Raw genomic sequence first — 111,275 nt, 5'->3', positions numbered from 1 at the left:
GGCGACGGCACGGCCTGGGTGATCGGTGGCGGCGGTTCCATCTACCGGTGGAACGGCAGCGCCTGGGTTCAGATCGACGGCGAGGCGTCGCAGATCACTGTCGACCCCTCGGGTCTGCCCTGGGTCATCGGCAACGGCGGCTCCATCTACCGCCGGACATGCTGACTCGTCCAGGTGCGGGAATTCCCACCTGAACGCCACGCGAAGACGGGGCCGGAAACAGCGCGTTGCGCTGCTCTTCCGGCCCCTTGGCGTGCCTTCTGTTTCGCGCACACCCTCGACACCTGGCTCGCCGGGATGGTCACCTGGTCTCGCCGTGGGCCGCCGTGGTGCTCATCCATTACTGGTACGTCGCGCGTCAGGGCGACACGCCATCGACCTTCGCGGAGACGGTCAGGGGAGGGTGGGGATCCTCGGCGCGCTGTCGGTCCAGCCGACCTGGAGGTACAGCACCTTCTCGACCTTGCCGGGGACGTCGGGGGCGGCGCGCGAGGTGCTCAGCACGAGCGAGCTGCCCGGGTCGATGATCACGGTCTCGGTGACTCCGCGCAGGACCCGCACGTGCAGCCCGACGCCCTTGCGTCCGCGCTCGTCGGTGACCTCGCCGAGGGCGGTGACCCCGGGCATGGCGGCGAGCATCCGGTAGGCGGCGGCGCGCACCTTCGGGGACGCGGGGACGAAGCTGAGCAGGTCGGTCGCGCAGTTCTTCACGACCTCGTCCGCGGTCCGGCCCGCGGTGCGGTGGTCGCGCGGGATCGCCCGCCGCAGCGCGCTCCTCAGCTCGCCGGGGTCGGCGGGCAGGGCCTGGACCTGCTTGAACGTCAGGTCGCTGTCGCAGACCAGAAAGGTCTTGGTCTTGGTGTCCTTGTCGAGGACGGGGGAGATGGGGTTGGGGTCGGGCGAGCCGTCGCGACGGAAGGCGGGCGCGTCCTTGGCGGACATGGGGACGGCGCCCAGCCCCCGGTATCCGGTCCAGGACCGGCCGTCCGGGCGGCTCCACTGTCCGATCAACTGCTGCCCGAGCGTCCAGTACTTTCCGCGCTCGTTGTAGAAGGCCCTCGACTGCACCTCCAGGACGTGCCAGTACCGGCCGGTGGCCGGTGCCGCCTCGGCGTGCTCGGCGGCGGCGAGCAGTACGGTCTTCGCCGACATCGGCCGGGCGGCGGGCCCGCGGCCGGGGTCGGGCGCGCGCGGGCCCGTCCCGGACGACAGGACGACCACCCCTGTGACGGCGGCGGCGGTGGCGGTCAGGCCGAGGCCGCTCCACAGGGCGGGACGGCGCCAGGCGCGCCGCGTCGGCCGCTCGGGCTCGCGCATCCCGTCGAGGAGGCGGTGACGGACGGCGGCCTCGCCCTCCGGCGTGGGCGGCTCGTCCAGCATCGTGGCGATCATTTGCAGCTCGTCCATGGTCACGGTCCTTCCGTGTCGGCGGGCAGTGCGGCGCGCAGCTTCCGGCGCGCCCGGTTCAGGCGGGACCCGACGGTGCCGTAGGGGATGCCGAGGACGTCGGCGATCTCCTCGTGGGTGAACTGGGCGAGGGCCTTGAGCAGCACGACGTCGCGGTCCTCGCGGGACAGCGCGGCGAGCGCGCGGGCCAGGGACGGCTGGAGCCGTTCGGCCGACACCGAGGCCGCGACCCGGTCGTCGTGGCCGCCGGGATGGCGGTCCGCGCCGACCTGCGCGAGCGCCTGGTAGCGGCGGGTCTCGGTGCGGCGGTGCTGGGCGATGAGGTTGGTCGCGATGCCGAACAGCCAGGGCCGGACCGACCCGCGGGACGGATCGAAGGCGGCGCGGCGGCGGAACGCGGCGAGGAAGGTCTCGGCCACGACGTCGTCGGCCGTCTGCGGGCCGAGGCGTCCGGCGACGTAGCGGTGGACGTCGGCGTAGTGCCGGTCGTAGACGGTGGTGAAGCGGTCGCTGTCGTGGACGGACGCGGCGAGCAGATCCGCGTCCGTCGGGGCCGTGTCGGGTGGGGCGGTCACGCTACCGCCCTTTCGGTGGGGTCCGTCATGCGCACCTCCGGGAGGATGGTCGTCACCTCTACTCCGCTCGCCCCCCGGATCGCTTTCACGCCGAAGGGCAGCCCACGGCTGTATTGGAGCGCGCTTTACTCCGGTGTGGTCACGTCGTCCAGCCACAGGCGGCGGCTGAAGCCGCCGCGTTCGGCGCGCTTCCGGTGCGCCGCCTCCCGCACCTGCTCATCGGAGAAGCCGTGCGCTTCGGCGAGGGCCGCCAGCACCTCGTGGATGTCGGCCAGTTCCCCCAGCCGCTCGTCGGGCGCCGCATCCCGCAGCTCCTCGGTCTCCTCGGCGAGCTTGGCCATCAGCGCGCCGACCAGCTCCGCCTCGGCGAGGACGCGGACCTTCGCCGTTCGGCCCCCGGCCTCGATGATCTCCGGGATCCGGTCACGGACGAGCTTGCCGTAGACGATCGTTCGCCGCTGGCTCAAAGTGTCACCCTCCTGCCCGATACTGCTGGCGTGGACCGCCCGGCACGCCACCCTCCGACGGGCCTACCGGAGCGCGACAGAACTACTCCCGACCGTATGGAATCCGCCCGTAGGAGTCCGCAACCCATCCTGAGCCCACCGCCCCGGACACGGTCGGCCCTCGGCTCCACGAGCGTGAGCGTTGCGACCGCATGCCGAAATCCGCCTATCTCCGCCTGGTGTCATTTTCACGCGTCGATACTTCGCGATAAAGGCGGCGTGCGCATAAGGAAACCGGTCCCGCAACCGCGGGGCGGTTGCGGGACCGGAGAACGGGCCGGTATTCGACCTAGCGGATCAAACCTGCTTCACGACCGGCTTTGCCTTGCTGCCAGCGGTTTGGAACTTGAGCTGGGTCTTGTTGCTCACCACCGACTTGTCGGCTGAGCCGCCGCCTTTGACGATCACGCTGACGCTGACCGCCGTGCCCTTCGGCGGTGCCACCGTGAACGTCTTGGTCTGGCCCTTGCCGACGTTGTCGGCGCACCGGGCCTCCAGAATGTCGCCGACGCAGATCGCGGCGGTGTAGTTGCCCTTCTGCGTGACCTTGACGGTGACCTTGGCGGGGGCGGCGGCGTCGGCCGCGGAGGCCATGCCGAGTCCGATGGCCGCGGCGGCGCCGACGAGGGCGGCGCAGGTGGTGATTCGGCGGGCCGGGGAACTGCTTGCGGACATTACCTCTCCTCGATTCCTGATAAGGCCGAAGATCGCGGTCTCCGTGCGACCTCCGTGGGCCCTGGAGTACGAGGACCCGATCAAACTGGTTCAGCTTTATCGACCAATTTTTTTGATCGGTGATGCCGGTCGGTCGGCGGTAGGGAATTGTCCCGTTCCCAGCTGCGGCTGCGGTTTGCTCGCGTTTCGTCTGGTGCCGTGAATCGGGACGGGGCGGAAGATCAGACGGGGATGCTCAGGAGGTCTCTGGCGCCGTCGGCTCGGACGACGAAGCGTGCGATGTCGCCGAGCGGGATCGCCGTCCCGCCGTGCACCTGGAGGTGGTCGGGCGAGCCGATCGCGCCGTATCCCGTCGCCGGGACGACCCAGCCGGTCACCTCGCGCTCCTCGCCCTCGGTGGAGACGGCGATCAGGCGGCAGGTGCGCGGACCCGTGAGGTTGCCCAGGTCGAGGGCCACATGCGTGCCCCACCCCTTCTCCTGCATCGCCACGACGGCCGCCAGGCCGGACTTCGCGTCGTCGGCCGACCGGATCTCGCCCCAGCCCCGCAGGTCGGCGGGGACCGACCCGTGGCGCTGGGTCGTCCCGACGGCGACCCCGCCCGCGAAGAGGAGCACAGCGGCGGCGGCGAGCAGGAGGCGGGTGCGCCGGGCGCCACGTCCGAGCCCGCGTCGCTGCCGTCCGGGGTCGGTCGGGGCGTCGTCCCGCACGGGTCCGAGCCCGGTCAGCAGGTCGCCCGCGCCGCGGAGGCCGGGGAGTTCGGCGGCGCACCGCTCGCAGGCGGCGAGGTGGCCCTCGAAGGTCTTCGCGTCGGCGGGGGACAGCAGCCCCAGCGCGTAAGCCCCGACGTCGCTGTGCTCGACCCCGGCCGTCACGCCGTCACCCCTCTCTCCTCAAGGGCGACCCGCAGCGCTCGAAGCGCGAAGTAGACGCGTGACTTGACCGTTTCGACGGGGATCCCGAGCACCTCGGCCGCCTCGTCCACGGTGCGGCCGCTGAGCACCGTCTCGTTCAGGATCTCGCGGTGAGCGGCCGACAGCGCTCGGACGGATTCCACCACCAGGACGGTGCTCACGACAGTCTCCCACCCGCCGAGCGCGCCGCTCTGCGGCGTGAACCGCCCCTGACGATACGACGCGCAAGGATGATCCGCCAGGTTTTCGCGGGTTTGCGCGTCGTACCGGATCACCCCGGAGCGGTCGTCACGCTTCCTGTTTGACGAGCTTGCCGTCGGCGCCGACGACGAACCATTCGTCGTCCACGCCCTGGCCGCCGAGGTCGCCCGGCTTTTCGTCGCCCGCGTAGTAGTAGAGCGGCCAATCCCCATAGGTGGCCTGAAAGGTGCCCGCTGACCGCTGGGAATTCTTCAGCAGCGACTTGTCGATCCCCTGACCGGGCGAGACCTTCGTTTTGCTCGCGAGCGCGGGCCACGTGGCGATGCATTCGTCCTCGCAGACGCTGGTCCCGGCCCTGTCCTTGGTGAAGGCGTACAGGGCCCGTCCGTAGCGGTCGGTGATGATCGGCCCGAGTTCGGACCGGCTGACCTTGACGGCGACGTCCTCGCTCTTTTCCGCGTGACCCTTGTCGGACCCGCCGCAACCGGCGAGTCCGACGATCGCGACCGCACCGAGCAGAACAAAACGTGCGCGCATGAGAATGCTCCCTTTGGGTGGGCTGGAATGGATTGCACGTACCGCCCCGCTACACGTTGAGCGGACCGGGGCGGGTTCAATCCAATTCCTCTTTCTTCGGTTGAACCCGGCTTCAAGATCTCGTCGTACACCGGGGCACCTCAGACGCACGTTCACTCACTCCGAAGGAACCACCAATGCGCAAGAGCCTCATCTCATTGCCGATCACGGCGGTCTCGCTGGCGCTGCTGGGGACGGTCCCCGCGCACGCGGACGGTCACCCGACGCCCGGCTCCACCGCCGTCCAGGACGAGGGCCACGGGGCCGGTCACGGCGCGGCCCCGGGAGCCTCGGCGCGGCCCGCGCCGACCCAGAGCGGGCAGCGGCCGCAGGACGGGCGGAGTCCCGCGGTGAACAAGGCGCGCAACAAGCCGGTGTTCCTGGTGGCGAGGCTTTCCGGGGCCAACGAGGTCCCGGCCTCGGCGGGCGACGCGGACGGAAGCGGCACCGCCCTGCTCCGCGTCCAGGGCGACCGGGTGACCTTCGCCCTGGACTGGGCCGGGATCACCGCCCCGACACTCGGGCACATCCACCGGGGCCCGGCCGGTGTCAACGGCGACGTCGCGGTGCCGCTGTTCACCAGCGCGATGCCGGCGACGGTGACCTCGGCGGCGGGCGCCGTCACCGTCGCGGATCCCACGATCGCGGACGGCCTGCGCGCGCATCCGGGCAACTGGTACGTGAACCTGCACACCAAGGAGAACCCGAAGGGCGCCGTCCGCGCGCAGCTCGCGCCGCTCGGCGCCAGGCGCGACGTCCTGCGGCTGCTCAAGACCGGCGGTCGGCGCGCCTTCATGTCCGGTGACCAGGAGGTGCCGGTGAAGGGCGGCCCCGCGGTCGGCGACCCGGACGGCCGGGCGATCGCCTTCGTCCGCCCGGCGGGAACCGGCTCGCTCCGGTTCTCCATGGCCTGGATCGGCGTCGTCCCGAGCCTCGCCCACCTCCACCGCGGCGGGTTCGGAACCAACGGCCCGGTCGCCGCCGACCTGGTCACCACCGCCGTGCCCGGCACGATCTTCGCGGTGGCGGGCACCGCCACCGGGGTCGAGCCGAGCGTCGTCCAGGGCGTCCGCGCCAACCCGCGCAACTGGTACGCCAACATCCACAGCACCGAGTTCCCGGGCGGCGCCGTCCGCGGCCAGCTCAACGGCTGACCCGCTGCCGGACGGGGCCGGGGCGCGGAGGAGGACTCCCCGCCCCGGCCTTCTCCCGTGCCCGGCGGCGGTCACGTTCGCGCGGCCGCCGCCGGGCCTCTGGCTACTCAGGCGGCTCGTCCCATCGTCGGGGGAGCGGGAAGAGAAAAGCTCGGCACGGTGTGGTCACCGTGCCGAGCGCTCTGCCGGACGTGGGGTCAGACCGGAATGGTGAGCAGCGTTCCGCCCCCCTCGATCTTCACCTCGAAGCGGTCGAGGTCCTCGCGCTGGATCGCGGTGCCGCCGTGGGTGATCAGCGGCGCGGGCGAGCCGGGCACGCCGTAGCCCTTCGCGGGGACCCGCCAACCGGTGACGACCGTCCGCCGACCGGTGCGGGACACCGCCTCCAGCCGGCATTCGAGCGGCCCGCGGACGCCCTTCAACTCCAGCCCGACGTGCGTGCCCCAGGTCTTGGCCTCCAGCCCCACCAGGCCGCTCGCGCCCGTCCTGGCGTCGGAGCCGGAGTGGCGCTCGCCGGAGACGACCAGCGCCTGGGCCGGGCTGTGCGCGTGCCCGCCCTCCGCGGGACCGTCGTCGCCGATCCCGGCGCCCACGCTGACGCCGGTGGCGATCAGCGCGGCGGCCGCCGCGGCGCCGATCACGTATGTCCCGCGCCGGTGGCGGCGCTCGGCGCGCCGCCGTCGGCGCCCGAGATCGATCGGCCCGTCCGCGGGCCGCTCCGGGGCGGTCCCGGCCCCACCGCCGTCGGCGTCCAGGTCGTGGACGGCTTCGGTGAACTCGTCGAGGCCGGAGAACAACCCGGCCATGCCGCTCAATTCTCGGAGTTCGGCCGCGCATGAGGCACACTGTTCGAGATGCGCCTCGAACGCGCGACGGTCGTCCTCTTCGAGAAGGCCCAAGGCGTAGGCGCCGACATCGGTGTGCTCGACCTGCGAGGTCATGCCGTCACCCCCCTTTCTTCCAAAGCGACGCGCAGCGCGCGCAGCGCGTAGTAAACGCGGGACTTGACCGTCCCCACCGGAATGCCGAGCACTTCCGCGGCCTGGTTGACGGAACGGTCGCGCAGCACGGTCTCGGTCAGCACATCTCGATGAGGGGCCGAAAGCGCGTTCAGCGCCTCCGCCACGACCACCTTGTGCAAAAGACTTTCCATCTCGTCCGCGATGGGCAGGTGCGCGAGGGCCTTGTCACCGACCTCGGGCGGCCGAAGGTCCCGGGAGCGCCGATTGTCGATCACGATACGCCGAGCGACCGTGGCCAGCCAGGGCATCAGGGAGCCGGCCGAGGGGTCGAGCCGGTCCGCGCTCTTCCACGCCCTGATGAAGGTCTCCTGGACGACGTCTTCAGCCCATTGCCGGTCGCCCGCGGTGAGCCGCACGACGAAGGACGTCAGCGGCCGGTGGTACTCGCGGTACAACTCCGCGGCGATCTGTTCGTCATCGCTGTCGGGTGAGGGCCGGGGGAAGCGGACGACGTTCCGAAACCCGCCGGTGGTTCCTGATGAAGCCATGGCCAAGCGTCTCCGGGTCTGAGGGGTAGGCCCTAGAGGAACGGGCGATCAGCAGGACGTACGAGTCGGGCCGCACATCTGGTTCAACGGATTTGAGACTTTCTTAAGGTTCCCTTCGGAGTCCAGCGCCCCCACCAAAGCACCAAACCCACCCTGACCTGCGCATTACCCAGGAACCTCGACCGTCCGCCCACCTTAAACGCAATTATGGGCAACAGAAACCAAAACCCGAATCGAACATTATGTGCGCCCACAACCCGCCGAACCCCAGCCCCATCGAGGACCCGGTCGCCGTCCCGCCGCTCGATATCGACATAACTTGAAGCTAAATCCGCCTTAATCGCGAACATGGCGCGCTGGCGCGACCTTAGCTTCGGCGTCATGAAACGTCCTCGCATCCAGTATGTCGCCGCCGGCCTGATCAGTGTGCTCGGCCTCGGCGTCACCGCGTTCATCGCCAATGGGAAGATTCCCACGGCACCCGGCTCGTCTCAGGTCCAGGCCGACCGCGTCGCGAACACCGAACCGAAATTCGCCCCGTACGTCGACGGCAGCCTCTTCCCGCCGTTCGACCTGGTGGACACCGCGAAGAAGACCGGCGTCAAGGCGTTCACGCTCGCGTTCGTCACCGCCGGCGGCGGATGCACGCCGAAGTGGGGCGGGGTCACCGACCTAAACGCGAACCCGGTCGCGAACCAGGCGAACGCGCTGCGCGCCGCGGGCGGCGACATCCGCATCTCGTTCGGCGGCGCGTCCGGCAGCGAACTCGGGCTCGCCTGCACGAGCGCGGACGCGCTCGCCGCCGCCTACGACAAGGTCGTCACCGCGTTCGACCTCAAGCGGGCGGACTTCGACATCGAGGGCGCCGCGCTCCCGGACACCGCCGCCAACACGCGGCGGGCGCAGGCCATCGCCGCGCTGCAGAAGCGGCACCCAGACCTCAGGGTCTCGTTCACGCTGCCGGTCCTGCCGACCGGACTCACGCAGGCCGGCGTGGACCTGGTCGCGAACGCCAAGGCCCAGGGAGTGGCGATCGACGCGGTCAACATCATGGCGATGGACTACGGGCCGCCGTCCTCGGCGATGGGCGACCTCGCCGTGCAGGCCGCGACGTCCACCGAGGCGCAGCTCCGCGGGGTGCTCGGCGTGCGGTCCGCGTGGAGCCGGCTCGCCGTCACGCCGATGATCGGCGTGAACGACGTCGTCACCGAGACCTTCACGCTGGCCGACGCCGCGCGGGTCGCCGCGTTCGCGTCCGCGAAGGGCCTCGCGTGGACGGCCATGTGGTCGGCGAACCGCGACAAGCCGTGCCCGGGCGGCGCGAAGCCGCAGGCCGACGCCACGTGCAGCAGCGTCGACCAGCAGCCGTTCGCCTACAGCAAGGCGTTCGTCGGCTAGGCAGTGCTCAGGAGGTCGCGATCGACCGCGCCTTGGCGTAACGCGTTCAGCGAGATCTGAGGCGGGGGTGTCACCGGAGCCGGGCGGCCGCCCGCGAGTGGGGGGAGACGGCGGCCGCCCGGGGTCCCGGAGATCAGCCGTTGAGCAGTTTCAGCATCTGCCTGATCTCACCGGTCGTGCTCAGCACGACCTGTTTCGCGTAGGCCTTGGTCGCGGGATCGGCCCCCTCCTTGATTTCCCTTTGTGACATCTCCACCGCGCCATGCTGGTGGCCGATGAACAGATTCAGGAACACGGTCTCGAAACTGGCCTTGTCAGCCTGTTCCAAAGCCTTGATCTCCTTGGCGCCGGTGGCCGGTCCGGCGCCGTGAGAGGCGTGCTCGGGCGTGTGCCCACCGAGCGTGGTCGGCTTCGACCACGCGGTGAGCCGGGACGTGATCTGCCGCAGCTCGCCCGTCTCGTCGCGCCGGGCGGCGGCGGCCAGGCTCCTGATCTCCTTGCGCCGGGAGCGTTCGGCGGCGGGGCGGAGCAGTTCCAGCGCCTGCCGGTGATGCTCGACCATCATCTGCAGGTACACGACGTCATCGGCGTTGTACCGGGCCGCCGGGCTCTTGTCCGGCGCGGGGTCCGCCGGTCCGCTCGCCTTCGGACCCGTGCCGCACCCCGTGAGCAGGGCGGACGCGAGGAGCGTCCCGGCGATCAGGTGTCGACGGCGGGTTCCGGCGAGGGGGCGGTCCGGGACGGATGCGGTGGGTCGGTCACTGCGGTCCGCGGGGGCGCCCGTCATGCCGCTTTCGCGGGCGCCCCGCGCGCGGCGCCGCCGACGTTCAGGTCGATGCAGCTGTAGAACGCGTTCGGCGTGTCGCCGATGTTCCACACCGCGAGGACGGTCCGGCGTCCCGGGAACCTGCTCAGGTCGACCTTGTGCGTCACGACCGCCGCGGGCTGCCTGTTGCCGTCGTCGATGACGGCGACGCGGGTGCCGCCGACGAAGTACTCCCACGTCGTGGTCCGGTGGCGGGCCGTGAGGACCCACGTGAACGTCGCCGTGGTGCCGACGTTCTTGGCCGACCACCCGCGGCTCTCGTCGGCGAGCACGGAGAACCGGCCGACTCCGCCGTCGCAGCGGCGCAGTCCCTTCCGTCCTTCCACGCTCTGGGGCTCGAACCGGATGGCGCCGCAGTCGGCGACCGCGCCCGCGGCGCACAGCGCCTGGCGGCTCGGCGGCGAGGAGACGTAGCCGTGCGCCGAGGCGGGCCCGGCGACGACGATCGTCGAGGCCGCGGCCGTGAGCGCGGCGAGCGGGTACGCGATGATCCTTCGCATGAATGCCTTCCCTTTCTCCGTCCGGCCGAGGGGATTTCCGGCGGCCGGTCGACAGACAGTACGAAAACCATCCATAAGGGAGGGTTAGCCCGAATGGAAAGCACTCTTAAGGGCCATCCTGTATCGGTTGGGACCAATATTGTTGATCTTGCAGGCAGTGTTCGGGGCCGAAAGGCGAAGGGATGGTAAGCCCGCACTCGACGACCCCAGGTCGCCATTCGCGGAGGCATCGCCCTCAAGCCCTGAGAAGCTCCTTGAGAGGCCGAAGGCGTGGAGAATTCCAGAGCACGGACAACCGCACCGAGATATGGGCCTCGGGTGAGCGCTCCGCCGGATCCGCGGCACGCCGGAGAAAGGTCGTGATCGCGGCGACGGCGAACCCGGCCGCGAGGATGAGGAGCAGCCCGGAGAGCGGGCGGTCCGGCCAGTCCCCGCCGTAGAGCACCGAGGCGACGATGATCAGGTAGGAGCCGGCGGTGACCGTGCACGCCGACTGGCAGGTCACCAGCCGGCAGCGCTGCAGCGCGATCGTCAGATGGACCGCGCCCACCCCCGCCGCCAGCAGGATCAGATAGAGGTAGGGCTCGGCCAGGACGGACGTCCACCCGCCCTCCGCGCCGCTCACGACGACCAGCCCCTTGACGGCCACGCCGCACGCCCCGAGGATCAGCCCGGCGCCGAGTCCGTAGGCCGTGCCGGGCTGCTGCCTGGCGTGCCGCCCCATCGCCCTGCGCTCGCCCAGCACGCACACGACCACCGGGATCACCAGCGCGGGGATCACCAGGCTGAGCAGCAGCGCCCGCGACGGCACCCGGTCGACGGGCATCTCGGCGCCGGGCAGCATCGACGGGATGCCGACCAGCACGGCCGCCGCCGCGAACAGGACGGCGCCCAGCCGCTCACGCCCGCTCGGCCGCTCGCCGAGCAGCACCGCGGACAGCCCGAGGAGCGCCGCGAGCGTCGTGCTGAAGATCCCCAGCACCTCCGCCAGCGGCAGCAGCCAGAAGGCGAGGGCCTGCAGCTCCAGCCCGATCAGGAACGTGCCGAGCCCGACGACCCACGGACGGCTCCTGACCAGCCGCGGCACCGCGTCCGCGACGCGGTCCCCGCGCAGCGGCGCCGTCACCGCCGCCGTGACCGTGAAGCCCACGACGCCGAGGTGGCAGGCGACGCCGGCCAGGAAAGCGATCATCACACCGGCCAAGGGGCCCCCTCAGGTCGGGACGTAGTCGAAGGCGTAGCCGAACGCGCGCGGCCCCGCCAGGGCCAGGCCCGCCTCGGTGCGCCATTTCGGGAGGCAGGGGAGCGTCAACACCCGGACCCACGATCCGCGGCACAGGTCCTCGGCGTTCACGACCTCTCCCGAGTCGAATTCCAGGACGCCGATCAGGTCGGGCACGCAGGCCAGGATCTCCGCGTCCTCCAAAGCGACCAGGTATTCGCTCTGCATCTCCAAGCGCAGCGTCCGTCCCGGCATGTCGGAATGTTCGAGCACCGCCGTCGCCATGACGCCCGTCGAACTGTTGAGGGCCATGCGCCGGACGTCGATGACGTTCCCGCGAAAGAGTTCGCGCGCGCCGCACCGGGCGGCCAGTCCTGGATGGTCGTCGTCGAGGCACAGCCGTCCCGCCTCCAGTGCTCGGCTTACCGTTCCCGGCTCCAATGCCGGGCTCAGGACGGCCACCGTGTGCGGGCGCATCGCGACGGCGGCCCAGCCTCCCAGCGCGGGCACGATCGATCGGACCGCCTTCTCGATGCCGACTGGACCGAGGCCATTGATGATCAGTTCTCCGCCGGTGGTGTCGGCCAAGGCCAGGGGGGTGATCGGCAGCCCGGCGAGACCGCAGCCGGTCTGCTCCAGGCTTGGAAAGGCCCGGCCCGTCGAGTCGGCGTCGACGAGCGGCAGACCCAGCTGGGACGCGGCGAGAACCGACATCAGCAGCGGACTGCCCGCGGCCGCCACGCTCACCACGGCGTCCACGCGGACGTCCATGTGCCCGGCGAGGATCCGCGCCGCCCGGAGCAGTTCGTTTCCCGCCATCGGCCGTTCTTCGGAGATCGTGCCGGAACCGATGTCGCCGATCAGGACGGCATGGCAGCCGCGATCCAGCTCGTCCAGATCGACCACGGTGACTGGACCGTTCCCAGCAAGGACATGGCGCAGGATCGCCGCCATCGTCCGCACGCGCCCGCCGCCGCCCGCGCCGTAAAGGCCCGCTCCGGCGCGCAACGGGTCGACGTCGTCGGCCTCTAACAGCCACATCCGGTGCCTCCGTCCAGGTCGCCGACAGCCCTGACGCGGACCCGGACGGCATTGCCCGGCAGACCGGCGATCGGGAACTCCTCGACCTCCACCACGCGTACCGTGCCGGGGTCGGCCCCGGCGGCGACGGTCCGATCGATCGCCTCCTGCGAGGCGGCGCTCCGCACCGCTTCGCGGTCGCCCGGTTCGACCGCGAAGACCCTGTCGACCTCGCCTCCGACGTGCGCGATCGCCGCGCCGACGGCGCCCGCCACCGCGAAGTGCTCGGGCCGGTGCACCCGCGCGGCGACGCCCAGCCGGTCGCCGATCAGCGGGCTGCCGCCGCCGACCAGCACCACGGGGTCGGGCGCTGACCTGGTCCGTATTCGATCGATGACGGAGTCGAGGTCCTCCATGGTCCGGACGTCCGGCACGCGGAGATCGGTGCGGACGCCCGCGACGACCGCCCCGCCGCCCGCCTCCCTCGGGACGCCCCGATGCAGCGTCCCCACCGCCGTCGTGGTCCCGCCTGCATCGACGACGGTGCAGGTGTCCAGCCCGGACAGGCAGGCCGCCCCGTTCAAGGAGTTCGCCGCCCTCGGATAGAGGGCCGCCGCCGGGTAGGAGCGGGCGGAGTCGACGTCCATCACCGTGCCGTCGTTCCGGCTGAGATAAAGCGCGGCGTCCAGCCCGTTCTGCCGCAGCGCGGTCGACAGATCCAGGCAGAAACGCTCGGCGATGTCCCGCAGGCAGGCGTTGACGACGGTGGCGTTCTCCCGCTCCAGCAGCCCCGTCCGCCCGATCTCGTGGGAGAGGCTGACGTGCAGGCCCTCCATCTCGGACGTCAGGATGTCGGCGGCGAGCACCTCGAACTCGGCATGGCCCGGGGAGAAGACCGAGGAGATCGCGACCGACCGGATCCGCTTGGCCGCCAGGTCGGCGGCCACCCGCCGCAGCTCGTCCGGGTCGGGGACGGAGATCACCCGGCCGTCGAACTCGTGCCCGCCACGGCACAGGTAGGAGTGTCCGCCGATGGCCCGGACGAGCCGCCCCGGCCACCCGATCAGCGGTGGCGCCGCGGCCGTCGCCGGCAGGCAGAGCCGGATCACCGCCGTTCGAGCGAGCCGCCGCGCCTCCGCCAAGGCAAGGGAGAAACAGGGTGTCGCGACCGCCACGCCGGCGACGGCGCCCGGGTCGAAGGAGGGACGGCGGCGCAGTTCGCCTATCGCCGCCGCGATGCCGGACGTCACGTCCGGAGTCGTGGTGGTCTTGACCGCCTCGACCACGGTGGCCCCTGATATCAGCACCGCGTCGGTATTGGTCATTCCCACATCGATCCCGATACGCATCGCCCGTCGAGCCCCGTCTTCGTCCTGCCCGGGCAAAACTAAACGAAGGGACGGGCGTCGAGCGATGGGCATGGTGCACAGTGGATTCACGCGCGGTGGGCGATCTGCACGGGGCGGCTCAGATCGCTGTGGCGGCCACGCCATCGCCGTCCCGTTTCATGCTGCTCAGGCGGTAGGTGCGGCAGGCGAGCTGGAGCACGAGCCGGTCGTCCGGATCGGACAGGTCGAGGCCCAGCAGCCGCTCCGCGCGGGTGATCCGGTCGGACACCGTGTTGCGGTGCACGCCGAGCTCCCCGGCCGTGGTGGACGTCGACGACTCGTGCTCCAGGTACGACTCGACCGTGCTGAGCAGCGACTCCCCGCCGGTGCCGCGCAACGTGTCCAGCAGGCCGCGAGCGTAGGTCTGGAACGACTCCGAGGTGTACCAGTCGGCCAGCAGCCGCTGCACGCCGAGCTCGTCGATGTGCGCGACCTCGCGACGGCCGGCGCACGCCCCCGCGGACGCGAGCAGGCTCGCCTGGTGCGCTTCGTGCAGGGAGAGCGCGATCCCCTCGGCCCCCGGGTGCGGACGTCCCACCCCCGCTATGAGCGGCAGATCGAGCCCGGCCAGCGCGTCCTTCAGCCGCGTCACGAGGGGGGCGGCGCCGGACGGCTCGCCCGCGTCGGTGAGCCAGAGCGCCCACCCGGCAGAACGTTCCACCAGCGGTCCGCGCAACCCGGCCTCCGCCAGGACGCCCTGCAGGAACCCCGTGTACCGGGCCAGCGGGAAGCCGCCCGGTTCGGTGACGCGGACGTAGACGCCGGTGTGCCAGCCGTCCAGCCGCCAGCCCGCCCGCAGCACCCGCTCGGCGAGGCGGCGGTCGATCACGCCGGGCCGCTCCATCAGCGCGGACAGCAGCCGGGTGCGCTCCCGCGCGTCGCGCTCCCCTTCGAGCCGCACCGCCGCGACCCACGCCGAGAGCGCCCACGAGGCGAGCAGCGCCGCGTCCCGCGCGGACCCGGCCCGCGACCTCGGCCCGGGCGGCAGCCGCACCGCCAGCCACAGCTCCGGGCCGGCGCCGTTCTCCCGCGAGACGGCCGTGACCATCAACTCCTCCCCGTCCGCGCCCGGCAGCCGGACGACTCCCGACCCGCGCGACCGCGGCTCGGCCAGCAGCTCGGGCGGCGGCAGCGGGCCCTGGCTGGCGAGCACCGTCCCGCCCGCGCCGAGCAGCGCCACCGGCGCGGACAGCAGGTCGGCGAGCGCGGCGACGATGTGCTGTGGCACGACCGGCCCCTGCCCGAGCCTCCTGAACAGCCGCATCAGCACGTCGGCGTGATGCAGCTCCGGCGCCCGGACCACGCGGTCGAGCTGCAGCGCCAGGTGCAGCGGGTCGGCGACCGCGCTGACGATGAGCGGGGTGCCAAGCTTGTCGGCGAGCCGCGCGGTCGAGGCGACGACCCACGCCGAGTCCGGCACGAGGAACGCGGCCGCGCCGCCCGCCCGCGCGGCCCGCAGCAGCACGTCCACGATGTTGCCCTGCACGGCGGCGGGCGCGGCGATCACGAAGGCGCCGGGGCCGACCGACGCCGCCGCCGCGAGGGAGGAGATCGCCGTGACCGAGGCGACCTCCCGGTCGAGCCCGGTGTGGCCGCCGACGACCCGCGCCGCCGACAGCTCCTCGACGCCGCACAGGGCGCGAACGCTCGTCCCGGTCATGTCCGGTCCCCTCCCGCCGGGCCGCCGGTGCCACCGGGCCGGGGCGCGGACGCCGGCAGCGCCAGCAGCGCCTCGACGACCGCGCGGTACCGCGCGTAGCCGTCGTCCAGCTCGGCGGACGCCGCGGCGTCCACCTCGTGCCGCCGGGCGACCCGCACCGCCCGGCGCACCCCGTCGTAGATGTCGGCGTACACCCCGCAACCGACCCCCGCCAGCACGGCGGCGCCGCGTGCGCCCGCCTCCGCGGCGTCGGTGACCTCGACGGCGACGCCCAGCGTGTCGGCCAGCAGCCCGCTCCACAGCTCGCTGCGGGCGCCGCCGCCGCACAGCCGCGCGGGTCCGCGGACGTCCAGCCGCTCCCGGAGCGCATCGACGTGGAACCGGTGGTTGAACGCGACGCCTTCGATGACGGCGCGCATCACGTCGTCCCGGTCATGCCATCCGCGCAGGCCGGCGAGGGCCGCGCCGAGCGTGTCCGAATGCGGTGATCCGTACAGGAAGGGCAGGTAGACGGGCGGGTCGCCGTGTCCGGGACGGCCGCGCTCCGCGCCCGCGAGGGCGGACGCGTAGTCGGGGGCGCCGTCCGGCCGCCACGGACCGAACCGGCGCACCGCCCACTCCAGGTTCGTCGCGCCCGACGGCGAGGTCGACATGTGCAGCCACTGCTTCGGACGGACGAACGACCGCGCCTGCCACCGCGGATCCGCGCACGGTGCGTCGGTGACGACCTGGTTGATGCTGAACGTGCCGAGCACCAGGCTCAGCGAGCCGGGCGCGACGGCCCCGACGCCGATGGCGGCGGCGTCCACGTCGTGCGCGCCGGTCACCACCGGGGTTCCGGGGGGCAGCCCCGTGGCCTCGGCGGCGTCGTCGGTCACCGTGCCGGCCGGTGCGGCGCCGTCCAGGATCGGCGGCAGCCGGTCGGACAGCGCCGCGAGCCCGAAGAGCTCCAACGCCTGCACGCTCCACTCCTGCGTGTGGACGTCGGTGAAGGACGCGCTCGCCTCGCTGGGGTCGGTCGCGACGGCGCCCGTGAGCCGCAACCGCACCCAGTCCTTGCAGAACAGCGTCCACCTCGTCCGGGCGAAGGACTCCGGCTCGTGGTCGCGGAGCCAGGCCAGCACCGCCGCCGGGGACGCCGCGAACGGCACCTGCCCGGTGACCGCGAGCGCCCGCGCCGCGCGCTCCGGACACCGCGCCGATTCCGCGTACCGGTACGCCCTGGAGTCCGTGGCGAGGATCGCGCGGCGCACCGGGCGCAGCGCCTCGTCGACGAGGTACGCGCCGTCGTTGTGGCCGCAGACGCCCACCGCCGCGACCCGGGCCGGGTCCAGCCGCGCCCGGCCGAGGCAGGTGCGGACGGCCTGGACGCACTCCCGCCACAGCGCGTCCATGTCACGCTCCTGCCAGCGCGGGCGCGGCGACTCGACGCGCGTCGGCACCTCGGCCGCGGCCAGTTCGCGCCCGCCCGGGTCGAAGAGGACCGCCTTGGTGATCGTCTGCCCGGCGTCGATCCCCAGCAGTACGGGCTCGGCGTTCACGCTCTCACTCCCTGATCGTTCACGCGTGTCCAAGGTCCGTCGCGTTCACCGCGCCGGGGGCCTTTCCGGTCTCGACGAAGGCGGCGACGACGTCGGCGACGAGGCCGGCCGAGGTGGCGTTGGTGTCCTCGGTGTCGCCGCCGAAGTGGGTGGTGATGGTGACGTTGTCGAGGTCCCGCCAGCGGCTGGCGTCCGCCAGCGGCTCCTCGTCGAAGACGTCGAGTCCGGCGCCGGCGATCCGCCCGGCGGCTAGAGCGGCGTACAGCGCGTCGTAGTCGACCAGGCGGCTGCGCGCGACGTTGATGAAGTACGCGGACGGCTTCATCAGCGCGAAATGCTTCGCGCCGATGAAGCGGTCGGTCTCCGGCGTGTGCCTCGCCAGGACGACGACGAAATCGCCTTCGGCGAACACCTGGTCCAGGGACTCCGCGTGCTGCGCTTCATACGCGTCGAGGTCGGCGGAGTCAGCGTAGGGATCGAACACCAGGGGCTTGCATTCGAAGCCGCGCAGCCGGTGGGCGAGCGTCCGCCCGACGTGTCCGAACCCGACCATGCCGATCGTCCGACGGGCGATCTCGATGCGGGCGCCGGGGAAGTCCTTGCGCCATCCGCCGGACTTCACGCTCGCGTCGGCCCGCGCGACGTTGCGCGCCTCGGCGATCATCAGCCCGATGGCCAGTTCGGCGACCGCGCCCGCGTTGCGTCCCTGGACGGGCACGACCGCGACGCCCTTCTCCGTGGCGGCGGTCACGTCGACGTTCTCCAGCCCGGCCCGCGCGACGGCGACGAGTCGCAGCGCCGGGGCCATGTTCAGGAGCGTCCGGCCGATGGGGGCGAAGTGCAGGCAGACGACCTCGGCGTCGCGCACGGCGTCCAGCACCTCGGCCGGCGGCGGGACGGCGTTGGCGCCCTGGACCTCCATGACCTGCTGGAGCATGTGCTGTTCGGCCTTCTCCGCCTGCCAGTCCACACTCCGCACGGTGATGTCGCCGGGGGCGCGCTCGGCGAGGGCGTCGACGTACGACGCGGCCGGGATGAAGCGATCTCCGATGACGAGAACGGATGTCATCGTGGCTGCCTTCCTGTCGGCTGTACCTGGATCCTGCGTCCCGCGCCCCGCCGGAAGGCGGCCCTCATTTGACGGCCCCCAGCGTCAGGCCGCGGACGAGTTTGTCCTGCGCCATCCAGCCCGCGATCAGCACCGGCAGCGACACCAGGGTCGCCGCCGCGCAGAGCCGGGCGAGGAACAGGCCCTCGCTGGTGACGAAGCCGACGAGGAACACCGGTGCCGTCCCGGCGCGGGTGGCGGTCAGGTTCACGGCGAACAGGAATTCGTTCCACGCGAAGATGAAGCAGATCAGTGCGGTCGCCGCGATCCCCGGCATGATCACCGGGCCGATGACCCGGACCAGGACGGTCGGCAGCCGCGCCCCGTCCACCTGCGCGGCCTCCAGGATCTCCCGCGGCACCTCCTGCAGGAACGAGCGCAGCATCCACACCGTCAGCGGGAGGTTCATCGCCGTGTAGAGGACGACCAGCGTCCACACGTTGTCGAGCATGCCGAGGTGCTTGACGACCAGGTAGACCGGCAGCAGCGCCGCGATCGACGGCAGCATCTTGGTCGACAGGAAGAAGAACAGCACGTCCCGCCATCGCGGCACCGGCCGGATCGCCAGCGCGTACGCGGCGGGCAGCGCCAGCGCGACGGCCGCCGCGGTCGACAGGACGCCCGCCGTCGCCGAGTTGATCAGGTACGGGGCGATGCCGCGGTCGAGGACGAGGGAGTACTGGTCGAGGGTCGGCGCGGCCAGCAGCGTCGGCGGATCGGTCGCCGCGTCGGACTCGGTGCGCAGCGACATGAGCGCCATCCACAGCACGGGGAAGAAGAAGAAAACGGCGGCGAGCCAGGCCAGGAGCGTCCACACGGTGCCGCGCCGGTTTCGGGTCGTCATCGGGTCGCCTCCCGGAACAGGGACGAGACGGCGCGCAGCGCGAACGTGGCGACGACGATGGTGCCCGCCACGACGACCACCCCGGCGGCGGCCGCCTCGCCGTACTCGTACTTGCGGAAAGTGGTCAGGTAGATCTCGTACGGGAGATTGGTGGTGGCCGTCCCCGGACCGCCCTGCGTGATGGTGAACACCGCGTCGAAGGTCTGGACGAGGTAGATCGAGCCGAGCAGCATCCCCAGTTCGATGTAGCGGCGCAGGTGCGGCAGTGTGATCAGGCGGAAGATCTGCGCCTGGTTCGCGCCGTCCACCCGCGCGGCCTCGATCACCTCGGGCGGACGGCTCTGCAGCCCGGCCAGGATGATCAGCATCATGAACGGCGTCCACTGCCACACCAGCGACGCCGTCACCGAGGCCATCGGATAGTCGGTCACCCAGTCGATCCGCGTGGGTGGCGCGCCGTCGCCGAACAGCTGCCGCACGGCGTTGACGGTCCCGTTGAACAGGCCGTACGTCGGGTTGTAGATGACGTGCTTCCACAGCAGCGCGGACGCCATCGGCATCACCAGGAACGGGGCGATCAGCAGCGTCCGCGCCACCCCGCGTCCGCGGAACCTCCGGTCGAGCAGCAGCGCCAGAGCGGTGCCGAGCACCATCGACACCACCACGACGCTCGCGGTGAGGACGACGGTGTTGACCACGGCCGCGCGCAGCCGTTCATCGGTGAACACCGTCGAGTAGTTGTCGAGCCCGGTGAAATGCCGGTCGCCCGGACGCAGGATGTTCCAGCTGAAGGTCGAGACCACCAGCGTCACGAGGAACGGCAGTTGGGTGACGGCGACGGTGAACAGCAGCGCCGGCATCAGCGGGAACCGGCGCGACCAGCGGTCGGGACGCTTCGGCGTCGGCGGCGGCTTCTGGACGACGGGTTTCTTCGCGGGGGATGGAGTGGTGATCGTCATGGTGGTGTCTCCCGTGGGGGTCGGGGGCGCCGTGACGGCCGCGCCGGGGCCTCGGCGGTGCTCGCCGGGCCGCTCAGCGGTACTTGGCCGCGACCTGGTCGGCGAGCTTCTGCCCGGCGGAGAGGGCCTGGTCCACCGACGTCCGCCCGGCGATCGCGGCGGACACCGACTGCGACACCTTCGTCCCGAGGTCGGCGAACTCGGGGATGCCGACGAACTGGATGCCGACGGTCGGCCGCGGCTGCACCCCCGGGTTCACCGGGTCGGCCTGGACGATCGAGCTGAGCGTCACCTTGTAGAAGGACTTCGCAGCCCGCTGGTACTCGGGGATCTCGTAGGTCGACTCGCGCTTGCCGTCCGGCAGCCGCGACCAGCCGAGCTCCGCGCCGACGAGCCTCTCGTACTCCTTGCCGGACGCCCAGCTCATGAACTTCCAGGACTCGTCCGCCTTCTTCGTGGTCTTGGGCATCGCCCACGCCCACGTCCACAGCCAGCCCGAGGACTTCGTCCGCTCCACCGGCGCGTAGGCGTAGCCGACCTTGCCGGCGACCTTGCTGGTCTTGGCGTCTTCCAGGGACGCCGCCGCGGACGTGGCGTCGTACCACATGGCCGCCTTGCCCTGCCCGAAGGTGTTCAGGCACTCGGTGAACCCGGCCTGCGCCGCGCCGGGCTCGCCGTGTCGGCGGACCAGGTCGACGTAGAAGCCGACGGCCTTGGCGAAGTCCGGCGCGTTCACCTGGGCGCGCCAGTCCTTGGTGAACCAGGTGCCGCCGAAGGTGTTGACGACCGTCGTCAGCGGGGCGAACAGCTCGCCCCATCCCGGCAGCCCGCGCAGGCAGATCCCGGCGGTGCCCGTCGACTTGTCGTCCAGCTTGGCGGCGAAGCCCGCCACCTGCTGCCAGGTGGGGTGCTCGGGCATCGTGAGACCGGCCTTGGCGAAGAGGTCCTTGCGGTACATCAGGAACGACGACTCGCCGTAGAACGGGACGCCGTACATCTTCCCGTCGGCGCCCGACACCGACTCGACCATCGGCTTCAGCAGGTCGGCCTGGTCGAAGGCGGCGTCCTTGCCCGCGTAGCCGGACGTCTCGTGCAGCCAGCCGTTCTTCGCCCAGATCGGGACCTCGTAGGCGCCGACCGTGACGACGTCGTACTGGCCCGCGCCGGTCGCCACGTCCTGGGTCACCTTGTCGCGGAGCTCGTTCTCCGGCAGGACCGTGAAGTTGACCTTGATCCCGGTCTGCTTCGTGAAGTTGCCGGCGGTCAGCTTCTGCACGTCCGCCATCTGCGGGTTGCCCACCATCAGCACGTTGATCGACTTTCCGCCGGACGACCCCGCCGCGCCGCCCGCTCCGGCGCACGCGCTCGCCGTCGCGACCAGCGCCACGGCGACCGCCGCGATGTTCCATCGGGAGAGACTCTGTGACCTCACGATGACCTCCTGGTCTTTTCGGCCGCCGTCCCGGCGGCCGCGTGGTCGATCGAATTCCCCGAGTCCGATGCCGCCCCCGCTCCGGTGGCCCGGCGGACGGCGACGTCCGCCGGTGAGAGGAGCAGGTCGGGCAGTTCCGCGGTGCCGTGCACGAGGCACGCGCTGGTCCCGAGCGCGACGGCGGCGGCGAGCCGCCCCTCCGGACCGGCTCCGCCTTCGGAGGCCGCGGCCAGGTAGCCGGCGAGCAGGGTGTCTCCCGCGCCGGTGGTGTTGACGGGTCCGATCGGCGGGGGCGTCGCCCACAGGCAGGCGTCCCCGTCGACCAGCACGGCGCCTTCGGCGCCGATGGAGGCCAGCACGATCGTCCCGCCGCTCGCCACGTCGCGCGCGGCGGACACGACGGCGCCGACCGTCCCCAGGTCCCGGCCGGTGAGCTCGGCGAGCTCCTCCCGGTTGGGTTTGACGAGGTCGGCGCCGGCGGACAGGGCCGCGGGCAGCGCCGGGCCCGAGGTGTCCACGGCGGCCCGCGCGCCGGCCGCGTGGGCCGCCTCGACGAGCCGGGCGACGAGGTCCGGGTCGGTGTCCGGAGGGAGCGAGCCGCAGACCGCGACCCAGGAGGTGGCGCCGCTGCGGGCGGCGTCCCCGGTCCGGCGGACGAGGGCCCGCTGCTCCGCCGCCGTGAGCGGCGCGCCCGGCGCGTTGATCTTCGTGGTGCGGCCGCCCGGCTCGATCACGGTGATGTTCACCCGCGCCGCCCCGGTCACGCCGACGACCCGGTGGCACAGCCCGGCCGAGTCGAGGTGGGCGGCGAGGTCGCGGCCCTCGCTGCCGCCCACCGGGACGACCGCCATCGTCGGGACGCCGAGCGCGGCGAGCACCCGCGAGACGTTGACGCCCTTGCCGCTGGCCTCGACCGTCACGAACCCGGCGCGGTGGAGCGTGCCAGGGCGGAGCTCGTCGATGCGGTACGTCCGGTCGAGGCTCGGATTGGGGGTGACGGTGACGATCATGTGCCCTCGCGAGGTCCGGTGGGGACGGGCGTCTGAGTTGCTAGTCGTTGGTTATAGTTGTGTTTGCTTGGGACGTCAATAGTCCGGCTTGTACTTGTTTGGGCAGGTCAACGGCTGATCTTGGAACGGGCGGGTTCGTCCCGGACGCCATCCCGTACGCTCGGAGGGCGTGGAATGCTTGGACGTCCGGCGGATCCGGGCGTCCGGTCGGCGGCCCTGACCCGGGCCCGGGACGAACGGAGCGGCGATGAGCGGGGCGAACGACGCGACGCCATCGCGGCGCCGCGCCGATCAGGGGCTCTACGCGTCCCAGCGCCAGCAGGTCCTGTTGCGGACGGTGCGCGGCACCGGCAGGGTCGACGCGGCCGCCGCGGCCGAGGAGCTCAACGTCTCCACGGAGACCATTCGCAAGGACCTCATCGGGCTCGAACGCCTGGGTCTGCTGCGCCGGGTCCACGGCGGCGCCGTCGCGGTCGACGAGTTGTCCTTCGAACCGTCGGTCAGCGCCCGGACCGAGTTCATGGACGAGAAACGCCGCATCGCGCGTGCCGCGCTCGACGAACTGCCCCAAGAGGGGACGCTGTTCTTCGACAACGGGTCGACGACGTCGCGCCTTGCCGAGGTCTTCCCGTCCGATCGCGAACTGACGGTCTTCACCAATTCGCTGCCGATCGCGCTGATGTTGGTGAACCGGCCGCGGCTGACCGTTCACACGCTGGGCGGACGCGTCCGCGGCCGCACGCTCGCCGAAGTGGACAACTGGGCCGTGCGCGCCCTTTCCGAACTGCGCGTCGACGTCGCCTTCCTCGGCACGAACGGGCTGTCGGTCGAGCGTGGCCTCACCACTCCGGACGGGGCGGAGGCGGCCGTCAAACGCATGATGTACGGCGCGGCGCGGCGGCGGATCCTGCTCGCCGACCACAGCAAGGTCGGCCATGTCAGCATGCTGAAGTACGCCGACCTGTCCGACGTCGATCTGCTCATCACCGACGACGGGGTGGACGACCGCGAGCTGAAGAAGCTCAGGGCCGCCGGCCTCGCCGTGCGTTGCGTCTGAGCGCATTCCGCTAGGCGCTTCGCACAACTCGGTTCCGCCGACCGGGCATGGTGCCCGGTCACCGGCTGCGAACCGCGCATTCTCGGCGGGCGCGGCGCGGTCCAACTCAGCAGTGTGTCGAGAACCCCATGCTGAGCTGTGCAAAGTGCAAGTGGCCGCTTGTAGACCCGGAACTTATCGTCGGGCCATCCGCTCACGAACAACTTGTTCCCAACTCCGTTTAGAGAGCAACCGGGGTAATGGAGCTCGATGAGGAATCTCAATCACATTGGACGTCCCACCATTGCGCGGACCTATGACTACCTGCTGGGCGGCAAGGACAACTTCGCCTGCGATCGCGATCTGGCCTCCCAACTGCTGGAGGTCGCCCCGCACATACCGGACGTGCTGCGGGCGGCCCGGAGATACCGGCAGCAGGTCGTCCGTTACCTGGCTGCCGAATGCGGGATCAGGCAGTTTCTCGACTTCGGCATCGGAATACCGATGCTCAATGGGAACGTCCACCAGATCGCGCAGCGGATCAATCCGGGGGCGCGGGTCGTCTATGTCGACAACGACCCGGTCGCATTGGCGCACGGGCGGGCCCTGCTGGCTCAGAAACCGGGAACCGCGGTCGTCGAGGGGGACCTGCGGAAACCTCGGCAACTGCTGGACCATCCGGCCGTCGGCGACATGATCGACTTCTCCCGGCCGGTCGCGGTGATCATGCATTCGGTGCTGGAGTTCATCGCCGCCGAGCACGATCCGCACGACATCGTCGCGGAGATCCGCCGCGCGATCAGGCCCGGCAGCTACCTCACCATCTCCCATCTGGTGTCGCATCCGCAGACGAGGGAGAGCGCGAACCTTTGTCGTCTTGAAACGGCCGAACCTATGACCGTCCGCTCATTGAAGGAAATCGCCGGGTTTTTAAGCGGCCTCAACCTGGTACCGCCCGGACTCGCACCGGTCACGCGATTCAGCAGACCGTCGAGGCCGTCCGAAGACGTGTGGCTGTACGGCGCCTTGGCCACGAGTCCGGACAGATGACCATCCCCTCTGGAGAGCATCGATGACCAGTCACCCCGACCAACGCGGATCCGGCGTCCTGAATCGTCCAGGCCGCTCCACCTGGATCGGCCTGCTGGCCGGCGTCGTCGGCCTGGCGCTCGTGGCGGGCGTCGGCGTCGCCGTCATGAGCAAGATCAGCTCATGTTCCGGGGACGCGGCGACCCGGCTGGACGTCGCCGCCGCCCCCGCGGTCGCGTCCGCGGTCCGCGCCGCGGCCGAGCGCGTCAACGCGGCGAAACACGAGGTGGAGGGTCACTGCGTGCAGGCCGATGTCAGGGCGGTCGACCCGGCCGAGATGGCGCTGGTGCTGTCGGGCACCGGGACGTCTCCGCGCGCCGGGAAACGTCCCGACGTGTGGATCCCGGACTCCTCCCTCTGGACATCGCTGATCCAGGCGCAGCGGGGGCCGGGCTCCCGCGTCCGTCCCACCGGGACGTCCGTCGCGCGGACGCCGGTCGTCGTCGCCGCGCCCCGCCAACCCGCCGCCGCGAGCAGCCGGCGGTTCCTCCGGGCGAACCTGACCTGGATGGGCCTGCTGAAGGTGATCACCGATGGCGGCGCGGGGGGCACCGCCCGCGACCGCCCCGGCTCCGTCCGGTCCACCCGGGTGGTGATGCTCGACCCGACCCGCAGCGCGGTGGGCATGGCCGCGCTGATGATCGCCGCGCAGTCGCTGGCCCGCACACCCGACCCGCGGTCGGCTCTCGCCAACGTCATGCGGAACCTGCGGGAGAGCATCGTGCCGGACGTCGACTCGCAGTTCGCCGAGTTCGCCAAGCCGCGGCGGTCCAGGGAGGGCCGGGACGTGCTCGTCCTCGCCCCCGAGCAGGCCGTCTGGCGCTACAACCGGTCGAACTGGGTGGCTCCCGCCGTCGCGTACTACCCGGCCGAGGGCACGCCGTTCCTCGACTACCCGTTCACCGTGACCACCGACGTCCCCTCCAGCGGTCGCGCGGCGCGCGTGCTGGAGCGGGAGGTCGGCGGCGCCGCCACGCGCGACCAGTTGACCTCGATGGGGTTCCGCGGCTCGACCGGCCGGACGCCGCCGTCCTTCGGCGCCTCGACGGGCGTCAGCACGGCACGCCCCGGGGCGCTGCCGCCGCCGCGACCCGCCGAGCTGGGGCAGTTCATGCAGGTGTGGGCGCAGCTGACGCAGCGCGTGCGGATCCTCGCGATGTTCGACATCTCCGGCTCGATGGCCTGGAAGGCGCCCGGCAGCCGGCTCACCCGGCTGCAGGCGACCGTGCGGGTCGCGCAGAAGGGTCTGGTCCTGCTGCCGGACGACTCCGACGTCGGCGCCTGGGTGTTCTCCACCGACCTCGGCCGGGGCCGGGACTGGCGCGAGGTCCTGCCCGTCGCGCCGCTCGGGGAGCGGACCGGATCGTCCACGCACCGGCAACTCGCCTTTTCCACACTGGCAGGGCTGCGTGCCAAGCGAAACGGCGACACCGGGCTGTACGACTCGCTCCTGGCCGCCTACCGGATGATGAAACGCATCTACAAACCGGAACTCGTCACCTCGGTCGTGCTGTTCACGGACGGCAAGAACGAGGACGCCGACGGCATCGGCTTCAAACGGCTGCAGGCGAGACTCAAGGCCGAATACGACCCCTACCGCCCCATCCAGGTCATCATGATCGGCTTCGGCGAGGGCGTCGACACCGGCGCGGTGGCGAAGATCGCCGAACTCACCCACGGAAACGTCAATGTCGCCAAGACCGTCCAGGACATGGAGAACATCTTCTTCACCCAGATCTACCGCAGCCTGTGCGACGTCAAGTCCCAATGCTGACACGTCTTCGGTTGGAGGTCACATGCGCACGGAATTGGGCCCGCTCTACGTCGCACACGCCGACCGCCTTTACTCCTACTGCTGGTCACTCGTCGGCGAGCAGCTCGCGCCGACGGCCGTGGGGAGCACGTTCAGTGTGGCCGTCAACCAACGAATGCGCATCGACAATGTGCTGTGGCTGTACTCGCTCTCCCGCGCGGTGTGCGCCGAACTCGGGGCGTTCACGGACACCTGGCTGGGATTCGAGGACGACGATCCGCTGCTGCGCGCCGCGAGCGAACTGCACGCCCACCACCGCGAGGTGCTCCTGCTCAAGGCGGGCGAATGGCTCGACGTGCACGACATCGCCCGGCTCCTCGGACTCGCGCCCGACACGGTCGCCCACCTCGTCATCCACGCGCGGATGCTGCTGGAGCAGGCCATCCTCGACATCCTCATCCGGGACCCCGCCCAGTCGCAGTTGGACGTGATCTCTGCCTTCGAGGACAACAGGCTCCCGAACCTGCTGGCCAGGCGTGCTCCGGCACGTGCCCCCGGCTGGTTGCGCGACCAGGTCACCGCCATCTGCGAACAGGAGTCCGGCTGGACGCCGCCGCCGAACATCATCGAGCCGGCCCCCGGCGCCGTCGAACGCCCGAAGCGGGAACTGTGCGTCGGCGTCCGCGCGGGCGTCGCGGCATCGGCCGCCCTCATCGGCCTGACCGCGTTCGTGCCGGTGGCGAACAAAGGCGTCGACTCCCTGGTCCCCGCCGCCATCAAGGAGCACATCACGCCGGGCCCGGAACACGAGATGGGCGCGATGCCGAAGGCGCCGCACCGCGCCGAGAAGGACGACCCGCCGCCGCCCCGTCAGGAAAAGCCGCCCGTCCCGCCCGGCCAGTCGGACAGCCCGCCCGACCATTCCAAACCACCGCCCCGCAAGCACGGCCCGGGCCACAGGTTCAAGCCACCGGGCCATCGGGCGCCGCATATACCGCCGGTGGTCGTCCCCAAGACCCCGGCCCCGCCATCCCGCCTCCCGAAAAACCGCCTCCCTCGCCTCCCCGAAAGTCGAACTCCGAAACCTGGCCTACTCGACCCGACCATTCCATGGCGCTTTCCGAACTCACCCAACTACTTCGGAATGTACGACTACCCGTCATTGACGCGAACGACGGATACCGATGGCCTCTACGGCCAGGGCGTGAGGGGATGGTGGCCGTGAGCCTGGCTGGATTCGACTTGCGGTAGCACTACCGGACCTTCGACCAGCGTGGAAGCACGAGATGCCGGGTTGGGAGTCGCCTTCGCCCGCCCAGCCTGAACCAGACTGACGCAGCTCGACCCACCTGATCATCCACGTTCTCAGGGCCCCGGACGCGGCGGCAAGGCCGCTCGTCCGGGGCCTCATGCGGCGCGGTATCTGCTCGCCCACCACTTCGACCCGTCCCCGCCCAGCGGCCCGGTCCGCCCCGCGATCCTCAAGGCAGGGTGCTTGGGGCGTGTCGTCGGCGCCCTCCGGTCACCCAGCCTGGCAGACCGGCCGAAGGTGTCCCTGCGGCGCGATCACTCATGACATGTCGTGACCGCCCCGTCTCACTGCGGATTTCTCTAGCGTGGCGAACATTTTCCAGTAGAACGATGGTCATCGAAATTTCAAGCGGTCATTCGATTCTTGGCGATCAGATGGGGACTCGCGGCCCTGGTAGTTGAATTCGTTCAGGTAAAGAAAAGTTAAAAACCGCCGATTGACTGTTCTGGGCCCGCTAGTTACGCTCCATTCACCCCTCCGAATCACGCCCGGCCGACGGTGCCTCTGATTGAAGCCGCGTTGCCGGGCGTCCGCCTCTTCGATATCCGAAGAACGCGCTCATTCCCAGCGAAGAGGAATCCCATGCGCAAAGGCATCGCGGTTTCCGCTGCGGCAGCCGCCGCAGCCGCCCTGACCGCCGCATCGGCCGCGCCCGCGGTCGCGTCCACGCCCCTGCTCGCCCCCGGCCCCGACGGGGTCACGATCGAGATCGCCACCGTCAACGGCTCCGGTTGCCCGATCGGCACCGCCGCGGTCGCCATCTCGCCCGACAAGGAAGCCTTCACCGTCACCTACAGCGACTACATGGCCCAGGTCGGCGGTTCGTCCAAGCCCACCGACTTCCGCAAGAACTGCCAGATCGCCATGAAGGTGCACGTTCCGCAAGGCTTCACCTACGCCATCTCGCAGACCGATTACCGCGGATACGCCTACCTGGCGAAGGGCGCCAAGGGCACCCAGAAGGCCAGCTACTACTTCCAGGGCAACTCCCAGACCGGAGCGATCACGCACTCGCTGCCGAGCCCGCTGGACGACAACTGGCAGTTCACCGACAAGGTGCCGGTCGCCCAGCTCATCTGGAAGAAGTGCGGTGAGGAACGCAACTTCAACATCAACACCGAACTGCGGGTCGACAAGGGCACCTCGGACGCGTCCAAGACCAGCTTCATCGCCATGGACTCCACCGACGGCACCATCAAGACGACCTACCACTTCGCCTGGAAGAAGTGCTAGCAACCCGCGCCCCCCGCTCGCGACTCCCTCCCGGAAGGAGAACGATTAATGCGTAATGGAATGACCATTGCGGCGGCCTGCCTGTCAGGTCTGGCGCTGACCGCGGGCCTGGCCCCGTCGGCGTCCGCCGCGGCGGACCCGCCGCCCCCCGGCAAGATCACCATGAACGTCCTCACGGTGAACGGCTCCGGCTGCCGCGCCGGAACCGCCGCCGTGGCCCCGGCCAGTGACAACACCGCCTTCACCGTCACCTACAGCGACTACCTGGCCCAGGCCGGCGGGAACTCCAAGCCGACCGACATGCGCAAAAACTGCCAGCTCAGCCTGGCCGTCCACATCCCGCAGGGGTTCACCTACGCGATCGCCAGCGCGGACTACCGCGGCTACGCCAACCTGGCCAGCGGCGCCACCGGGCTGGAGCAGGCCAGCTACTACCACCAGGGCATGTCCCAGACCACGCCCATCAGCCACACCATCAAGGGCAAGTACTCCAACAACTGGCAGTTCACCGACCGCACGGACGTGGCCGCACTGGTGTGGAAGCCCTGCGGCGAGGACCGCAACTTCAACATCAACACCGAACTCCGCGTGACCGCCGGCTCCGACAAGTCCAAGACCAGCTTCATGGCCTTCGACTCCGCCGACGGCAGCGTCAAGACCGTCTACCACTTCGCCTGGAAGAAGTGCCCCGCGCACTGACCCAGGGGAAGCATCGGGCCGCGCCCCCGCAACACGCGGGGGCGCGGCTCGGCTTTTTCTCGCAGGCAAGGTCTCCCTGCGACACCACGCAACTACCCCTAAGGCTCCGGGAGCGGGCTGTTTCGGGGGCGAGCCCGCTTTGGAGATGGCGCTGTGGCAACGCCATGGGCGAAGCCTTGTTCAGCTCACGGGTCCCTGGCTGGACGTCCGCTCATGCCGAGGCGGAGCGTGGAGGCGATTTCGGGCGTGCCGATGAGTTCTGTGCGGGTCCGTGGTCGATACGGGTGGACACACCGACAGCGGTGGGCCTGTGCTGGGGACGATCCAGCGCGGGAGGAAGCACGTGGAGGCAGTGGTGAGCGTCGAGGACTCCGAGCAGGAGCACACCGTCCGGACCGGCGAGCGGGGGACGCGGGTGAGCGGTCCCCGGGTGTTGGTGGCGGGGGCGAGCATCGCGGGGCCCGCGCTGGCTCACTGGCTGCGTCGGCGGGGGGCCGAGGTGACCGTGGTGGAGCGGGCTCCCGGGCTTCGTCCCGGCGGGCAGGCGGTGGACGCGCGCGGGGTCGCCAAGGAGGTCATCGGGCGCATGGGGCTGGACGCGGCGGTGCGCGCGGCGTGCACCGACACCGCCGGCGCGCACACCGTGGACGCCGACGGGCAAGTGCTGGAGACCTTCCGTGCCGACGACCACGGCGGCGACGGGTTCATCGCGGACATCGAGATCCTGCGCGGGGACCTCGCCCGGGTCCTCTACGACGACACCCGCGACGGCGTCGAGTACGTCTTCGGCGACCGGATCGCGGAGCTCGCCCAGGACGCGGACGGGGTCGACGTGGTCTTCGCGAGCGGCGCCCGGCGTCGCTTCGACCTGGTGGTCGGGGCCGACGGGCTGCACTCGGAGCTGCGGGCGATGGTCTTCGGGCCGCATGAGCGGTTCCTGCGCCACCTCGGGCACGTGCTGGCCTTCTACAGTGTGCCGAACGAGTTCGGGCTGGACCGCTGGCTGCTTGAGCACCAGGACCAGGAGTCCGGGCGCTCCGCCCTGCTGCGGCCCATCCAGGACGCCACCCGGGCGATGGCCATGTTCTACTTCCCCGCGGGCGACTTCGACGTCGACTACCGTGACGTCGCGGCCCAGAAGGCCCTGCTGCGTGAGCGGATGGCGGGCCTGGGCTGGTTGACCCCGGACATCCTCGCGCACCTGGACGACACCCCCGACTTCTATCTCGACCAGGTCGCCCAGGTGGTGATGGACCGCTGGTCGAGTGGACGGGTGGGGCTGCTCGGGGACGCGGCGTTCAGCTCCTCGCCGATGTCCGGGCAGGGCACCGGGCTGGCCCTGGTCGGCGCCTACGTGCTGGCCGGGGAACTGGCCGCCGCCGGATGGGACCCCGCCGCCGGGTTCGCCCGCTACGAGGCGCGGATGCGCTCGTTCGTCGAGGCCAACCAGGAGATCGGCCGGTTGAACGCGCGCAGCCGCGACGTCCCCGGGCCGGACGCCGAGCCGCGCCCCGATTTCACCGGCGAATGGTTCACCGAACTGGTCGGACGCGCGATCAACGGCGTCGACCTGCCCGACTACGCGGGGGTACCGGACTCCGCGGCCCCGGCCGGATCGCCGATCACCTCGTCGGCCAGGCCGTAGGCGTCACCTAACGTGTCGAGAGACCACGCTTCGGTGGCCCTAGGAAGGCATTCGATGGGACTCATACAGCGCTTCGACCACGTCGGCATTACCGTTGCGGACCTCGACGCCGTGACGGCGTTCTTCGTCAGCCTCGGCATGGAGGCCGATCAGAAGATGGCCGTGGAAGGCGATTTCCTGGACACGGTGATCGGCATGACCGGCGCCGCCACCGAGATCGTGATGCTGCGGACACCGGGCGGCGGAACGACGTTGGAGCTTTCGAGCTTCGTCCGGCCGGACCACCTTCCGGGTTCGCCGGCCGCACCGGCCAACGAACTGGGCCTGCGCAACGTCGCGTTCGAGGTGCAGGACCTTCAGGCCGCCGTCGACCAGGCCGCAGCCGACGGCTATGGCCTGGTCGGAGGCGTCGGCGAATATGAGGGCTCGTGGCGGATGGCCTACGTCCGCGGGCCTGAAGGGATCATCGTCTCATTGGCCGAGCGCGTCCAGAAGTAGAGGAGAAAACGTGAGCACGACGGTGACCGACGAACAGATTCAGGCTCTGGCTTCGACCGCGAAACCGTACAGCCTGGCGCTCCTGCAGTGGACACCGGAGCGAACCATGAACGGCGCAGATGCCATAGAACTCGAGCATCAGCGACGCATGGTGTCGCTTCGTGCCGATGGGGTGATCGCCATTCTCTGCCCGGTCGCCTCCGACACCGTGGCCGGCGTCGCGATCATGACCGTGTCGGCCGAGGAAGCCACTGAGATCATGGCCGGAGACCCCTGCGTGCAAGCCGGAATGATGCGCTGCGACGTACATCCGTGCCACGGCTTCCCTGGAGACGCCCTCCCCATCTGAACGATCCGGCCAGGCCGAAGTGCACTTCACCAGGGCGGCTCTACCTGCATCGGCCGCTCAAGCCGCTGGTCGCATGCTGTGCCGACGTGGCGGACGACCTTCATGGCTTGTGGAGAGATACCGGGCGGACTTTGATCCGGTCGGGTGCGGTGGTCGCGACGGTGTCGGTGGACGCCGGTCGGGGCGGCGCGGCGGGGCGGGCTGCGGCGAGCCGGTGGACGCCGGAGGCCATGGCCGCGGCGCCGGCCAGCATGAGCGCCGCTCGCGGGCCGGTGATGTCGAGGTGCTCGTGGAAGGCGGTCAGGCCGATGAGCAGGGCCGTCAGCGGCTCGCTCAGCGTGATCGCGGTCAGCGGTGCGGTGAGCGAGCCGGTCAGGAAGGCGTTCTGGTTGAGCAGCAGGGCCGCGGCGGCGCAGGCGAGGTAGGCGTAGGGCGCCCAGTTCGTCACGAGCGCGACCGGGTCGTCGAAGGTCCCGGCGCCCGCCTTGAGCACGGCCGCGGTGAGCCCGAACGCGATGCCGGTCGCGGCGCCGAGCGCGGTGCCCGCGGCGGCGGGTCGGTACCGGGCCGCGGCCAGGCAGCCGGTGATCGTCAGGGCGCACGCTCCCGCGACGGCGGTCATCGTGGCCGCCGTGGGTGCGCGGTCGCCGGCGGCGGGCTCGGCGACGATCATGAAGACCGTCAGGCCGCTCGTGGCCAGCAGGGCGGCGCCGAGGGTGCGGCGGTCGGCGCGGTCGCCGCCGAGCCGGGGTTCGAGCACGACGCACAGGGCCAGCCCGATCATGAGCAGCGGTTGCACGAGGGCCAGCGGCGCGGCGCGCAGGGCCAGTGCCTGCAGGACGACGCCGAGGACGGCGGCCAGGCGCCCGCCCAGCCACAGCGGGCGGCGCACCAGGCGGGCCAGCAGGCGGGGGTCCAGCGTCCGGGACGTCCGGGACGTCCGGGCGTCGCGGCGGATCTCCCGGTGGGCCGCGTGATGCTGCAGGGCGGCGCTGAGCGCGAAGCAGCCACCGGACGCGACGGCGATCAGCGCGGCCAAGCCGGTCACGAGACCACCCTCGCGACCACCGGGCCGCACCGCCCCGTGGCTTTCCCGGCGCGCCCGGTCACGACGCCGCTTCGTGCTCGCGCCTCATCCTCCACCGTCCGTCAGTGGCACGGCCGTCCGCCCGTCGTCAGGCCGATGATAGGCGCCGTTTCCGGCCTGGCCGTCTTGCCTCCGAGCCAGGACTTCGGGCGGCCGGGTACCGCGCGCCGGCGGCGGGGGGACGGCCGCGCCGCCGCGGGTCAGCGGCGGCAGGGCCTCCACCGGCACGCTTCGGCCCGTCTCGAACGAGTGCCGGGCGGCGAGCGCGACGTGCAGGGCCGTCCGGGCGTCCTCCACGCCCGGTGAGGCCGGCGTCCCGTTGGCGATGGACGCCGCGAACGCCTCGACGGAGTCGCGGTAGGCGTCGCCGAACACGTCGAAGACCGACGCCCCGTCGCGGGTCGACGGCCGGACCAGCACCGCCCAGTCGCGTTCGCGGCCGAACTGCACCATGCCCTCGGTGCCGACGACCTCCATCGCGATGTCGTAGCCGTAGGTGGCGTAGCGGCTCCACTCGGTCAGCGCCATCGTGTCGCCGTCGAGGTGCAGGGTGGTCGAGCAGGTGTCGATGTCGCCCTTGTCGCGCAGGGCCTTGTGGACCAGCGCCGCGCCGGTCGCGGTGACGGCGCGCACCTCGCGGCCGAGCAGGAACCGGGCGGCGTCGAAGTCGTGGATCGCGCAGTTGAGGAACAGCCCGCCGTTGCGGTCCAGGCCCCAGTTCGCCGGGTTGGAGGCGTCGGGATCGCGTCCGTGCGTCTTGAACAGGACGGGTTCGCCGATGTCGCCGGAGTCGATGATCCGCTTGGCGTGCAGGTAGCGGGAGTCCCAGCGGCGCTGGAAGCCGATCTGGAACGGCACGCCCGCGTCCACGACCTCCTGGAGCACCCGGTCGGTGTCCTGGAGGGTCAGGCAGACGGGCTTCTCCACGAAGATCGCCTTGCCCGCGCGGGCGGCGGCCAGGATGTGCCCGGCGTGCGCCTGGGTGCTCGACGCGATGACGACGCCGTCGAACGGCATGGCGAGGAATCCGTCGAGGTCGGCGGTGACCGGGACGCCGTGGGCGGCGGCCGTCGCGAGCGCGGCGGGTTCGGTGTCGCAGACGGCGGCGAGTTCGGCGCCCGGGCAGGCGGCGATGTGCCGGGCGTGGACGGCGCCGAGCCTGCCGTGCCCGATCAGGCCGAGCCGCACCGGCCGGGACCCGGGCGCGGCCGGGGCGGCGCCGGGCGCGCTCATGCGGCCGCCGTGCAGGCGGCGGTGAACCGCTCGGCGACCGAGGTGATCTCGGCGTCCGAGGAGGTGATGTTGATGCCGAACCCGGCGCCGATGCCGGTGTCGACGACCCCGACGCTGATGTTGACGGCGCGGCCGAGGATGTCGTCGGTGCGCGGCAGGTCGCCGGGCTGGGCGTACCGGGCGGGCTCCGACCACCCCGGCACGGGGGTCTTGTGCTCGACGATCTGGTCCATCAGCCCGTACACGTGCCAGCCGGATCCGGCCACGGTGCGGACGCCGAGGCGCTCGGCCACCGCCTCGGCGTGCGAGCGGTCGTCGAACAGGTAGGTCAGCAGCGAGGCGCAGTCCCCGGCCGGGTCGTTGAGCACCCGGGGGCGGACGCCGGGCAGGTCGGGGATGCGCGCGCGCAGAGTCGCCTTCTTCTCCCGCAGGGTCGCGACGATCTGGTCCACCTTGCGCAGTTGGGCGAGCGCGACGGCGCCGGTCAGCTCGTTCATCTTGAAGTTGAGCCCGATCAGGCTGCGGGCGTGGCCGGCCGTCTTGCCGCCGCTCCGCAGCGGGATGTGGCCCTGGTCGTGCAGGGCGAAGACCCGCTCGTAGAGCCCCTGGTCGTCGGTGACGACGATGCCCCCGTCACCGGCCGTCATCATCTTGTACCGGTTGAACGAGAACGCGCCGAGCGCCCCGAAGGAACCGAGCGCGCGGCCCTCGTAGGAGCCGCCGCCGGCCTGGCAGACGTCCTCGATCAGGACGAGGTCGTGATCCTCGACGATCTTGCGGATCGCGCGCATGTCGCACGCGTTGCCCAGCATGTGCACGACGAGCACGGCCCGGGTGCGCGGGGTGATCTTGCGGCGCAGGTCCTCGGGGTCCATCGTCAGCGACTCGTCGACCTCGACCAGGACCGGCACCGCGCGGGCGTGCACGACGGCGCCCATGGTCGCGACGTAGGTGAAGCCCGGGACCAGGACCTCGTCGCCGGGGCCGATGCCCGCGGCGAGCAGCGAGATGAGCAGGGCTCCGGTCCCGGAGCTCGTCGCCACGGCGTGCGCGACGCCGCAGTGCGCGGCGAACTCGCGTTCCAGGGTGTGGACCTTCTGGGTGAAGCCGGGGTCGTCGCCGGAACCGTACCGGGAGAGGTGCCCGCTCCTGAGGACGTCCTCGACCTCGCGTCTTTCCTCGTCGCCGAACACATAAGCCCCTGGACCTGCCATGGAGCGCCTCCGCATCCCCCAACGACGTTGATCCGCAAAAGTTTACTGATCTTTCAGTGGCGGGCGGGGTGGCGCTGGATCGCGCATGCTAGGGCGCGTGTCGCGGGCCGGGCGTAAGATCATCTCGTGACGTCCGATGACGGCGCGGGCGCGCCGGTCGGCCCGGTCCCGTCGCCGCGCTCCTGGGCGACGTGGCGGTACGCCCTGCGGCACGGGCTGATCCTCGCCGTGCTCTGGATGGTCTACACCCTCGGCAGGGCGGCCGCCGGGCGGCACATCGGCCGCGCGTTCGCCAACTCCGACGACGTCTGGCACTTCGAGCGGTGGCTGCGCATCCCGAGCGAGGCGGCGTTGCAGCGGTGGGCGCTGGGGTGGGAGCCCGGAATCCGCGCGGCGGATCTCTACTACAAGTACGTCCACCTCACCGACTTCGTGATCATCTGCGCCTGGCTGCTGCTGTGGCACCCGGAGCGCTTCGGCTGGTTCCGCCGGGTGATCGTCCTCATCACCGGCCTGGAGCTCGTCGGGCACTTCGCCTACCCGCTGGCGCCGCCGCGGATGCGCCCCGACCTCGGGATGACCGACACCGCGCAGGTCTTCGGCCACGCCGTGTACGGCGGCTCGTACGAGAACCACGGCCTGTTCAACCAGTACGCCGCCATGCCCTCGATGCACGTCGGATGGTCGTTCTTCTTCGCGATCACGGTCGTGACGATCGCGCGCGGCCGGTGGCGGTGGATCATCGTGGCGCACCCGCTGCTGATGACCTACACCGTCGTGGTGACGGGCAACCACTACTGGTTGGACGGCATCGTCGGCCTGCTCCTCCTGGCCATCGGACTGTGGCTCTTCCGCCGCGACAGCCCATGGCGTCATCGGCCCGACCGGCACGCCCCCAGTGACTCAAGTCCGAAGGCGGACGCGGAGGCGGAGCACCCCACCTCGGGTTGAGCGTCGCCCAGGGCCCGTGCGGTCGTCTGGCTGGACGATCGCGCCTGGTGGCCCGCCCGGCGGCGGAGCCGCGACAAACGGCCTGCTACAAGTGTAGTTTGAATGCGGTCCGGGACGTCGAGCATCACATACGCGGGGGGACTCTGTGAGCGCCGAAGGAAGCACCAAGGCGGTCCTCACCGCGCTGGCCGCGAACCTGGGGATCGCGGTCACCAAGTTCGTGGCGTTCGCGTTGACCGGGTCGTCGTCGATGCTGGCCGAGGCGATCCACTCGGTGGCCGACTCCAGCAACCAGGCGCTGCTGCTGATCGGCGGGAAGCGCGCCGGGCGCCGCGCGACCGAGGAGCACCCGTTCGGGTACGGGCGCGAACGCTACATCTACGCGTTCCTGGTCGCGATCGTCCTGTTCAGCCTGGGCGGGATGTTCGCGCTGTACGAGGCGTGGCACAAGATCCGCGATCCGCACTCCATCGACGAGTGGCAGTGGGTGCCGATCGCCGTGCTGCTGGTCGCGATCGCCCTGGAGGGGACCGCGCTGCGCACGGCCGTCAAGGAGTCCAACCGCAGCCGGGGACGGTCGAGTTGGGTGCAGTTCGTCCGGCGGTCCAAGTCGCCTGAGCTGCCGGTGATCCTCCTGGAGGACACCGGTGCGCTCGCCGGGCTGGTCTTCGCGCTGGCCGGGGTGAGCCTGACCCTGATCACCGGCGACGGCGTCTGGGACGGCATCGGCACCGCGGCGATCGGCGTGCTGCTCGCGGCCATCGCGATCGTGCTGGCCACCGAGGTCAAGAGCCTGCTCGTCGGCGAGTCCGCCGGGCCCGAGCAGGTGCGGCTGATTCGGGCGGCGATCACGGAGGGCCGCGACGTCCCCTCGGTGATCCACATGCGCACCATGCACGTCGGCCCGGACGAACTGCTGGTCGCCGCCAAGATCGCCGTCGATCTCCAGGACGACGCGCGCGAGGTCGCCGACGCGATCAACGACGCCGAGGCCCGCATCCGCGCGGCCCTGCCGATCGCGCGGTGGATCTACCTGGAACCGGACGTCCTGCGCACGAAGGGGTGAGGCTTCGCGCGCGCCACCGAATGCCGCACCGACCCGGGAACGCCGCCGTCACCTATTCTTCGCCCTCGAATTCCTCGCCGGAGGATTCCGCGGCGTCCTCGCGCGCGTCCTCATAGGCATCCTGATACGCGTCCTCGTATGCCTGTTCGTACGCGGCCTGCCGATAGGCGTCCTGGACGGCGTCCTCGGCCGCCTCGGCGAACACGTCACCGACCGACGGCTCCTCGTCGCTCTCGTCGTCATCGTCGAGCATCTCGTTGACGACGGCACCCGCCACGAACCCGGCCGCCACACCACCGACCGCTCCCGCGGCCACTCCACCCCAGCCCGGCCCGTGGCCGCCGGAGTGTTCACCGTGGTGACCGTATGTATCGTGCGGCGCATGGTGGGCCAAGCCGTGGCCGCCGTGATGCCCGGCGACGGCTCCCAGCCATCTCTCCAACTCGTGTTCCCACGTGGTGCGCAACGCTTCTTCATGGGAGACGTGGAAACGACCGAAGACGTCCTCTCCTTCGGAGAACATGTTTCCGCGCCGATCCGCTTCCAGGATCACGACCAGCCCGTGCGGATCGGTCACGAAGGTGAGCTCCACCTCGTTGATCTGCCCGCCGTATCGCGGCGGAGCGTAGAACTCGATCTCCTGGTAGAACGGCAGTTCCTGGTGGACGCCGGCGATATGCCCCTCCTCCACGTCCGCGCTCTTGAACCCGAACCCGAGGGCGCCGAAGGCGTCCAGGACCCGCTGCTGGGAGGGCAGCGGGACCACCGAGACAGGGTCGATATCCCCGGCATCGACCGCTCCCGCGACCTCCAGTTCCGTGCGGACGCCCATCGCCATCCCATGCAGATGCTGCCCGTACACCTCCGTGACGGGCAGCTCCCAGGGCAACGGCATCTGAAACGGGATCGCATGATGCTGACCCGCCCCCAGAAGGAACGCGCCCGTGATCGCGCCACGGTGGAATTCGCGGGTACCGCCGGCCTCCTCGTCGCCGTACTCGTCCTCAGAGCGGGTCACAAGACCGAGCACCACCTGGTGGATGTGGACCTCGTGCTCTCCGCCCGTTATCCGGACCTCCCCGGCCAGGCGGTCACCGGGCCGGACCTGTGAGGTGGCGAGCACGGTCTCCACCGAAGGGCCGCCAACGCCGAAGGTGCCGAGTAGCCGTCTGAAGCCCATGGGTCCCTCTCTTCTGATGTCATCGCCACGACCGTGCGACGGACGGGTGACGGAACGCCGCTACGACACTTGTAGCAGCTCCAGGTGAGATCTAACCAGCAGATCACTCCACGCGAAACTCTCCACCCATTCGCGGTGCGCCAGCGGCCTCAAGGCGGGGAGCGGCGCCGACGGCCGGTGAGCTGCGTGGCGGTGGAGCCCGGCGGTGCGGTGACGTAGTCGGCCTGGTCGAGCAGCGCCCGCGCGACTTCGGACATCGACACTCGAAGGAGCGGCCGAATCGCCGCCCGGGTGCCATTTAGCGCCGAAGATACAAGGCCATCAAACGGGCAGGGTCAGACACAAAACGCTGCCGGTCGGCGGGTTTCCTTATCCGCTATGCCGAGGGGGTGTCGACGTCCGGGTGGTCGACCTCGAACATCCTCGCCACCTGCAATTGGACGGCCGGAATGTCGAACAGTGCTCCGACCTGCTGCGCCTTCGTCGCGCTGTCCTTGTCGCCGCGGTCGACCAAGGCGATGACGTGCGGAAACGCGACGATCATCGTGTTGTCGCCGACCAGGTGACCGTAGTACCTGGTCGGCAGCAGGTTTTCGGAAAGCGTCCTCGCGAAGGGGAGTGCGTCGTCGTCCGGCACGTCGTACTCGACCAGTTCCACCGGGCCGTTGTTGAGCGTGAAGGGGTAGCGCCGATCCAGCGTCCCGGGAAGGGCGTCCAGAATGCCGGTGTCGGTGAGGCTCTCTACCACGATAAAGGCGCGCACAGGGTCCTCCCTTTCATCGACTGAACGACCTGGATTGGAATGTCCGGTTCCCGTCGCGGGCGGGACGGGACCCGGCCCCGGGCAGGCGCGTGAAGGAGCATCGGCGCGGCTGCCTGGCGGCGGGCCTGACCTGCGCAGGCTTGACACATACTTTTCCTACCATAATTATGGGGATATGTGCACTGACTGTTCGGCGTGTGGTGGACCACATGCGGCTGGACAGCACTCTCTGTCGCTGATCTGCCCTCTCCCCTCCTTCCCCCGAGTTCTCCTCCCGCGAGAACCCGCCGTTCCGTCCTGCCCGGACGCGGCGGCGGCCGTCTCGCTCGTTCGTGAAGGGCCACGTCAGTCATGTCGAGTTCAGTTCCGCACGCCTCCCGCGCGAAAGCCCCGCGTCGTCGGCGACCGTTGGTCGGCGCCGCCCTCGTCCTCCTGCTGGGCCTGGCCGCCGCCTGCGGCGGGTCGGCCACGGCGGGCGGCGGCTCCGGGCGCGGCACGGTGATCAAGCTGAGCGACCCGGGCAACGCCGGGGTGCTCGCCTATGCCAAGCGCGAGAAGATCTTGGAGGAGCGGCTCAAGGCCGTCGGCGCGCGGGTGGAGTGGGGCGGCTCGTACGCCTCGTTCACCGCGACGATCGACGCGGTGCGGTCCAGGTCGGTGAACGTGCTGGAGGGCGCGATCTCACCGGCCGTGGGCTACCTGGCCAACGGCCGCGACCTGCGCATCTTCGCCGCCGCCGACCGGGTGACCGACAAGGCCGCGCCGTATGAGGACGGCCTGGTCGTCAAGGCGGACAGCCCGATCCGGACGGTGCGCGACCTGGTCGGCAAGCGCGTCGCCGTCAACAGGGCCGGACGCGGCGAGTACCTGCTGCTCCTCGCGCTGAAACAGGCGGGCATCCCCGCCTCGCAGGTCCAGCGCGTCTACCTGAACCCGGCGCAGGGCGCGTCGGCGTTCGCGACCGGCAAGGTCGACGCCTGGTGGGCGATCGTCAACGCCTATCCCGAGGTCGTCGCCAAGGGCGCGCGGGTCCTGCTGCACGGCCGCGACCTGCCCGACCAGGACCTCACTATCTTCGCCGCCCGCACCGAGGTGCTCCAGCGCGGCTCGCGCGCCGTGCGGGTCTTCCTGGACGTGCTCCGCGAGCTGACCGAGCAGGAGAAGCGCGACCCGCGCAAGTTCCAGAACGTGTTCCTGGACAAGGGCCCGACCGCCCTGTCCGGCGCGCGGTTGGACGAGGCGATCGCCAAGGCCCGCTACCAGAACGTGCCGCGTCCCGTCACCGACGCCGACGGCGCGCACGTCACCGCGGTCGCCGGTCTGTTCCGGGAGCAGGGCGTGGTGCCCAACGCGATCCGGCCCGAGGACGTCCTGGTCAAGTTGGGGGCCGCTCGATGACCGCCGAGATCGCGTCCGACGCCGGGGCGGTGACGCGGCGTCCGGTGGAGGAGCCGGTCGGCGAGCTGCGCCCGCCGCCCTGGCTGGGACAGCGCCGACGGCGTCCGGCGGTCTCGCTGGCCCTGCGGCTGTCGGTGCCGCTGGCGCTGCTGGTCGCCTGGTGGTGGGGGGCGCGCAGCGGCCGCATCCCGGCGGACGTCCTGACCGGGCCGGGCGCGGTGCTGTCCGCGCTGCGGGAGCTCGCCTCCACCGGGCAACTCGCCGACTACGTGCTCGCCTCGGCGCGCCGCGCGGCCCTCGGCGTCCTGGTGGGGTGCGGGGCGGGGCTGGTGCTCGGCGCGGCCGCCGGGCTGTCGGCGCTCGGCGAGGAACTGATCGACCTGACCCTGCAGATGAAGCGGGCGGTGCCGTTCCTCGCGCTGGTGCCGCTGTTCATCTCCTGGTTCGGCGTCGGCGAGACGTTCAAGGTCGCGCTCATCGCGGTGGCCGCCTCCGCGCCCATGTACGCCTACGTCTACCTGGGGGTGCGCGGCGTCGACCGCAAGGTGGTGGAGGCCGCGCGCGGGTTCGGTCTGCGCGGCGCGCGGCTGGCGGTGTCGGTGGTGCTCCCGTCCGCGCTGCCCAGCGTGCTGATGGCGCTGCGGATCAGCCTGTCGGTGTCGCTGACCGGGCTGATCGCCGCCGAGCAGCTCGGCGCGACCGAGGGCATCGGCTACCTGGTGACGCTCGCCCAGCAGTACTACCGCAACGACTACATGGTGCTGTGCATCCTGATCTACGCGCTGCTCGGGCTGCTCATCGACCTCGCGATCAGAGGTCTGGAACGGCTCGCCACGCCGTGGCGGGGGCAGGTGACGGCCCGATGACCCGCGACGTGCGCGAGGTGGCGGTGCGGGTGCGGGGGCTGCGCAAGGCGTTCGGCGCCAAGACCGTCCTGGACGGGATCGACCTGGAGGTCAGGCGCGGCGAGTTCTTCGCGCTGCTCGGGCCGAGCGGCACCGGCAAGACGACGTTGCTGCGCCTGCTGGCCGGGCTGGAGCGGCCCGACGCGGGGACGGTGCTGACCGCGCCGCGCGTCACCACCGTCTACCAGGAGCCCCGGCTGGTGGTGGCCAGGCGCGTGCTGGCCAACGTCACGCTCGGGCTGCCGCGTTCGACGAGCGACAAGGGCCGTCGCGCGCTCGCCGAGGTCGGGTTGGGCGGACGCGAGCGCGCCTGGCCCGCCACCCTGTCGGGCGGGGAGGCGCAGCGGGTGGCGCTGGCCCGCGCGCTGGTCCGCGACCCGCAGGTGCTCCTGCTGGACGAGCCGTTCGCCGCCCTGGACGCCCTGACCCGGTTGCAGGCCCAAGATCTGGTGGCCGAGTTGTGCGCCCGGCACCGTCCCGCGGTCGTGCTCGTCACCCACGACGTGGACGAGGCGGTGCGCCTGGCCGACCGGGTCGCGGTGCTGGACGGCGGCTCCTTCGTGGTGGACCGTGCCATCGAGCTGCCCCGTCCGCGCGGCGCGTCGTCGGCCTCGTCCGACCCGGCGGCGCTGGAACACCGTCGTGAGCTGCTCGCCCGCCTGGGCGTCTCCCCGCCGTCCGACCGAGTCTCCCCGCCGTCCGACCAAGCCGCCCTGCCCTCCGACCGAGCCGACCTGCCCGCTGACCGAGGAGTGATCGCATGAGCAGCCCGCGTACCCGTGGCGTCGACAAGATCTGGTTCACCCGCTGCCCGGTTCCGACCGCCAGCGGCCTCGCCCACCGGCGCGGCGGGCTGGCCGAGGCGTTCGCGCCGTACGGGCTGGAGGTGGGCGTCCTGCAGGACGCCGAACCCGAGCTGGCCCGCCACCATTTCGACCACGACCTGCCCGGGCTGTTCCGCGAGGGCGGCAACGTCCCCGCGCTGGCCGCCCGCAGCGAGGGCGCGCCCACCAGGCTGATCGGGCTGACGTGGATCGAGGAGTGGCAGTCGGTCCTCGTCCGTCCGGGCTCGGGCATCGAGGGGCCGGGGGACCTGCGCGGCGCCCGCGTGGCGCTGCCCGGCTGGGCCCGGACCAGGGCGCAGAGCTTCCCGCGCGCGATGGCGCTGCACGGCATCAAGGGAGCGCTCACCCAGGGCGGTCTCAACCTGGACGACGTCACGTTCGTCGAGGTCGCCGCCGACCTGTCGCCGTCGGTGGGACGCGACGCGCGCGGCGGCCGCATCGCCTGGCCCGGCCTGGACGAACTCGTCCGCGGCCAGGTGGACGCCGTCTACGTCAAGGGCGCCCGCGCCGCCGAGCAGGCCGCCGAGCTGGGCCTCGTCGTCGGCGTCGACCTGGACGCCCACCCCGACCCGTCGACCCGCGTCAACAACGGCACGCCGCGGCCGATCACCGTGCACGAGCGGCTGCTGGAAGAGCGGCCCGAGCTGGTGACCGCGTTCCTCACCGCCACGCTCCGCGCGGCCGACTGGGCCGCCGCCGACCTGGACGGCGTGCGGGGGATCCTTGCCGGGGAGACCCGGTCGGGCGCGTCCGGCGTGCGCACCGCCTACCGCGACGGGTTCCACCGCACGCTGCGTCCCGACCTCTCGCCCGAGCGCCTCGACCTGCTCGTGAAGCAGAAGGACTTCCTGCTGCTGCACGGCTTCCTGGCCGCCGACGTGGACGTCGCGTCGTGGGCGGCGCCCGAGCCGCTGCGCGAGGTCACCGCGAGGACGGCGGCATGACGCCCCCCTCTCCTCCCGGGACACCGCCCAGGTTCCTGCTCACGCTGCCGACGACCGGGCCGGACGCGGCCCCGGCGCCGCTGCCGGAGTTCGTCACCGACCTCCGCCGGGGCCGGTACGGCGCCTTCGACACGATCGCCGAGGCGGGACGCGCCGCCGAGGTCACCGGGTTCGACGGCGTCGTCGCCCCCTTCGCGCCCGACGCGGAGGAATCGCTGGTGGTGGTCGCGGGCCTGCTGCGCCACAACCGCTGGATACACGGAGTCGCGGGCCTGCATCCGGGCGTCGGGACCCCGGTGTACGCGGCCAAGCTGGCGGCGTCGCTGCAGCGGTTCAGCGGGGACCGCTTCGGCTGGTGGCCGGTCGTCGACCTTCCCCCGGCGACGGCGCGGGCGCACGGCGACTTCCTGGAGGGCCCGGACCGGTACGCCCGCGCCGACGAGTTCCTCACCATCGCCAAGGGCGTGTGGGAGCACGAGGACTTCACCTACGAGGGCAGGTTCTTCCAGGTCCTTGCCGGCGGCTTCCAAGGTCCGCTGGCCGCGCGGCGCTTCCCGGCCGTCCACCTGTCCGGCGTCTCGGCCGACGCGCTGGACCTGTCCGCGAAGCACGCCGACGTCCACGTCTTCGACGTGACCGGCGACCTCGACGCGCTCATCGCCGACCTGGGCGAACGGGCCGCCGAGCGCGGCCGGACCGTCGCCTGCGGCCTGCGGCTGAGCGTGGCGGCGCGGGAGGACGAGGACGAGGCGCGCGCCGTCCGCGACGTCCCCGAGCACGCCGTCACCGGGTCGTTCGAGCAGGTCGCGGCGGAGCTGCGGGGCTATGCCGAACGGGGCGTGAGCACGTTCGTCCTGGAGCCGGCGCCGCACGTCGAGGACATCTACCGGCTGGGGGAGCGGTTGCTACCCCTCTTCGTTCGGGAGCACGCCCATGTCGATTGACATCTACTGGCGCATCGGGACGCACGGCGACCAGTCGTCGCTGCGCCGCCGCCTGGTGACCCGCGGCGACTGGTCGCCGGTCGTGCCGGGCAGCATCACCCCGGGTCTGCGCGAGGGCCGTCCGGACGGGTACAGCCACCTGGACCACATGGCCGACGTCGCGCGCTCCACCGAGCTGTCGGGATTCGTCGGCGGGCTGCTGCCCTCGTTCCCCTTCACCGACGACCCCTGGGCGGCGGCCGCGAGCCTCGCCCGCGAGACCACCACCTACCGCTTCATGATCGCCTTCCAGCCCGGCTTCCTGCATCCGGTGCAGGCGGCGCGGATGTCGGCGAGCCTGCAGCGCGCCACCGGCGGACGCGTCGTCTACAACATCATCTCCGGCGGCGGCGGCCCCGCCCAGCTGTGGTGGGGCGACAAGGTCGGCCACGACGACCGGTACGCCCGGACCTCGGAGTTCCTCGACGTCCTCAAGGCCGTGTGGTCCGGCGGCCCCGTCACCCACGAGGGCCGCTTCTACCGGGTCGAGGGCGCGGGGCTGCCCGAGCGCCTCGCCGGGCAGCCCTTCCCCGAGATCTACTTCTCCGGCTCGTCCAAGGCCGCGATCGAGGCCGCCGGGCGGCACGCCGACTACTACCTGTCGTGGCTGGAGCCGTTCCCCGCGCTGGCCGCCAAGTTCGACCAGGTCCGCGAGCACAGCGCCGCCATCGGCCGGTCGCCCAGGTTCGCCGTGCGCATCGACGTGCTGGCCCGCGAGACCGAGGACGAGGCGTGGGCGGAGATCCGCCGCGGCTGGCGGCACGTCGACCCGGAGCGGCTGCGCGGCCCCGAGTCCACCGGCGACTCGGTCGGCTGGCTGCGCAGCTCGCGGTTCGTCGACTGGCCGGTGCGCGCGCCCCGCGAGCTGGAGGCGAGCCCCAACGTGTGGGGCGGCTTCCACCTGCTGCGCGGCGGTCCCGCGTTCGGGCTGGTCGGCAGCTACTCGCAGGTCGCCGCCCGGCTCGACGAGCTGATCGCGCTCGGCGTGGACGCGTTCATCCTCGCCGGGGTGCCGCATCTGGAGGAGGCGCGCCGCGTCGGCGAGAACGTCCTGCCGTTGCTGCGCGGCCGCTGGCCGGACACGGCGCCCGACACGTCCGTCCCCACCCTCGAACCGAAAGGATCGACTCGATGACCCGCGTCGGCTTCTTCCCGCACAACAACTCGCTCTGGGTGCTGCGTCACCGGGGCATCCTGGAGCGCTCGCTACCGGACGTGGAGTGGGTGGACCTGCGGTCGCTTCCCGCGGGCGACCGTCCCGCCCCCACGCAGGGCCTGCCGTCCCTGCACGGCGACCACCTGTTCGACGGCGGCTACGACTTCATCGGCACCGGCTCCACCCCGCCGGTCACCGCGCAGGCCCGCGGCCACGACATCGTCTACGTCGCGATCTCCGGTCCGCGGGTGGACAACGGGCGCCTGGTCGCCCTGCCCGGCTCCGGCATCGCCTCCCCGGCCGACCTGGCCGGCAGGCGGGTCGCCCTCGGCCACGGCTCCTGGCAGACGACGCTCCTGCTGTTCGCGCTCGACCAGGCCGGGCTGACCTGGCACGACATCGAGCCGGTCGACGCCGGGAACGAGGGCGCGCGACTGCTCCTGGACGGCAAGGTCGACGCCTGGACGGGCAGCTACCCCGCGCTCGCCGAGGTGGAGAGCGAGACGCGACCGGTGACGCTGATCGAGACCGAAGGGCTGTTCAGCCACCGCTCGCTGTGGTTCACGCGGCGCGACTTCGCCGTCCGGCACCGCGACGTCCTGGCGGCCATCGTCGGGGCGCTGCAGGAGTCGGACGCCTGGATCCGCGCGAACCCCCGGGAGGCCGCCGCGCTGTTCGCCGCCGATGACGGCGCCGACCTCGACGCGTGGGAGCACGCGCTGCGCGGCCGCCCGTTCGGGCTGCTCCCGGTCAGCGACGACTTCGTCGCCGAGCAGCAGCGGGCCGCCGACCTGCTGCACGCCAACGGCCTGCTCGACCGGAAGATCACCGTCGCCGACGCCGTCCTCCCGGACCTGGCCGACCTGGTCACCCGCGCGTAGAAGACGACCGCCAGCCCGATTCCGGAAAGCGCCGTCCGCCTCACACCGACCGCAAGAGGCGGACGGCGCTCGGCCCGCTTGGACATCCGCGAGTATTGGTCGCGTCTCATTTTCACATACTGAAATGCATTGTCGCAAAAAATTTGTGGCTCTTTCTGAAGATTGACCGTCAGTTAATCTTGAGATCTGTGATCGTTTCTGACTTGTGCGAAAAAACCTTGAATGTGGGTATTGTCTTGCTTTGCGGTCGGGTCTCATAATTGCAGAACGGTGCTCTTTGGATGAGATGCGACCCGGGAGAAGGCGGTGATGGTCGGAGGTCGGGCGGCTGCTGGGCTGGGACGGGTCGTCTTGGAAGGAGCGCCTAGCTGGCCACCGCCGCTGGACGAGGTGGGTCGGTGCGAGTACGAGGTTTGCCAATGGTCGTATCGCACGTAAGTGGCTGAGTAGCCCGTACTCATCGAATATCGGGTGCCTTGGACGGCCGGCCGTCGGTGCGGCCGGGGGAGCGACGCGTGTCATTCCGGCCAGTTTTCCGCCTGGAGAAGAGGCTCGTGATGTCTGCTGCCTGTGATGTACCGATCGCGATTATCGGTGTGGGCTGCCGGTTTCCCGGTGGAGTGGAGACGCCGGCCGGATTGTGGCGGTTGGCGGCCGATGGCCGTCAGACGGCGGGCCCGGTGCCCGCGGAGCGGTGGGACGCCGGGAAGCTGGCACTGCTACACGACCCGGAGCTGCGAGAACGGACCGCCGTGGGCTGCTTCCTCGACGGTGACGTGTGGGCGTGGGAGCCCGAAGCGCTGTCCGTGGCGCCCGCGGAGCAAGACTGGGTGGATCCGCAGGCGCGGGTGCTGATGGAGACCGCCTGGGAGGCGGTGGAGCACGCCGGGATTCCGGTGGGCGGGTTACGCGGCACCCGTACCGGGGTCTACGTCGGCACCTACGCGGTGGACAATCTCTTCCGCGAGGAACGGCCGGTGGAGGACGCGCCCAACAGCCCCTATCTCTTTGGGAACTACCATGCGGGGCCCGCGGGCCGAGTCGCGTTCTCGATGGACCTGCGCGGCCCGGTGATGGTGATCGGCACGCACTGCTCCGCCGGCATGGTGGCGGTGGACACCGCCTGCGGCGCCCTGACCCTGGATGAGTGCGATGCCGCCCTCGCGGGCGGCGTGATGCTGATGCTCGCGCCGCAGACCCACTATCTTGAGGCGCCGCTGCTGCTGTCCGGGCGCGGCGCCTGTCACGCCTTCGACGCCCGTGCCGACGGGTACGTGCGGGGCGAGGGCGCGGGGGTGCTGCTGCTCAAGCGGCTGGTGGACGCGCGGCGGGACGGGGACCGGGTGCTCGCGGTCATCCTCGGCAGCGCGGTCAACAACGACGGTCAGGCGGCCCGGCTCACCGCGCCGTCGAGCGAGATGCAGCAGGCGTTGTTCCGCGACGCCGTCGCCAGGGCGCGCGTCGACCCGGGCGACGTCGGGCTGGTCGAGGCGCACGGGCCGGGCACCATGGTCGGCGACCCGATCGAGTACGCCTCGATCAACGCCGTGTACGGCCGGGGACGGGGACGGTGCGCGCTCGGCTCGGTCAAGACCAACATCGGGCACACCGAGCCCGTGTCCGGCGTCGCCGGTGTCATCAAGGCCATCGAGTGTCTACGGCGGGGCGCCGTCCCGCCCAATCAGAACTTCGCCGAATGGAACCCCGCGATCGTCCGCGACGACCGGTCGCGGTTGTTCGTCCCGACGAGCGTGACCGCGTGGCCCGTGCCGGACGCGCCCCGGCTGGCCGCCGTGTGCTCCTACGGTGTCGCCGGCACCAACGGGCACTTGGTACTGGAGGCGACTCCCGCACGTCCGCGACGTGTAGCGGCGAAGCGGCGCACGCCGGCCGCGGGCCCCAGGCTGTTCCTCCTGTCAGGCAATTCCGCGCCGTCGCTCGCCGCTTCGGCGACCCGGCTGGCCGGCTGGACCGAGAGGGAAGGCGCCCAGGTCCCGCTCCAGGACGTGGCGCACACCCTGGCTCTGCGCCGCGGTCATGCCGATCACCGGCTGGGGATCGTCGCCCGGGACCACGCCGAACTCGGCCGCCGGTGCCGGTCGTACGCCGCGGGGGAGGGGAGCGAGGGATGGGCCGAGGGAACCCCCGTCCTGCCGCCGGATCACCGAGGGCCGGTGTTCGTGTTCACCGGACAGGGGTCGCAGTACGCCGGCATGTGCCGGGGGCTCCTCGCGCACGAGCCGGTGTTCGCCGCGGCGATCGACGAGCTCGAACCGCTGATCCGAGCCGAGTCCGGCTTCTCCCTGCGCGAACTGATCCTCGAGCCGGGCGGGCTCACCGGCGTCGACCGTATCCAACCCACCTTGTTCGGCATCCAAGTCGCGCTCGCCTCCGTGTGGCGGTCCTGGGGCCTCGAGCCCGCCGCGGTCATCGGCCAATCCCTCGGCGAGGTCGCGGCCTCGGTGGTCGCGGGCGTCCTCGCCCCCGAAGACGGGGCCAAGGTCATCTGCCGGCGGGCCGCGCTGCTCGCCCGGATCGCGCACGGCGCCATGGCCTCGGTCATGCTCGACCTCGACGCGGCCCGGGAGGCGATCGAGGCGGCGGGCGCCGACGGCGTGTCGATCGGGGTCGTCACCGCGCCCCACAGCACCGTGGTCTCCGGTGACGCCCGGCAGGTACGTGCCCTGGTCGAAGCCTGGAACGCGTCCGGTGCCGTGGCTCGGATGGTCGACGTCGACGTGGCCTCGCATTCCGCGCAGGTCGACCCGATCACCGACGAACTCCGAGGCGTCCTCAGCGATTTGGGCGCCCAGGAGCCAGGCTCCATCGTCTTCTACTCCACCGTCAGGGACGATCCCCGGGAACCCGGTCCGCTGGACGCCTCGTACTGGGTTCGCAACCAGCGCGACACGGTTCATTTCCAAAGGGCGGTCGAGGCCGCGCTCGCCGACGGCCACCGGTTGTTCATCGAGTGCACCCCCCATCCGCTCGCCACCGGTCCCGTCCAGGACACCGCACGCGCCGCGGGCCTCGATGACGTCGTGGCGGTGGGGTCCCTCCGGCGGGGCGTCGGCGACCCGGAGACGTTCCTGTATCACTTGGCCACCGCGCACGCCGCCGGGTGCGACGGGATCGACTTCGGCAGTCGCTATGGCGACGGCGACCTCGCCGAGCTGCCCGGCACGGCCTGGAACCGCACGCGCCACGGTGGCGACCATCTGCCGCATGTCCTCGTCGCGCCGCGGCTGCCCGCGGCCGGTGAACACGCTCTGCTCGGCGGCTCTGTGACCGACCCGGAGGATCCCGACCGGCATCTGTGGCAGACCCCCGTCAGTCCCCGGACGCTGCCATGGCTGGGTGACCACAGGGTGGCGGGAACCCCTGTTCTGCCCGGCACCGGCTTCGCCGAGATGCTGCTCGCGGCGGGCGCCGAGGTCTTCGGGACGCGCTCGGTCGCGCTCGGCGATCTCCGGATCGAAAGGCCGCTGGTCCTCGATCCGGAGCCCAGGGTCACGACGCTGCTGGTCCGCGCCGGGGACCACGCCCTCGGGCAAGTCCTCACCCGAGGCGAGGACGGTCGTGTCGTGCACGCACACGGCACCGTCCGGGCGCTCGATCCCGTAAACCAGGCGCCGCCTTGTTCGGGCGTCCTGCACAGCCCGGACGAGGAATGGAGCGATTCACCGCTCGCGGCCCTTCAGCAGGTCCTGCGCGGCCGCCATGACGTGTTCCACGGTCCCGCCTTCTCCGCGCTCTCCAGGATCCAGATCGGCCCCGACCATGATCGGGCCGTCGCCAGGCTCTCTCTCGCCGACGGCGCTCGGGTGTCGGCCTCCCGGTTCTTGGCACACCCGGCCCTGGTCGACGAGATGGTGCAGACCGTCGTGGCCGCCTGGCTGGACCACTGTGCCCTCAGCCCGGGGCCCGTCGTGGTCTCGGATTGCGGGGAGATCATCGTCCACGGCCCCACCGGGCGCACCAAGACCGCGCACGTCCGGCTGCACGAGGCCGACGATCTCGGCTGCCGCGCGTCCGGGGTCCTCGTGGACGGTGACGGCGCGGTTCTCGCCGAGGTCCGAGACCTGCGCCTGACCAACATCACCCCGGCCGAGGAGCGGTACACCGCACGGCTGTACCACCTCGACTGGGTTCCAGAGGAACCCGCCGGAGCGCCGGTCTCGACCGGCCAGCGATGGTTGGTCGTCCATCCGCGGGGATGCCTGTGGGCCGAGCGGCTTGCCGAACTGCTCGGAGTGCGGACCGCCGGCAGCGCCACCCTGGTCCACCCGGCCGCCCCGCTGGACTCGGCCCGGCTCCGCGCCGCCCTGGATGGCGGGTCCGCCGCGCCCACCACCCACGTCGTCATCGCCCTCGACGGCGAGGACGTCGCCCCGACCCCGCAGGCCGCCCGCTCCGCGGTGGCCCGGACGCTGGCCGTGCTCCGGGAGCTCTCGGCTCGGCGGAAGCCGCCACGGCTGTGGGTGATGTGGCGAGGCGATGATCCGCTCGCCGCCGCGGGTGTCCGCGGCCTCCTCCGGGCCGCCGCGTTCGAGCACCCCGACCTCCTGCCCAGCGCGCTGGAGGTGGCCGCCGCGACCCCGCTGGAAGCGGTTCTGCCGGACCTGCTCGGCGACCCGCCCGCGATCACCGAGATCGCCTGGCGGCACGGCGTCCGTACCGTCGCCCGCGTCAAGGCCGGCCGCGCACCGGATACCGTGACCGGCTTGCCCCATCCCGTTCGGGAAGGTGCCGCTTACGTGGTCAGCGGCGGGCTGGGCGGTCTCGGCCTCCTCGCCGTGCGCCGCCTCGCCGAACGGGGCGCCGGCCGCGTGGTCGTCTGCGGCCGCCGCGAACCAGCGGAGCCGGCGGCCGAGGAACTCGCCCGGCTGCGCGCCGCCTTCGGTACGGAACTCCCGGTCGTCACCGGTGACGTCGCCGACCCCGCGATCGTCCATCGGCTGGTGGACGTCGCGACCCGGGGCGGGCTGCCGCTGCGCGGGGTCCTCCACGCGGCGGGTGTGGTCGAGGACGCCACCCTGGTCAATCTCGACGACGAACTCCTCGGCCGGGTATGGCGCGGGAAGGCCGAGGGTGCCTGGGCCCTGCATCAGGCGACCCGCACGACAAACCTGGACTTCTTCGTCGTCTACTCGTCCATCGCTTCCCTCCTCGGATCCCCGGGGCAAGGCGCCTACGCCGCCGCCAACGCCTACCTCGACGCCCTCGTCGCGCACCGCGTCACCGAGGGGCTGCCCGCCACCGGGATCCAGTGGGGCGCCTGGGGCCAGGTCGGACGAGGGCGGCACCTCGCCCAACGAGGCTTCGTCACGATCTCCCCCGAGGACGGCGCGGACGCACTCGAACGCATCCTGAAGGAAGGGCACCACCAGATCGCCTACTCGGCCCTCGACGTGGACGCATGGACGGCGCCCTATCCGGCCACGCGCTCCTCGACCCTCCTCGCGTCCCTGTGCGGCGAAGGACCTTCCCCCGCGACAACCACATTCCCGGCGCGCCTGCGGGTGCTCGCGACGCAGGACAAGGGTGAACGCCGCCGAATCGTGGAGGGGCTCATCATCGGGGAGATCCGTGACCTTCTCGGCGGCACCGCCCGCTACGTCGGGCCCCACACCAGCATGGTCATGCTCGGCATCGACTCGCTCGGCGCGATCCAACTTCAACAACGCCTCCAGAGCGCGCTGGGGATCGACATCAAACCCGGGGTGATCTGGGTCAAACCCACCGCGGCGAGCCTCGCCGACTGGATCCTCGGGCAACTGGACTCCGGTGACGTCGACCCTCACACGACGGGGTCCTGACATGAGGTGCCACAAGCATCTACGCCTTGTCCAGAACGCGGCGGGCCTGGCCGATCGGCTCCCGCAGCGCCTGGGCGCAGCCGAGGCCCTCCAAGTCCCTGGAGCGCCGCGATGAGAACCGTCCCGGCCACGCTCCCGCGCGACCAGGCCGTCGTGCTGGGCGCGGGCATCGGCGGGCTGCTCGCCGCCGCGGCCCTGACCGGCTACTTCACCCGCATCGTCGTGGTCGAACGTGACGTCCTGCCCGACGAACCGGTGACCCGCCACGGAGTACCGCAGGCGACGCACGTCCACGCCCTGGCCGTCCGCGGCCAAGCGGCCATGGACGCCCTCCTGCCCGGCTTCACCGCCGACCTCGCCGCCCGCGGACTCCTCGTCGGCGACTTCGCCACGCAGGTCGCCATCCACAACTCCCACGGCTGGGCCAGGCGGTTCCCGTCCAACCTGCGCGCCTACGGCCTCAGCCGCGCCCACCTGGAATGGCTGCTCAGGCGGCGGGTGCTCGCCCACCCGCGCGTCGAGCTGCGGCAGCGGCGCAGCGCCCAGGGACTCCGGCTGCGCGGACGAACCGTGGAAACCGTGCTGACGAGGGAACCCGGCGGCGACACCGTGACCGAGGTGCCCGCTGACCTGGTCGTCGACGCGACCGGCAGGAGCTCGCGCATCGACCACTGGTTGCACGAGGCGGGTCTTCCCGCGCCACCCGTCACGATCGTGTCCTCCGGGCTGGGATATGCCAGCCGCCAGTACCGGTCGTCCGGTAGGGACATGGGATGGCGAGCCTGCTACGTGCAGCCCGGCGCGCCCGACCATCCGCGCGGTGCGGTCCTCATGCCCATCGAAGACGACCGGTGGCTGGTCACCCTCCTCGGCGTCGGCGAGCACCGGCCGACCCACGCCGACGATGCCTTCGTCGGCTTCGCCCAAAGCCTGCACGCGGGCGCCATCGCCGACGCCATCGCCGACGCCGAACCGCTCTCCCCGGTGACCGTCACCGCCGGCACCGACAACCGCCGCCGCCACCTGGACCGTCTCACCCGCCACCCCGGCAACCTCATCTGCCTGGGCGATTCGGCCTGCACTTTCAATCCCCTCTACGCCCAGGGCATGAGCACCGCCGCGTCAGGGGCGCTGCTCCTGGCGCGGTGCCTCGACACCGACCCGCGCCCCACCGGTTTCTCCCTCCGCTATCACCGGCTCCTCGCCCGTGCCAACCGGCCGGCCTGGCAGGTCGCGACGACAGCCGACCTGCGCTGGCGCGCCGCCGCCGGCGAGCGGCCGGGGCTCCGCCAGCGGATCCAAGGCCGCTACCTGGAGCGCGTGCTGGCCGCCGCGACCCACAGCGACACGGTCCAAGCCGCCTTTCTGGAGGTCATGCATCTCACCCGCGGGCCGGCCCGCCTTCTCACCCCGCCGGTACTGACACGGTGCGTGCTCTTCGGGGCCGACCGGCGCCGCGCAGCGTTCAGGAGCCCGCCATGACCCCCTCCAGCGGCCCGCTGCACGGAAGCATCGAGCAGCAGATCGGCAACGCCCTGGTCGTCGCCGCCTTCGCCGCCGCCACGACCGCTCTGACCATCTGGGCCATACGGGAATGGAGACGGCGCCGCAGCCCCGACCTGGGAATCTTGCTTCTGGGGGCGGTACCGTCCACGCTCAGCGACGCCCAGGCGCGCCTGCTGGCCGGCCTGCACACCGCCCCGGCCACCGACCACCCCGTGTACTACCGCGCCTTCGATGTCACGATCTCGCCCTATATGGCGACCGCGTTCCCGGTCTATATCGCCGGAGCCGGATACCTGGCCTTTCTCGCCCTCACCAACCACTGGCCACGGGCCCGGTTCTGGAAAATGGCGGCAGTGCTCTACGCGACCGAATTCGCCTTCGAACAATGCGCCATCAACCTCTTCCACCTCTACACGTATCAGGGAAACCAGCCCTACAAGATTTTCGGGCTCCCGCCCGCATGGCCTGCCGCGTTCATCATGACCGGCCTGCTCACGGGAGCACTCCAGTTCCTGCTCGGTGGTCGCCTCCACGGCCCCCGAAGGCTGCTGCTACTACCGCTGCCCGCGGGCGCCTACGCCGCCGCTTACGGCCTGGTCTGCTGGCCACTGGCCGCCGCGGTGCACTCCGCCGCTCCCGCCCTCCTGGTCGAGGGCGCCTCCACACTTAGTCTCGCGACCATGGGCGTCCTCTGCTACCTGATCACCACCTTCCTTCCTTGCTCTTCACCGACCAGGGAACTCGGCTGACTCCGGGGGCGGTAGCCGAACCCGACCAGTCGAGCCAACGGCAACCGGCCCTGTTCCTGGCTCAGTTCATCGCGCGTCCGCGGTCCGGCAAGGGACGGCCGCGGGCACGGCGGACGCCCGGCTCGACCGAAGCACCTGGTCCCGCGCCATGCACGTGACGGAGGCCCCCGGCGCGCGGTACCGCTTCACCGTCCGCAGACGGCCAGTCGGGCTATGCGGCGAACCGCCGTTCCTCATCGGCACGGTCCGGTCGCGTCGCGATTCCGGAGCGCAGCGCCTGAGCGGTCCAGCCTCCGTCCACGACGATGCCCCGCCGGTGGCGAAGGCACTGGCGCTGGACGCTACGAGGACGGCCACCGGCGCGATGTCGGCCCCGGTGCGGCCGCACGCTCCCTCGTCCCCGCGGCGGCGATCGAGGGCGTGGAAGCGGTGAGGCGCAGCTGAGGGCCTGACCAGCCGCACCATTGCCCTGCGTCGACGCGCCCAGCCAGAAGCAGGCCGACGTCGCGATGGAGCGCATGACGCAGGAACTCGACCGGCTCTCCGACCACTTACGCGCACGAGACGCGCTCGACGAGTTGATGGCCGTCGCCAGAGCGCACCGCGAGACGCTTTCGACGGCGGCGACCACCTGACGGGGCGTGGGGCTCTGCTGCTCTGAGCAGATCTGCCGCCAGCGGATCTGGCCGTGACCGGTGCGCGCCTCGACGCAGAGTTGAAGCATGAGCGAAGAGGAGAAGGTCCCGGTATTCAACGAGCGAGTGCGGCGTGAGCTTTATCAGCAACGCGTCCTGGTACTGGACGGCCCGCTCGACGACGACAACGGCACGCTTCTGGCGACGCAACTGATCACTCTGGCGAGGGAGGATTCCTCGACCGACATCGCGCTGTGGATCCATTCCCCCGGCGGGTCGGTTCCGTCGATGCTCGCCATTCGCGACGTCATGCGCCTCATCCCGTGCGACGTGTCCACGATGGTGCTGGGCATCGCCTACAGCGCCGGCCAGTTTCTGCTGTCGTCCGGAACCCGTGGAAAGCGCCGCGCCATGCCGCACGCCCGCGTCCTGATGCACCAGGGCTCCGCCGGAATCGCCGGGGCCGCCGTCGACATCGAACTGCAGGCCAACGACCTGCGCCACACTCGCGACACCGTCCTCGGGCTCATCGCCGAGGACACCGGACAACCCGTCGAGCGCGTCTTCGAGGACTCCCTGCACGACCGCTGGTACACGGCGCAGGAAGCTCTCGAATACGGCTTCATCGACGCGATCGTCGGCGCCTTCGACGAGGTCGTGCCGACCAGTCATCGCACCATCGGACTCGGAGTCCCTTCCGAAGGAGCCGCCCGATGAGCTCTTACACGATTCCGAACGTCATCGCGCAGCACCCTCGCGGTGAACGGATAATGGACGTCTATTCGCACCTTCTGACGGAGCGGATCATCTATCTCGGCACCGCCATCGACGCGGGAGTCGCGAACGCTCTCGTCGCGCAGTTGCTGTACCTGGAGGCCGACAGCCCCGACCGCGACATCCAGTTGTACATCAACTGCGAAGGCGGCGACCCGAGCGCGATGCTGGCCGTTTATGACACGTTGCGCTATATCCGCCCGCAGGTCGCGACGACCTGCGTGGGACAGGCGGTCGCCGTCGGCGCCGTGCTCCTCGCCGCGGGCGCTCCCGGCAAGCGTGCCGCGCTGCCGCACACCCGCGTCGTCCTGCACCAACCGGTCGGGCAGAGTCGCGGCGCGATCCCCGACCTCATCCTTCAGGCGGACGAGGTCGTCCGCGTGCGCGCGGACATCGAGCACATCCTTTCCCGGCACACCGGGCAGGACACCGCGACGCTGCGCGCCGACACGGACCGCGATCGCGTGTTCACCGCGAAGACGGCCCTGGACTACGGCCTCATCGACCAGGTGATCGAGGAAAAGCAGCCCTTGCCCGCGTAGAACCCGCTCTATGCGGCCAGAGCGTAGGCGGCCCGGCAGGTCGCGCCCATCGGAGCGGTTCCGGTCGGCGCGGCCAGCAGGGTCGTCGCGACCGCGAGCGCCAGGTCGGCGAGCGTCGTCTCCAGGGCGCCCGCGACCGCGGCGATCATCTCGCTCGACGGCTCCTTGACGCCGCGCTCCATCTCGGAGAGGTACTGCGGCGACACCCCGGCGCGGCGGGCGGTCTCGACCAGCGTCTCGCCGCGGTCGAGGCGCCGACGCCGCAGGCACTGGCCGAGCGCGTCGCGCCACAAAGGCTCCGCCTCCCGGCGCGCGGCGGCCCGCTCGTGCGGCTTCTCGTCGGTCGGCATGGGCGGTCGAACGGTCTCGGCCATGCGCACATCGTAAGTCGGCACCGCCATCAGGTCCTATGCATTCCGCCGACCGCAGAACGCCGACCCAGGCCCGAACGCCCACACCGCTACCGCTGCCCCGCCCCGCACCCGACGGCCCCCGGTCCGCTGGGACAGCGTATTCGGCCTCGGCGTCCTCACTGCGACCTGCTCGCCAGATTCGGCCTCCCACCCGCCTGGGAACCGCCTCAAACCAGATGACCTGCACCATGAGACCCCTTTAGTGAATTCTTCGAGAGCGAGGCGAGCGCGACCATGCCGGTGACGATGACGTCGCAGGTTTCGGCGTGGACGTCCTGCCAGGCGAACCGGCCCGACGGGGGCTCGGGGTCGGTGAGGGGTGGGACGACAAGTCGTTCGACGCCCTGCTGGTCCCCGGCTTCCTCCCGCAGCAGGGCTAGATGCTCCAGCGATCTGGTGTCTCCGGCGTCGGTGGCCGCGGCGCGCTGGTGGTGGTCGGGCTTTGGGACGTGGGTCTTCGGCGCGGCCGGTGCTGCTGGTCGAGCCGTTCCCTGGGCGCCCGTTGCGGGGACGGAACTTGCAGGGTCGCGCGCAGGCAGGGTTCAGGGCCGGTACATCCACGTCACACAGGTGATGTGAGACACGCTGGTCTGGGAGTTGACGGAGCGGTGGGAAGCGTTCCTGGATGCTCGCCTCGCCGCGATCGTCGTGGCCGGGCTGGATGAGGCTCTTCGGGGCCGTCGGCGAGCAAAGGGAAAGGGACGATCCGGAGATCGTCCCTCAGGGGAGGGCTCTGCCCTCCGTGCCGCGCCCTGAACAGGGGGCTGGCCTTGGGGTGAGTGAGGGGACTTGAACCCCCGACATCTTGGACCACAACCAAGTGCTCTGCCAGCTGAGCTACACCCACCGTGGCCGGGAACGTGCCCGGCTCCCAGTAGTGTAGCGGTTCTCGCGGGGTGGGTCAGCCCGCGGCCACGCGGGCGGCGACGGCGCGGGCCGTCTCGGAGTCGGGGCCGGGCTGCGGGACGAAGACCGCCGCGCGGTAGTAGCGCAGTTCCTGGATGCTCTCGGTGATGTCGGCGAGGGCGCGGTGGCCGCCCTTCTTCTCCGGGCTGGCGAAGTAGACGCGCGGGTACCAGCGGCGGGCGAGCTCCTTGATGGACGAGACGTCCACCATGCGGTAGTGGAGGTGGGCGTCGAGGGCCGGCATGTCGCGGGCGAGGAACGAGCGGTCGGTGGCGATGGAGTTGCCGCAGAGCGGGGCCTTGTTCGGTTCCTTGACGTGGCTCTTGACGTACTTGAGGACGATGTCCTCCGCCTCGGCGAGGGTGACGCCGGACGGGAGGGCCTCCAGCAGGCCGGACACGGTGTGCATGTCGCGGACGACCTGCTTCATCTGGGTGAGCGACTCGGGCGGGGGTTTGATCACGACGTCCACGCCGCGGTCGAGGATGTTCAGCTCGCTGTCGGTGACCAGTGCGGCTATCTCGATCAGCGCGTCGTTCCGCAGGTCGAGGCCCGTCATCTCGCAATCCACCCACACAAGCCGCTCGTTCATGGATTCACCCTACGACCATGAGCGACTGCACGGGGCATTGAGTTGGAACGAATTAGGAGGTCACGCGCCGCGCGATGTGGGCGGGGACGGGGATTCCCTCACGCAGCGCGGGGTCGGGATCGGGAGAACCGAACGTCTGGTAGACGGGGACGACGCCGGCCCAGACGTCCAGGGCGTAGTCCTCGTCGTCGTCGCTGGGGCCGCCCTCGCGGACCTTGGCGGACGCCTCGTCCAGGGAAAGGGCCAGGACGGAGACGGCGGCCATTTCCTTGCGGGTGGGCTTGCGGGCCACGTCCCATTGGCCCGGGGTCAGGTTCTCGGTGACGACGCGTAGTCCGGTGAGTTTCTCGTCGGGATCGGTGACGAGGCGGGGCGTCCCGTAGATGACGGCGCTGCGGTAATTGAGGGAGTGGTGGAACAGGGACCGGGCGATGACGAGCCCGTCCAGGTGGGTGACCGTCACGCAGACCTCCTGGGACGGCCCGGCCCGGAGGCTGCTCGCGCCCGTGGAGCCGTGGACGTAGAGGGTGTCGCCGAGGCGGCCGTAGGCGGTGGGGATGACGCGCGGGGAGCCGTCCACGACGAGGCCGAGGTGGCAGATCATGCCGTCGTCGAGGATCGCGTCGAGGACGGAGCGGTCGCCCGCGGCGCGCTCGGGGAGCCTGCCGACGCGTGTCCGGGCGGTCGACGAGAGTGGGTTCATGGCCGTTTACGCTAGAACGCGAGTGGCCTGGTCGGTAGTGCCACTCGAAGCGTAAACCGGGAGACCACTTTGTCGATCGACCTGCCCCTCGCCGTGGACCGGGACGCGGCCGAGCCGATGAGCGCCCAGCTCGTCGGCCAGTTGCGGGCGGCCATGGGGGAGGGGCGGCTCGCGGCGGGGGAGCGGCTCCCGGCCAGCCGGGCGCTCGCGGCCCTGCTCGGCGTGAGCCGGACCGTCGTGACGGAGGCCTACGAGCAGCTCTACGCGGAGGGCTGGCTGGAGGGACGGCACGGGTCCGGGACGTACGTCACCGAGGGCGTCGCGGCCCCGCCCATGCCGAAACCGCGTCCGGTGGAGGCGGCGGCGGTGAAGCGGGCCGCCGCCCCGCACGAGATCGACCTCAGGGCGGGCCTCCCCTGGGTCGGGTCGCTGGACACGCCCGCGTGGCGGCGGGCGTGGCGGCTCGCGTCCGGGATGGCGCCGCAGCAGCGCCAGGACCCGCACGGCCTGCCCGGGCTGCGCGCCGCCCTCGCCGACTACGTCAGGCGCAGCCGCGGCGTCGCGTGCCCGGTGGACGGCCTCCTGATCACGCGCGGCGCGACGAACGGGCTCGACCTGCTCGCCGCGACCGTGCTGCGGCCGGGGGACCGGGTCGGGGTCGAGGAGCCCGGCTACCGGCGGGCCCGCGCCGTCCTCGCCGGGCGCGGCGCCGAGGTGGTGCCGTGCCCGGTCGACGAGCACGGCCTGATCGTGGACGCCCTCCCGGACGGCCTCCGGCTCGTCCACACGACGCCGTCGCACCAGTTCCCGATGGGCGGGGTGCTGCCCGTCCCGCGGCGGCAGGCGCTGCTCGCGTGGGCGCGGCGCAACGGCGCGCTCGTCGCCGAGGACGACTACGACGGCGAATTCCGCTACGACGTGGCGCCGCTGCCCGCCCTCTACGGCCTCGACCCGGACGTGGTCGTCTACCTGGGCACGACCGCGAAGATCCTCACCGCGGACATGGGGGTGGGCTGGCTCGCGGGCCGTCCCGCGCTGGTCGGGGAGATCGCGCTGCGCCGGGAGGAGCTGAACGACCGGACGGCCGTCGTCCCGCAGGACGCGCTGCGCCTGCTGCTGGAGCGCGGTGACCTGGACCGGCACGTCCGGCGGATGCGCGGCGAGTACGCGCGGCGGCGGGACGTGGTCGTCCGCGCCCTGGACGGCCTGGTCCTGCGCGGCGACACGGCGGGGATGCACCTCGTCGTGGACGTCCCGGCGCCCCTCGCCGCCGGGGTGGAGCGCGCGGCGGCGGAGCGCGGCGTCCTCGTGGAGACGCTGCGGCACCACCACGCGGGGCCGCGCGGAGCGCCCGGCCTGGTCATCGGCTACGGCGCCGCGGCGAACCGCGCGGAGCTGCGCGCGGGCTGCGAGATCGTCCGGGAGCTGGTGAGCGCCGGGCGGTGACGTCAGTTGGACATGGCCGACCGGCTGCCCACCCGGACCGGTTCGGACGGCGGGCGCGGCCGCGCCGGCTCGTTCTGCGCCGGCAGGACGGGCTCGGCCGTCCGGCCGCCCCGCGACACCCGCCGCGGCGGCCCGGCGTCGCCGAGCGGGGCGCGCGGGCGCGGGATCGGCGCGACCGGCGTGTCGGGCCCGGTGATGCGCCGGATGTCGATGCCGCCCGGGTCGGGACGCTCGGCCAGCGGCACCTGGGACGCCCCGTAGTGCCCGCCGTGCGCCCAGTCGCGGCGGCTGCGGCGCGAGTGGTAGGACTGCGGCGACGGCAGCGGCGGCCCGGCGGGCCAGCGCCGCGCGACGCCCCACGAGTCGAGCCACTGGACGATCGCGTCCAGCCCGGCGAGCAGCGCGCCGGTGAACGGCGCGCGGGACTGCCCGATCACCATGATCTGCACGCAGACGCGGCCCTCGTGGCCGATCCGGTCGCCGAGCAGCCGGGCGGCGCGGGTGACCGGCAGCAGCTGGACGATCTCACCGGTGGCCGGATGCCACACCAGGTGGGGCGGCCGGTCCTCCTTGATCAGGTCCGCGGCCACCGAACGGGCGGAGACGGTGCGCGGGTCGTGCTCGCCGGCGCACCACACGGCCCTCGGCGCCCCCCCTCGCAGAGCCCCGCCGTCCTTGCGTGCCGGCATGCGTCCGGCTCCCGGCAGCCATGCGTCTGCCACGGTGCGTCCCCCCAATCGGGTGGTCTAGCCCCCGAATGGTCTAGTCCTCGTCTCATGGCCCGGCGGGACCTGTGGTCCAACCCGCCGCCATGGGCCGGAAATGGCGGCTATCGACCTCCGCGCCGGGTAGCGACCACTCTGCTCGGGTGTCGGTGCAGATGCGTACCCCGGGTCTCCGTTGAATCCACCTTGCGTCCCCCACGTTCCCGCAGCCCCGCTGCTCGGCCGGTCGTCCGATATCGGCCACCCTAGCGTTCTCGCAGGTCAGAGGCCATCCTGAAGGTTGGGTGAAGCCCACCTGGAAGTCGGCCGGAAGTGGCCGGGAAGGCATGGGCGCGGACTGGTAGGGGGGCGGTTTCGCGCGCCGGACCGAGCCGCGTTCTAATAGGGCGTCATGACCGTTGACGCAGAGTCTCCCGGAGGGCCGCCGGCCGAGGTCCCGGGCATCGACGTGCCCCGGCTCGCCGCCTGGCTGGCCCGCGAGCTGCCCGGGTCCGGCCGCATCGGGGCGATCGACCTGATCGCCGGCGGGCGCTCCAACCTCACCTACGGGATCACCCTGGACGGCGGTCGCCGCGTCGTGCTGCGCAGGCCGCCGCTCGGGCACGTCCAGCCGACGGCCCACGACATGGGACGCGAGCACCGGGTGCTGTCCGCGCTCGGCGGCGGGACGGGCGTGCCCGTGCCGCGCACGCTCGCGTTCTGCGCCGACCCGTCCGTGCTCGGCGCGCCCTTCTACCTCATGGACCACGTCGACGGACGCGTCCTGCGCACCCGCGAGGACGCCGCCGACCTCGCCCCGGAGCAGGCGCGCGGCCTCAGCGAGGCGCTGGCCGCCGCGCTCGCCGCGATCCACACCGTCGACGTGGCCGCCGTCGGCCTGGACGACTTCGGACGCCCGGCCGGCTACATGGAACGCCAGCTCAAGCGGTGGGGCAGGCAGTGGGACGGCTCGCGGGAGGCGATCCGCGCGACCGGCGCGGTCCGCGACCTGCCCGAGTACGACCGGCTCACCGCACGGCTCGCCGAGCGGCTTCCGGCCGACGCCGCCGCGCGCGGGGAGCGGGCGCGGCTCGTCCACGGCGACTTCCGGCTCGATAACGCGCTCGCCAGACTGGAGCCGCGGCCGGAGATCGCGGCCGTGGTCGACTGGGAGATGTCGACGCTCGGGGACCCGCTGTCCGACCTCGGGCTGACGCTCGTCTACTGGGCCGAGGCGGCGGACGCCGAGGAACTGCCCGTCGGCGCGACGATCACCGCGGCGCCCGGGTTCTTCACCCGCCGCGAGTTCACCGAGCGGTACGCCGCGCTGACCGGCTTCGACCTCGCCGACCTCGACTTCTACGTGGCGTTCGCGTGCTTCAAGCTCGCCGTCATCCTGGAGGGCATCCACGCCCGCTACCTGCAGAAGGCGACGGTCGGGCAGGGCTTCGACCAGATCGGGGACGGCGTCCCGCTCCTGCTGGGACGCGCGCACCGCATCCTCGACACGCGCTCACCCTGGTAGGACGAGCCGGGACGAGCCTGGACGCCCGCGCGGGCGTCCAGGTCAGCACCAGTAGGACACCGACGCGGAGCCGCCCGGCGAGACGGTCACGCTGCCGGACTGGCGGCCGAGGCAGAGGCCGATGTCGCGCGACACCCGGACGCCGCCGGTCTGCCCCGCTTCGAGGTGGCCCGCGCCGCCCGCCGCGACGGGACCGGACGTCCCGGTCACCCGCCAGTTCACCGGGCCGCCGACGGCGGTGATGCGGATGACGCAGGAGTCCTGGCCGCTGCCCATGCTGCATCCCTGCACCGACAGGCGCCCGGCCCGCGGCGGTTCAGGACGGTCCGGAGAGGAGGGCGTCTTCGACGGCGTCTTCGACGGGGTCTTGGACGGCGACGGCGACTTCGACGGCGACTTCGACGCGGTCGGGGACGGCGACGTCGCCGACGGGTCGAGGCCGCTCGGCGACGGGTCGGGGTCGCCCGACTCGCCACCCGGGGAGCCGCTGCCGCCGGTGACCGGGCCGCCCGACGCCGCGTCCGTGCCGTCGCCGCCGCCGAGCGCGGACATCGCGCCGACGAACAGCACCACCGCGCCGACGGCCACCGCGACGGCCGCGATCAGCGGGCCGCGGCGGCGCGGCGACCGGTCGCGGGACCGGGCGGGCGACGGCTCGTAGGGGAGCGGCCAGCCGTACTCGTCGAACGGCTCCGTCCAGGCGGCGATGGCGCGGCGGTTGGCGCTGCGGTCCTCGGCGGTGGCGGCGGTGAGGACGTCCAGCCGCAGGTCGCCGGGGATCGCCGCGATCGGCAGGACCGACAGCAGCCGGTCGGTCTGCAGCGGCGGCGTCTCCCGCTCGCCGCACACCGGGCAGCTCGCGACGTGCCGGACGAGCGACGTCGCGGCCTGCGGGGACAGCGGCCACGACTCGGTCAGCGCCGAGACGCTCGGGCATTCCTTCCAGTGGTTCTGCGCGATGAGGGCGGCGTGCAGCGCGGCGCCGAGGTCCTCACGGGACTTCTCGACGAGCGCGAGCGTCTCCTCCAGCGGCATCCCGAAGATGCCGGAGAGGTCGACCTCGTCCAGCTCGTGCCGCACCGACAGGTCGATCGCCTCGCGCTGGCGGCCGTTCAGCGCGGCGAGCGCGCTGTGCGCGAGCAACCGGCGCTCCTCGCGGCGGGCGAGCTGCTCGTCGGTCAGGTCGTCGTCGGCCTCCGGCGCCTCCTGGCCGGTGTGCCGGTTCGGGCTGTCGCGGCGCCGCATGCACTCCTTGCGGGCGATCGCGTACAGCCAGCCGCGCAGCCGGTCCGGCTCGGTGAGCCGGTCGATGTGCTCGCGGGCCTGGATGACGACGTTGCGCAGCGCCCCCGCGGCCTCGACGCGGTCACGGAGCAGTCCGTGGCAGTAGTCGTAGAGGAACGGCGCGTAGGTGTCGTACACCTCGGTCAGGGCGATGACGTCCCCGGCTCGCAGCGAGTTCGCCAGCCTGAGGTCGTCTTCCTGCCCGGGCCCTGGCTCACCGGCCACGGGAATCCTCCCAGTCGAATTCGGTGTTCTTGATCGTGCCCCCGGCGAGCCCCGACGTCTGTCGGCCGACTCTGGTTGCCAGATCTTGCCACCAAGTCTCTGAGATTTCTCCCTTATGAGCGGATTTCAGTGACGGATTAGGTACGCCCCGTGGCCGTCTCGCCTAGTGGATCGCCCCTTGGACCACAAAAATGTGATCTGACCCACATTGACCTCAGCCGCCCCCGCATTCCCAGGAGACCTGCCGGCTCTCGCCGCTGGGAGAGAAGGTGACCGTCACGGACCCCGAAGGGGTGTCGCAGGACTTCAGGGTGAACGTGGCGGCGCTGCCCTGGCCTGGTGCGAGCGTGCTGCCACCGCCCCCGTTGACCGGATCCGGGGCCGACACGGACCACGTCACCGAGCCGCCGACCGCGCGTACCGGGATCGAGCAGCTGCCGTCGGCGCCGCTGATGGTGCAACCGCCGCCCATCACCCGCAAGGTCCCGGTCCTGGGCTTGGTGCGGGTGGGGGTCGGGGTGGGCGTGCGGGACGGACGGCGCGTCCGCGTCGGGGTCGGCGTGGGGGACGTCGTCGTGGGCGTCGGCGTCGCGGTCTCCGTGGGCGTCGGGGTCTGCGACGGCTCCTCGCTCTCGCTCGGCTCGGCCGAGTCCGGCGCGACCGAGGCGGGGCCGCTCGGCTTGTCCTGCGCGGCCGACCCGCCGCCGGACGGGCCCGGCATGATGAAGAACGCCCCGGCGACGATCACGACCACGGCGGCGACGGCGGCGAGCACCGGCCAGAGCGCGCGGGGCGCGCCGCGCCGGGTCCCGCCGGACGGCGGCTCCGCGTGGTCGACGGTCACGGGCCAGCCCCAGGCGTCGAACGGCTCGGCGCGGTGCGCGATCTCGGCGAGGTCGGGGGCGAGGGACGGGTCGGTCGCCGTCGCCATGACGAGCCCGCGCAGGTCGGTCGGCATCATCGCGACCGGCAGCACCTGGAGGAGCCGGGCCGCGGAGATCGTCCGGTCGCGGCGCGGGAGGCAGGTCGGGCACGTCTCGATGTGGTGGACGAGCTTGCGCACCACCGGCGGCGGCAGCGGCCCCGGACCGTCGTCGGCGAGCGCCGCGACGCTCGGGCAGTCGCGGCCGTGCCGGGCGAGGTGGGCGGCGGCGAGCGCGTCGTCGAGGCGGGCGCGCGCGGCGCCGGTCACGTCGGCGGCCTCCTGCGCGTCCAGGCCGAGGACGCCGCCGACCTCCACCGGGTCAAGGCCGTGCCGGAGGTTGAGGTCGAGCGCCTCGCGCTCGCGTCCGCGCAGCGCGGCGAGGGCGCTGTGGATGAGGCGGCGGGCCTCCTCGCGGTTCGCGACGTCGGCGTCGTTCAGGAAGACGTCCTCGACCTCGGGGGCCTCGTGCCGCTCGGCCGGCCGGGCGGGGTCGCGCAGCCGCCGCATGCACTCGTTGCGCACGAGCGCGTACAGCCAGCCGCGGAACCGGTCCGGCTCGCGGACGACGGACACGTGCGCGTACGCGGCGATGAGCGCGTCGTGCAGGGCGCCCGCCGCCTGCTCCTGGTCGCGGAGCAGCGCGTGGCAGTAGTCGTACAGGCGGGCCGCGTAGCGATCCATGACCTGGATGAGGGCGCTGGGATCGCCAGCCGCCAGCGATCGCGCGAGACGTTCGTCGTCAGCGCGGTCGAGATTGGGCCATCCGGACACAGGGTCCTCCCGCGGGCTGGGGGATACGAAAGTCCGCGTCCGCGACGCCGCGGACCGGACTGAAGATCATTTGGGGAGCGATGCGCTCTCCCTCGGGGTCCCGGCCTCCCGGCCGACGGCCCCTGAGCCGCCTCGTCAGGTGCGGCTCCGCCCCCCGTCACGGGTCGGGGAGGGAGAGCGGGTCGGAGGCCCGACGGCCCCGCTCCCCGTCGGGCCTCCACATGAATTGACGATCGAGGGGGCCGCCCGGTTGACACGGATCGCCGGAAAAAACCGGGAACTACCAGGCGCATTCGCATGATCACCGAGTGCGGAGCGGCGCGCAATTCTCACCCGGGACCCGTCCGGCCCGGCCGCGGGGACGTGACCTGCGCGACCCTGCCGAGGGTGAGGAGCGCTCACTCGATGCGCCGGGACAGCATCTTCAGGAAGATCTTCTTGATCTCGTCGGGGGTCATCGCGATCTCCACGTTCCCGTACGTGACGTTCGCGATCTGCTGGAGCTCGTTCCGGTCCACGCCCTTGCCGAACCCGATCATGTTGACCTGGATGGGCTTGTTCGGGTCCTGCATGCCCTTGAGCTGCTTCAGCGTCTCCTGCAGCGACGGGCCGCCCGGGTCGTCGTTCTTGCCGTCGGTGAGCAGCAGGATCGAGTTGCCGAACTCGGGCTTGTAGGTCCTGTTCATCGTCTTGTAGGCGGCGAGGAGCGTCCGGTAGAGGCCGGTGTCGCCGTTCGGCTTCGGCTGCATCTGGTTGAGCGCGGACAGGAACAGGCCGCGCCGCGTGGTCGAGCCGACGCGCTCGCCGAGCGGCCCGATCGGGATCGTCTCCTTGTACGGGGCGGAGCCGTTCATGTCCGTCGAGAAGAGCCACTGGCCGAGCTCGGTGTCGTTCGACATCATGCTCAGCCCGCTCTGCGACACCTGCGCGATGGCCTGGAGCCGGTTCAGGCTCGGCCCGACCTGCTCCGCCATCGAGCCGGACACGTCGATCAGCGTCAGCATGCGCAGCCCGAGCGTCAGCTTCGCCCACGCCTGCATGGTCTTCGCGACGTCCTCGGTCTGCGGCGCGGGGAGCTGGCGCGGCCGGGCCGGGCTGACGCCCGCCTTCTGGTCGAAGCCGCCGGGCGCCTTGCCGTCCGGGGTGCGGAAGCCGAGGTCCAGGACGTCGCCGCGGGTGGCCTCCGTGCTCATCGCCTTCTCCAGCAGCCGCGCGCCCTCCGCCTTGGCGTCGTCCTTGCTGGTGATGGTGAACGGGTAGTCCATCGACAGCGTGCCTTCGAGCGGGTACAGCGCGACCGCGGGCTCGCCCGGCTTCGACTGGTTGTACTGCCAGAGGGCCTGCTCGGACGACAGCGAGATCGGCTGCTTGCCCGCCCGTCCCTTGCGGAACTGCTCGAACTCGGCCGCCACCGTCGGGACGGTGCTCTCCCGCACCGTCCGCACGATGCCGGTGAAGATCGTGTCGCGGTTCGGGTCGTTCGCCAGCAGCGTGCTGGTGATCATCAGCGAGCCCATGCCCGCCGCGTTCTTCGTCGGGTCCGGCACGACGAGGCGCACCGTGCCCGCCGGGATCATCTGGTTCTTGGTGACCGCGCCGCCCGCGACGCCGCCCGCCGCCTTGAGCAGGTTGTCCCAGGACGGGGCGGCGGTGATGCCCTGCTGCTTGAGCTGCTGCGCGAGCGACTGCGGCAGCCCGACCACGATCGGGCTCGTCGCGAGGGACGTCTTCGTGGGGCTGATGCCGCCCTTGCCGATGCCGCCGCCGCTCGCCGACTGGGCGAGGGCCGTCCACAGCGACGAGTCGGGGATCCACACGTCCGGCCGCTCGTTGGCCGCGTCGGTCACCCCCTGCCCGGACAGCAGCGTCGACACCGACGCGGGCTCCGCCCGCTTCACGGTGGCCCGGACGCACTTGCCGCCGGACTTGTGCTTGGCGTCGTTGAAGCGTCCGGCCGCCTTCTCCACGACCGGCGCGATGTCCGGGGCGGCCGCGACCGTGAGGTTCATCGCGCCGTCGCCGGAGCAGCCGCCGCTCTCGGCGAACGCGTACACGCCGACGCCGAGCAGGAGCGCGAGGCCCGCGGCGCCCGCCATCGGCCCGATCAGCGCGGTCGCGCTGCGTTTGCGCTTGCGCCGCCCGTGCTCGTAGCCGCCGGACCCGCCGCCGTAGCCGCCGGACCCGCCCGAACCCCCGGAGTCGTAGCCGCCCGAGTCGTAGCCGCCCGAGTCGTAGCCGCCGGAGTCGCCGCCGCCCGTCCCGCCGCCGAAGTAGCCGGACGGGCCTCCGTCGGAGCTGCGGATCGAGTCGTACTCGCTGTACCCGGACCCGGCGAGGGGCGAGCGGGAGCTCTCCGACGGCGGGCCCGGCTCCCCGTACCCGCCTCCCGGCGCGCCGCCGTACTCACTGGGCGGGCCGTACTCGCCCGGCTGGTTGTACTCGCTCGGCCGGCCGTACGGGCCGGTGTCGGACGCGCCCGCCGCCGTTCCGTAGTCGCCCGATCCGTACACGGGCTGCTCGCCGGACTGGCGCGGCGTGAACCACTGGGGAGTCTCGCCGGACGCCCCCGGCGGCGGGCTCTGCGGGCTCGGCTGGGCCGGTGGCGGAGCCGCCTGCGGTTGCGCGGGCGGCGGCTGGAGGGGCGGCTGGTTGAGGGGGCCGCTGTCGCGGGTTCCGAACCAGTCCGAGGATCCGTCGTTGGCCGGCCCGAAGACGGGGGTGGACGGGTCGTACCCGCCGTCCCCCGTCCCCTCGGGGAAGTCATTGCGATGACGTCCGCTCATGGCCTGCCCTCGATTCACCAGAAACCCGCCGATGTTCCCCGGCACTGTAGTAGTACGAACCAGAGGTTACAAAGAACTCAAAAGTGATAATGACGCAGGTCATCAGCGCCTGTCCTGACGTTCCCGTTGCTGGTCAGAGCGGTGACGGTGCGCGAGCACGGGGGTGCGCACGGTGGCGTCCCGCGCGGAACGGTCACCGCCCGTCCGGAGGTGATCGCAACGTTCCACGTATATAAGGCGTGCGGCGGCGGACCGGTACCGTCCGTGTCCGATCACATGGGACGGGTGACGAACCGTTCGGCGGCGACCTTGGAAATTTCCTGACGTGAAATGGCCATTCTCGGCCGTGCCGCGCGTGGCCTCGGCCGTTCTGGTAATGGCGTCCCATTCCGTTCATCGGCCTTCAAGATCTGGTTCTGGAACGTGCCCGGAACGCCATTCGCGAGGACGCGGCCGCGGCGCCGGTCAGCGCGGGGCGGCCGCGTCCGCGACGGTCGGTCCACCACTGGAGACGGCCTCCGGTCGGAGGCATCGGAAGCGTCGTCCATCACATTCGACGGAATGCGCGGCCCTTTCCCGCAGATTCCGACAACGGGCGGCGGCGAAATCCGGCGGTCCGAGTCGGGGCGCCGTGCCCGGGGTTGGCAGACTTGGGGGATGGCCAGCCTGGTTCCCGTCACCGACCCCGCAGACCCGCGCCTCGCCGACTACGTGCGGCTCCGCGACGTGAACCTGCGCAAGAGCCTGGAGGCCGAGCACGGCCTGTTCGTCGCCGAGGGGGAGAAGGTCATCCGGCGCGCGATCGCGGCGGGGCATCCCGTCCGGTCGGTGCTGATGGCCCGGCGCTGGTTCGAGCCGCTCGCCGACGTCCTCGACGGCGTGGACGCCCCCGTCTACGTCGCCGACGACGCGGCCCTGGAGGCGGTCACCGGGTTCCAGGTGCACCGGGGCGCGCTCGCGTCCCTCGAACGGCTCCCGCTGCCCGGCATGGACGCCGTCGTCGCGGAGGCCCGGCGCGTCCTCGTCCTGGAGGACCTCGTCGACCACGCGAACGTCGGCTCCATCTACCGGTGCGCCGCCGCGCTCGGCGTCGACGCGATCGTCCTGTCCCCGAGGTGCGCCGACCCGCTGTACCGCCGCGCGATCAAGGTCTCCATGGGGGCGGTGTTCGCGATCCCCTACGCCCGCATGGCCAACCGGCACGACGACCTGGCCAAGCTGCGCGCCACCGGGTTCACCCTCCTCGCGCTCACCCCCGACCAGGCGGCCACGCCGCTGGACGTCGCGGCGACCGGCGGCCGCGTCGCCCTCATGCTCGGCTCGGAGGGCGACGGCCTCTCGTCCCGCTGGCTGGACGAGGCCGACCAGCGCGTCTGCATCCCGATGAGCGCGCGTGCCATGGCGAACGGCGTCGACTCGCTCAACGTCACCGCGGCGGCCGCGATCGCCTGCCACGCGCTCGTCCGCGACCTGCCGTCCTGACCCGGCTCAGCCGCCGGTCACTTGCCGAAGACGCCCTTGCGCGGACGGCGGTGCGTCCCCTTCAGGCGCTTCGGGTCCCCGGCGGGCTGCCGCCGGCGGCCGAGCCGCACCTGCGTCAGCAGCAGCGAGAACGCCACCATCAGCGCCGCGAGCCACGCGATCTGCGTGCTCGCGATCCGCTCGAACGTGAGGTCCTGCGCGACGGGCGCGTTGTTGCCCTGCAACCGGCTCTGCGGCGTCACCGCCGGGCTCGGCGCCACCGACGGGTTCTGCGGGACGGGACTCGCGATGGGCGGCAGCGCCACCTGCGGGTTCCGCGGGTCGAACGACGAGTTCGGCGCGGGCGGCAGCACCCCGCCCGTCCCCGACCCGGACCCCGTCCCACCACCGCCGGACCCGCCCGATCCGCCACCGGACCCGCCGCTCCCAGAACCGCCCCCATTGCTCGACGGCGACTTGCTGGGCTTCTTGGTCGGCTTCTTAGTGGGCTTCTTCGTCGGCTTGCCCGGCGGCGGCTTCGTCGGTGGGAGGGGAGTGAATGTGAGCTGAGGGGACTCGTTGACTCCCGCCAGGGACTTGCCCTCCGAGGCGGTCCCCGACAGGGTCACCTTGTAGATCAACGTGACCTTGGACTTCGTATCCTTGGGGACGCGGACCAACGTGGTGATTGTCTCGGGCTCGGTGCCCACGGTCCCCAGCGTGCAACTCGGGGCCTTCGGGGGCGGGGGACATGCTCCCTGGTACTCAAGCTTCGTCTTTGGCGGCATCGTCAGGTCGATCGCCGTGACCTTGACGCCCTTCATCTCACCGGCGTCGGTCTGGACGGTCGTCGTGACGGTTATCCAATCGCCCGCCTTGGCGCTCGTGGCATCCACGACGACTTTTACCTTGAGGCTGGTCGGCTGGGCGGGGAGCGGTGAGGACGAGTCTGTGGCGGTGGGCGACGTCGAGGGGGTCTCGGCGATCGCGATGGCGGACGCGCCGCCCGCGGCCAGGATGGCGGCCGTGCCGAGCCCCACAAAGATCGGTTTCACCGCTGGTCGGCAGATCACTGCCGCAGCACCTCCGTCGCGTCGCCGTTGTACGCATGCGCCGTTCTGGGTCGAGGGTTCGCCTCGGGAGCCATGCGAACACGGATCAATGGACCAAATCAACCCCGTTCAGGATTAGATCATCTCTTCCCGGACGTCTTCGACTTCTGACCTCGGTGCCCAGGATTGCCAGACTCCCAGGTCGACCCGGTCGAGCCCGAGGCCCTCGGCGACCGTCGCGCGTCCGCCCGCGAATTCGACGCGCAGCCAGGTCTCGTGCTCACCGACGATGACGAACCGCTCACCGCGCCAGCGGCACGTGGTGCGGACGTACCGCAGTTCCTCCACCTCGGACGCGGGGACGATCCGCCGGAACCGTCCGGCGCGGATCTCCTCGAACCCGTCGGTCGGGGCGGGCGCGTACAGCCTGACCTCGCCGTCCGCGCCGGGCGCCGCCTCGAAGTCGCGGCCGAGCCAGCGCGCGACGTAACCGTCCCGGATCACTCCGCGGCCTCCGTCCGTCCGTTCCACGACTGGGCGTTCGCGTCCGGGCGCAGCCAGGCGAGCCGGTCCGGGTCGTACATGGCCACGAACCGCTCGGTCCGGTCGCCCGAGAGGTAGTACATCTCCGCTCCGTAGGGGAGCCGGACGCTGTCCACCTTGTACTCGCGGATGGACCCGGCGCTGCCCGGCGCGAAACCCGTGCCGAGGAACGGCGGCCGTTCGATGACCCAGCCCGCCTCGCCCCAGGACGCCAACTCGTCCTCGTTCCGTCCGCCGAAGGGGATCCGGTAAAGGTCGGGGCAGTACGCGGGCCAGCGGATCACGTACACGCCCTCGTCGCCGGGCGAGAACGGCGTCCCCTCGTAGAGCAGCCCGAGCGCCTCGTACAGCTGGACGGGCGTCTGCAACTCGCCGACGTCGTTCGTCGAGTGGACGAACCCGCCCACCCTGTCGTAGCCCTGTTCCAGGTACCAGGCGACGTGCCCGTGCGGCACGACCTTCTGCATGACCGTCGGGGACGCGACCCGGTCGTCGAGGTCGGTCGGCTGCTGCGGCTCCGGCTGGTGTACGGGCTGACGCCCGGCCGCGAAACCCGGCTCGGGGACGAACTCGGGCTCGGGCTCGGGCCGCGTCGGAGCGGGCACCTCAGGACGCACCAAGGCGTCGGCCCGGTCAGCGACCTCCGGTCCACTTGGAACCTCGGACAGGGCCGCAACTTCCGGCTGCGCTGGAACCTCGGGAACGCTCGACACTCCGGGCCGAGTCGAAACGTCCGGCTGGGCTGATGTTTCGGCCCAGGCTGAGAGTTCCTGCTGGCTCGGGACTTCGGGGCGACTTGGGTCTTGGGGTTGAGCCGAGACGTCTGGCTGCGCCGGTGTTTCGGCCCAGGCTGAGACTTCCTGTTGACTCGGGTCCTCGAAACGGCTCGGGTCCGCGGGGTGAGCCGGGACGTCCGGCTGCGCCGGGAGGTCGGAGTGGCCGGGGGCCATCGGCTGGGGCTGTGGCTCCGGTTGGGGCTCGGGCGGGGCCGGGGGCTCGGGGCGGGACGGGACTTCTGGGTGGGGGTTGGCGAGGCCCACGCGGGCCGCCCACTCGCTGAGTTCGCGTACCTGGTCGCCGCGCAGGGACGCGCCGATGTGCGTGCCCGGGTTGAGGAGCATCGTCCATTCGTCGCGGGGCCAGCCGCTGATCAGCTCGCGGAAGTCGGCGTACACGAACCGCGACTGCGGCAGGACCTCGCGCAGCCGCACCAGCGAGGTGAAGACCTGGACCGCCGACTCGGTGCGCAGCGCCGCGTCCCAGCGGAAGTCGCGCTGGATCGGGGTGACTTCGAGGGGGGCGTCGTCCGGGATCGGCACCAGCACGTTGGCGTTGAGCAGCACCCGCAGGAACCCGTCGGAGTCGCCGCCGGACGCCGCCTCGTACAGCTCCTGGTCGATCCGGTTCCCGGGCTCGAACGCGGGCTCGGGCTCGGCGGCGGGGCGGGGCGGCCGGGCGTCGTCCGGCGCGGCGGCGGCCTCCTCGGCGTCGGGCGCCGGTCCCTCCGTGTCCCGGGGCGCGATGCGCTCGTCGTGCGGTTCGGGTGCGTTCGGCAGGGCGGACGGCTCGGGGACGTCCTCCACCGTCTCGTTCGGGTCGGCGGGGACGGCGGCGGCGTGCCGTCCCGGCCTTCGCGGCGCGGCGGGCTCGGGTGCGTCCCGCGCGGGCTCCTCGGCGGGCGCGCTCGGCACGGCCGCCTCCGGCTCGGCCGGAGCGGCGGATGCCGGAGCGGGGGACGCGGGAACGGCGGGCGCCACCGGGACCGCGGGCGCCTCCGGGGGCGGCGGCGTCGCGGCGGCCGGAGCGGCGGCCGGAGCGGCGGCGGGCGACGCGGCCGGGGTGTCCGGGCCGCGCAGCGCGCGGACCTGGTCGCCCGGCAGGCTCGCGTCGATCGGCGTCCCCGGGTTGAGGACGAGGCTCCACCCCGCCTCCGGCCACGCCGCGACGACGTCGACCAGCGTCGGCATCACGAACCGGGACGAGCCGATCGCCTCGTTCATCCACTTCAGCGAGGTGAAGATCTGGATGGACGTCCGCCCGTGCACGGACACCGGCCGCCACGGGAAGCCGGGATCGGCCGGGTCGATGCCCCACGGCGTGTCCGGGTCGGCGGGGACGAGCACCTGCGCGCCGAGCAAGATCGAGTAGAACGCGTCGGTGTCGCGGCGGCGCGCCGCGTCGAACAGGCGCTGCTCGATGTCGTTCTGCGGCTCGAAGCCCGCGGTCATGCGCTGCGCGGCGCGCTGGTCGGCCCAGGCGGCGAGGCCCGGCAACTGCTGCGCGAGGACGGTGCCGCCCGCGGGCGACCCGGAGTTGATGGCGAGCAGCCAGCCGTGGTCGGGCCAGTAGCGCAGGACGACGGTGAACGGCAGCCTGATGTACTCCGTGCCGGTCCCGGCGGCGTGGGCGGCCTCGATGAGGCGCTCGGGCGAGGTGAAGACGGGGACGACCGTCGCCCCGTCCACCTCCCGCGTCTGCCAGGGGAACCCGGGACGGCCCGGACGCAGCGCGTAGTCGGTGTCGTCCGGGATGGGCAGCAGGACATCCGTCGCGGCGAGCGTCTGCAGGAAGAGGTCGTGGTCGTTGTTGGCGGCGGCCCGGAGCAGCTCGCGCTCCACGTCGTTGGCGGGCTGGAACTCCGCCCGCGCCGCGCCGCCCTGCGCCTCGCCCGCCCGCTCGGCGACCGGCTCGGGCACCGCCTCGGCCGCCCGTTCGGCCACCCGCTCGGGCGCCTGTTCGGCTGCCCGCTCGGGAACGCGGCCCGGCTCGGGCGTGCGACCCGGCTCCGGCGCGCGGCCCGGTTCGGGGGTCGCTTCGCCGATCGGTTCGGGCGCCGTCTCGGGGGACGGTCCGGTGGCCGGTTCGCGGGGGAGTTCGCGGTGCTGCCCGCGCAGTTCCTCCCAGGGCGGGGACGCGCGGCCGACCTGCGGCGGGCGGCCGTCCCCGGCCGCGACCTGCCGGACGAACCAGGCGGGCAGCCGCGACTCGATCGGCAGCGCGGCCGTCGCGCCGCGGGCGGGCGCGTCGACGGCGAGCCACCAGCGCTCGTCCGGCCACGTCTCCGCGATGTCGCCGAACCGGACCGTCACGAAGTGCTGGTAGGACGGCCCGAGGCAGGCGCGCATCGCCGCCGCCGACGTGTAGGCGAGCACGTGGACGCGGCCGTCCTCCTCCTGGGTCGGCCAGGACGGCTGCGCCTCGCCCGCGAGCATCCCGTCCACGAGGTCGGGAGGCACGGGGACGACGAGCTCGCTGTCCGCGAGGAGGCGGAAATAGCTCTCCTGGTCCCCGGCCCGGACTGTCTCCTGGAGTCGGCGCTCCAGTTCCGACGTGGGACGCCACGCGTCGGCCACGGTCGCCACCCCCTGTTTCCTCCGTGCTCGTCCCCGCGCGTCTGCCTACGCTACATGGGCGAACAGCACCAAAGCGCACCATCACCTGACAGTGCGGGTGAGCGCGCTGGTCAGCGTCCCGTCAGCCCGGCGAGGGCGGCGAGGAGCCGATCGACGTGCTCCTCGCTCGTGCCGATGCCGAGGCTGGCGCGGACGGCGGTGTCCCGGCCCCCTGCCGAGAACCCCGCCCCGTCCCCGTCCCCGTCCAGCAGGTGCCGGACGAGGGGGTGGGCGCAGAACCTCCCGTCCCGGACGCCGACGCCGTACTCCTCGGACAGCGTAAGCGCCACGTCCGACGCGTTCCAGCCGTCCACGGTGAACGACACGATCCCGACGCGTGGCGCGCGGTCGCCCCACAGGCTCAGCTCCCGGACCGACGGCAGCGCGGCGAGCCCCGACCGGAGCCGTCCGAGCAGCGCCTCCTCGCGGGCGCGGACCGCGTCCCACGACCCGCGCAGCGTCTCGCACGCGGCGGCGAGCGCGATCGCGCCCAGCACGTTCGGGGAGCCCGCCTCGTGCCGCTGCTCGGCGGACGCGGCCCACCGGGTCGTCCGGCCGACGGACGCGCTGGCCCCGCCGCCCTTCAGGTACGGCTCGGCCGCGCGCAGCCAGTCGGCGCGCCCGGCGAGCACGCCCGTCCCGAACGGCGCGTACAGCTTGTGCCCGGAGAACGCGACGTAGTCGAGGCCGAGCGCCGTCATGTCCAGCGGCCGGTGCGGGACGAGCTGCGCCGCGTCCACCGCGATCCGCGCGCCGTTGCGGTGCGCGACCTTCGCCAGCTCCTCGACCGGCCACAGCTCGCCGGTGACGTTGGACGCGGCGGTGACGACGAGCAGCCGCGACCCGATCGGGGACTCGCGCAGCGCCCGGTCGGCGGCGGAGATCGCCTCGGCCGGGGTCGCGGGCGCGGGCAGCCGCACGGCCCGCCGCCACGGCAGCAGGGCGGCGTGGTGCTCGGTCTCGAAGACGACGACGCTCGTCCCGCGCGGGACGGCGTGCGCGAGCAGGTTCATCGCGTCCGTGGTGTTGCGCGTGAACACGACCGCCGAGCGCCGCCACGCGCCGAGGAACGACCGGACGGCGTCCCGGGCCTCCTCGTAGGCCCGCGTCGTCACCCGCGACGCGTACCCCGCGCCGCGGTGGACGCTGCTGTAGTAGGGCAGCGCGCGGGTGACGGCCTCGTGCGCCGCCTCCAGGCACGGCGCGCTCGCCGCGTAGTCGAGGTTGGCGTAGGGGACGTGCCCGCCGCCCTTCACGGGGACGGGGACGTCCGCGCCGATGATCCGGGGAACCGGGCGAACCCGGACCCCTTCGGCGCGCGTCACAGCAGGAGTGAGGGGGGAGGGGGCGAGCAGCGTGGACACACCGGAACCTTCCGGGTCAGGGACCCCGGGGAGTGGCCAGGGTCCGCGCTTGCCGGGCCGCGGAGCCGCGGCCGGCCTGGTCCTCACCCGGGGCACCCCATCGCGGACGAAGGGTTGCCGGCCAGCTAGCCGGGGCTTGGCGCTGGCACTCATGACCTGATGCGGAATTATATGCGGGTCTGGTCGGGGATCAAGGCGGCCGGACGGGGACCGAGCTGGAGGGTGCGATGCGGTACGGGGTTGTGCGGGCGCTGGCGGCGGGCGTCGCCGCGCTCGGCGCGTCCGGCCTGCTGGGCGGGTGCGGCGCGCTGGGCGGCGACTCCGGCAAGGTGTGCGACGACACCAGGCAGGCGTTCCAGCAGTACATCACGCAGGTGCGGAGCGTCCCGGCGGCGGAGCCCGGGCAGTGGCGGCAGGCGACGGAGAAGCTCGCCGGACGCCTGGACGCCCTCGCGAAGGACACCGGCGACAGCGACCTGCGCAAGGCCCTGAAGGCCGAGGCGGACCGGCTCCGCGCCGCCGCCCCGGCCGTCGGCGGCGGCGACGTCGCGCAGCTCGACACCGTGCTGAAGGAGACCCCGGCCAAGATCGGCGAAGCCTGCGACTGACCCCGGCCGGGGCCGGGGCGCGCTAGTCGTGCTGGGCGGGACGGCCGCCGCCCCCGCCGTCGCCGGGTCCGTCGGTGGGCCCGCCGCCTCCGCCGTCGTCACCGCCGCCCCCGCCGGGCGGGGTGGGCAGCAGCGTCGGCAGGTCGGTCGGCGGGGTCGGGAGGTCGGGGCCCTCCGTCCCGGTGGAGGGCGGCGGCTCCTCCGGTCCGGTCGAGGGCGGCGTGTCCGTCCCGCCGGGGCCGGTCGAGTCGGGCGGGGTGCTCCACCCGCCGCCGGGCCGCATCGACGGCGACCCGAACGACTCGGGGTCGTAGCCCTTGATGTTGACCGCCTCGCTCATGTACGACCGCCAGATCTGCGCGGGGAGCTGCCCGCCGTACGCGCCGAAGCCGGGGATCTGGAGCGGCTTGCCGTCGCTGCGGAACATCGCCACCGACGTCGCCATCTGCGGGATGAAGCCGTTGAACCAGATCGCGCGGCCCTGGTCGGTCGTGCCGGTCTTGCCCGCGACGTCGCGGCCGTCGGGGAGCTGCGCGCCCGTCCCGGTGCCGCCCCGGACGACCTGCTGCATCGCGTACGTCGCGTCCCGCGCGTTCTGCTCGCTGAGGGCCCGCTTGCCCTTCTCGCTGAACGTGCGCTTGTGGCCGTCGTCGTCGGTGACGGACTTCACCACGAACGGCGTCCGGTGCACGCCCTCGGCGGCGAACGTCGCGTAGACCCCCGCCTGCTGGACGGGGTGCAGCGACACGACGCCCAGCGGGAACGTCGCGGCGGACCGCTGCGCCGCGTTCATCTGCGCCGCCGGGATGCCCATCTTCTCCGCCATCTCGGCGATCTTGTCGTTGCCGATGTCGCGGCCGAGGTTCACGTAGGCGGTGTTGACGGAGTGCTGGGTCGCGGTGACGAGGTTGATCGTCCCGAAGTTCTCGCCGCTGTCGTTCTCGATGCGCGTGCCGTTGAAGTACTGCGGCGAACTGCCGTCGTAGGACGTGCTGAGGGACTTGCCGTCTTCCAGGGCGGCGGCCAGCGCGATCGGCTTGAACCCCGACCCGGCCTGCGCCCAGTCGCCGAAGGCGCTGCTGAGCGCCTCGTCCAGGTAGCCGCGGCCGCCGTAGAACGCGAGGACCTGCCCGGTGGCCGGGTCGACCGACACCGCGCCCGTCCGGATCTTCTGGCTCATCCCGCTCGGCGCGTTCTGCGTCACGGCCTGTTTCAGCGCGTCCATCAGCCGCCGGTCGAACGTCGTGGTGATCTTCAGGCCGCTGCGGTTGATCTCGTCCTCGCTGTAGCCGCGCCGCTCGACCAGCTCCTTCTTGGCCACGTTGACCATGTAGCCCTTCTGGCCCTTGAGGACGTCGGTCAGCCGCTCCTTGCGCGGCGTGGGGAACGCCAGCGTGGCGGACTGGGCGGAGCTCAGCGCGCCGTCCCTGACCATGTTGCCGAGGACGGAGTGCCAGCGCTGCTCGGCGTACCCGCGCCGCGCTCCGGTCGGGTCGGCGAAGTTGCTCGGCTGCTGGATCGCGGCGGCGAGGTAGGCGCCCTCGGCCGGGGTCAGCTCGGAGACGTCCTTGCCGTAGTACGCCTTGGCCGCGGCCTGCACCCCGTAGGCGTCGCGGCCGAAGTAGATGGTGTTCAGGTACTGCTCGAGGATCCAGTCCTTGGACTTCTCGCGGCCGACCTTCAGGGAGACCATGATCTCCTTGAGCTTGCGGGTGACCGACCGCTCCTTGCCGATGCCGCCGTAGTAGTTGCGGACCATCTGCTGCGTGATCGTCGACCCGCCCTGGAGCTGCGAGCCCGTCACGGTCGACCAGAGCGCCCGCGAGGTGCCGGAGACCGACACGCCCGGGTCGTCGTAGAAGCTGCGGTTCTCCGCCGCGATCACCGCGTCGCGGGTGCTCTTCGGGATCTGGTCGAGCTTGACCGACTCGCGGTTGACGCCGGTCTTCGCGATCTGCGTCTTGCCGTCGGAGTAGTAGAACGTCGGGCCCTGCGCGACCGCCTGCTCCTGCGGCGACGGGACGGGCGTGAGCAGGTACGCGATCGCGAACGCGCCGACGACGAAGGCGATGAGGCCGAGCAGGGTGAACAGCGTCCGGCGCAGGAAGCGGGCCTTGCGGCTGCGCGGCTTGCGGGGCCCGCGCGGCCCCTTCCCGGCGGGGCCGCCGGGGCCGCCTCGTCCGCCGCCCGGGCCGTGCCCGGGCGGCTCTCCTCGGCTGGACGCGGCGGAAGACATGGCTCTGGTATCTCCGTTCGGGGACGTCTCGACACTCCCGGGGGCGCCGCCGCCGGACGCCGCGCCCACCTGCGGGCCGTCCTGGACGGCGATATCGGCGTCCGCACCGGCGTCCGCATCTGGGGTCGCGTCGGGGTCCGCGTCGGCGTCCGCATCGGTGCGGGCGGAATCGCCGCCGTCCGGACCGGACGCGTCCTCCGCGGGGCTCTTGTCGCCGTTCTGAGATATGTCGGACCGGTCCGGGAATTCCGGGTCTGTGGCGGTTTCTTCGGTGCCGGCGGTCAGCGTGGCCGCCGCGCCGCCGTCCCGTCCGACCTGCGGCGCGGCCCCGGCGCCCGGCCGGCCGGTTTCGCCGGGAGCGGTGTGCTCCGTGCCCTCCGCACCCTTTTCTCCGTTGCTCACAAGCCCCCCGTGATTAATGCGTGACCGACGATACCTGAGGGGATCAGTGGGATGAGCCGCCCATGAACACTCCCATGGCCTCCCATTAGGAGGACGGGCCATGCGCCGTCCCGGTTGTCGTGACGGACGTCGCACCGCCGGATCCCCCGGGAACGCCGAACGGCGGGGACCCGCCGGGTCCCCGCCGTTCGCGTCGCCGTGCCGCCGTGCGGCGGCCTTCCGTCACCGCCCGGCCGGACGGCTCACTTCTTGAGCTTGGCGAGAATGTCCACCACGAAGACGAGGGTGTCCGTGCCCTTGATCGCGGGCGGGCTGCCCTTCTTGCCGTAGCCGTCCGCGGGCGGGACGACGAGCAGCACCCGGCTGCCGATCTTCGCGCCGGTCAGCCCCTTGTCGAAGCCGGGGATGGTGCCCCCGGTGCCGATCGGGAACTTGGCGGGGGAGCCGTTGGCCTTGAAGCTGGAGTCGAACTCCTTGCCGGTGTTCCAGATGGTGCCCTGGTAGTTGACGATCGCCTCGTCGCCCTTGGCGAGCGCGGGGCCCGTCCCCTCGACGAGGGTCTTGATCTGGAGCTTGTCCGGGGCCTTCTTGTCGGGGATCGTCACCTTCGGGGCCTTGCCCGCGCCCTTGTCCTCGACCTTCGGCAGGCTCTTGTCGTCGAGCGGCTTCGCCGTCCCCTGCGGCCCGGGGTTCTTGTGGACGACCGCCTGGACGTCCACCACGAACACCACCCAGTCGCTCTTGCTCAGCCCGAGCTGCGCGCCCTGCTCGCCGAAGCCCTGCGACGGCGGGATCTGCAGCACCACCCGGCTGCCGGACTTCTGGCCGATCATCCCCTGGTCGAAGCCCTTGATGCCGCTCTTGCCGACGGTGAGCGGCTGCGTCCCCTCGCCCTGCGCCTCCTGCTTGTAGGACGACCCGAGCTGCTTGCTCTTGCTCTTCTTGGAGCTGTCGTCCTCGTCCTTGTCCTTGGACCACTGGTAGAAGACGTACTTGACGTAGAGCGTGTCGCCGTCCGCGATGGGGGTGCCGTCGCCCGCGATGGGCGTGGTGACCTTGCGACCGCCCTCGGGAGACAGGTCGGTCGGGATCTTGACCTTCGGCTCGGCCGCGAACTTCCCGGTCACCTCGATCTTGGGGCCGGGGCGGTTGACCCACCACACGACCACACCGGCGATCGCCACCGCGACGGCGACCAGCCCGGCGATCACGGCGATCCGCCGCTTGCGGGCCTGCTTGGCGGTGAGCCCCGACGGACGGTTCAGCCCGCTGCCGCGCCCGGCGCTGATGCCGTGCGGCGTGAACTGCGGGCTGCGGATGCTCTTGGCGTTCGGTATCGCCGACTTCGCCTTGATCGCCGGCTTGCCCCCGGGCTTGTCATCCTCGGACATGGTTCCTCACTCGCTCCGGGTTCGACGACATCAGGAAAGTGCCACCCTGCCAGGGCCGGTCTAAGCCCAGCGTGAAATCCGCGCAAAGGAGGCCGACCCGCAATCTACCGGCACGCGGAGCCGACACGATACCGCTGTCGGCGCCCTCTCTCACGCCCGCGCGCCCGCGCGGGGTGGCAGGCTGGGATAATGCGCCTCGCGACGTGGAACGTCAATTCGGTGAAAGCCAGGCTGCCGCGGCTGCTCGGCTGGCTGGAGGAGACCCGTCCGGACGTCGTCTGCCTCCAGGAGACCAAATGCCGGGCCGACATGTTCCCGGCCGCCGAGGTGGGGGAACTCGGGTACGAGACGGCGGCGCACGGCGACGGCCGGTGGAACGGCGTGGCCGTCCTGTCCAGGGTCGGCGTCGCGGACGTGACGCGGGGCCTCCCCGGTGAGCCGGTGTACCAGGGCGCCGCCGAGGACGATCCGCAGACGAGGCTGACCGAACCCGTCCTGACCAGGCCGGAGGCCCGCGCGATCGGCGCGACCTGCGGCGGCGTGCGGGTCTGGTCGCTCTACGCGCCGAACGGCCGGACCCCCGACTCCGCGCATTACCTTTACAAGCTGGAATGGTTCGCCGCGCTACGCGAAGCGCTCGCCGCCGAACTCTCCGAAGGGGCGCCGCTCGTCGCCTGCGGCGATTACAACGTGGCCCCCACGGACGAGGACGTATGGGATCCGGCCGTATTCACCGGCTCCACCCACGTCACACCGGCCGAACGCCGCGCACTCGCCGAACTTCGCGCCCTCGGCCTCCACGACGTGATCCCCACACCAATGAAGGGCCCCCGCCCATATACGTATTGGGATTATCGCGCTGGAATGTTCCACAAGGACATGGGGATGCGCATCGATCTCTTCTATGCGAACGACGCGGTGGTCCGGCGGGTTCGGTCCGCCTATGTCGATCGGGAGGCCCGCAAGGGGAAGGGGCCGTCCGACCACGCGCCGGTCGTCGTCGACCTGGACACCGACCCGGGCTAGGCGCGGCGGGCGAGGAGGCGGCGTTTGCCGGTGGCGTCGTCGTCGGCCTCGTCGAGGACGGTGAAGCCGTCCGGGAGCAGGGACGCGGGCTCGCCCGGCGCCAGGCACCAGTCGGCGGGCAGGGACGGGCGGGCGCGCCGGGCGGCCGCGGTGAACGCCTCCCAGGCGAGCGCGCCGCCGGGCGCGACGGCCCCGGCCGCGCGGGCGAAGACGGCGCGGTCCCAGAAGCCGGTGCACAGGACGAGCGCGTAGCCCTCGGGACGCGGCCGCCAGGCGCCCAGGTCGTCCTGGACGAGCGTGATCAGCGAATCGAGGCCGCGGCGCCGCGCCTCCGCCCGGAGCCGCTCCAGGGCGACCTCGGAGATGTCCACGGCGGTGACGCGCCGCCCGCGCGCGGCGGCGTACACGGCGCTGCCGGACGGCCCGGACGCGATGTCGAGCACCTCGCCGTCCGGCAGCGCCAGGGCGAGCGCCCGCTCCGCCAGCGGATGCGGCGGCGACATCGCGGGCGCGTCACCGTACTTGGCGTTCCAGCGGAGCCTGTCCGGGTGCCCGGCCTGGCCGCCGCTGGAACCGTCGCTCTCCGAAAAGTCGTCGGGTCGGTCGTCCATGGGGGCGACTCTACGTGGGCGGCTACCTGCGCTCCGCGATGAGCAGCATGAACATCGCGGTGGGGAAGCCCTTGCGCCACCACGGATCGTCGCGCATCATCCCTTCGGAGGGGTGCGGCTCGCGGAGGTCGGCGATGACGAATCCGGTGTCTCGGAGCGTTCCAGCGTAGAACTCCAGCGGCCGGAGCCACGACGTGACCTCGGCCGGCGACTCCAGGCCGTCCACCAGGAACCGCTGGTCGATCCCGCGCGACGAGAAGTACTGCGCCGCGGGGACGCTCTGCGCCGACCCCCGCTCGGAGTGCTCGACGTAGAAGCACGGGTGCAGGGTCAAGAGGACGAGCCGCCCGCCGCTCTTCAGGACCCGGCCGATCTCGCGCAGCGCGTCCGTCGGGTCCGGCAGGTGGCTGAACAGGTGGTTGCAGACGACCAGGTCGAACGTCCCGTCCGCGAAGGGCAGGTCGTCGACGGTGGCGTGGGCGAACCGCGCCTTGCCCTCCGGCGAGGGATGGGCGGACGCCGCGTCGATCAGGCTCTGGCAGGCGTCGACGCCGTCGACGTCCGCGCCGAGCCCGGTCAGCGTCCGGGAGAGGTACCCCTCGCCGCAGCCCGCGTCGAGGACGCGCAGGCCCTCGCACGGCCCGATGGCGTCGAGCACGGCGGCGTCGGTCAGCTCGGTCCGGTACCGGTCGCGGCGCTCCCTGATGACCTTGACCCAGTAGTCCGCGTTGGCCTCCCATCTCTCCTGCGTCTGAATCGCGATGGCCTGCGCCGTGTCCTCCACCGGCTCCCCATTCCCCACGCGCCGGTTCAGGCGATGCCCTTGAGCCGCCGAACCAGCGTGTTGCACGTCTGTCTCGTTCGTTTGTCCTTGCAATCGGCCCCGCGCAGTTCCAGTGCCTGGATCAGCTCGGCCAGCTTGCCGCCGAAGGCGGGGTCGCGTTTCATCGCGAGCGGTATGTACGTCGACACCAGGTAGTAGAGGTAGGCGTCGTTGTAGGCCACGATCTCGCGCAGTATCTCGACGGCGGTGTTGCGCAGCGACAGGGAGCTCGGGAGTGTGAAGTCGCTGCTGACGCGGCCGTCTTTGCTGTAGGTCGGGAAGGCCCATTCCTCGACGGCCGCGTACAGCGGCGTCGTGTCCAGCTCCCGGCGGTACTTCTCGGCCAGCTCGAAGTCGTTCGAGCTGATCAGCTGTCCCATCACGACGCCGCGCATGGTGAAGGCGTTGCCGCGCCCGGCGCCGTCCAGGCCGAGGTCGGCGTCCAGCGTGCCGGTCACCTTGCTGACCTGGTGCGTGATGACGTTGAGCGCCAGGATGGAATGGAGCGAGTACGCCTTGCGGGTGAGCCGCGGCGCCAGGTCGATGGACGAGTCGTGAAGGGCCTGCGGGTCGCGCAGGATTCCGCGGCCGGGCTCGGCGGAGTAGAGCGTCTCCAGCGCGCGGTCCTGCTCGCTGCCCCAGAACCGGGCGATGAAGGAGGACGTCTTCTGCGTCGCCTGCCCGCGGACGATGTGCAGCGCCGCCTCAAGCGCGTTCAGCATGAGCTGCTGCGGAACGGGCGAGTTCTGCAGGGCGTTCAGGTCGACCGAAAGCCCTTCCCGCCGCAGGTCGCCGATGAGTTCGTCGCGCCTTTTCCGGATGGAGTGCGAGACCGAATACTCGGCGATTCCCGGGATGGACGACATGAGGCTCTGCAGTGATCGTCCGCTGACCCGGTCCAACCATTCGACGTTGTCCCACAAGCGGAAGACGGTGCTCTCGTCCAGGCCGGAGAAGGCCGCCACGTCGGACATGTTGAGACCCATGTCCCTGGTGATTTCGGAGAGAGACTTCGGCTCGCCGTCGGCGGTCATCGCTCGCCCTAGATGTGGCAGTTGTCGACCCTTCGATCGTAGCGAAGGGCCGGGCGCCACGGGCACGCGGCGGACGGATCTTTCCGTCCCGTCATCGATCAGCGTGAGCATGAGGGGGTCACCCGGGGAGTCGGACGGGCGGACGAGGGGGCGAGAGGGCGGCCCGGCGGGGTCGCGTGCGGCGGCGTGGTCCAGGAAGCCCCTGTTCGCCTGGACGATCCGCCCCGCGGTCGGGCGCCATCTCACATGGACACTCGCCGTCGCCGGCCGTCCCCGGACGCCAGGTTTCCGAGGACGTGCCGGACGGGGAGTGTCCTCCGCTCCGGCGGCGACCGGCGCGCGATGCCGTCCGCGGGCGCGCGTCCCCTGGACAGGGGGCGTCCGCCCGGGGCGGTCCCGGCGCCGGTCGGGCCGTCACGGCAGCCGCCAGCCGTCCCGGACGCCCACGCCGAACCAGAACGTCGCCGTCCCGTTCCTGCCGCGATGGGTGCCGAAGTCGGTGGCGAGCGCTTTCATCAGGACGAGCCCGCGGCCGTGCACGGGCAGCGGCTCCTCCGCCCCGCGCGGCTGCCCGGGCGCGGCGCCGCCGTCCGTCACCTCGACGCGGACGTACCGGTCGATGTGCAGGACCGACAGCGTGATCGTGCCGTCCCGGCGCGGCCGCGCGTGCAGCACCGAGTTGGTCATCGACTCACTGGTCAGCAGTTCCAGGTCGCCCAGCTCGGACCGGTCGGCCCCGAAGTGCTGGCCGACGAGCTCCCGGACGTAGGAGCGGGCGAGCCGGACGGCGGCGGGCGTCGCGGCGAGGTCGATCTCGCCGATCAGCCGCCCGCACGACTTTCCGTTGTTCCAGGGCGACGGGATCCCGAGTTCCAGCGAGGGGGCGGGGGCCGGGACCAGGACGGGTGTTCCGGACCACGCGTCAGATGCGTTCATGGCGGCGTCGGCTTCACGTCTCCGTGTCGGGCTGTAAGCGAACATGTGCTCTTCGGCCAAGTCGAATTCGGACGTGGAAGGAAAACAACACACACTCTGACGCACGGCGCGCAGGGGAGTCACCGACGCTTGCGCGCATGCAAGGGCCTTACCGCATCCTGCGGACTGTCGCCGTCCGTCCAAGATCCAGCACGGTGTGTCATCGGCCGTTTACGAGGTCACCTGAGAATCCCATCATTTCGGCCCGGCGGGGCCGTTCTGGAACGTGTCAAAAGTGCGCGCGGCGGACCGGTCGGCGATTTCCATCGGCCGCCCGGCCAGAAATGCTGGAATCCGTCGTCAAGCGTCGAAAAAATAGAGGAATTACGGTTTCTCGGGCGGCTTCACGCCCCACGCGGAGATCAGCGGGGCGAGGGTCAGGTCGAGCCGCCCGGCGGCGATGGCGGCGAGGAGGCGGTCGATCTCGTCGTCGGTGGCGTGGCCGCCCGCGACGAGCTTGCCGCGGACCTGCCGGATCGTCGCCGCCTCCAGGATGCCGCACGCAGGCGACACGATGGGGGAGAACGCGTCGGCGCGGACGCCCGTCAGGCCCGCCTCGCGCAGCAGCCGGGGGAGGCGGCGCCCGTAGGAGAGGTCCGCGCCGCGCTCGGCGAGCAGCGCGCGGAAGCCGCGCCGGACGTGGTTGGCGAGCCGCTCGTCGGGGCCGTGCTCGTCCGGGCAGGCGAGCGGCTGGAGCGCGGGGTCGGCGTCCTCGACCAGCAGGACGCCGCCGGGGCGCAGGCCGTTGACCATCGTCCGCAGCGCGCGGTCGCGGTCGGCCAGGTGGACGAGGACGAGGCGCGCGTGGACGACGTCGAAGAGGCCGTCACCATGACCCGGACCGGCGGGCGGGCCGTCCCGGACGATGTCGTGCCGCGCGACCTCGAACGGCGCGTCGGCGGGCAGCCAGCTCACGTCGATGTCGGTGGCGAGCACGCGCCCCTCCGGGCCGACGCGCCGCGCCAGCCAGGCCGGGACGGTGGGCCCGCCCGCGCCGACCTCCCAGCACCGCCAGCCGGTCGTCAGGCCGATGCCGTCGAAATGACGGAACGTCCACGCGTCGAACAGTTCGGCGATGGCCTCGAACCGTTCCCCGGCCTCGATCTGGCGGTTGCTCAGCAGATAGTCCACGCCCTGATGATGCCGTGCGCTCAGGGGATCAGGGCGGGCAGGAGGGTGTCGCGGAGTTCGGCGAGGGTCGCGCTCTCGGACGTCGCGGCCTCGACCCGCCGCGCGAGCGGCCGGACGGATTCGTCGAACTCGCGCGCGCGGTCGTCGCCCGGCCAGGGGACCTCGAACCCGGCGAGGTCGGACCATTTCGCGCGCGGCATCCGGGTGCCGTCCCCGACCGCCGACGCGTGCGCCACGACCTCGTCGCTCGACAGCGCGGCGAGCAGCCAGCCGCGCCGCTCCTCGCTCTCCGGCCGGACGACGAGAATGTCGGTGGACGCGACCCCGTCCACGAACGCGAGGCCCACCTTGTGGAAATGGGGACGCAGTTTCCCGAAGAGCACGTCCCCGGCGGCGAACCGCCGTTTCCCGCTGGCGACCCCGGCGGCCGTGCCCCAGGCCGAAAGCCACATGCGGCGCCTCGGCATGTGCTCCAGCGCGATGTAGTTCTCGTCGTGGCCGATCCGCTCGGCGGGGACGCCCGACCGCACCGGGGAGCCGAGTTCGCCGATCCGGACCGAGCCGCCGGCCAGGGCGGACGCCTCCTCGAAGCGGGCGCGGACCAGGCCGTCGGCGAGGGCGGCGATCCGCTCGTTCGCGGCGATCTTGTCGTCCAGCGCGCCGAGCACGGACACCGCCGACTCCTGCTCCGCGCGCGTCAGGCGCGGGACGCCGAGCCGTTTCAGAATGCCCTGGGTGAGGAGCGGCTGGCCCGACCCGATCCGGTACCGGTTCAGGCCGAGCCTGGTGAGCAGGTAATAGACGTAGCGGGGGTGCACGCCGTCCTTCGCGGTGGCGATGAGGGCGTTGTCGGTGACCCAGCACGGCTCGCGGCTGTAATGGACGGCGCCGCAATACGACCCGACGCGCCCGACGATGGTGGAATCGGGACCGGCGTTGAACCGGTCCGATGTGCCGATGACGCCGTTCGCCCCGTAGACGCTGTATCCGGAGCCCTTCTCGGAAGGCCGCGCCTTCCCGGTGGAGAAGGCGACGAGTTCCCCCAGCGTGCCGCTATTCACTGAGGCGTCGCAGTTCGTCTCGGACGACCTGGTCGAGGCGTTCCGACTCGTCCAACTGCGCGAGGAGTTCCTTGGTGAGGCGCTCGATGCGGTCGGCGACGGGCTCGCCGTCCGCGGAATGCGGGACGGCGGCGCCGACATAGCGGCCCGGCGTGAGGACGTGGTCGTTCGCCCTGATCTCGTCCAGCCGGGCGGAATGGCAGAAGCCCGGGACGTCCGCGTGGGAGCGGTCGCGCCAGGAATGGTAGGCGTCGGCGATCCGGCCGATGTCGGCGCCGGTGAGGACGCGTTCGGTGCGGTCGACCATCGTCCCCATGGCGCGGGCGTCGACGAACAGGATTTCGTTCCGCACGCGCTTTCCCTTGTCGAAGAACCACAGGCACGCCGGGATCTGCGTGCTGCGGAAAAGCTGACCCGGCAGCGCGACCACGCACGCCACCAGGTCGGCGTCCACCATCGCCGCCCGGATCCGGCGCTCCGCCGACTGCCGGGACGACATCGACCCGTTCGCCATCACCACCCCGGCCGCGCCGTCCGGGCCGAGTTTCGCGACGATGTGCTGCATCCACGCGAAATTGGCGTTCCCGGCCGGGGGGACGCCGAAGCGCCAGCGCGGGTCGGCGGGGTCGCGATACCAGTCCGACATGTTGAACGGCGGATTGGCGAGGACGAAATCGGCGCCGAGCCCGGGATGCGCGTCGGCGTGGAAGGCGTCCGCCCGGCGGATGTCACCGGCGATCCCGTGGACGGCGAGGTTCATCCTGGCCAGCCGCCAGGTCCGCTCGTTCGCCTCCTGCCCGTGGACGGCGATGCCGTCCAGCCGTCCCCGGTGGCTCCGCACGAACTTCTCCGCCTGCACGAACATGCCGCCCGACCCGCAGCACGGGTCGTAGACGCGTCCTTTGAAGGGGCGGAGGATTTCGACGAGCAGTTTCACGACGCTCGGCGGGGTGTAGAACTCGCCGCCGCGTTTCCCCTCCGCCCGCGCGAACTTCTCCAGGAAGTACTCGTAGACCTCGCCGAGGACGTCCCGCGCCGTCCTCCCGCCGACGTCGCCGAACCGGGCCGTGCCGATCAGGGCGACAAGGTCGCCGAGCCGCCGCTGGTCGACGTCCCGGAAGATGAGCGGCAGCACGCCGTCCAGCGACGGATTGGCGCGCATCACCGCGTCCATGGCCGCGTCGACGCGCGCGCCGACCGCGTCCGGATCACCGGCCGCGACGTCCGCCCAGCGCGCGCCGTCCGGCACCCGGAAGGCCCCGGGACCCGCCGAGTCGGACACGTACTTGAGGAAGACCAGCCCGAGGACGAAGTCCTTGTACTGGGCCGCGTCCACCGATCCGCGCAGCTTCGCGGCGGCCTTCCAGAGCACCTCCGTGAGTTCCGCCGTCATGGACAGGATCATCCCAGGACGCGGCCGGACCTCAGAACACCGTGCGCCGCAGTGTCAGCCTGACCTCGCCCGTCCGCTTGTCGGTCTCCTCGGCGGCGACGGTGAAGCCGTTGGCCTCGGCGTAGGCGAGGGCGGTCAGCCGCCCGTACCTCCGCGCCACCTTCCGCAGCCATTCCGCGTCGTACTTCCGGCGGTCGTACTCGCTGATGATGGCCTCGAACGTGCCGTCCGAGGTCCGGTGGAACCCGATGTCGTTGCTCGCGCTGCCGACGTGCCGCCGCCGGATGGCGACCTCCGCCTTCTCCGGACGGACATCGCCCCGATACCCGTAAAGCGGCGTCGGCCGCGCGTGCGACTCGACCTCGGGAAAGCCCAGCTCGCGCAACACGGCGACGAGCCGGTCCTGATCGGTGATGGCGGTACGGACCTTCGTGAAATGCGACATGGGACTCCTCAGGAAAGCCGGACGACGGGCTGCTGGTCGAGGACGAGGAGGTTGCGCTGGATGTCGTAGGCGGAGACGGTCAGGCGCTTCTGCGCGTCCACCCGGAAGTCGAGCCGGAACCGGTCGACGCCCGCCTTCGCCGGGGGGTCGGCCTCCAGGAACGTCGGGCTGTCCTCGTTGAGCCACAGCCGCGACCGCTGCTGCATGCGCTGCGCGGTGACCGCGACGGTCCGCGCGCCGCCGTTCGCGTCGAACATGATCTCCAGGTCGGAGCTCGCCTCCCGGTAGCTCGCGTGGGCCAGCTCGTAGACGGCGATGCCGAGGTTGCGCTGCCCGTCCCGGATCGCCTTGATCGTGAGCATCTTCACCGGCTCCGGCGTCGGGTACTCGGTCCCCGCCCGGACGAGCGTCTCGAACTCGTAGGCGCCGGTGTCGCGGTTGACGTGCCGGATCGCGTAGTCGTGCTGGATGTGGTCGCTCAGCTCGTACCCGCCCGCGATCCCCGCCGCACCGGCGGCGACGGCCTCCAGCGGACGGTCCAGGTGCAGGGCGTCCGGCGGGAACTGGAGCGCCAGGACGTCCCGCACCGCCGGGATCAGGCTGGTGCCGCCGACGAGGAACACCTTGCCGATCTCGTCGGCCGGGAAGCCCTTCGCGGCGGCGCCGTCCAGCGTCTTGCGAAGCGCCCGGCTGACCCGGCCGAGGACGTCCTTCCGCCGGAGCAGCCCCTCGAAGTCCGCGCGCCCGACCTCCACCCGGTACGGCCCGGACTCGACGACCGCCGCGTCCGCCGCCGTCAGCGCCACCTTGGCCCGCTCCGCCGACCGCAGCAGCTCCCGGAACACCCGGTTGTACTCCTCGGTGTCGCCGAACGGGACGCCCGCCTTCTCCGCGACGTGCTCGGCGAGCATGGCGTCGATGTGGTCGCCGCCGAGGTCGAGGCCCGCCTTGGAGATCGTCCGGACGGCGGCGCCCGCCGTCGCGTTGGACGGGTCGAGCACCTTCACCACCGACGTGTCGAGCGTCCCGGCGCCGAAGTCGAACACGAGGAACACCTCGCCCGGGTTCAGCCGCGCGCTGTACCCGACGGCGGCGGCGGTCGCCTCGTCCACCACGCGGAGCCGGGCGCCGCCGCCCGCGTCCTCGCCGACCTCCCGGACGAGCCAGTCGCGGTAGGCGTCGAACGACTCGACCGGCGCGGTCGCGACGATCTCCAGGTCGCCGGAGTCGACGGCGAGGATCGCGCTCGCCATCACGTCGGACAGGAACCGGGTCGCCGCCTCCCGCGCCGTCACGGTGCGGTCGCCGCCGAGCCGCCGCGGGATGTCGACGGCCCGCCCGGTCACCGCGCTCTTCGTCGACTGGAACACGACCGCGCCCGGTCCCGCGGCGACCTCGTCGGTCACCTGCGCGCCGATCCAGCGCCGGTCGTCCGTCGCGGAGAAGGCGATCCTGGACGGCACGACCCGCTGGTCGACGCCCCGGCTCCCCTCCCGCGACAGGTCGAGCCCGGGCAGCGGGATCGGCTCGCCCCTGTCCAGGGTGTGGTCCCATCCGGCGACGACGGTGTTCGCCGTGCCGAAGTCGATCCCGATGCGGGTCGTCATGCCGTTCCTTCCTTCCGCCCGTGCTCGACAGGCTGGTACTTCACAGGCTGATGTCGTGGACGCCCGCCGCGAGCTGGACGGCGCCGCCCAGCTCCACGTCGAACCGGAAGCGGTGCTCCAGGCACGCCTGGAGCAGTTCGAGGACGGCCCGGTCCCGTCCCCGGACCGCCGGGGCCGACAGCGCCGCGCCCACCGGCCCGAGGTGGCGCGGCACCAGCTCCGCCAGCGGCCGCCGCGCGATCCGGGGCACCTCGCGGAGGCGCAGATCGTACAGGTCGACGTGGCCGTCGCCGTGCCCGGCGGCGAGGAACTCCCCGTTCGGCGACACGGTCAGGCCGGTGGGCCGCCCGCCGCCGGGGCCGTGCTGGGTGTCGAGGTGGTCGAGCGTCGTGCCGCTGAGGAAGTGCAGGTCGCCGGACCTGTCGGTGATGACGGGCTCGCCGAGGTGCGGCAGCACGCCGAGGCCCGCGCACCCCTGGATCCGCGCCTGCCGGGACGGGACGCGGTGCCCGTCCTCCACCCGCAGCAGCGTCGCCCACCCGTGCGGGTCGGCGCACACGACGGTGTAGGCGTCGATGAACTCGGCGAACCTGACGGCCCGCCCGGGATGGGCGCTGACCGCGGACTCGCCCCCCGGGTGCACCAGGTGGACCGACCGGCCGAGCAGGGCGAGCCGCCCCGAGCCGCGGTGCGCGACGACCTGCCGCGGCCACTGCCGCCGTCCGAGGCCGAACTCGGAGACGTGCCGCACCCGGACGCGGCCGTCGGGCGAGCCGAGCAGCACCTCCCCGTCGCGGGTGCCGCCCGCGAAGCCGCCGTCCGCGCCGACCAGCGCCAGCGACGTGATCGACGCGGCGCCCTCGTGCAGCGGCCGGACGTCGCCGCCGGCGCACCGCAGCACCCGGCACGCGGCCGCCTGCCCGGCCGACCGCTCCCCGGCGACCACCGCGCCGTTCCCGACGTGCAGGACGCTCCCGACCGGCGCGTCGAACCAGTCGTAGCGTTCGGTGAGCCGCGCGGTGCGCAGGTCGAACACGCCCGCGACGCGGGGCCGTCCGGCGATGGCGAGGAACGGGCCGTCCGGCGCGAACGACACGCTGTCGACGTGGTGGCGGAACCGCAGCCGCGCCCGCCGGACCGCGCGCCACGTCCCGTCGTCGGCGGGGTGGAGGCCGGCGCGGACGGCGGCGAGGTCGGTGGCGCGGAACATCTCGAACAGGCGGCGGCCGTCGTCGTCGCGCGGCGTCCAGCCGTCGAACAGGCGGAACAGGGCGGCCCCGGTGGCGATCGGCACGTCCCGGACGAGCGCCCAGAGGTCGTCCCAGGCGCGGCGCGCGGCGAGCTGCTCGGCGATGTAGCGGATCTCCTCCGCCGTCATCGTCGGGATGCGCTCCCGGCGGTCCTCGCCGACGATGACCCGGACGAGGTCGAGGTCGCCCTCGGTCAGCATGGCCTTCCGGGCTAGGGCGCGCTGGTCGTCGGACGCGGAGGTGTAGGCGAGGGACAGCAGCCCGCCGTCGGGGTCGAGCGCGCGGTGCTGCTCAGGCTGGCCGGTGAGCAGGTAGAACAGGGCGCGGCGCACCGGGGCGGCGGGGGCGAGCCGGTGCTCGACGCACAGCTCCGCCAGCTCCGGCCGGGTGAGCGCCCGCTCGCACACCTCCTCGACGAGCGGACGGACGTCCAGCTCCCGGATCCGCGCGGCGGCGATCTCCCGGACGGGATGCCCCCGCCGCTCCAGCGCGTCGAGCACCGCCGCCCGGCAGGGCGGCCGGAGCAGCACGTCCGCGTCCGGCTCCAGCGCGATCACGCTCGTCGCCGCCAGCCGCTCGTCGGCCGCCGGACGGCGCCAGCGCACCAGCGCGTCGAACACGTCGTGGGCGGGGGACGTCAGCCATTCGTCCCACAGGAGGTCGAGCGCCGGGCCGGGCGGCGGGGCGGCGTTCGCGAGCAGGACGCCGCGCAGCCGCGAGCCCGGACCGCCGCACGCGGCCCACAGGGCGGCGAGGTGCGGGCCGGTGGCGTCCCGGCACGCGTCCTCGGCGTGCCGCCGCACGTTGGGGTCCGGATCGGCGAGCAGGGTGGGCGCCCACTCGGCGTCGGACGGCGCCCATTCGCCGAGGCGGCCGACCAGGGCGAGGGTCTGCAACCGGGACGGCGCCTCCGCCGCGACGGCGCCGGTCTCCAGCACGGCGGCGCGCAGCCCGGCGTCGCGGGTCCGCGCCCAGCACAGCGCGATCGTCTCCTTCGCCCGCTCGCGGTGCCGGTGGCCGGGCGTCCGCGCGATGCGGGCTGTCTCGGCCAGCGCGCGGGCGTCCCGCGCCGCCGCAGCCGCGAGCAGCCGCCGCGCGGCGCGGGCGCCCCACGGGCCGCGCCGGGCGCTCGCCGCCGCCCAGCGCCCCACCCGGCGCTCCGCCCGCCGGTCAGCCCGTGCCTGGTCCGTCATGCCTCCCACCTCACAGGCTGATGTCGTGTTCGCCGGCCTTCAGCCGCTCGGCGGCGCCCAGCTCGACGTCGAACCGGAACCGGTGTTCCAGGCACGCCCGGAGGAGGTCGAGCGCGGCCCGCGCCGCCCCGTCGACCCCGGGCTCGGCCGCGAAGGCGTCGACGAGCGCCAGGTCGCGCGGCACCAGGTCGGCCACCGGATGCCGGATCAGCTCGGGCACCGTCTGCAGGCGCAGGTCGTACAGGTCGACGCGGCCGTCGCGGTGGCCGAGCGCGAGGAACTCGCCGTCCGGCGACAGCGTCAGGCTGGTCGGCTTCCCGGGCCGGGGCGCGGCGAGGACGCCGGCCGCGGCCAGCTCCGCGCCGCGCAGGAGGTGCAGGTCGCCTTCCCCGTCGGCGACGATCACCCGGCCGGTGCGGTCCTGGACGCCGAGGCCCGCGAAGCCGGGGACCCGCGTCCCCGCCGCCGGGACGTTCGCCGCGTCCTGGGCCGTCCCCAGGGGCGCGCGGGTGATCGTCCCGTCCTGCCGCGCGCAGACCATGGTCTCGGCGTCGAGGAACTCGGCGTGCACCAGGGACGTCCCCGGGAACAGGGTCGTGGCGCCTTCGGCCGCCGCGTCGAGGACGTGCACGGACCGTCCGAGCAGGGCGATCCGCCCGGAGTCGCGGTGGGCGGTGATCAGCCGGGGCCACTGCCGCCGGCCGAGCCCGAGCTGGGCCAGCGGCCGGACCCGCGGTTTGCCGCCGGGCGCGCCGAGCAGGAGGTCCCCGGTGCGGGTCGCCGCCGCGAAGCTCCCGTCGCGGCGGGTCAGCGCCAGCGACGTGACCGCCCCCGACGTGGTGTGCAGCTCCCGGACGCGGCCGGGCGAGCAGCGCAGCAGGCGGCACTCCGCCTGCCCGTGGTTCGGCTGCTCCCCGGCGATCAGCGTGCCGTCGCCGAGGTGCAGGACGCGCCCCACCGAGGAGTTGAACGCGTCGTACCGCGCGACCAGCTCGGCGGTGCGCAGGTCGAACACGCCCGCCGCCTTGGTCATGCCCGCGACGGCGAGGAACGGGCCGTCCGGCGCGAACGACACGTCGTTGACCCGGCCGTGGAAGAGCAGGCTCGCCTGCGGGACGGCCGTCCGCCGCAGCCCGCCGAGGCTGGCCGCGCCCGTCGCCACCTCCGCCGGGTCGGCCGCGCGCAGCAGGCCGAACAGGCGGCGCTCCTCGTCGGTGCGCGGCAGCCACCCGTCGAACAGCCGGACCAGCTCGATCGCCGCCGTGACCGGCAGGTCCTGGACGAGCGCCCACAGCGCGGGCCAGTCGCGCCGCTCGGCGAGCCGCTCGGCGAGGTAGCGCGCCTCGGCGGCGGGCATCGCGGTGACGCGGGCCCGCCGGTCGTCGCCGACGATCACCCGGACGAGGTCGAGGTCGCCCGCGGTGAGCATCGCGTCCCGGACGCGGGCGCGGTCCCCGGCGGGCGCGGCCGCGTACGCGAGGGACAGCAGGCCCGCGTCCGGGTCCAGCGCGCGGAGCTGCTCGGGCTGCCCGGTGAGCAGGTAGAACAGGGCGCGCCGCACCGGGTCGGACGGGGCCAGCCGGTGCGCGGCGCAGAACCGGGCCGCCGCGTGGTCCGCCAGCGCCCGCTCGCACAGCTGGTCGGTGAGGACCCGGTCGCGCAGCGCGTGGAACTTCGCCACGGCGATGTCGTGGAGCGGGTGGTCGTCGGCGCGGACGATCTCGTCCAGGAGCGCCGCGCGGTTCGGGGCGCGCAGCAGGACGTCGCGGTCGTTCCCCACCGCGACGACCGTCCGCGGGACCGACCGTCCGGCGGTCGCGGGCCGTCCCCAGCGCAGCAGCGCGTCCCCGGCGCCGGGGGAGGGGACGGTCAGCCACTCGTTCCAGAGGACGTTCAGCGCCGAGTCGGGCGGCGGCGTCCCGTTCCGCAGGAGGGCGTCCCGCAGCGGCATCCCGGGCTCGGTGTAGAGGCTCCACAGCGCGCGCAGCATGGGGCCGGTCGCGTTCTCGCAGGCGGCGGCCGCCGCCGCGCGGACGCCGGCGTCGGTGTCGGTGAGCAGCGCGGACGCCCACCGGACCTCGGACATGAGCCACTCGTCCAGCCGGTCGTGCAGGGCGAGGGTCAGCAGCCGCCCCGGCTGCCCCTCCGCGACGGCGCCGGTCTCCACGACGACCCGGCGCAGGGACGGGTCGCGCGTCTCGACCCACCATCCGGCGACGGTCGCGGCGGCCCGGTCGCGCAGCCGGTGGCCGGCCGTCCGCGCGATCTCGACGACGCCGGCGCGGGCCGCCGCGTCGCCGTCGCCGGCCGCGCGGAAGAGCCGCCCCTCCGCCCAGCGTCCGAGGGGCCCGCGCTTCGCGGAGCGGGCCGTCCACCGCTCCGCGCGCCGCCGTTCCGCCATCGTCGTCCCGTCCCCCTCACAGGCTGATGTCGTGTTCGCCCGCCGCGAGCGCCACGGCGTCCCCGATCTCCACGTCGAACCGGAACCGGTGCTCCAGGCAGGCGTGCAGCAGCCGGAGCAGCGCCCGCGCCGCGGCGCTCGCCGCCGGGTCGGCGAGGGCCGTCCGGGCGATGCCGAGGTGCTTCGGCACGAGGTCCACGACCGGCCGCCGGACGATCCGCGGCACCTGCCGGACGCGCAGGTCGTACAGGTCGGTGTGGCCCGCCGCGTCGCCGACCGCGAGGAAGTCGCCGCCGGGCGAGACGGTCAGGCTGGTCGGGGCCCGCCGGTGCGGCGCCCGGTGCCCGCCCGTCGGCGCGAGCGTCAGCGGGTCGAGGAAGTGCAGGTCGCCGGACTGGTCGACGAGCATCGGCTCGCCCGTCCCGGACGGCGCGACGAGCCCGCCGAGGCCCGGGATCCGGGCGCGCGGCGCAGGCCGGGGGACGCCGCCGTCCCACCGCAGCCGTGTCACGTTCCCGGACAGGTCGGCGTACACCAGCGTGTCGGCGTCGACGAACGCGGCCCGCGCGGCCGTCCTGGCCTCGTCCGGGACGACCGGGCCCCTGCTGGTCGCCGGGTCGAACACCACGAGCCGCCGGCCGACCACGGCGAGCCGCCCGGACGCGGTGTGCGCCGCCACCGACCGGGGCCACCGGCCGCGCCCCATCCCGAGCGCGCCGACCGGGCGGGCCTCCACCGCCTCCCCGCCCGGCGCGCCGAGCAGCAGTTCGCCCGAGCGCGTCCCGCCCGCGAACGCGCCGTCGCCGCTGCGCGCCGTCAGCGACGTGATGGAGCCGGGCGTCGTGTGCAGGACGCGGACGTCGCCGTCCGCGCAGCGCAGCACCCGGCATTCGCGGTCGACGCGGTTGGTGCGCTCCCCGGCGACCAGCGTGCCGCCGCCGATGTGCAGGACGCGCCCCACCGACGAGTTGAACCCGTCGTACCGTTCGACCAGCTCCGCCGTCCGCAGGTCGAACACGCCCGCGACCTTGTTCGTCCCGGCGGCGGCGAGGAACGGGCCGTCCGGCGCGAACGACACGTCGTTGACCCGCCCGTGGAAGAGGAACCTCGCTCGCAGGACGACCGGCTGCCAGTCGGGCCTGAGGTGCTCCAGCGCGGTCGCCACCGTCGCCGGGTCGGTCTCCATGTACATCTCGAAGAGGCGGCGGCCGTCGGCGTCGCGCGGCGTCCAGCCGTCGAACAGGCGGAACAGCTCCACGCCGGTCTCGACGGGGACGTCCTGGACGAGCGCCCAGAGGCCGTCCCAGTCGCGGCGCGCGGCGAGTTGCCCGGCGAGGTAGCGCACCTCCTCGGGCGGCATGTCCGGGATCCGCGCGCGCCGGTCGTCGCCGACGATGACGCGGACGAGGTCGAGGTCGCCCTCGGCGAGCATCGCGTCCCGGGCGCGGGCGCGCTGGTCGTCGGAGGCGGAGGTGTAGGCGAGGGAGAGCAGGCTCCCGTCCGGGTCGAGCGCCCGGTGCTGCTCCACCTGGCCGGTCAGCAGGAAGAACAGGGCGCGCCGCACCTGGTCCTTCGGCGCGAGCCTGTGCTTCTTGCAGAACCAGACGAGGTCGGGACGTTCCATCGCCCGCGCGCAGATCTCCTCGGTGAACTCAAGGTCCAGCAGCCGCGCGGCCTTGGCCTCGGCGATCCCGCAGAGCGGGTGGTCGCCGAGCGTCAGCGCGGTGATGAACGCCTGGCGGAACCTGGGGTCGGCCATCGGCGCGCGGAGGTCGTCCTCCAGCGCGATGACGCTCAGCGCCTCGGCGTTCCCGCCGGTCGCGGGACGTCCCCAGCGGCGCAGCGCCTCCCACAGCGACTCGGACGGCTCCCGCACCCACTCGTCCCAAAGGGCGTCCAGCGCGTGACCGGGCGGCGGTGTGCCGTTCTGCCGGAGGACGTGCCACAGCGGCGACTCCGCCGCGATGGCCCAGAGCGCCTGGAGCACGGCGCCCGACGCCTCCCGGCAGAACTCGGCCGTCCCCTCCCGGACGCCGGGGTCGGCGTCGGTGAGGAGACGCCGTGCCCAGTGGACGTCGTACGGGGTCCAGTCGGTGCCGAGGCGGCCGAGGAGCGCGAGCGTCAGCGACCGCGCCGGTTCCGCCCTGCCGACCGCCCCGGTCTCAAGGACCGCCCAGCGCATCGCGGGGTCGCGGCTCTCCGCCCACCACGCCGCGACCGCCTCCCGCGCCCGGTCGCCGCGCCGGTGCCCCGGCGTGCCCGCGACCAGGGCGACCCCGGCCCGCGCGGCCGGGTCGCCGCGCTCGGCCGCCGCGAACAGCCGCCACCAGGCCCACCGGGCCCACGGCCCCCGCCCGCCCGACGCGGCGGCCCGGGCGGCCCGGCTCACGCCAGTTCCAGCCGGACCTGGTTCTCGGCGGCCGTCGTCGCCTCGGCGAACGACGCGGACTGGGCGCGGCCGTCGCGCAGCCACGCCCGCAGGTCCTCCACGCGCTCCCGCTGCGACCTGCTCAGCGGGACGAGCCGCCCGATCGCCGCCGCGATGTCGTCGGTCGTCACGTCGCGCGGGCCGTCCGCGAACGCCCGGTGCATGGCGTCGACGATCGCCTGCTCGATCTCCGCGCCGACGTAGCCGTCCGACAGCCGGGCGAGCCGCATGACGTCGAACGCCGACGGGTCGCGCCGCCGCTTGCGCAGGTGCACGGTGAAGATCTCGCGGCGCTCCTCGTCGGTCGGCAGGTCGAGGAAGAACACCTCGTCGAACCGGCCGCGGCGCAGCGTCTCCGGCGGCAGCGCGCCGACGTCGTTGGCGGTCGCGACGACGAACACCGGCGCCGTCTTCTCCTGCATCCAGGTGAGGATCGTGCCGAACACGCGCTGCGACGTCCCGCCGTCGCCGCCGCCCGACGCCATCGACTTCTCGATCTCGTCGATCCACAGCACGCACGGCGAGACCACCTCGGTGATCTTCAGGGCGAGCCGGAGCCGCTCCTCCGACTCCCCGACGAGCGACCCGAACAGCGCGCCGACGTCCAGCCGCAGCAGCGGCAGCCGCCACAGCCCGCTGATCATCTTCGCGGTCAGGCTCTTGCCGGTCCCCGGGATGCCGATCAGCGCCATGCCCTTCGGCGCGGGCAGCCCGAACCGGGCGGCCTCCTCGCCGAACGCGCTCTCGCGCAGCGTCAGCCACTCCTTCAGCAGTTCGAGGCCGCCGACGTCGTCGAGGGTGTCCTCCGAGGAGTAGTACTCCAGCGCCTGCGACGCGCGGATGACGGCCTTCTTCTCCTCCAGGACGGCGGGGATGTCCATCTCGTCCAGCACCTTGTCGCGGACGATCGCCTTGGAGAACGCCCGCCGCGCCTGCGCCGCCGTCAGCCCGAGCGCCGCCTGCGCCAGCCGCGACCGCCCGTGCTGGGTCAGGTCGCACTCCACCTTGGTCTGCGCGATCAGCGCGTCGAGGTCGGCGCGCAGCTCCGGCAGGTCGGGGAGCGGCATGTCCAGCACGACGACGTCGTCCCCGAGCTCGGCCGGGACGTCCGCCGAATGCGTCGTGACCACCAGCGACGAGTACGTCGACACCAGCTCGTGCGCGAGGTTGCGCAGCTTCCGCTTGACGGCCGGGCTCTTGTGCCAGAACTCGTGGAAGTCCTTCAGGACGTAGAGGTCCTTGCGGTTCGGGTTGCCGCGCGCCATCTCGGCGATCTTGTCGAGGGCGGCGTCCGGGGACGCGGCGGTCGGCAGCGAGCGGCCGTCCCTGGACGTCAGGCCGCGCGCGATGTCCCACATCACGAGGTCGGACCGCGCGGACGCGTCCCGCCCGACCCGCACCTCGTTGAGCACCTCCAGCGCCCGCCGCTCCTCCACGGTCACGAGGACGATCATCGGGACCCGCGCCCGCAGGTACAGGTTCAGATCATCGTGGACGCTCATCGTCTCCCCATCCGTGCATGCCCGTCACCGCCACCGTCCCGTCCGGGGAGATCACGACCTCGCTCTCCGGGACGGCCGCGAAATCGTCCGCCGAATAGCGCGGCGTGATCGCCCAGTACTCCTTGTTGGACGACCCCCGGAGCCCGGCCGCGATGTGCAGCCGCCGGTTGTAGCGCCCGGCGACGACCATGTCCGCGTTCTCGACCGCCGCCAGCATTTCGGGGCTCGCCTCGATCTCTTTCCTGGCGAATCCGCTCAGCACCACGATCCCGAGCCCGGACGGCCTGACCAGCGCGCAGAACTCGCGCAGCGCGGCGGGCTGCTCCAGCGGTTCGCCGCCTGACACCGTGACGCCTTCGACGTCCTCTTTCACGCCGAGGGCCTCGGCCGCCACGTCCCGGACGTCGCGCGGCTCACCGCCCGCGCCGTGCGTCTCGGGATTGAAGCAGCCTTCGCAGCCCAGCGAGCACCCTTGCGTCCACACCACGAAACGCGTCCCCGGGCCATTGGCGGAACTCCGCGAAAGGACGGCGTGAACCCGCCAAGCCGTCAATGCCACAACCGGTCCTGCTGCTCCTGCGTTTCCTCGGCGGTGTTGTACGCCTCGGCCGTGAGTTCCTGCGACTCGACCTCGCCGCCGAGCAGCGACACCAGTTCCTCGGTGGTGGCGAGGCACGCCATGCCGTCGACGCCGGTCACATGGATCTCGACGCTGCCGTCCTTCTTGATGGTCACTTCGACGGTCTCGTCCACGCCCTCACACCGCCACTCGCCGGAGGACGACCCTGATGTCCCCCGATTTCTCGTCCACGCTCCGCCGGTCGACCTCGAATCCCCGTTCCGCCAGCGTCGACAGGGTGCTCACCAGCGCGTACTTCTGCTTCAGGTCCCGCACGAACGGCTCTTCCCGCAGCCCGCGAATTCCCCACCAGTCGGCGACCAGCACATAGCCCTCGTCGGACGGGGCGAAACCGATCTCGTGGTCGCCGCCGGCCGGCCGGATCTTGAACTCCGCCTTCGTCCGGCGGCCCAGATATCCGCGCACTCCGCGCCCGGCGGGCTCCACGGTGTGCCCCATCTCCGCCAATGCCCGGCGTAACACCTCGCCGTCGGCCAGCCGGGTCCGCACCTTGGTGAAATGAGACATCCGCCCCTCCGGGAATCCGCGACCAGGGCCAGCATATTGCGGGTTGATCGGCACGGACAGGTCATTCGACGCACATCCCGCCGCCGCGCCTCATGGACGGGCGCCGCCCGCGATGCGACGCTGCCGGACGTGGTGGTCGTGGGAATCCTGGCATTGGCGGCGCTCGCGGGATGGCTGTACCTGGCGTGCGGCCACGGCGGGTTCTGGCGCACCGGACCCGGTCTTCCGGACGGCGGCGCCGACCCGCCGGAATGGCCGGACGTCGTCGCGGTCGTCCCGGCCCGGGACGAGGCGGCCGTCCTGCCGGAGACGCTGCCGACCCTTCTGGCGCAGGAATACCCGGGGCGTTTCCGCGTGGTCCTCGTCGACGACGCGAGCACCGACGGCACCGCCGAGACGGCCGGGCGCCTCGCCACGGAAAGGCTTCTCATCGTCCCCGCCGCGGAACGCCCGGACGGATGGGCGGGCAAGGTGTGGGCGATGTCCGAAGGCGTCCGGGCGGCGGGCGACCCGGAATTCCTGCTGTTCACCGACGCCGACATCGCCCATGGCCCGGGCGCCCTCAAGAAACTGGTGCGCGCCGCCACGGAAGGCGAACGCGACCTCGTCTCCCAAATGGCGACGCTCAGAACGCACACCGCCTGGGAACGCGCCATCGTCCCCGCTTTCGTGTACTTCTTCGCGCAGCTCTACCCGTTCCGCCGGGTGAGCCGCGACGGGGCGCGCACGGCCGCGGCGGCGGGCGGCTGCGTGCTCGTCCGCCGGGCCGCCCTCGACCGCGCGGGCGGCCTCGGCCGCATCCGCGGCGCGCTGATCGACGACGTCGCGCTCGGCCGCCTCGTCAAGCGCTCCGGCGGCCGCTGCCGCCTCGACCTGTCCCGCGACGTGGCCAGCCGCCGCCCCTACCCGCGCCTCGCCGACCTGTGGACGATGGTCGCCCGCAGCGCCTACGACCAGCTCAGGTACTCGCCGCCGCTGCTGGCGGGCACGGTCCTCGCCCTCCTGCTCACCTACGCGGTCCCGCCCGCCGCGACGCTCGCCGGCCTCGCCGCGCTCGCCCTCGGCGGCGGAGCCCCCGCCGCCCCCGCCGCCCCCGCCGTGCTCGCCGCCGGAGCCGGGGCCCTCGCCTGGACGATCATGACCCTGACCTACGTCCCCATGCTCCGCTTCTACGGCCTCTCCCCGCTGCGCGCCCCGGCCCTCCCCCTGGTCGCCCTCATGTACGCGGCCATGACCGTCGACTCCGCCCGCAGGCACTACACGGGAGAGGGCACCCCCTGGAAGGGCCGCGCCCCGCTGACCCCCGCCGGGCCGCCGCGCCCCCGGTGATCCCACTATTCGGAACACATCGGGGTCATCCCGTCGGATCAGCGTGCAGGATGGCTCCATGGACTTGGTGGAGTTCCTCCGTGCCCGGCTCGACAGGGACGAGCGGATAGCCCGCGACTGCACCGGCCACGCGTGGAGGGCCGCGCCGTCAGGGCGGGTCGAGGCCGACCCCGGGCCCGGCGCCGGGGAGGCCGTCGCCGTCGCGCGGGCGGAGACCGGCGCCTACGCCGAGCACATCGCCCGCCACCATCCGTCCAGGACGCTCGCCGAGGTCGCGGTCAGGCGGCGGATCGTCGACGACTACGAGAAGCAGGCATGGGTCCTCGACCAGGGCCACCGGACCCCGGAGCTGGAGGCGGCGCAGGCCGTCCGCGAGAACGTCCTGCGCCTGCTGGCGCTCCCGTACGCGACCCATCCCGCCTACCAGCAGGAATGGCGTCCCTGACCGCGTCCGCCACTGGCGACGCTCTGATCGATGCGGGACGCGCCTGACACAACGGACGCGGGGCCTGTAATCTCGGTGGGGGAGCCGAGAGGCGCTGCAACGGGCGTCCACCGCCCGCCACGCTCGGCCCCGCGAACCGGACCACGTAACAAGGGCGCCTCCCACGTCAATGGGAGGTGCTCGAAAAAAATGACCGGAAACGACCTTCGCGACCTTCTCGACAGCAGGATCGCCGTCCTGGACGGCGCCTGGGGCACGATGCTCCAGGGCGCCGGGCTCGCCCCCGCCGACTACCGCGGCGACCGCATCGGCGACGACCATCCGAAGGACGTCACCGGCGACCCCGACCTGCTGAACCTGACCCGTCCCGACGTCATCCTGGACGTCCACCGCCAGTACCTGGACGCGGGCGCCGACATCACGACGACCAACACGTTCACCGCGACGAGCATCGGCCAGGCCGACTACGGGCTTGAGGGCCTCGTCCACGAGATGAACGTGCGGGGCGCGCGGCTCGCCCGCCAGGCCGCCGACGAGTTCGGCGGACGGTTCGTCGCGGGCTCGGTCGGCCCGCTCAACGTCACGCTCTCCATCTCCCCGGACGTCGATGACCCCGCGTTCCGCGCCGTCACGTTCGACCAGGTCAAGGACGCCTACGCGGAGCAGATCCGCGGCCTCGCCGAGGGCGGCGTCGACCTGCTGCTGATCGAGACGATCTTCGACACGCTGAACGCCAAGGCCGCGATCGCCGCCGCCCGCGAGGTCGCCCCCGACCTGCCGCTGTGGATCTCGCTGTTCGTCGACATCTCCCGCCGGACGCTGTCCGGCCAGACCGTCGAGGCGTTCTGGCGCTCGGTCGAGCACGCCGAGCCGCTCGTCATCGGCCTCAACTGCTCGCTCGGCGCCGACGAGCTGCGCCCGCACGTCGCGGAGCTGGCGCGCCTCGCGGGCACCTACACCGCGAGCCATCCGAACGCGGGCCTGCCGAACGCGTTCGGCGGCTACGACGAGACCCCCGAGGAGACCGGGGCGAAGCTCGGCGAGTTCGCCGCGTCCGGCATGGTCAACATCGCGGGCGGCTGCTGCGGGACGACCCCCGCGCACATCGCCCGCATCGCCGAGGCCGTCCGCGGCAAGGCCCCGCGCGAGATCGCGCGGCCGGGGCGGGCGTCCCGGTTCAGCGGCCTGGAGCCGTTCGAGATCGGCCCCGACACCGGCTTCGTCATGATCGGCGAGCGCACCAACGTCACCGGGTCCAAGCGGTTCCGCAGGCTGATCGAGGCGGGCGACCACCAGGGCGCCGTGGACGTGGCGCTGGAGCAGGTGCGCGGCGGCGCGAACCTCCTCGACGTCAACATGGACGCCGACCTGCTCGACAGCGAGCGGGAGATGACGACGTTCCTCAACCTGATCGCGACCGAGCCCGAGGTGGCCCGCATCCCGATCATGATCGACAGCTCCCGGTGGAGCGTCCTGGAGGCGGGGCTCAAGGCCGTCCAGGGCAAGGGCGTCGTCAACTCGATCAGCCTCAAGGAGGGCGAGGGCCCCTTCCTCGAACAGGCCCGCCGCATCCGCGACTTCGGCGCGGGCGTCGTCGTGATGGCGTTCGACGAGCGGGGCCAGGCCGACACGGCCGACCGCAAGGTCGAGATCTGCGGACGCGCCTACGACCTGCTCACCCAGGAGGCCGGGTTCCCCGCCGAGGACATCATCTTCGACTCGAACGTCCTGGCCGTCGCGACCGGCATCGCCGAGCACAACGGGTACGCCAAGGCGTTCATCGACGCGCTGCCCCGGATCAAGGAGCGCTGCCCGGGGGCGCGCACCAGCGGCGGCATCTCGAACCTGTCGTTCTCGTTCCGCGGCAACGACGTCGTCCGCGAGGCGATGCACTCGGCGTTCCTGTTCCACGCCGTCCGCGCCGGGCTCGACATGGGCATCGTCAACGCCGGGCAGCTCGCCGTCTACGAGGACATCCCGGCCGACCTCCTCGAACTCGTCGAGGACGTCCTGTTCGACCGCCGTCCCGACGCCACCGACCGGCTCGTGTCGTTCGCCGAGAACGTCAAGGGCAAGGGCACCAAGCGCGAGGTCGACCTGTCCTGGCGGGACGCGCCCGTCGGCGAGCGCATGACGCACGCGCTCGTGCACGGCATCATCGACTTCATCGAGGAGGACACCGAAGAGGCCCGGCAGCAGGCCGCCCGGCCGCTCGACGTGATCGAGGGCCCGCTGATGGACGGCATGAAGGTCGTCGGCGACCTGTTCGGGTCCGGCAAGATGTTCCTCCCGCAGGTGGTGAAGAGCGCCCGCGTGATGAAGCGGTCGGTCGCCTACCTGGAGCCGTTCATGGAGCGGGAGAAGGAGGAGGCGCTCGCCGCCGGGCGCCTCACCTCCGACCGCGGGCAGGGCAAGATCGTCCTCGCGACGGTGAAGGGCGACGTCCACGACATCGGCAAGAACATCGTCGGCGTCGTCCTCGGCTGCAACAACTACGACGTGGTCGACCTCGGCGTGATGGTCCCGGCCGCGACGATCCTCGACACCGCCATCGCCAAGAACGCCGACGCGATCGGGCTGTCCGGGCTGATCACCCCGTCCCTGGACGAGATGGTCGCGGTCGCCGCCGAGATGCAGCGCCGCGACCTGAAGCTGCCGCTGCTGATCGGCGGCGCCACCACCTCGCGCCAGCACACCGCCGTGAAGATCGCGCCCGCCTACGAGGCGACGACGGTGCACGTGCTGGACGCGTCCCGGGTCGTCGGCGTCGTCTCCGACCTCCTCGACGAGGACCGCGCCGCCGCGCTCGCCGTCAGCAACCGCGCCGAGCAGGCCAAGCTGCGCGAGCAGCACGAGAACCGGCAGCGCAGCCCGCTGCTCACCATCGACCGCGCCCGGGCGAACCGGGAGGAGGTCGACTTCTCCGACCTGCCCGTCCCGGACTTCACCGGCGTCCGCGTCGTCCAGCCGGAGCTGGCCGCGATCCGCGAGATGATCGACTGGCAGTTCTTCTTCCTGGCCTGGGAGCTGAAGGGCAAGTACCCGGCGATCCTGGACGAGCCCGTCGCGCGCGAGCTGTTCGACGACGGCAACGCCCTCCTCGACCAGATCGTCGCGGACGGCTCGTTCGAGGCCAGCGGCGCCTACGGCTTCTGGCCCGCGCACTCCGACGGCGACGACATCGTCCTGCCGGACCTGCGGTTCCCGATGCTGCGCCAGCAGACGAAGAAGCCGGAGGGCCGCCCGAACCGCTGCCTGGCCGACTACATCGCCCCGGCGGGCGACCACCTCGGCGGCTTCGCCGTGACGATCCTCGGCGCCGAGGACCTCGCCGCCAAGTACGAGGAAGAGAACGACGACTACAAGTCGATCATGGTGAAGGCGCTGGCCGACCGGCTCGCGGAGGCGTTCGCCGAGTACGTCCACCTGGAGGCCCGCCGCGCCTGGTTCGAGCCCGGCGCCGAGCCCGCCCTGGAGGACCTGCACGCCGAGCGGTTCCGCGGCATCCGCCCGGCCCTCGGCTACCCGGCGAGCCCCGACCACAGCCTGAAGCAGCGGCTCTTCGACCTCCTGGACGCGGGCCGCCTCGGCATGAAGCTCACCGAGTCGTACGCGATGGCCCCGGCGGCGAGCGTCAGCGGCCTGATCTTCGCGCACCCGGAGTCGCGCTACTTCACGGTCGGCCGCGTCGGGAGGGACCAGATCGAGGACTACGCGTCCCGGTGCGGCCTCCCGGTCGCGGAGGTGGAACGCTGGCTGGCGCCGAACCTGGCCTACGACCCCTCCTGAGACCGCGCCGCACGGCGCCGACCGACACGACGGCCCACGCGATGACGGCCGGCCAGACCAGCGCCTTCCCGAGGCCGACCAGCCACGGGACGCGGCACACGGTCCCGGCCGTCATCGTGCACGTCGCCGTCATGCCCAGCGGGAACACCGTCGACCAGCGGCGCGGGTCGTAGCGGAGCCTTGGCCGGGCGGCCTCGAACACGGCCAGCACCGCGTACCAGCCGAGCACCGCCGCGAGGACGGCGAGCGTCAGCCCTTCCAGCGGCGCCCGCGCGGGCGGGCCCGCGGCGGCGGTGACCCGCGCGGCGGCGACCGTGGAGATCGCCAGGCTGCCGCCCGCCACCCAGTGGTCGCCCGCCCCGGCGGCGACCTGCCCGAGGTCGAACCGGGCGAGCACCACGAAGTACAGGGCGAGCCCGCCGCCGAGCAGCACCCCCGCGGGCCACGCCAGCCATCCAGGGCCGGGCCGCGCCGCCAGCATCGCGGCGAGCACGGCCACCGACTGCGTCGCGACCGTCACCAGGTACGCCGCGCCGGGCAGCGGACGCTTCAGCCCGCGCACCACGCGCGGCAGCAGCACGACCCACAGCACCGTCGCGACGCCGAGGAGGGCCGCCGCCGTCGCGGCGTGCCCGGCGAGCTCGGCCGTGTCCCCGACGACGCCGGTGCCCGCGACGCTGGTCAGCACCGCCGGGGCGGACGCCTCGTCCCGCCAGCGCGCCGGGTCCCCGGTGATCGACCGGCCGAACGACACGGCCAGCACGACCCATAACGCCGCCGCGGTCGCGGCCAGCGTCCGCCACGCCCACCCGAACCCCGCGAGGCGCAGCGCGATGGACACGATGCCCGTGGCCATCACCGTGGCTCCCCAGGGGACCCCGGCCCCTCTCCCACCGCTCACCATCCCCTTGTACCCGCCATTCCGCTCCATCGCGAACCGAGATCGGGAAGGATGCGTCGGAAAGGGAACGTGGCCGACTCGGAAAGGAAATGGATGCTCAACGTCGAGGGCTGGAATGCGATCGATGCCGCGCTCAAGGACCGTTACGGGGACGCGGAACGTCTGGAATGGGACGCGCCGACACCTTACCGTCCCATGGGCCCGATGCCGATGGGCCAGTTCGTCACGAACACCATCGCCGTCTATCCGCGGAATGAGCCCGTCCCGCACTGGCACCTCATCGGCTACGCGCTGACCGCGCCATTCGAGGAACGCGGCTACGAGTTCACGTTGCGGGTGCCGCGCCTGCCGGGGGAGACGGCCGCGCCGAACTGGGCGATGGGCCATCTGGAGAACCTCGCCTCGTATGTCGCGAAGAGCGGCAACGACTTCGAGGCGGGGCATTACATCGAGTTCCCGAACCCGATCGACCCCGACCGTCCCGGCTCGGCGATCCGCGCGGGCGGCTTCGTCCTGGACCCCGAGCTCGGCCGCGCCGAGACGCCCCTCGGCGAGGTGGCGTTCCTCCAGTTCGTCGGCATCACCACCGACGAGTTGCACGCGGCCCAGTCGTGGCACGTCGAGGGCCTCATGACGGCGCTCGCGCCGCACCTGCCGCTCCTCCTGACGAACATGGACCGGCTGTCGCTCGCCGACGTGCCCGGCGTCGCGAACGCCGTCCGCGAGGGCTCCCGGCGGGACGGCTCCGGCACCGGCTTCCTGTTCTTCCACCGGCTGGACGTCGACACGTCCGACGGCGTCTCGCTCGAACTCGGCGCGGAGCACGTGCCGCAGTTCACCCGGGTGCTGCCCGCCCGCGTCCCGCACGGCAACCCGCTGATCCTGCGCGGCGCGGACCAGCCGATCGTGTTCCTCCCCGGCGGGGCCGTCACCCACAACGACACCGGGCAGGCGCTGGAGATCACGCTCCCGGACGCCGTCAGCCACGCGATCGCGGCCGCCGTCCGTCCCGAACCGGGCCGCTACACGGTCGACGCCCTGACCGTGAACGTCATCGCCTGAAGTTTCCGGCGCGGCGTGTCCCGGTCACGGCCCCTCCTCCCCGTGACCGGGACACGCCGCAGCCCTTTCGGGTGAGGATTCGAGCCTCGGGACGGGTTGTTGAACCGTAAAGCACTCTGGGACGTGGTCAGGAAAAGGCCGCCGTGGACGCGGAAGACTCCCATCGGTGCGCGGCGGCGTTCCTGCGACGATGGAGGAACCACCGTGAACCTCACCAGAAGGTGCGTACGTCGCGGCGTGGTCGCGCTTGGAGCGGCGACCTTGCTCGGGACGGCCCTGTCCGCGCCCGCCTGGGCCTTCGCGCCCGTGGGCGCGCCGGTCGGCGGATTCGGCTCCAACGACTTCGGCGACGCCGCCACGGGAGCCAGGCTCGCCCTGTGCTCGAACCAGTTCTCCGGCCGCGTGACCGTGGACAACGGCACCGGCAATGGCGGCGAAGCCGGGATCGACGCGTTCTCCTTCAACTGCGACAGCGGCGTTTCCGTGTCGCCCGCCCTGCCCTGGACGCTGAAACTCGATTCCAGCGCGGCCCTCACCATCGAGGGCGTCGACCTGAATCTCGCGACACCGCAAGGAACCTGCCATTACACCGGCGCGCTCCAAGGCGCCCGCAGCTTCGACGGCGTCTACAGCATCGGGGGAGCCCTGGACAGGCGTACCTCCGGATGCCAGGGGCCGTCCCGGCTCGGCTTCAACGCCTTGGCCGAGAACGTCTTCACCACCGACGGCGCGCCACTGAACCCGTGACGGGCGAGGTCATCCCGAAAACGAAGGCCGGGCCCGAGGCCCCGGCCTTCCGTTGTCCGAGATCGTGGCGCGTGACCGTTGCCCATTTCCCTTGAGCGGTCAGTCGGAGGCGGCGGCGAAGAGGAGGAGGCCATTGCGGGTGGGGTTCAGGATCAGAAGGGTGTAGCCCCAGAAGACCGGGTAACCGGGGAGGCCGCGGCAGCCGCCCGCGTAGACGACCGACTCCGGGTTGATGAATTCGCGGACGTGGGTGCGGTAGCGGTCCTGGAGTTCGCGCAGTTCGGACTCTTGGGCGGCGGCCAGGTCCATTCCGCTTCCGTCGGACGGGTCGCCGCGGTAGGCGAAGGCGTGGTCGATCTCCTCCCACACTTCGGTGGCGTCCGTGCGCCTCGGTCCGGTCAGTTCGGCCTCCGGGTATTCCTCTGCGATCGCCGCCTCTGCATCGTCCAATGACGTGCCCGGGGGCAGGGGCAGCAGGACGAAGGTCGTCACGAAGTTCAATCCGGACATCAGATGCTCAAGCCGCGCCGACAACTCGTCCACGCGCGGCATTCTGCTACGTCCGGGGATTCGGCGGGGGAGTGAGGGGCCTCCCGCGGCAACGGGAGGCCACCTCGTGCCAATCGGTCCCGCCCGAGCCATCAGACGGACGCATCGATTGGGTCATGGGGCGCAGGCTTCGGCCGGCCGCCGTGCCAGAGCGCAACCCCAAAGGTAAGTGCGCCGGGGCGCCGTCCGGCAAGCCCTTCGACCGCCGGATGCTCGTCCGGTCCGGCACGAGATCGCGAGAAGGCGCGGTGAGCTGCGCGAATGTGCGATCCGGTGCCGCTTGTCCCGTTGTTTCAAGTTGTCTTTCGCCCGGCGTCGTACGTGCGGCTGCATGAGCGTCTGCGTGTGTCCGGCGCGATATTCGAACAATGACGTCTTGACAGGGATGGCGGGCGAGCGGTATCCGGAGCGGTCGTTCAGATTTCGAACAACGTGTCCGAGCCGAATGCTTCCCGTCGTCAAAGGGAGTCCGCAACCATGTGGCATGGGACGAGTGACGGGCCGGGCCTTCCGCGGCGGCAACCGCGGTGAGGCGATACCGCGCCCGGTGACTCGTCGAACACCGCCCGAGCCATCAACAGACAGTCCGAAAGGCGGACGCATCGATGTGCCTTACCGTCCCCCCGCTTCAGCCTGCCCGCCAGGCCCGGATCACGATGTCGCTCGTCATTGTGATCGTCATTCTCGTGCTGCGGGGATTCGACCCGTACCAGGCCACCGCCGTCGCGGCTTACTGCGCGTCGGTCGCGGCGCAGCTCGCCGTTCTGCTGGGCGGCGAGCCTCAGCTCCGCTGCCCGTCGGTGAGCCGTTGAATCGCGCGGTCCGTCCGCGAGGCGAATCCTGACGGGTCCGCTCATGCCACGACCAGAGAATCCGCTCGACCCGGACGCGGGGCCGATCTCGGCGTTCGCCGTACAACTGCGCCTGCTCCGCGCCGACGCGGGAAGTCCGAGTTACCGCGCAATGGCCAAGCGGTCGTTTTACGGCTACACCACATTGGCCGATGCGGCCGCGGGCCGCCGTTTCCCG

Annotated in this window: 94 protein-coding genes, 1 tRNA gene and 1 riboswitch; of the genes, 37 read left to right on the top strand and 58 right to left on the bottom strand. The window is 72.1% G+C overall.

Annotation, left to right across the window (positions count from 1 at the left end; translation table 11 throughout):
• Positions 1-165 (top strand): tectonin domain-containing protein (locus ACH01S_RS46930; protein ID WP_502687058.1); only part of this gene is annotated, 165 nt, incomplete at its 5' end.
• Positions 166-393: 228 nt separating this feature from the next.
• Here ACH01S_RS46930 and ACH01S_RS28345 read toward each other — a convergent pair.
• The 7 genes from ACH01S_RS28345 to ACH01S_RS28315 form a co-directional block, all read right to left on the bottom strand.
• The gene (locus ACH01S_RS28345; protein ID WP_067898128.1) at positions 394-1,407 is read right to left on the bottom strand and encodes a CU044_5270 family protein; all 1,014 of its coding nucleotides are present in this window, start codon (positions 1,405-1,407) and stop codon (positions 394-396) included.
• Between the two features lie 2 nt (positions 1,408-1,409).
• Positions 1,410-1,982, bottom strand: a complete 573-nt coding sequence (locus tag ACH01S_RS28340; protein ID WP_067898125.1) for an RNA polymerase sigma factor — start codon at positions 1,980-1,982, stop codon at positions 1,410-1,412.
• A gap of 125 nt (positions 1,983-2,107) precedes the next feature.
• Complete coding sequence (locus tag ACH01S_RS28335; protein ID WP_067898122.1) at positions 2,108-2,449, bottom strand: nucleoside triphosphate pyrophosphohydrolase; 342 nt, start codon at positions 2,447-2,449, stop codon at positions 2,108-2,110.
• Positions 2,450-2,785: 336 nt separating this feature from the next.
• Positions 2,786-3,163: a hypothetical protein gene (locus ACH01S_RS28330; RefSeq protein WP_067898120.1), complete on the bottom strand. Its 378-nt coding sequence runs from the start codon at positions 3,161-3,163 to the stop codon at positions 2,786-2,788.
• 221 nt (positions 3,164-3,384) lie between these two features.
• The gene (locus ACH01S_RS28325) at positions 3,385-4,038 is read right to left on the bottom strand and encodes an anti-sigma factor family protein (protein ID WP_067898117.1); all 654 of its coding nucleotides are present in this window, start codon (positions 4,036-4,038) and stop codon (positions 3,385-3,387) included.
• On the bottom strand, positions 4,035-4,238 hold the full coding sequence (locus ACH01S_RS44625) for a sigma factor-like helix-turn-helix DNA-binding protein (protein ID WP_169809365.1): 204 nt from the start codon (positions 4,236-4,238) through the stop codon (positions 4,035-4,037). Before ACH01S_RS44625 ends, ACH01S_RS28325 begins: the two co-directional genes overlap by 4 nt.
• A 127-nt stretch (positions 4,239-4,365) precedes the next feature.
• Positions 4,366-4,815, bottom strand: a complete 450-nt coding sequence (locus ACH01S_RS28315; protein WP_067898110.1) for a COG4315 family predicted lipoprotein — start codon at positions 4,813-4,815, stop codon at positions 4,366-4,368.
• Positions 4,816-4,991: 176 nt separating this feature from the next.
• Between ACH01S_RS28315 and ACH01S_RS28310 the strand changes: the two genes are divergently transcribed.
• Positions 4,992-6,008: a CHRD domain-containing protein gene (locus tag ACH01S_RS28310; protein ID WP_067898107.1), complete on the top strand. Its 1,017-nt coding sequence runs from the start codon at positions 4,992-4,994 to the stop codon at positions 6,006-6,008.
• 197 nt (positions 6,009-6,205) lie between these two features.
• Here the strand turns inward: ACH01S_RS28310 and ACH01S_RS46210 are convergent, their stop codons facing one another.
• Positions 6,206-6,949, bottom strand: coding sequence for an anti-sigma factor family protein (locus ACH01S_RS46210; protein ID WP_067898105.1), 744 nt, complete (start codon positions 6,947-6,949; stop codon positions 6,206-6,208).
• Complete coding sequence (locus ACH01S_RS28300) at positions 6,946-7,518, bottom strand: sigma-70 family RNA polymerase sigma factor (protein WP_067898102.1); 573 nt, start codon at positions 7,516-7,518, stop codon at positions 6,946-6,948. Before ACH01S_RS28300 ends, ACH01S_RS46210 begins: the two co-directional genes overlap by 4 nt.
• A gap of 381 nt (positions 7,519-7,899) precedes the next feature.
• On the opposite strand from ACH01S_RS28300, the gene ACH01S_RS28295 reads away from it, so the two are divergent.
• Positions 7,900-8,916, top strand: a complete 1,017-nt coding sequence (locus tag ACH01S_RS28295) for a chitinase (RefSeq protein WP_218010428.1) — start codon at positions 7,900-7,902, stop codon at positions 8,914-8,916.
• Positions 8,917-9,049: 133 nt separating this feature from the next.
• On the opposite strand, the gene ACH01S_RS28290 is transcribed toward ACH01S_RS28295, so the two are convergent.
• From ACH01S_RS28290 to ACH01S_RS28235, 12 genes are all read right to left on the bottom strand, one after another.
• Positions 9,050-9,493, bottom strand: a complete 444-nt coding sequence (locus ACH01S_RS28290; RefSeq protein WP_148344404.1) for a DUF305 domain-containing protein — start codon at positions 9,491-9,493, stop codon at positions 9,050-9,052.
• A 206-nt stretch (positions 9,494-9,699) separates the two neighbouring features.
• Positions 9,700-10,242 (bottom strand): lytic polysaccharide monooxygenase auxiliary activity family 9 protein, encoded by a 543-nt coding sequence (locus tag ACH01S_RS28285; protein WP_083981230.1) that lies wholly within the window; start codon positions 10,240-10,242, stop codon positions 9,700-9,702.
• A 235-nt stretch (positions 10,243-10,477) separates the two neighbouring features.
• On the bottom strand, positions 10,478-11,434 hold the full coding sequence (locus ACH01S_RS28280; protein WP_067898095.1) for a hypothetical protein: 957 nt from the start codon (positions 11,432-11,434) through the stop codon (positions 10,478-10,480).
• 21 nt (positions 11,435-11,455) lie between these two features.
• Positions 11,456-12,505 (bottom strand): DUF917 domain-containing protein, encoded by a 1,050-nt coding sequence (locus tag ACH01S_RS28275; RefSeq protein WP_083981229.1) that lies wholly within the window; start codon positions 12,503-12,505, stop codon positions 11,456-11,458.
• Complete coding sequence (locus ACH01S_RS28270) at positions 12,493-13,833, bottom strand: hydantoinase/oxoprolinase N-terminal domain-containing protein (RefSeq protein WP_067898089.1); 1,341 nt, start codon at positions 13,831-13,833, stop codon at positions 12,493-12,495. Before ACH01S_RS28270 ends, ACH01S_RS28275 begins: the two co-directional genes overlap by 13 nt.
• 118 nt (positions 13,834-13,951) lie before the next feature.
• Entirely contained in the window at positions 13,952-15,532 is a 1,581-nt protein-coding gene (locus tag ACH01S_RS28265; protein ID WP_067898086.1) for a PucR family transcriptional regulator, read from the bottom strand.
• A complete protein-coding gene (locus tag ACH01S_RS28260) occupies positions 15,529-17,073 on the bottom strand; it encodes an FGGY-family carbohydrate kinase (protein WP_067898084.1) in 1,545 nt (514 codons plus the stop codon). The genes ACH01S_RS28265 and ACH01S_RS28260 overlap by 4 nt, the downstream gene beginning before the upstream one ends.
• Positions 17,074-17,092: 19 nt before the next feature.
• Entirely contained in the window at positions 17,093-18,142 is a 1,050-nt protein-coding gene (locus ACH01S_RS28255) for an NAD(P)-dependent oxidoreductase (protein ID WP_067898081.1), read from the bottom strand.
• A gap of 64 nt (positions 18,143-18,206) precedes the next feature.
• On the bottom strand, positions 18,207-19,025 hold the full coding sequence (locus tag ACH01S_RS28250; protein WP_067898080.1) for a carbohydrate ABC transporter permease: 819 nt from the start codon (positions 19,023-19,025) through the stop codon (positions 18,207-18,209).
• Complete coding sequence (locus ACH01S_RS28245; protein WP_067898077.1) at positions 19,022-19,984, bottom strand: carbohydrate ABC transporter permease; 963 nt, start codon at positions 19,982-19,984, stop codon at positions 19,022-19,024. The genes ACH01S_RS28250 and ACH01S_RS28245 overlap by 4 nt, the downstream gene beginning before the upstream one ends.
• A 73-nt stretch (positions 19,985-20,057) precedes the next feature.
• Entirely contained in the window at positions 20,058-21,416 is a 1,359-nt protein-coding gene (locus ACH01S_RS28240) for an ABC transporter substrate-binding protein (RefSeq protein WP_067898074.1), read from the bottom strand.
• Positions 21,413-22,426 carry a 1-phosphofructokinase family hexose kinase gene (locus ACH01S_RS28235; RefSeq protein WP_067898071.1) on the bottom strand — a complete coding sequence of 338 codons (1,014 nt, stop codon included), beginning with the start codon at positions 22,424-22,426 and terminating at the stop codon, positions 21,413-21,415. Before ACH01S_RS28235 ends, ACH01S_RS28240 begins: the two co-directional genes overlap by 4 nt.
• 247 nt (positions 22,427-22,673) lie before the next feature.
• Here ACH01S_RS28235 and ACH01S_RS28230 point away from each other — a divergent pair, with 247 nt between their 5' ends.
• The 9 genes from ACH01S_RS28230 to ACH01S_RS28190 all read left to right on the top strand — a co-directional run bounded on the left by ACH01S_RS28230 (position 22,674) and on the right by ACH01S_RS28190 (position 32,040).
• Entirely contained in the window at positions 22,674-23,483 is an 810-nt protein-coding gene (locus ACH01S_RS28230) for a DeoR/GlpR family DNA-binding transcription regulator (RefSeq protein ID WP_067898069.1), read from the top strand.
• Between the two features lie 249 nt (positions 23,484-23,732).
• Positions 23,733-24,512 carry an SAM-dependent methyltransferase gene (locus ACH01S_RS28225; RefSeq protein ID WP_067898066.1) on the top strand — a complete coding sequence of 260 codons (780 nt, stop codon included), beginning with the start codon at positions 23,733-23,735 and terminating at the stop codon, positions 24,510-24,512.
• A gap of 22 nt (positions 24,513-24,534) precedes the next feature.
• Positions 24,535-26,325: a substrate-binding domain-containing protein gene (locus ACH01S_RS28220; protein ID WP_067898062.1), complete on the top strand. Its 1,791-nt coding sequence runs from the start codon at positions 24,535-24,537 to the stop codon at positions 26,323-26,325.
• A 22-nt stretch (positions 26,326-26,347) separates the two neighbouring features.
• The gene (locus ACH01S_RS28215) at positions 26,348-27,529 is read left to right on the top strand and encodes an RNA polymerase sigma factor (protein ID WP_067898059.1); all 1,182 of its coding nucleotides are present in this window, start codon (positions 26,348-26,350) and stop codon (positions 27,527-27,529) included.
• Positions 27,530-28,198: 669 nt separating this feature from the next.
• Entirely contained in the window at positions 28,199-28,849 is a 651-nt protein-coding gene (locus tag ACH01S_RS28210) for a DUF4360 domain-containing protein (RefSeq protein ID WP_067898056.1), read from the top strand.
• A gap of 48 nt (positions 28,850-28,897) precedes the next feature.
• Entirely contained in the window at positions 28,898-29,548 is a 651-nt protein-coding gene (locus tag ACH01S_RS28205) for a DUF4360 domain-containing protein (protein WP_067898053.1), read from the top strand.
• A 355-nt stretch (positions 29,549-29,903) separates the two neighbouring features.
• Positions 29,904-31,193 carry an FAD-dependent monooxygenase gene (locus ACH01S_RS28200; protein WP_218010427.1) on the top strand — a complete coding sequence of 430 codons (1,290 nt, stop codon included), beginning with the start codon at positions 29,904-29,906 and terminating at the stop codon, positions 31,191-31,193.
• 54 nt (positions 31,194-31,247) lie between these two features.
• Positions 31,248-31,691, top strand: coding sequence for a VOC family protein (locus ACH01S_RS28195; RefSeq protein ID WP_067898050.1), 444 nt, complete (start codon positions 31,248-31,250; stop codon positions 31,689-31,691).
• A 10-nt stretch (positions 31,692-31,701) separates the two neighbouring features.
• On the top strand, positions 31,702-32,040 hold the full coding sequence (locus ACH01S_RS28190) for a YciI family protein (RefSeq protein ID WP_067898047.1): 339 nt from the start codon (positions 31,702-31,704) through the stop codon (positions 32,038-32,040).
• Between the two features lie 100 nt (positions 32,041-32,140).
• Here the strand turns inward: ACH01S_RS28190 and ACH01S_RS28185 are convergent, their stop codons facing one another.
• The 3 genes from ACH01S_RS28185 to ACH01S_RS28175 form a co-directional block, all read right to left on the bottom strand.
• A complete protein-coding gene (locus tag ACH01S_RS28185; protein ID WP_067898044.1) occupies positions 32,141-33,088 on the bottom strand; it encodes a DMT family transporter in 948 nt (315 codons plus the stop codon).
• Between the two features lie 84 nt (positions 33,089-33,172).
• Positions 33,173-34,360 carry a Gfo/Idh/MocA family protein gene (locus ACH01S_RS28180; RefSeq protein WP_067898040.1) on the bottom strand — a complete coding sequence of 396 codons (1,188 nt, stop codon included), beginning with the start codon at positions 34,358-34,360 and terminating at the stop codon, positions 33,173-33,175.
• Positions 34,357-35,574, bottom strand: coding sequence for a DegT/DnrJ/EryC1/StrS family aminotransferase (locus ACH01S_RS28175; protein WP_067898037.1), 1,218 nt, complete (start codon positions 35,572-35,574; stop codon positions 34,357-34,359). The genes ACH01S_RS28180 and ACH01S_RS28175 overlap by 4 nt, the downstream gene beginning before the upstream one ends.
• 126 nt (positions 35,575-35,700) lie before the next feature.
• Between ACH01S_RS28175 and ACH01S_RS28170 the strand changes: the two genes are divergently transcribed.
• Both ACH01S_RS28170 and ACH01S_RS28165 read left to right on the top strand, forming a co-directional pair.
• Entirely contained in the window at positions 35,701-36,525 is an 825-nt protein-coding gene (locus ACH01S_RS28170; RefSeq protein WP_067898033.1) for a phosphatase PAP2 family protein, read from the top strand.
• Positions 36,526-36,670: 145 nt separating this feature from the next.
• Positions 36,671-37,591: a cation diffusion facilitator family transporter gene (locus tag ACH01S_RS28165; RefSeq protein WP_067898030.1), complete on the top strand. Its 921-nt coding sequence runs from the start codon at positions 36,671-36,673 to the stop codon at positions 37,589-37,591.
• 52 nt (positions 37,592-37,643) lie between these two features.
• On the opposite strand, the gene ACH01S_RS28160 is transcribed toward ACH01S_RS28165, so the two are convergent.
• Both ACH01S_RS28160 and ACH01S_RS28155 read right to left on the bottom strand, forming a co-directional pair.
• Positions 37,644-38,771 (bottom strand): sporulation protein, encoded by a 1,128-nt coding sequence (locus tag ACH01S_RS28160; RefSeq protein ID WP_067898027.1) that lies wholly within the window; start codon positions 38,769-38,771, stop codon positions 37,644-37,646.
• Positions 38,772-39,147: 376 nt separating this feature from the next.
• A complete protein-coding gene (locus ACH01S_RS28155; protein WP_067898024.1) occupies positions 39,148-39,534 on the bottom strand; it encodes a hypothetical protein in 387 nt (128 codons plus the stop codon).
• A 408-nt stretch (positions 39,535-39,942) separates the two neighbouring features.
• Between ACH01S_RS28155 and ACH01S_RS28150 the strand changes: the two genes are divergently transcribed.
• The 12 genes from ACH01S_RS28150 (at position 39,943) to ACH01S_RS28095 (ending at position 56,671) form a co-directional block, all read left to right on the top strand.
• Positions 39,943-40,932, top strand: a complete 990-nt coding sequence (locus ACH01S_RS28150; RefSeq protein ID WP_246236717.1) for an ABC transporter substrate-binding protein — start codon at positions 39,943-39,945, stop codon at positions 40,930-40,932.
• Positions 40,929-41,798 (top strand): ABC transporter permease, encoded by an 870-nt coding sequence (locus ACH01S_RS28145; protein ID WP_067898019.1) that lies wholly within the window; start codon positions 40,929-40,931, stop codon positions 41,796-41,798. Before ACH01S_RS28150 ends, ACH01S_RS28145 begins: the two co-directional genes overlap by 4 nt.
• On the top strand, positions 41,795-42,601 hold the full coding sequence (locus ACH01S_RS28140; RefSeq protein ID WP_083981233.1) for an ABC transporter ATP-binding protein: 807 nt from the start codon (positions 41,795-41,797) through the stop codon (positions 42,599-42,601). The genes ACH01S_RS28145 and ACH01S_RS28140 overlap by 4 nt, the downstream gene beginning before the upstream one ends.
• Positions 42,598-43,626 (top strand): ABC transporter substrate-binding protein, encoded by a 1,029-nt coding sequence (locus ACH01S_RS28135; RefSeq protein ID WP_067898016.1) that lies wholly within the window; start codon positions 42,598-42,600, stop codon positions 43,624-43,626. The genes ACH01S_RS28140 and ACH01S_RS28135 overlap by 4 nt, the downstream gene beginning before the upstream one ends.
• Positions 43,623-44,570 carry an LLM class flavin-dependent oxidoreductase gene (locus ACH01S_RS28130; protein ID WP_067898014.1) on the top strand — a complete coding sequence of 316 codons (948 nt, stop codon included), beginning with the start codon at positions 43,623-43,625 and terminating at the stop codon, positions 44,568-44,570. The genes ACH01S_RS28135 and ACH01S_RS28130 overlap by 4 nt, the downstream gene beginning before the upstream one ends.
• Entirely contained in the window at positions 44,560-45,744 is a 1,185-nt protein-coding gene (locus tag ACH01S_RS28125; protein ID WP_067898011.1) for an LLM class flavin-dependent oxidoreductase, read from the top strand. Before ACH01S_RS28130 ends, ACH01S_RS28125 begins: the two co-directional genes overlap by 11 nt.
• Complete coding sequence (locus ACH01S_RS28120) at positions 45,741-46,646, top strand: ABC transporter substrate-binding protein (protein ID WP_067898008.1); 906 nt, start codon at positions 45,741-45,743, stop codon at positions 46,644-46,646. The genes ACH01S_RS28125 and ACH01S_RS28120 overlap by 4 nt, the downstream gene beginning before the upstream one ends.
• Positions 46,647-47,203: 557 nt before the next feature.
• Positions 47,204-52,465, top strand: coding sequence for a type I polyketide synthase (locus tag ACH01S_RS28115; RefSeq protein ID WP_157406325.1), 5,262 nt, complete (start codon positions 47,204-47,206; stop codon positions 52,463-52,465).
• 111 nt (positions 52,466-52,576) lie between these two features.
• Positions 52,577-53,947, top strand: a complete 1,371-nt coding sequence (locus ACH01S_RS28110; RefSeq protein WP_067898003.1) for an FAD-dependent oxidoreductase — start codon at positions 52,577-52,579, stop codon at positions 53,945-53,947.
• The gene (locus ACH01S_RS28105) at positions 53,944-54,720 is read left to right on the top strand and encodes a hypothetical protein (protein ID WP_067898000.1); all 777 of its coding nucleotides are present in this window, start codon (positions 53,944-53,946) and stop codon (positions 54,718-54,720) included. The genes ACH01S_RS28110 and ACH01S_RS28105 overlap by 4 nt, the downstream gene beginning before the upstream one ends.
• Positions 54,721-55,442: 722 nt before the next feature.
• Positions 55,443-56,072 (top strand): ClpP family protease, encoded by a 630-nt coding sequence (locus ACH01S_RS28100; protein ID WP_067897997.1) that lies wholly within the window; start codon positions 55,443-55,445, stop codon positions 56,070-56,072.
• On the top strand, positions 56,069-56,671 hold the full coding sequence (locus ACH01S_RS28095) for a ClpP family protease (RefSeq protein ID WP_067897994.1): 603 nt from the start codon (positions 56,069-56,071) through the stop codon (positions 56,669-56,671). The genes ACH01S_RS28100 and ACH01S_RS28095 overlap by 4 nt, the downstream gene beginning before the upstream one ends.
• Positions 56,672-56,679: 8 nt before the next feature.
• Here ACH01S_RS28095 and ACH01S_RS28090 read toward each other — a convergent pair whose 3' ends face one another.
• The 4 genes from ACH01S_RS28090 to ACH01S_RS28075 all read right to left on the bottom strand — a co-directional run bounded on the left by ACH01S_RS28090 (position 56,680) and on the right by ACH01S_RS28075 (position 59,285).
• Positions 56,680-57,045: a helix-turn-helix domain-containing protein gene (locus tag ACH01S_RS28090; protein ID WP_067897991.1), complete on the bottom strand. Its 366-nt coding sequence runs from the start codon at positions 57,043-57,045 to the stop codon at positions 56,680-56,682.
• An 810-nt stretch (positions 57,046-57,855) separates the two neighbouring features.
• Positions 57,856-57,931, bottom strand: a tRNA-His gene (locus tag ACH01S_RS28085).
• Between the two features lie 54 nt (positions 57,932-57,985).
• Entirely contained in the window at positions 57,986-58,582 is a 597-nt protein-coding gene (gene orn / locus ACH01S_RS28080; protein ID WP_067897988.1) for an oligoribonuclease, read from the bottom strand.
• A gap of 52 nt (positions 58,583-58,634) precedes the next feature.
• A complete protein-coding gene (locus ACH01S_RS28075; protein ID WP_067897985.1) occupies positions 58,635-59,285 on the bottom strand; it encodes a pyridoxamine 5'-phosphate oxidase family protein in 651 nt (216 codons plus the stop codon).
• Between the two features lie 75 nt (positions 59,286-59,360).
• On the opposite strand from ACH01S_RS28075, the gene pdxR reads away from it, so the two are divergent.
• Positions 59,361-60,731 (top strand): MocR-like pyridoxine biosynthesis transcription factor PdxR, encoded by a 1,371-nt coding sequence (gene pdxR, locus ACH01S_RS28070; RefSeq protein WP_246236734.1) that lies wholly within the window; start codon positions 59,361-59,363, stop codon positions 60,729-60,731.
• A 2-nt stretch (positions 60,732-60,733) separates the two neighbouring features.
• Here the strand turns inward: pdxR and ACH01S_RS28065 are convergent, their stop codons facing one another.
• Complete coding sequence (locus ACH01S_RS28065; RefSeq protein WP_174564918.1) at positions 60,734-61,321, bottom strand: hypothetical protein; 588 nt, start codon at positions 61,319-61,321, stop codon at positions 60,734-60,736.
• 526 nt (positions 61,322-61,847) lie between these two features.
• On the opposite strand from ACH01S_RS28065, the gene ACH01S_RS28060 reads away from it, so the two are divergent.
• Positions 61,848-62,960, top strand: a complete 1,113-nt coding sequence (locus ACH01S_RS28060; RefSeq protein ID WP_067897979.1) for a phosphotransferase family protein — start codon at positions 61,848-61,850, stop codon at positions 62,958-62,960.
• Between the two features lie 42 nt (positions 62,961-63,002).
• Here ACH01S_RS28060 and ACH01S_RS28055 read toward each other — a convergent pair whose 3' ends face one another.
• From ACH01S_RS28055 to ACH01S_RS28045, 3 genes are all read right to left on the bottom strand, one after another.
• The gene (locus tag ACH01S_RS28055; RefSeq protein ID WP_067897977.1) at positions 63,003-64,469 is read right to left on the bottom strand and encodes an RNA polymerase sigma factor; all 1,467 of its coding nucleotides are present in this window, start codon (positions 64,467-64,469) and stop codon (positions 63,003-63,005) included.
• Between the two features lie 214 nt (positions 64,470-64,683).
• On the bottom strand, positions 64,684-66,165 hold the full coding sequence (locus ACH01S_RS28050; RefSeq protein WP_067897974.1) for an RNA polymerase sigma factor: 1,482 nt from the start codon (positions 66,163-66,165) through the stop codon (positions 64,684-64,686).
• Between the two features lie 398 nt (positions 66,166-66,563).
• Positions 66,564-68,948 (bottom strand): substrate-binding domain-containing protein, encoded by a 2,385-nt coding sequence (locus ACH01S_RS28045; protein ID WP_067897970.1) that lies wholly within the window; start codon positions 68,946-68,948, stop codon positions 66,564-66,566.
• 657 nt (positions 68,949-69,605) lie between these two features.
• On the opposite strand from ACH01S_RS28045, the gene ACH01S_RS28040 reads away from it, so the two are divergent.
• Positions 69,606-70,430: a TrmH family RNA methyltransferase gene (locus ACH01S_RS28040; RefSeq protein WP_067897967.1), complete on the top strand. Its 825-nt coding sequence runs from the start codon at positions 69,606-69,608 to the stop codon at positions 70,428-70,430.
• 17 nt (positions 70,431-70,447) lie between these two features.
• Here the strand turns inward: ACH01S_RS28040 and ACH01S_RS45025 are convergent, their stop codons facing one another.
• The 4 genes from ACH01S_RS45025 to ACH01S_RS28015 all read right to left on the bottom strand — a co-directional run bounded on the left by ACH01S_RS45025 (position 70,448) and on the right by ACH01S_RS28015 (position 76,721).
• Positions 70,448-71,464 carry a hypothetical protein gene (locus ACH01S_RS45025; protein ID WP_176581966.1) on the bottom strand — a complete coding sequence of 339 codons (1,017 nt, stop codon included), beginning with the start codon at positions 71,462-71,464 and terminating at the stop codon, positions 70,448-70,450.
• 132 nt (positions 71,465-71,596) lie between these two features.
• A complete protein-coding gene (locus tag ACH01S_RS28025; protein WP_067898136.1) occupies positions 71,597-71,965 on the bottom strand; it encodes a UCP033725 family protein in 369 nt (122 codons plus the stop codon).
• On the bottom strand, positions 71,962-75,366 hold the full coding sequence (locus tag ACH01S_RS28020; RefSeq protein ID WP_067897960.1) for an SseB family protein: 3,405 nt from the start codon (positions 75,364-75,366) through the stop codon (positions 71,962-71,964). Before ACH01S_RS28020 ends, ACH01S_RS28025 begins: the two co-directional genes overlap by 4 nt.
• A 101-nt stretch (positions 75,367-75,467) precedes the next feature.
• Positions 75,468-76,721: an aminotransferase class V-fold PLP-dependent enzyme gene (locus tag ACH01S_RS28015; RefSeq protein WP_246236719.1), complete on the bottom strand. Its 1,254-nt coding sequence runs from the start codon at positions 76,719-76,721 to the stop codon at positions 75,468-75,470.
• A gap of 79 nt (positions 76,722-76,800) precedes the next feature.
• A riboswitch (SAM riboswitch) is annotated at positions 76,801-76,917 on the bottom strand.
• A gap of 70 nt (positions 76,918-76,987) precedes the next feature.
• On the opposite strand from ACH01S_RS28015, the gene ACH01S_RS28010 reads away from it, so the two are divergent.
• Positions 76,988-77,368: a DUF8711 family protein gene (locus tag ACH01S_RS28010; protein WP_148344407.1), complete on the top strand. Its 381-nt coding sequence runs from the start codon at positions 76,988-76,990 to the stop codon at positions 77,366-77,368.
• 22 nt (positions 77,369-77,390) lie between these two features.
• Here ACH01S_RS28010 and ACH01S_RS28005 read toward each other — a convergent pair whose 3' ends face one another.
• Both ACH01S_RS28005 and ACH01S_RS28000 read right to left on the bottom strand, forming a co-directional pair.
• Positions 77,391-80,006: a transglycosylase domain-containing protein gene (locus ACH01S_RS28005; protein WP_067897954.1), complete on the bottom strand. Its 2,616-nt coding sequence runs from the start codon at positions 80,004-80,006 to the stop codon at positions 77,391-77,393.
• Positions 80,007-80,248: 242 nt separating this feature from the next.
• Positions 80,249-81,397: an FKBP-type peptidyl-prolyl cis-trans isomerase gene (locus ACH01S_RS28000; RefSeq protein WP_067897951.1), complete on the bottom strand. Its 1,149-nt coding sequence runs from the start codon at positions 81,395-81,397 to the stop codon at positions 80,249-80,251.
• Positions 81,398-81,586: 189 nt separating this feature from the next.
• On the opposite strand from ACH01S_RS28000, the gene ACH01S_RS27995 reads away from it, so the two are divergent.
• A complete protein-coding gene (locus ACH01S_RS27995) occupies positions 81,587-82,423 on the top strand; it encodes an exodeoxyribonuclease III (RefSeq protein WP_067897950.1) in 837 nt (278 codons plus the stop codon).
• Here the strand turns inward: ACH01S_RS27995 and ACH01S_RS27990 are convergent.
• The 16 genes from ACH01S_RS27990 to ACH01S_RS27915 form a co-directional block, all read right to left on the bottom strand.
• Positions 82,420-83,034 (bottom strand): SAM-dependent methyltransferase, encoded by a 615-nt coding sequence (locus ACH01S_RS27990; RefSeq protein ID WP_067897947.1) that lies wholly within the window; start codon positions 83,032-83,034, stop codon positions 82,420-82,422. The genes ACH01S_RS27995 and ACH01S_RS27990 overlap by 4 nt on opposite strands.
• Before the next feature lie 22 nt (positions 83,035-83,056).
• Entirely contained in the window at positions 83,057-83,818 is a 762-nt protein-coding gene (locus ACH01S_RS27985) for a class I SAM-dependent methyltransferase (protein WP_067897944.1), read from the bottom strand.
• 26 nt (positions 83,819-83,844) lie between these two features.
• On the bottom strand, positions 83,845-84,831 hold the full coding sequence (locus ACH01S_RS44620) for a hypothetical protein (protein ID WP_169809367.1): 987 nt from the start codon (positions 84,829-84,831) through the stop codon (positions 83,845-83,847).
• A 474-nt stretch (positions 84,832-85,305) separates the two neighbouring features.
• Positions 85,306-85,827 carry an ATP-binding protein gene (locus ACH01S_RS27975; protein WP_067897937.1) on the bottom strand — a complete coding sequence of 174 codons (522 nt, stop codon included), beginning with the start codon at positions 85,825-85,827 and terminating at the stop codon, positions 85,306-85,308.
• A 363-nt stretch (positions 85,828-86,190) separates the two neighbouring features.
• A complete protein-coding gene (locus tag ACH01S_RS27970) occupies positions 86,191-86,997 on the bottom strand; it encodes a methyltransferase (protein WP_218010426.1) in 807 nt (268 codons plus the stop codon).
• Positions 86,998-87,017: 20 nt separating this feature from the next.
• The gene (locus tag ACH01S_RS45490) at positions 87,018-88,058 is read right to left on the bottom strand and encodes a restriction endonuclease subunit S (RefSeq protein WP_067897934.1); all 1,041 of its coding nucleotides are present in this window, start codon (positions 88,056-88,058) and stop codon (positions 87,018-87,020) included.
• Positions 88,051-89,451 carry a type I restriction-modification system subunit M gene (locus ACH01S_RS27960; protein WP_246236723.1) on the bottom strand — a complete coding sequence of 467 codons (1,401 nt, stop codon included), beginning with the start codon at positions 89,449-89,451 and terminating at the stop codon, positions 88,051-88,053. Before ACH01S_RS27960 ends, ACH01S_RS45490 begins: the two co-directional genes overlap by 8 nt.
• A gap of 31 nt (positions 89,452-89,482) precedes the next feature.
• The gene (locus ACH01S_RS27955; protein WP_067897927.1) at positions 89,483-89,896 is read right to left on the bottom strand and encodes a DUF1257 domain-containing protein; all 414 of its coding nucleotides are present in this window, start codon (positions 89,894-89,896) and stop codon (positions 89,483-89,485) included.
• Between the two features lie 8 nt (positions 89,897-89,904).
• Complete coding sequence (locus tag ACH01S_RS27950; protein WP_067897924.1) at positions 89,905-91,503, bottom strand: Hsp70 family protein; 1,599 nt, start codon at positions 91,501-91,503, stop codon at positions 89,905-89,907.
• 40 nt (positions 91,504-91,543) lie between these two features.
• Positions 91,544-93,946 carry a WD40 repeat domain-containing protein gene (locus ACH01S_RS27945; protein WP_148344408.1) on the bottom strand — a complete coding sequence of 801 codons (2,403 nt, stop codon included), beginning with the start codon at positions 93,944-93,946 and terminating at the stop codon, positions 91,544-91,546.
• Between the two features lie 10 nt (positions 93,947-93,956).
• Positions 93,957-96,347, bottom strand: coding sequence for a WD40 repeat domain-containing protein (locus ACH01S_RS27940; protein WP_067897919.1), 2,391 nt, complete (start codon positions 96,345-96,347; stop codon positions 93,957-93,959).
• A 16-nt stretch (positions 96,348-96,363) separates the two neighbouring features.
• A complete protein-coding gene (locus tag ACH01S_RS27935; RefSeq protein ID WP_067897917.1) occupies positions 96,364-98,736 on the bottom strand; it encodes a WD40 repeat domain-containing protein in 2,373 nt (790 codons plus the stop codon).
• Entirely contained in the window at positions 98,733-100,277 is a 1,545-nt protein-coding gene (locus ACH01S_RS27930; protein WP_067897913.1) for a Ycf46 family AAA ATPase, read from the bottom strand. Before ACH01S_RS27930 ends, ACH01S_RS27935 begins: the two co-directional genes overlap by 4 nt.
• Positions 100,261-100,836, bottom strand: coding sequence for a 4Fe-4S single cluster domain-containing protein (locus ACH01S_RS27925; RefSeq protein ID WP_255220351.1), 576 nt, complete (start codon positions 100,834-100,836; stop codon positions 100,261-100,263). The genes ACH01S_RS27930 and ACH01S_RS27925 overlap by 17 nt, the downstream gene beginning before the upstream one ends.
• A complete protein-coding gene (locus ACH01S_RS27920; RefSeq protein WP_067897907.1) occupies positions 100,827-101,030 on the bottom strand; it encodes a DUF2997 domain-containing protein in 204 nt (67 codons plus the stop codon). The genes ACH01S_RS27925 and ACH01S_RS27920 overlap by 10 nt, the downstream gene beginning before the upstream one ends.
• Positions 101,031-101,034: 4 nt before the next feature.
• The gene (locus ACH01S_RS27915; RefSeq protein WP_067897904.1) at positions 101,035-101,424 is read right to left on the bottom strand and encodes a DUF1257 domain-containing protein; all 390 of its coding nucleotides are present in this window, start codon (positions 101,422-101,424) and stop codon (positions 101,035-101,037) included.
• A 129-nt stretch (positions 101,425-101,553) separates the two neighbouring features.
• Between ACH01S_RS27915 and ACH01S_RS27910 the strand changes: the two genes are divergently transcribed.
• From ACH01S_RS27910 to metH, 3 genes are all read left to right on the top strand, one after another.
• Positions 101,554-102,753 (top strand): glycosyltransferase, encoded by a 1,200-nt coding sequence (locus ACH01S_RS27910; RefSeq protein ID WP_067897901.1) that lies wholly within the window; start codon positions 101,554-101,556, stop codon positions 102,751-102,753.
• A gap of 58 nt (positions 102,754-102,811) precedes the next feature.
• Positions 102,812-103,198, top strand: coding sequence for a DUF6221 family protein (locus ACH01S_RS27905; protein ID WP_067897898.1), 387 nt, complete (start codon positions 102,812-102,814; stop codon positions 103,196-103,198).
• Positions 103,199-103,387: 189 nt separating this feature from the next.
• Positions 103,388-106,987 (top strand): methionine synthase, encoded by a 3,600-nt coding sequence (gene metH / locus ACH01S_RS27900; protein ID WP_067897895.1) that lies wholly within the window; start codon positions 103,388-103,390, stop codon positions 106,985-106,987.
• Here the strand turns inward: metH and ACH01S_RS42695 are convergent.
• Positions 106,872-107,891, bottom strand: a complete 1,020-nt coding sequence (locus tag ACH01S_RS42695; protein ID WP_148344430.1) for a tellurite resistance/C4-dicarboxylate transporter family protein — start codon at positions 107,889-107,891, stop codon at positions 106,872-106,874. The two genes, metH and ACH01S_RS42695, sit on opposite strands and share 116 nt — an antisense overlap.
• A gap of 90 nt (positions 107,892-107,981) precedes the next feature.
• Between ACH01S_RS42695 and ACH01S_RS27895 the strand changes: the two genes are divergently transcribed.
• Entirely contained in the window at positions 107,982-108,950 is a 969-nt protein-coding gene (locus ACH01S_RS27895; RefSeq protein ID WP_067897892.1) for a suppressor of fused domain protein, read from the top strand.
• A 204-nt stretch (positions 108,951-109,154) separates the two neighbouring features.
• Positions 109,155-109,697, top strand: a complete 543-nt coding sequence (locus ACH01S_RS27890) for a PraA/PraB family alkane oxidation protein activator (RefSeq protein ID WP_157406323.1) — start codon at positions 109,155-109,157, stop codon at positions 109,695-109,697.
• 99 nt (positions 109,698-109,796) lie between these two features.
• On the opposite strand, the gene ACH01S_RS27885 is transcribed toward ACH01S_RS27890, so the two are convergent.
• Complete coding sequence (locus ACH01S_RS27885; RefSeq protein ID WP_148344410.1) at positions 109,797-110,240, bottom strand: hypothetical protein; 444 nt, start codon at positions 110,238-110,240, stop codon at positions 109,797-109,799.
• Positions 110,241-110,902: 662 nt separating this feature from the next.
• On the opposite strand from ACH01S_RS27885, the gene ACH01S_RS27880 reads away from it, so the two are divergent.
• Complete coding sequence (locus tag ACH01S_RS27880) at positions 110,903-111,058, top strand: hypothetical protein (RefSeq protein WP_157406321.1); 156 nt, start codon at positions 110,903-110,905, stop codon at positions 111,056-111,058.
• Positions 111,059-111,275 lie beyond the last annotated feature (217 nt).

Origin of the sequence: Actinomadura chibensis NBRC 106107 (genome assembly GCF_001552135.1) — a bacterium.
GTDB classification, from domain to species: domain Bacteria; phylum Actinomycetota; class Actinomycetes; order Streptosporangiales; family Streptosporangiaceae; genus Spirillospora; species Spirillospora chibensis.
The sequence above is the reverse complement of the archived record's forward strand: the minus strand, read 5'-3'. Positions and strand labels throughout refer to the sequence as shown.

Excerpts from the sequence above, each read along its gene's own strand:
- ACH01S_RS28345 (WP_067898128.1), bottom strand. The coding sequence starts at position 1,407 with ATGGACGAGCTGCAAATGATCGCCACGATGCTGGACGAGCCGCCCACG.
- ACH01S_RS28330 (WP_067898120.1), bottom strand. The coding sequence starts at position 3,163 with ATGTCCGCAAGCAGTTCCCCGGCCCGCCGAATCACCACCTGCGCCGCC.
- ACH01S_RS28315 (WP_067898110.1), bottom strand. The coding sequence starts at position 4,815 with ATGCGCGCACGTTTTGTTCTGCTCGGTGCGGTCGCGATCGTCGGACTC.
- ACH01S_RS28310 (WP_067898107.1), top strand. The coding sequence starts at position 4,992 with ATGCGCAAGAGCCTCATCTCATTGCCGATCACGGCGGTCTCGCTGGCG.
- ACH01S_RS46210 (WP_067898105.1), bottom strand. The coding sequence starts at position 6,949 with ATGACCTCGCAGGTCGAGCACACCGATGTCGGCGCCTACGCCTTGGGC.
- ACH01S_RS28300 (WP_067898102.1), bottom strand. The coding sequence starts at position 7,518 with ATGGCTTCATCAGGAACCACCGGCGGGTTTCGGAACGTCGTCCGCTTC.
- ACH01S_RS28295 (WP_218010428.1), top strand. The coding sequence starts at position 7,900 with ATGAAACGTCCTCGCATCCAGTATGTCGCCGCCGGCCTGATCAGTGTG.
- ACH01S_RS28285 (WP_083981230.1), bottom strand. The coding sequence starts at position 10,242 with ATGCGAAGGATCATCGCGTACCCGCTCGCCGCGCTCACGGCCGCGGCC.
- ACH01S_RS28280 (WP_067898095.1), bottom strand. The coding sequence starts at position 11,434 with ATGATCGCTTTCCTGGCCGGCGTCGCCTGCCACCTCGGCGTCGTGGGC.
- ACH01S_RS28275 (WP_083981229.1), bottom strand. The coding sequence starts at position 12,505 with ATGTGGCTGTTAGAGGCCGACGACGTCGACCCGTTGCGCGCCGGAGCG.
- ACH01S_RS28270 (WP_067898089.1), bottom strand. The coding sequence starts at position 13,833 with ATGCGTATCGGGATCGATGTGGGAATGACCAATACCGACGCGGTGCTG.
- ACH01S_RS28265 (WP_067898086.1), bottom strand. The coding sequence starts at position 15,532 with ATGACCGGGACGAGCGTTCGCGCCCTGTGCGGCGTCGAGGAGCTGTCG.
- ACH01S_RS28255 (WP_067898081.1), bottom strand. The coding sequence starts at position 18,142 with ATGACATCCGTTCTCGTCATCGGAGATCGCTTCATCCCGGCCGCGTCG.
- ACH01S_RS28250 (WP_067898080.1), bottom strand. The coding sequence starts at position 19,025 with ATGACGACCCGAAACCGGCGCGGCACCGTGTGGACGCTCCTGGCCTGG.
- ACH01S_RS28245 (WP_067898077.1), bottom strand. The coding sequence starts at position 19,984 with ATGACGATCACCACTCCATCCCCCGCGAAGAAACCCGTCGTCCAGAAG.
- ACH01S_RS28235 (WP_067898071.1), bottom strand. The coding sequence starts at position 22,426 with ATGATCGTCACCGTCACCCCCAATCCGAGCCTCGACCGGACGTACCGC.
- ACH01S_RS28230 (WP_067898069.1), top strand. The coding sequence starts at position 22,674 with ATGAGCGGGGCGAACGACGCGACGCCATCGCGGCGCCGCGCCGATCAG.
- ACH01S_RS28225 (WP_067898066.1), top strand. The coding sequence starts at position 23,733 with ATGAGGAATCTCAATCACATTGGACGTCCCACCATTGCGCGGACCTAT.
- ACH01S_RS28220 (WP_067898062.1), top strand. The coding sequence starts at position 24,535 with ATGACCAGTCACCCCGACCAACGCGGATCCGGCGTCCTGAATCGTCCA.
- ACH01S_RS28215 (WP_067898059.1), top strand. The coding sequence starts at position 26,348 with ATGCGCACGGAATTGGGCCCGCTCTACGTCGCACACGCCGACCGCCTT.
- ACH01S_RS28210 (WP_067898056.1), top strand. The coding sequence starts at position 28,199 with ATGCGCAAAGGCATCGCGGTTTCCGCTGCGGCAGCCGCCGCAGCCGCC.
- ACH01S_RS28205 (WP_067898053.1), top strand. The coding sequence starts at position 28,898 with ATGCGTAATGGAATGACCATTGCGGCGGCCTGCCTGTCAGGTCTGGCG.
- ACH01S_RS28195 (WP_067898050.1), top strand. The coding sequence starts at position 31,248 with ATGGGACTCATACAGCGCTTCGACCACGTCGGCATTACCGTTGCGGAC.
- ACH01S_RS28180 (WP_067898040.1), bottom strand. The coding sequence starts at position 34,360 with ATGAGCGCGCCCGGCGCCGCCCCGGCCGCGCCCGGGTCCCGGCCGGTG.
- ACH01S_RS28175 (WP_067898037.1), bottom strand. The coding sequence starts at position 35,574 with ATGGCAGGTCCAGGGGCTTATGTGTTCGGCGACGAGGAAAGACGCGAG.
- ACH01S_RS28160 (WP_067898027.1), bottom strand. The coding sequence starts at position 38,771 with ATGGGCTTCAGACGGCTACTCGGCACCTTCGGCGTTGGCGGCCCTTCG.
- ACH01S_RS28145 (WP_067898019.1), top strand. The coding sequence starts at position 40,929 with ATGACCGCCGAGATCGCGTCCGACGCCGGGGCGGTGACGCGGCGTCCG.
- ACH01S_RS28140 (WP_083981233.1), top strand. The coding sequence starts at position 41,795 with ATGACCCGCGACGTGCGCGAGGTGGCGGTGCGGGTGCGGGGGCTGCGC.
- ACH01S_RS28135 (WP_067898016.1), top strand. The coding sequence starts at position 42,598 with ATGAGCAGCCCGCGTACCCGTGGCGTCGACAAGATCTGGTTCACCCGC.
- ACH01S_RS28130 (WP_067898014.1), top strand. The coding sequence starts at position 43,623 with ATGACGCCCCCCTCTCCTCCCGGGACACCGCCCAGGTTCCTGCTCACG.
- ACH01S_RS28125 (WP_067898011.1), top strand. The coding sequence starts at position 44,560 with ATGTCGATTGACATCTACTGGCGCATCGGGACGCACGGCGACCAGTCG.
- ACH01S_RS28120 (WP_067898008.1), top strand. The coding sequence starts at position 45,741 with ATGACCCGCGTCGGCTTCTTCCCGCACAACAACTCGCTCTGGGTGCTG.
- ACH01S_RS28115 (WP_157406325.1), top strand. The coding sequence starts at position 47,204 with ATGTCTGCTGCCTGTGATGTACCGATCGCGATTATCGGTGTGGGCTGC.
- ACH01S_RS28110 (WP_067898003.1), top strand. The coding sequence starts at position 52,577 with ATGAGAACCGTCCCGGCCACGCTCCCGCGCGACCAGGCCGTCGTGCTG.
- ACH01S_RS28105 (WP_067898000.1), top strand. The coding sequence starts at position 53,944 with ATGACCCCCTCCAGCGGCCCGCTGCACGGAAGCATCGAGCAGCAGATC.
- ACH01S_RS28100 (WP_067897997.1), top strand. The coding sequence starts at position 55,443 with ATGAGCGAAGAGGAGAAGGTCCCGGTATTCAACGAGCGAGTGCGGCGT.
- ACH01S_RS28095 (WP_067897994.1), top strand. The coding sequence starts at position 56,069 with ATGAGCTCTTACACGATTCCGAACGTCATCGCGCAGCACCCTCGCGGT.
- ACH01S_RS28090 (WP_067897991.1), bottom strand. The coding sequence starts at position 57,045 with ATGGCCGAGACCGTTCGACCGCCCATGCCGACCGACGAGAAGCCGCAC.
- orn (WP_067897988.1), bottom strand. The coding sequence starts at position 58,582 with ATGAACGAGCGGCTTGTGTGGGTGGATTGCGAGATGACGGGCCTCGAC.
- ACH01S_RS28075 (WP_067897985.1), bottom strand. The coding sequence starts at position 59,285 with ATGAACCCACTCTCGTCGACCGCCCGGACACGCGTCGGCAGGCTCCCC.
- ACH01S_RS28060 (WP_067897979.1), top strand. The coding sequence starts at position 61,848 with ATGACCGTTGACGCAGAGTCTCCCGGAGGGCCGCCGGCCGAGGTCCCG.
- ACH01S_RS28045 (WP_067897970.1), bottom strand. The coding sequence starts at position 68,948 with ATGAGCGGACGTCATCGCAATGACTTCCCCGAGGGGACGGGGGACGGC.
- ACH01S_RS28040 (WP_067897967.1), top strand. The coding sequence starts at position 69,606 with ATGGCCAGCCTGGTTCCCGTCACCGACCCCGCAGACCCGCGCCTCGCC.
- ACH01S_RS28010 (WP_148344407.1), top strand. The coding sequence starts at position 76,988 with ATGCGGTACGGGGTTGTGCGGGCGCTGGCGGCGGGCGTCGCCGCGCTC.
- ACH01S_RS28000 (WP_067897951.1), bottom strand. The coding sequence starts at position 81,397 with ATGTCCGAGGATGACAAGCCCGGGGGCAAGCCGGCGATCAAGGCGAAG.
- ACH01S_RS27995 (WP_067897950.1), top strand. The coding sequence starts at position 81,587 with ATGCGCCTCGCGACGTGGAACGTCAATTCGGTGAAAGCCAGGCTGCCG.
- ACH01S_RS27990 (WP_067897947.1), bottom strand. The coding sequence starts at position 83,034 with ATGGACGACCGACCCGACGACTTTTCGGAGAGCGACGGTTCCAGCGGC.
- ACH01S_RS44620 (WP_169809367.1), bottom strand. The coding sequence starts at position 84,831 with ATGTCCGACGTGGCGGCCTTCTCCGGCCTGGACGAGAGCACCGTCTTC.
- ACH01S_RS27975 (WP_067897937.1), bottom strand. The coding sequence starts at position 85,827 with ATGAACGCATCTGACGCGTGGTCCGGAACACCCGTCCTGGTCCCGGCC.
- ACH01S_RS27960 (WP_246236723.1), bottom strand. The coding sequence starts at position 89,451 with ATGACGGCGGAACTCACGGAGGTGCTCTGGAAGGCCGCCGCGAAGCTG.
- ACH01S_RS27955 (WP_067897927.1), bottom strand. The coding sequence starts at position 89,896 with ATGTCGCATTTCACGAAGGTCCGTACCGCCATCACCGATCAGGACCGG.
- ACH01S_RS27950 (WP_067897924.1), bottom strand. The coding sequence starts at position 91,503 with ATGACGACCCGCATCGGGATCGACTTCGGCACGGCGAACACCGTCGTC.
- ACH01S_RS27945 (WP_148344408.1), bottom strand. The coding sequence starts at position 93,946 with ATGACGGACCAGGCACGGGCTGACCGGCGGGCGGAGCGCCGGGTGGGG.
- ACH01S_RS27940 (WP_067897919.1), bottom strand. The coding sequence starts at position 96,347 with ATGGCGGAACGGCGGCGCGCGGAGCGGTGGACGGCCCGCTCCGCGAAG.
- ACH01S_RS27930 (WP_067897913.1), bottom strand. The coding sequence starts at position 100,277 with ATGAGCGTCCACGATGATCTGAACCTGTACCTGCGGGCGCGGGTCCCG.
- ACH01S_RS27915 (WP_067897904.1), bottom strand. The coding sequence starts at position 101,424 with ATGTCTCATTTCACCAAGGTGCGGACCCGGCTGGCCGACGGCGAGGTG.
- ACH01S_RS27905 (WP_067897898.1), top strand. The coding sequence starts at position 102,812 with ATGGACTTGGTGGAGTTCCTCCGTGCCCGGCTCGACAGGGACGAGCGG.
- metH (WP_067897895.1), top strand. The coding sequence starts at position 103,388 with ATGACCGGAAACGACCTTCGCGACCTTCTCGACAGCAGGATCGCCGTC.
- ACH01S_RS42695 (WP_148344430.1), bottom strand. The coding sequence starts at position 107,891 with ATGGTGAGCGGTGGGAGAGGGGCCGGGGTCCCCTGGGGAGCCACGGTG.
- ACH01S_RS27895 (WP_067897892.1), top strand. The coding sequence starts at position 107,982 with ATGCTCAACGTCGAGGGCTGGAATGCGATCGATGCCGCGCTCAAGGAC.
- ACH01S_RS27880 (WP_157406321.1), top strand. The coding sequence starts at position 110,903 with ATGTCGCTCGTCATTGTGATCGTCATTCTCGTGCTGCGGGGATTCGAC.